Origin of the sequence: Ruegeria arenilitoris (assembly GCF_013032855.1) — a bacterium.
Classification (GTDB): domain Bacteria; phylum Pseudomonadota; class Alphaproteobacteria; order Rhodobacterales; family Rhodobacteraceae; genus Ruegeria; species Ruegeria arenilitoris.
Genome location: NZ_WQDA01000002.1, coordinates 726,645 through 810,844 on the forward strand (window position 1 = coordinate 726,645; position 84,200 = coordinate 810,844).

Here is an 84,200-nt window from a genome sequence, read left to right on the forward strand (position 1 = left end):
CTTGCCATCACCTGGGTGGACACCGCCGCCGACCGGTTTCCAGCTGACATCCCAGCAGGTGTAACCGTGGTTCCGGCAGCGAACCCGGCCGACCTCGTGCGCCACGCACCGGTCCAAGCCGAGCACTTGGTGCTGACTTATTCACACAATCTGGATCTGGAACTGTGCAACCGGCTATTGACGCACGGTTTTCACTTTGCCGGGCTGATCGGCTCGGCTACGAAATGGGCGCGATTCCGTTCGCGCCTGGCTGCGCTGGGTCACTCACCGGCTCAGATCGCCCGGATCACCTGCCCGATCGGTGACCCATCGTTGGGCAAGCACCCGCAGATGATCGCAGTTGGTGTGGCAGCGCAAATTCTGCGCCCCGCCCGACAGAACGACTTGAAGAAGGACCAGAGCGCGTGACCACTCCACTACTGAGCTTGCAGGGGCTGACCAAGGCCTATCCCGGCGTCGTGGCCAACGACCACGTGTCCTTTGACATCGGTGAGGGCGAAGTTCACGCCCTCCTGGGCGAAAACGGCGCGGGAAAATCCACGCTGGTGAAGATGATCTACGGGCTGGTCAAGCCGGACAGCGGCACGATGCTGTTGCGCGGCCAACCCTATGCGCCGGCCGAGCCGCGTGCGGCCCGTGCCGACGGCATCGCCATGGTGTTCCAGCATTTTTCGCTGTTCGACGCGCTCAACGTGGCCGAAAACATCGCCCTGGGCATGGAAAGCCCGCCGCCGATGGGTGATCTGGCATCGCGTATTCGCGAGGTCTCGGAGACCTATGGCCTGCCGCTGGATCCGTATCGTCGGGTTGGTGACCTGTCCGCCGGTGAACGCCAGCGAGTTGAGATCATCCGCTGCCTGCTGCAGGACCCAAAGCTGCTGATCATGGACGAACCTACCTCGGTTCTGACCCCGCAAGAGGTAGATATCCTGTTCGAAACACTGAAAAAACTGCGGTCGGAAGGAACTTCGATCCTGTACATCTCGCACAAACTGGAGGAAATCCGCACGCTGTGCGACCACGCCACCATTCTGCGGCTGGGCAAGAACGTGGGTGAATGCACACCCAGCGAAACATCCGCCCGCGACATGGCAGAAATGATGGTGGGATCAGCCCTTCAGACTCCTGAACGGTCCGGGCGCGAGTTCGGACCCGTCGCGCTGGATGTTTCCGGGCTTTCGGTTCCGTCCCCTTCCGAATTCGGGACCGCGCTGAAGAACTTGCACCTGACCGTCCGCAAGGGCGAAGTCCTTGGCATCGGCGGCGTGGCCGGCAACGGTCAGGACGAACTGCTGGGCGTTTTGTCCGGTGAAATCCTGACGGACGCGGATGCGATCCGCTTCAACGGCCAGCCGATCGGCAAACTGGGCCCGACGGCCCGGCGCAGACTGGGTGTGCTGACGGCCCCAGAAGAGCGGTTGGGACATGCCGCGGCGCCGGACATGAGCCTGACGGAAAACGCTCTGCTGACCGGCTCGGTGCGCGAGTCTCTGGAGAAGAATGGTTTTTTGAAATGGGCCGACACCCGCGTGTTTGCGGAGAAGATCATTCAGGCATTCGACGTGCGGACCCCGGGGCCGGAAAACGCCGCGCGGTCGCTGTCGGGCGGCAACCTGCAGAAATTCGTCATCGGCCGGGAAGTCCTGCAAAACCCCGAAGTGCTGGTCGTGAACCAGCCGACCTGGGGCGTCGACGCCGCCGCAGCCGCTGCGATCCGTCAGGCCATTCTGGACCTTGCGGCCAAGGGAACGGCGGTGGTCTGCATCAGCCAGGATCTGGATGAACTGATGGAGATTTCCGACAGTTTCGCCGCCTTGAACGAAGGGCGCCTCAGCGCTCCGCGACCCACAACTGGCCTGACCGTCGAAGAGATCGGTCTGATGATGGGCGGCGCGCATGGGATGGAGGTGGCCCATGTGTAGCCTACGGTGCCGCCTCTGGCGCAATAATCCAAAAAAGACGAAGACTTTGGGGGGATGAGCAAATGATAGTGTTGGAGAAACGGCCACAGCCGTCCAAGGCGTGGTCTTATGCCACCCCTCTGGTCGCAGTGCTGGCGACCATGGTTTTCGGCGGGTTGCTGTTTGCAATTCTGGGCAAAAACCCGGTGGAAGCGATCGGAACCATCTTCTGGGAACCCCTGTTCGGAGAATTCTCATTCTACTACCGACCGCAACTGCTGGTGAAGGGCGCACCGTTGGTTCTGATCGCCATCGGTCTGTCGCTGGGCTTCCGCGCCGGTATCTGGAATATCGGCGCCGAGGGCCAGTACATCATGGGCGCCATCTTCGGCGCCGCGGCCGGCCTAGCCTTCTACCCTCTGGATGCGTGGTACGTCTTTCCCATCATGGTGATCGCCGGCGCGTTCGGCGGCTGGATCTGGGCGATGATCCCGGCCCTGCTCAAGGTTCGGTTTGGCACCAACGAGATTCTCGTTTCCTTGATGTTGGTTTACGTGGCCGAGCAGTTTCTGGCCTCGATGTCGCTGGGTCTGCTGAAAAACCCCGAAGGGTTCGGGTTTCCCGGCTCGCGCAACCTGCAGTCCTATGAAAGCGCCCACAATGCTGAACTGTTTGCCGGAACAGGCATGCACTGGGGCGTCGTCGCGGCCTTTATCGCGGTGATCTTTGCCTATGTCCTGCTGAACCGGCACATGCTGGGGTTTCACATCCGCCTTACAGGCGAAGCTCCGCGCGCGGCACGATTTGCCGGCGTGAATCCCCCGCGGCTGATCCTGTTTTGCCTGGGGCTGTCGGGCGCGCTGGCCGGTCTTGCCGGTATGTTCGAGGTCTCGGGCCCGTCCGGCGTGGTCAGCATCGACTTCAACGTGGGCTACGGCTTTACCGCGATCATCGTGGCGTTTCTGGGCCGTCTGCACCCGGTGGGCATCCTGCTGGCCGGCGGCCTGATGGCGCTGACCTATATCGGTGGCGAAATCGCACAATCCCAGCTGGGGCTGCCCGCTGCGGCCATCCAGGTGTTCCAGGGAATGCTTCTGTTCTTCCTGCTGGCCTTCGATCTTTTGACCAACTACCGCATCCGTGCGGCCCGTAGCGAGGTGGCGTGACCATGGACTTTGGAGAAATCAATCCCGTTCTTTTGCTGGCCTCGTTGATGGTTGCTGCAACCCCGCTTCTGCTCGCGGCGATCGGAGAGCTTGTCGTCGAAAAGGCCGGCGTTCTGAACCTCGGCGTCGAAGGCATGATGATCGTGGGCGCAATCAGCGGATTTGCGATCTCGGTCGAGACAGGCTCGCCATGGCTGGGTTTCGTCGCGGCGGCCGTCGGCGGTGCGCTGCTGTCGCTGCTGTTCGTTCTGCTGACCCAGTTCGCGCTGGCGAACCAGGTGGCCAGCGGTCTTGCGCTGACGCTGTTTGGCTTGGGCTTCAGTGCACTTCTGGGCCAAAGCTATGTGGGCATCAAACCGCCCAGCATGGGGGACATCCATATCCCGCTGCTCAGCGATATTCCGGTCATTGGCCCGATCCTGTTCCAACATGATCCGATCCTCTATGTCGGGATCGCGTTGACGGCAGCGGTATGGGCCACTCTGAAATACACCCGCGTCGGGCTGATCCTGCGTGCGGTGGGTGAGAACCATGATGCGGCGCATGCCCTCGGCTACAAGGTCATCAAGATCCGCATTATGGCGATCCTGTTCGGCGGGGCCTGTGCAGGGCTTGGCGGTGCATATATCAGCCTGATCCGGGTCCCTCAGTGGACCGAAGGCATGACCGCCGGAGTCGGCTGGATCGCACTGGCTCTCGTGGTGTTTGCCAGCTGGAAACCGTGGCGTGCCTTGCTGGGTGCCTATTTGTTTGGCGGAATCACGGTCTTGCAGCTTAATCTGCAGGCAGCGGGCGTTGCCATACCTGTCGAGTATCTGGCAATGTCGCCCTACATCATCACGATCCTTGTGCTTGTGATCCTTTCGGCCGACAAGAGCAGCGCACCTGCCTCACTGGGCCGGACCTTCCACGCCTCGCACTAGGGGCCAACTGTACCAACTTGGGGAGTAACTAAATGAAATTCACTTCACTTCTGGCAAGCGCCGCCATGGCACTTGGCCTTGCCACGGGCGCCGTGGCCGAGGACAAGACAAAGGTCGGTTTCGTCTATGTCGGCCCGGTGGGCGACGGCGGCTGGACCTATGAACACGACAAGGGCCGCCAGGCCGTCGAGAAGCACTTTGGCGACAAGGTCGAAACCGTGTACGTGGAATCGGTGCCCGAAGGCCCGGATGCCGAGCGCGTCATGACCCAGATGGCGCTGGAAGGTGCGGACCTGATCTTCACCACCTCGTTCGGCTACATGGATCCGACCATCAACGTGGCCAAGAAATTCCCGGACGTGAAATTCGAACACGCCACGGGCTACAAGACCGCCGACAACGTGTCGGTCTACTCGGCGCGTTTCTATGAGGGTCGCGCTGTCCAAGGTAATATCGCCGGCAAGATGACCAAGTCGAACATCATCGGTTACATCGGTTCGTACCCGATCCCCGAAGTGATCCGCGGCATCAACTCGGCCTTCATCCACGCCAAGAAGGTGAACCCGGATGTCGAGTTCAAGATCGTCTGGGCCTACACCTGGTTCGATCCGGCGAAAGAGGCCGATGCGGCGAAGGTTCTGATCGAACAGGGCGCAGACGTGATCCTGCAGCACACGGACTCGACCGCACCGCAGGCGGCCGCACAAGAAGCCGGAAACGTGATCACTTTCGGCCAGGCCTCGGACATGAGCGAATATGCTCCGATGCCGCGCGTCAGCTCGATCATCGACAACTGGGCGCCCTATTACATCGCGCGCACCCAGGCCGTGATGGACGGCACCTGGGAGTCGGTGAACACCTGGGACGGCATCAAGGAAGGCATGGTTGAAATCGGCGAGATTTCCGACGCCGTTCCGGCCGACGTCAAGGAAGAGGCGCTGGCCCTGAAAGCCGCGATTGCAGACGGCAGCTATCACCCGTTCACCGGGCCGCTGAACAAGCAAGACGGCAGCGCCTGGCTGGCCGAGGGCGAAGTGGCCGATGACGGCACTCTGGCCGGCATGAACTTCTATGTCGAAGGGCTGGAAGGCGACATCCCGCAATAAGCGGGACATGTACTGTCAGTAAACCCAAAGCCCGCCGGAAACGGCGGGCTTTTTCAGTTCCCGGAACGGTTGCCGAACCTGCGCGCTGCCAACACGATCCGGGATGTGGCGGTCAGGAAACACAAGCTGCCGAATATCCACGCCAAAGCGGCAAACGCATCTGGCACCAGACACAAAAGAACAAGGAAACCGATCGTTTCGGCCCCCTCCAGCAAACCACCGGAAAAATACAGGGCCTTCTGTCCTCTGGCGTCGGTCTTCAAACCGTGCCGGTCGGCCAGCAGCGAAAAGCCCAGAAAACTGGTGCCGTTGAAATAGAAGGACAGCAGAAGGAAAGCACCGGCCACGCCATTGGAGGCCGGGTCAGCCAGAATGAATGCGAACGGGATCGCGCCGTAGAACAGAAAGTCGCAGGTGATATCCAGATAACCACCGAAATCGGTGCCACCCCGGGCACGCGCAACAGCACCGTCCAGGCCATCCGCGAGGCGCGACAGCAGTAACGGCACCAGCGCCCAGTACGTCGCGCCAGCCACGATCAGGCCCGCTGCGACCAAACCAAGAGCCAGCCCAATCAGCGTCACCTGGTTTGCCGTAAAGCCCAACCGCGCGAGAAAACGGCCCTGAGCGTTCAGGGCCGGGTCGATGATCGGGCGGATTTGCGCATCAAACATGTGCGGCAGTTAACCGGGGACAGGCACCATTTCCAGACACAATAGCGCGAGAACACTCACGTTCCCGCCATCAGTGACCGCTTAGAACCAGCGTGTTCACCGGCATCAGGATCAGACGCAATCGCAAGCCTGCCGCATGAACCACACCGATCGTGTCCACGACATGCAGGAATGCCCTTTCCCAGAACCCCAGATCTTCGTGTTCAAGCCTGTCGTGATTGTCGGTGTAGACATTGGCAAGACAGTTGCTGCCCGGGGGAACCTTGTCTGCCAGCCCTTCATAAAGCGGCTCGAGGTACACGAGGATTGATCCGGGGGTTGTGTTCTGTTGAACGTCGCGCAATTCGTCAGTGGGCCGGATCTGCCCCGAAGGGATCACATCCTGCACCTGGACCACAACGACCGGAATCACCGTGAATGGCCGCGTCATACAGCCTAGCTCTCCGATCATTCCCGGTTTGATCACCTGCGCAGACATTTGGTTGAAAGCCGCCTGAAACCGGTCGCGCCCGGAATCGGTCGGAACCAGAATTCCTGCCGGGCGCATCAGCGGGCTGACAAAATCGCCGACCCGCAGCCCGAACTGCTCGACCCGGCCCGTCACACCGGCGCTGATTGTCGTCTTGTCCAATTCGGCCAGAGCGGCATCCAGCTGCGCTTCGGCGCTGGCCAACTGGGCAGGGATCAGTTCTTCGATCTTCTGAACAACGGCCGCCTTTTGGGATTGTGCGGCCAGAACCTTTGCCTCGCGCTCGGCGACAAGGTTCTCCAGTCGCTCGATCTCGGTCAGGCGGACTGCGCTGGATCCCTGATCGCGCAGGGTGGTGTTGCGCTCCAAATCCTCGAGCGCCTGCGCCAGCGCCGCCTGCGCGCCTGCAATGCCGGCTTCGGCCTCGGCCAGATCCGTTTGCGCGACCTTCAGCGAGGCCTGTATCTGAGCAATCTGGGCATGTGCGGCTTCGACCTGCGCGCGCTGGGTGAAATCCTCGATACGAAAGATCGGCTGGCCCGCGGTGACCATCTGGTTGTTGGTGACATAGACCTCGGAAACGCGCCCACCCAGTTGCGGAAGAATCGTCACGGTCCGGAAATAGGACGCCGCCGTTTTGCTTGCCGGATGGAAGTAGAACAGCGTGGTAATCACCGTCAGCGCAAGGATCGCGCAGACGGTCAGCCCCCAGCGCAGTTCGTACCACATGGTGAACAGCGTGATTTCGTGGCCTATCCGTTTTCCCTGAACGAAGCGTCGGAACAGAAAGTCGGGCAGAACGGTAACCAGTGCGCACAGAAATGTTTCGATCATGCGTCAGTGCTCCTGCGGAGCGGCGGGCTCAGGGTCGGGCTCGGCGGGCGGAGGAGACGCCCCGGGTGCCAGCGACCGAATTGCATCTGCAATCGCGCGCAGGGGCGCAGCAAAGTCAGGAAACTGAAAACCTGCAACCAGGATGGCGGCAACCCAGAATAACCCGTTGTGCGTAAACAGGGCCAACAACGCCAGGATGCCAACCAACTGAAACTGCGGGTGGTTGTTCTCATGGGCCATCTTCTCGGGGATCGAATGCAACGTAAAATACGCGACACCGATCAGCAGGATCAGACCAACCGTGAAGATCACCATGAAATTGAAGAGAAAATCGCTGCCATCCGCCTGGGTCACATATGACGGAATGTGCCCTGTGGCCATTGGGTGTAGGTCTGCGCTGGTCACCCTGCCCTCCTGCGTTTTTGGTTGTGAATGTTTGGAAGGGTTGATGCTCAAATTCAACCCTGATTAAAACTTGGGGCGACAATTGATCAAAGTCCCCCGTTCGCCGGGCTCATTTCAGGCACTCTCATGACACTCAGGCTTTCCAATCCCGACGGCACTGACATTGGCCGTTTCACTTTTGGCACGATGCAGTTCGGGGGCCGCGCCGATGCCGAACAAAGCCGGGCCATGTTCGACGCCTGTCGCGCGGCCGGCATCACGCATTTCGATACAGCTTATGTCTATACCGACGGTGCGTCGGAAACGTTGCTGGGCCAGATGATCGCGTCTCAGCGCGAGCAACTGACGATCGCCACCAAAGCGGGCTACACAGGCGGCGCCGGCGCGGCCAACATCCGTGCGCAGTTCGACATGTCCCGCAAACGTCTGGGTCAGGACATGGTCGACCTGCTGTACCTGCACCGGTTCGATCCGGACACCGATCTTGCCGAAACGATGGAGTGCTTTGCCCAGCTCAAAGACGCGGGCAAGATCCGCTATGTCGGCTTGTCCAACTTTGCAGCCTGGCAAGTGATGAAAGCCGTACGCGTCGCCGCGGATTTCGACCTGAACATCGACGCACTGCAACCGATGTACAATTTGGTCAAGCGACAGGCCGAGGTCGAGATCCTGCCGATGTGTGCGGATCAAGGTATCTCGGTTTTTGCCTACTCGCCGCTGGGTGGCGGATTGCTGACCGGAAAGTACTCCCATGGCGGTGCAGCCGGTCGGCTGTCCGAAGATGACCGATATGCCAGCCGCTATGGAGCTGAATGGATGGCCGAAACAGCTGCCGAGCTGGCCCGTTTGGGACATCAGGCCGGCGTGGATCCGGCGACGCTTGCCGTCGCTTGGGTTGCCGCCAGCCCGTTTGCCCCGTCGCCGATCATATCGGCCAGATCTGCCGAACAGCTGGCACCGTCGCTGGCTGCGCTGACATTCGACCTTCCGGCCCAGCTCTATGCCCGCATCACGGGGCTCAGCCAGACACCGCCACCGGCGACGGACCGGCTGGAGGAGGTCCAGTGATTGATTTTCTGATCATCGGCGGCGGCATTGCCGGTCTCAGCGCCGGCGCGCGTCTGTCCGAGCATGGATCGGTGACCGTACTCGAGGCCGAGGACGCGCTGGGCTATCACGCCTCGGGGCGATCGGCGGCATTGTTCGAAGAAGGTTATGGCCCGCCTTCGGTCGTGGCTCTGAACAAGGCCAGCGCCGAGTTCTTTTTTTCGAACGACTATCTGACCCCGCGCGGGCTGATGCTGCTGGCCAAAAGTGATCAGGCCGACCAGTTCCGCAAAGACCTGAGCGAGCTGGGAATGGCCGAAATTTCGGTCGCCGATGCGTTGGTGCGTGTTCCGGTCCTGAACCCGGAATCCGTTGCATACGCAGCGCTGAGTGAGGGCGCTTACGACATCGACACCGACCGCATGCTGCAGGATTTCGCCCGCACCATTCGCGCCAATGCGGGATCGGTACTGACCCGCCAAAAAGTGACGCGGATCCGCAAGGACGGCAATTGGCTGGTGGAAGCGGCCGAGGTCTTTCAGGCGCGCACCATCGTCAATGCCGCTGGTGCGTGGGCGGACGAGGTCGCAAGGATGGCCGGGATCGCACCGATCGGAATCACGCCGCGCCGCCGTTCCATGGCCCGGCTGCCAGCACCCGGGGGCCATGATGTGAAAAATTGGCCGATGATGCTGGGCGCGGGTGAGACCTGGTACGCCAAACCGGATGCCGGCAAGCTGTTGGTGTCACCGTCCGAGGCCGACCCGGTGGAACCGCATGACGCCTATGCCTACAATATGGTGCTGGCCGAGGGCCTGGCCCGGTACGAAGAAATGGTGACCAGCCCGGTCACCCGTGTCGAGACCAATTGGGCCGGGCTGCGCAGCTTTGCCCCGGATGGCACGCTTGTTCTGGGTCCCGACCCGTCGGATGAAAGTTTTGTCTGGTCTGCCGGTCAGGGAGGGTACGGGTTTCAAACCGCACCGGCCGCGTCGCGTTTGGTTGCTGATCTTGCGCTGGGCCGCGCGCCCGAGTTGGATGCCGCGATGGTCTCCGCGCTATCCGTGACCCGGTTACGCTGATGGGCGGGCGGAAACTGCCTCCGACGGCAAGCGTCGCCTCTCAGGGTGACGGCGCCAAGATGATCGCTCCTGCGGCCAGCCGAAATACGGAAGCCTTGTGCGCGTTGCTGGCCGAGATGCCCATCGCCACTGGAAACGCATTGGAACTGGCCAGCGGTACGGGCCAACACGTCGCCGCATTTGCCCGTATTTTTCCCGACCTCACTTGGCAGCCGAGCGAGATCGATCCCGCCCGCCGGGCCAGCATCGACGCCTATGCGGAGGGCCTGCCAAACATCCTTCCCGCCGTCGAGCTGGACGCAACCCTGCCCGGGTGGCACCAAAACTTTGGCAACCAGACCCTTATCATTCTGATCAACCTGCTGCATCTGATCAGCTGGAAAGAAGCCCGGAATGTTCTGTCCGAGGCCGCATTGGCCCTTGGCCCCGGGGGGCGGTTCGTTCTCTACGGACCGTTCATGCGCCAGGGCAAGCTGATCAGCGACGGCGACCGACGCTTTCATGCCGACCTGACCCGGCGAGACCCCGAGATAGGCTACAAGGACGACAGCCAGATCAGCAACTATCTGGAAAGCACAGGGCTGCGGGTTTTCGGAGTGGTTCCAATGCCTGCGAACAATCTGGCTTTTGTCGCAGAAAAGCCCTCGATCTGATCAAGATCAAAGCCGTTCCGACGCCGCTGATACATATGCAAGATGTAATATGTAAAAGAGGCACAAGACATGACCTGGTCAGACAAGCTTGCTGAAACGCGCAGCGGATTGCGCAACCTGAACGGAGCCATACCAGATACCGCCCGCGCTTTCGGCGCGCTCGGGAAATCGGTCAAGGAAGGCGGAGCACTGGACTTCAAGACCAAGGAGTTCATCGCCTTGGGCATGTCCATCGCAGTACGGTGCGAACCCTGCATTTCGTTGCACACCGAAACACTGGTCAAGGCCGGCGCTTCGCGTGAGGAATTCTCGGACGTTCTGGCCATGGCGATCCAGATGGGTGGCGGTCCGTCGATGATGTACGCAGCCAAGGCGCTGGAGTGCTTCGACGAACTCAGCGCATAGCCAAATAAAGGCCCCGGAGTTGTCCGGGGCCTCTGTCCGATCAACCGTCCTTGCGGATGGTCTCGTTCTTGGGGTCATAGGGGCTGTCGCACGTCACGACCGCATCCCACAGCTGGTCCAGCATTTTGACCTTCAGTTTGGTACCTTCCACGGCCAGATCGGGCTTTACATAACCCATGCCGATGGATTTCTTGAAAGCCACCGAATACCCGCCCGAGGTCAGACGCCCCACGCGCTCACCTTCGGGCGTATACAGCGCCTCGCGGCCCCACGGGTCGGCATCCTCGGGCCCGTCGATCAGCAGGGTACAGCATTTCACCCGTACGCCGGTTTCGATCAGCTTGTCCTTGCCGTGGAACTCCTTGTCCAGATCGACGAAACGCGGCAGGTCGGCCTCGAGCGGGGTGGCATCGCGGCCCAGTTCGGTGCCGAAGGCGCGATAGGATTTCTCCTGCCGCAGCCAGTTCTGGGCGCGGGCGCCGACCAGCTTCATGCCGTGCTTCTCGCCGGCCGTCTCCAGAAGATCGAACAGGTAGTTCTGCATCTCGATCGGGTGATGCAGTTCCCAGCCCAGCTCGCCGGTATAGGCCACGCGGATCGCGTTGACCGGGCACATGCCCAGTTCGATCTGACGTGCCGACAGCCACGGGAAGCGCTTGTTCGACAGGGCGGTTTCCGGCTCGGTGTCCTTGATGACCTCTTTCAGCACGTCGCGCGATTTCGGCCCGGCGATGGCGAAAACGCCCCACTGGGTGGTCACGTCCTGGATCTCGATGTAGCCGAACTCGTCCATCTTGTCCTCGGCCGCCTTGCGCAGGAAGTCGGCGTCATACTCGGTCCAGGCACCGGCCGAGACGAGGTAGTACTCGTTCTCTTTCAGCCGCACGATGGTGTATTCGGTGCGGGTGGTGCCGTGGTCTGTCAGCGCATAGGTCAGGTTGATGCGGCCGACCTTGGGCAGCTTGTTGCAGGTGAACCAGTCCAGAAACTGCGTGGCACCGGGGCCCTTGACGACATGCTTGGTGAAGGCTGACGCGTCGATCAGGCCAACACCGTTGCGGATCGCATTGGCTTCTTCGACGGCATACTGCCACCATCCACCACGGCGGAAACTGCGGCTTTCCTTGTCGAAGTTGTCGGAGGCATCGACCGGGCCAAAATAGTTGGGGCGTTCCCAACCGTTAACCCACCCAAACTGCGCGCCACGGGCTTTCTGACGATCATAAGCCGGAACGGTGCGCAGCGGACGGCAGGCCTCGCGCTCTTCGTCCGGGTGGTGCAGAATGTAGACGTGCTCGTAGCACTCTTCATTCTTGCGCGCGGCGAATTCGGTGGTCATCCAGTTGGACGAATAGCGTTTGGGGTCCAGCGAGGCCATGTCGATCTCGGCTTCGCCATCGACCATCATCTGCGCCAGATAATAGCCGGTGCCGCCGGCGGCGGTGATGCCAAAGCTGAACCCTTCGGCCAGCCACATATTTCGCAGGCCCGGCGCCGGGCCGACCAGCGGGTTGCCATCAGGCGTATAGCAGATGGGACCGTTGAAATCGTCCTTCAGGCCGGACTCGGCACAGGACGGGACACGCTCGGCCATGGCCATGTACTGATCGGCGATCCGGTCCAAATCCAGAGGGAACAGGTCAGCGCGGAAACTGTCGGGCACACCGTATTCGAAGCGTGCCGGGGCACCGTGCTCGTAGATGCCGAGGATCCAGCCGCCGCGCTCCTCACGTGCGTAGGATTCGTTGTCGGCGTCGCGCACGACCGGGTGTTCCGGATTGCCGGCTTCACGCCATTTCACCAGTTCCGGATCCTTGTCCATGACAATGAAGGTATGCTCGACCGGGATCGCGGGCATCTTGATGCCCAGCAGCTTGGCGGTACGCTGGGCATGGTTTCCCGAAGCGGTCACCACGTGCTCGGCGGTGATGACTACCTGCTCGTCGCTGGGGACAAGGTTGCCACCCTTTTCGACCATCTTGGTGCAGGTGACTTCCCAATGGGTTCCGTTCCAATGGAAGGCATCGGCCTGCATCTTGCGCACGATCTCGACACCGCGCTGGCGGGCGCCCTTGGCCATCGCCTGGGTCACGTCGGCCGGATTGATGTAACCGTCCTCGGTATGGTAAAGCGCGCCCTTCAGATCCGAGGTTTCGATCAGCGGCCAGCGCTCCTTGATCTGCTCGGGCGTCAACCATTCATATTTGACGTCGCAGGTCTCGGCAGTCGAGGCATAGAGCATGAACTCATCCATGCGGTCCTGCGTCTGCGCCATGCGCAGGTTTCCAACCACCGCGAACCCCGCGTTCAGGCCGGTTTCCTCTTCCAGCGTCTTGTAGAAATCCACCGAGTATTTGTGGATATGGGTCGTCGCATAGGACATGTTGAACAGCGGAAGCAAACCCGCAGCGTGCCAGGTCGAGCCCGAGGTCAACTCGTCCCTCTCGATCAGCATGACATCATCCCAGCCCGCCTTGGCCAGGTGATAGGCTATCGAGGTCCCAACGGCGCCGCCGCCAACGACCAGTGCTTTGACTTGGGTTTTCATACGCCCGCTCTCCGGATTGAGTCTGTTTGGCAAGGTTTATGCCGAACGAGACCAATCAGCGCCAAGTCCATCCGACGCAAAACGGTGCAAAACCGACCTGCCGTACACGTTGGGACGCGAATCCGCGAACGGGCACGCACCAACAGCCGATGGTTGCGTGCGCTTTCCCGGCCTGGTCAGACGATCTTGCCGGGGTTCATGATGTTGTCAGGATCCAGCGCGGCCTTGATCGCCGCCATGTACCGGGTCGCATCCCCAAGTTCCCGTACCAGATACGGTTTCTTGCCCTGCCCGATTCCATGCTCACCCGTGCAGGTCCCGTCCATCGAGATCGCCAGATCATTGAGCCATCCGACAAACTGACTGGCCCGCGCCACTTCGTCGGCATTGTCCATGTCGATCAGCACCAGCGTGTGGAAGTTTCCGTCACCGACATGACCGACGACCGGGGCCAGCAGGTCCAACTCGGCTGCCTTGTCCTGAGCCTCGGTGACGCATTCGGCCAAGCGCGAGATCGGGACGCAGACATCCGTCGAGATTCCACGCGCTCCGGGCCGAAGCTGGAGGGACGCCCAATACATGTCGTGCCGCGCCTGCCAGAGCTTGGACCTTTCTTCGGTGCTGGCCGTAGCAACAAAGCCGGTGCCGCCAAAATCCTCGGCGATTTCGCCAAAGGTTTCGGCCTGCTCCGCTGCGCCGGCCTCCGAGCCATGAAACTCGAGCAGAAGCAACGGCGTTTCCGGCAGCTTCAGCCCGGAATACGCGTTGGCCGCCTTGACCGACATCGCGTCCAGCAGTTCGATCCGGGCAACCGGAACGCCAAATTGAATGGTCGTCATCACGGCCTGACAGGCCGCATCAACCGTCGGGAAAGAACACCGGGCGGAGGTAATCGCCTCGGGGATGCCGTGAAGTTTCAAAGTCAGTTCGGTAATGATGCCCAGCGTGCCCTCGGCACCGATAAGCAAGCGGGTTAGGTCGTAGCCGGCCGAGGATTTTTTGGCCCGGTGACCGGTACGGATGATTTTGCCATCGGGCATAACCGCCTCGAGGCTCAGGACATTGTCCTTCATCGTTCCATAGCGAACCGCATTGGTACCCGACGCTCGGGTCGCCGCCATCCCGCCCAATGAGGCATTGGCTCCGGGATCAATCGGAAAGAACAGCCCCTTGTCGCGCAGATGGGTGTTTAAGTCCTCGCGGGTGACCCCGGGCTGCACGACGCAATCCAGATCACCTTCGTTCACGGCCAAAACCCGGTTCATCTGGCCAAGATCGATGCAAACCCCGCCGGCGGGCGCGTTCACGTGACCTTCCAGCGACGTCCCGGTGCCGAAAGGAATGACGGGAACCTTGTGCGCCGCACAGGTCTTGACGATGTCCGAGACCTCCTCGGTCGAATTGGGAAAGACCACCGCATCCGGGCTTTGGTTTTCGATCCAGGTCGTGGTGTGCCCGTGCTGCTCGCGGACCGAGGCGCCGGTCTGCAACCGGTCCCCGAACCGCTGTTTCAGAATGCTGATGGCGGTGTCGATCCCCGCCGCATTGCGGAACAATGCTGTCGCTTCAACCATGGCAACCCTCCCTTGGTGCAGTGGCGCAGGCCCAGACTATGACTAGAAGGCCCACGCCACAGGAGCAATACCCATCGCTGCGACGTGATCACTCGCCCAATGCGATGCCCTCTCGACGTGGATCAGCTCCGCCGTGCAGACCGTCGCGGATTTCGATGGCATGAAGGCCCGAGGTCAGATCCCGCGCGTTCACTTCAAAGCCCAGCTCGCCCAACATGTCCGCAAAAACTTCGGCGCTTGTGCCGACCTCGACATCATAGGTCCCGAAACGGTTCACCAGATGCGGAAGGGCGACCGCCTGCTGGACGTCCATACCCCAATCCGCCCAGGCAATGATGGATTTTGCGACGTAACCGATGATCCGGCTGCCACCCGGAGACCCGATCGCCAGAACCGGAGACCCGTCCTGCATGACAATCGTCGGACTCATCGAGGAACGGGGGCGTTTGCCCGGTTCGATCCGGTTGGCAATCGGAACCCCGTCCCTGTGGGTCCGGAAGGAAAAGTCGGTCAGTTCGTTGTTCAGCAGAAAGCCGTTGGTCATCAGACGCGAACCAAAACCGTTCTCGATTGTCGTGGTCATTGAAAGCACGTTTCCATAGACGTCTACGATCGAAATATGGGACGTCGACGGCAGCTCGATCGACGCATCGTCGGCCCAGTTCAGCGCGTGGTCAAACTCAGGATTTCCCGGCGCAACCTCGGTCAACGCCCCAGCGTCATCCAGCAACGCGGCACGATCGGCCAGATAGGCCGGATCGACCAGGCCCTGCGTCGGCATCGGAATGAAATCACTGTCGGCCATGTAGCGACCGCGATCCGCGAAGGCCAGGCGCGAGGCATCGCCGATCAGCCGCCACGCTTCGGCGCTTTCGGGACCCATCTCCGCCAAATCGTAATTGTCGAGAATGCCAAGGATCTGCCCAACCGTCAGCGCGCCCGAGGACGGCGGACCCATCCCGCAGACCTCATAGCTGCGATAGGTGGCACAGATCGGCTCGCGCTCAATCACCTGATACAACGCCAGATCAACTCCGGACAAAACCCCCGGGTTACCCGGAGCGTTTCGCACAGTCCGCACGATGTCAGCCGCGATCTCTCCTCCATAAAAGCCCGCAGCCCCTTCGGACGCCAGAACCCGCAGGGTTTCGGCATAGTCTGGGTTGGTGAGGCGCTGACCCTGGGCCAGCGGCTCGCCGCCCGGCAGGAAGTAGTTGGCCGTGTCCGGGAAGCGTGCCAGACGTTCAGCGTCGGCCTGAATCAAGCCCGCCAGCCGGGGTGAAACGACAAACCCCTCGTCGGCCAATCGGATACCATCTTCGAACAGACCGGGCCAGGGGCTACGCCCCCAGCGCCGATGGGCTTCCTCCAACAATGCAGGCGTGCCGGGTGTCCCGACCGAAAGCCCGCCAACAACCGCGTCGAAGAATTTGAGCGGCTCGCCGTTTTCGTCTTGAAACAGGGTCGGGCTTGCCTCTCTCGGCGCGGTTTCTCGCCCATCCAAGGTGGTCAGGCGTCCGCTGGCCGCGTCGTACCAGACCAGAAAGGCACCCCCGCCCAGTCCCGAGGACTGCGGTTCGACCAGGCCCAAGACAACCTGAACGGCGACCATTGCATCCGCTGCCGTTCCGCCGGCAGCCAGAACCTTGGCACCCGCCTCGACGGCCAGCGGGTTGGCCGCCGCAACCATCCAGGTTTCAGCTTTGACGGGCACACCGTCGGCCTTGGCCTTCAGCGCGGCGATCACCTCGTCGGTCAAGGCCTGAACCTGGCCGTCGGATGCACCCTCGGGCGCGACCTCATCGGCGGTTTGCTGGGCAAACACTGGGCTCGCCAGGGTCAGCGCGCAGGCCACAACAGTAGGGAACCAATTGGAGCACATAATAAACCTCCTTATCCAAATACTGATTCTGACAGTGCACGGCACCGTACTGCCCCGCAACCATGTGCGGGGACGACCGCCAAAGACGGCAAAGCTCTGCCTTGCAAACAGCAGGAGCCCGTATGCCTTGGCGTGTTCTTACAGCATCGCGGGAACGACCTGATCAGGCGGCCGGTGCCCGTCTTCAAACGTCTTGATATTGATGATGACCTTTTCGCCCATCTCGATGCGACCCTCGAGCGTCGCCGACCCCATATGCGGCAGCAGCACGACATTCGGCAGCTGCCGAAGTCGAGGATTCACGTCGGTGCCGTGCTCGTAGACGTCCAGCCCGGCCCCGGCGATCTCGCCCGCCCGGATCATCCGGGTCAACGCGTTTTCGTCCAACACCTCGCCCCGCGACGTGTTCACGATGACCGCCGTCGGCTTCATCAGCTTTAGACGTCGCGCGTTCATCAGATGAAATGACGACGGCGTTGATGGGCAGTTGATCGAGATCACGTCCATACGCGCCACCATCTGATCGAGGCTTTCCCAATAGGTCGCCTCAAGATCCTGTTCTATTTCGGGACGCAACCGGCGGCGGTTGTGGTAGTGGACCTGCATTCCGAAGGCCCGGGCGCGGCGCGCGACGGCCTGTCCGATCCGCCCCATACCCAGAATGCCCAGACGCCGGCCTCCTATCCGCCCGCCAAGGAATGCCGTCGGCGCCCAGCCGGTCCAGTCCCCCTTTTGCATAACCGACAGACCCTCGGGAATCCGACGGGTTACGGCAAGGATCAGCGCCATCGTCATGTCGGCGGTATCGTCGGTCAGAACACCCGGCGTGTTCGAGACCAGGATGCCGCGCTGACGGGCCGTCGCGACATCGATATGGTCGACACCGGCGCCATAATTCGCAATCAGCCTCAGCCGCTCTCCGGCTTGGCCCAAAACACCCGCGTCGATCGTGTCCGTGATCGTCGGAACCAGCACATCGGCCTGTTTGACCGCCTCGACCAACTCGTCGCGCGTCATCGGTGTGTCGGTGTCCCGCAAACGGACGTCGAACAACTCGCTCAGACGTGTCTCGACCACTTCGGGCAACCGTCGCGTTACAACAACACTCAGACGTTCTCTTGGCACTTCAGCCCTCCTACCGCTTTGCATTCCGATGCGCGTCATGGCATCGTGGCGCAGGATCAGTCGGGGCACAAGAACCCCATGGGCATCGCTCCAACCTTTTTTGAAACACGGCAGACAGGCAAATCAGCGGGCAGGCAGTGAGTGCTTTCTTGAGGGCGAAACGCCCAGTTCTGGCATTTCTAATCACGCTTCTGTTCCTGACAGGCGCAATCGCGCACGCGCAGGAAAAACGCGGGCAGGTGACGAACCTGCCTTTGCCGCGCTACGTGTCGATGAAGGCGGCCGAGGCGAACGTACGCCGCGGTCCTTCGCTGACTCATCGTGTTGACTGGGTGTTCAAGCGACGCGGCATGCCACTTCAGGTGACGGCCGAATACGGCAACTGGCGCAAGGTTCAGGATCGCGACGGGGCCGGCGGATGGGTCCACTACGCTCTGTTGTCAGGTGTCCGCACGGTTCTGATTGAATCGGACATGCTGCCGGTCTACGCCAGCCCCGATCCCAAATCCCCGGTCAACGCTCATTTCGAAACAGGCGTCGTGGCCCGCTTGGGTACCTGCACGGTGGATTGGTGCCGCATTTCGGCCGGTGGCTATCGCGGCTGGACCCTCAAAAGCAATCTTTGGGGCGTGGAGCCCGACGAAATCCGGGAATGAGACCCCTGCTCAAGCCGTCTCGCGGATGAAGGCCAGAACCGTTTCCGCAAGTTCCTGGGGCACGTCCTCCTGAAGGAAGTGACCGGCTTTCGGCAGCACAACATGGTTCTGTCCCGCTGCACCAGGACAAAGTTTCTGAAAAACCCCATCCACCCCGGCCATGATCCTGTCCTCAGCACCAAAAACCGTCAGGACAGGGGTTTGCAGATCGCGGATAACGTTCCAAGCCTGTCGGTTCGGTTCCGACTCGGGGTCGTCGGGGCGGTCAGGCACCAGCATCGGAAACTGTCGCGCCCCCGCCTTGTAACGATCGTCAGGGAACGGCGCGTCATAGGCGGCGACCTCGGCCTCGGACAGCTTTGAAACCGTTCCGCCATAGACGATGCGACCGGCGCGGAAATCCGGCACCTCCTGGCTGAACTGTCGCCAGGCGGCAAACGCCTCGCCCAAGGGCTGGTCCCCGGTTGGTAAGGCCGTGTTGGCGACAACGACCCGGGCGAACCTGTCTGGCATCTCGGCCCACAGGCGCAACCCGATCAATCCGCCCCAGTCCTGACAGACCAGGGTGATGTCCCGCAGATCGAGTTGACGCAGGACCTCACCCATCCAGAAGACATGCCGCGCATAGGTATAGTCGTCGCGGTCGACGGGTTTGTCGGATCTGCCGAAACCCACAAGGTCCGGAGCGATGACCCGGTGACCCGCGGCGGCGACTGGCGGGATCATGTGACGGTACAGATAAGCCCAACTTGGCTCGCCGTGCATCATCAGTACTGGAGCTTCCGCGCGCGGCCCCTCATCCAGATAATGGACCCGCAACGCGCCGCCTTCAGTATCATCCACCTCAAGGTAGTTGGGTGCGAAATCATAGTCGGGCAGATTTTGGAACCGTTCGTCCGGTGTGCGCAACGCCTTCATCGTCTGATCTCCCATGGTTTTTTGACAGGCTAGCATTCCTGGACGGCGACGATAGGGTGAACGTCACGACGCGACAAACCGGAGCTGCCATGAAAGCCGTCACCTACCAGACATTTGGACCCGCCGCCGATGTTCTGTCCATTCAAGAACTACCGGATACACCCCCGGGCCCGGGCGAAGTGACCGTTGCGCTGGCTTATTCCGGAGTGAACCCTTCGGACGTGAAGGCACGTGCGGGGGCACGGCCCGGGATCACCAAGCCGCCTTTCCCGGTAATCGTGCCGCACAGCGACGGTTCAGGTGTCATCTCTGCTGTCGGACCAGGGGTTCCGGACTCGCGGGTAGGTCAAAGGGTCTGGATCTGGAACGGCCAGTGGGGCCGTGCTTTCGGGACGGCCGCAACCCAAATCACCCTGCCCTCGGAACAGGCGGTTCACCTGCCCGACACGGTCGCGCTGGAAACCGGTGCCGTTCTTGGCATTCCCGGCCTGACCGCCAGCCACACCGTGTTTTCCGGAGGCCCGGTATCGGGTAAAACCCTGCTGGTTCACGGCGGTGCAGGGACGGTCGGATTTCTTGCCGTCCAATTGGCCAAATGGGGCGGAGCAAAGGTGCTGGCCACAGCCAGTCCACGCAACTTCGAACGTGTGACAAAGGCCGGAGCTGATGCGGTGCTGGATTACACGGCGACCGATTTGCCCGCACAGATCCTGGACGCCAATCAAGGGCTTCCGGTCGATCGCATCGTCGATGTGGAGTTTGGCCAAAACGTCGAAACCAACGTTGCAGTTATCGCCGAAAGCGGCAGAATCAATGCGTATGGCTCGGCGCAGAATATGACGCCGACGCTTCCGTTCTACCCGCTCATGTTCAAATCGGTGACGTTGGAAATGGTTTTGGTGTATTTGCTGCCGGCCGATCTGCGCGACGAGGCCATCGCGAACCTCCACCACGCGCTGACCGACGGCGCGCTGAACTGCCCGATCCAAAAGGTCTATTCGATGGAAGACTGCGCCGTTGCACACCGCGCCGTCGAGGCCGGAAACCGAACCGGAGCGGTGCTGTTGGAGACCAAATAGATCGCCCGCAAAAAAATTTTCACGGGTTTCGATTTTTTGCGGGAAAGCACTTGAACACCGTCACCAACAATCGTAGATAGCCGCTCACCGTTGGGGTGTAGCCAAGTGGTAAGGCAGCGGTTTTTGGTACCGTGTATCGTAGGTTCGAATCCTACCACCCCAGCCACTAAATCTTTGAAATTGCAGATATACTGATATGGCTTCTGAGAGCTTTACAGCGTCAGCGGTAGCTTGATCAGTGCATGACATCGAAGACCCAAGCTCGGCAGCAGTTCCCATCCTCAGGAGATGCTTGCCCGGTAGGTCTACGTTTTGGATGCGTAGGTGGTACCAGTGTTCATCGAGTTGCTGAGCAGCTCTTTGCGCTCGGTACTTTGCGACCGCCGCTGATCTTGTCCGTAGCCAGAACGAATTTTTTCGGTGGTATTGTGGTGATCGAGGTCTTTCGGGACCCGTCGTGTGAAGTAAAAGACCCCAGCTTTCACAAATGAGAAGGGAACGGTTTTGTTCTCCAGCATGTACTACGCCCTTGATCAGCTCCAGTTAAAGCTGAAGGGAAACAGTAGCTTACCTGTTGGGAATGGTGCCCGGGGGCGGAATCGAACCACCGACACGAGGATTTTCAATCCACTGCTCTACCCCTGAGCTACCCGGGCACGGGAACGGCGTTTGCCGTTGGGTGCAGGCCTTCTATGACTTGCCAAACGCGGTGTCCAGAGGCTTTTTCAGATTTTTTCAGTGCGGGCGATCCTTGATTTCGACAGCATCCTGAATCTCATCGTCAAGGTCATCCTCGCGCTGCGACGGAACCGCATAGGAGCCGTTCAGCCACTTGGCCAGATCGATATCGGCGCAGCGTTTCGAGCAAAACGGACGAAACTGTTTGACCGTATCTTCTCCGCAGATCGGGCAGCTCATCTCAGGACCTCCGACAATGGGATACGGCCGCGTTTTCGCTGCAATTCGAAATGCCCCAGCGGCGTCCAGCCGGCGAGGATCGTTTCTTCGCTGTCAGCCCTGAAGGCAGCGCGGAGTGCGGATTCGAATCCGCGCCGGTCTTTTTTGGGCATCGGCGCAAGGTCGAGCGTGATCTGCCCGCCCAGCCCGCGCACGCGCAGGGCGCGCGGCAGTTCCTTGGCGCAGGCGAAATTGGCCTTTGTCCCCGCAGCCAGCGAGCCATCCGAACCGGTGTTCACATCCACGGCCACCAACGCCCGAGTGGGTTCGATATACATATGCGCCCCTCCCGCCAAAGGATGGGATGCACCACGTGCAACGTCCAGCGCCTCGAGCACACCATGGTCCGCAAACCCGCCCGCCTGGGTCGAGACCTCGGCCGGCTCCACCCATTCGCGCCAGGCGAGGACATGCGGTCCGTCGCCCTCGGACAGCGTTTCCGGCGCGTTTCCGGTGTCGTTCACGACCTGCTCGGCCAGCGCTCGCATGGCGGCGATGTCTTCGGCGATCTCATCGGCATCCGCGCCCTGGCAACCGGAGCGCAGGATCAGACCGAAGGGGCTGCCGTCCATCTGCTCATGCGCGATCACCAGTAGCCGGTCGCGCTCCTCATCATCGCGGATCGAGCGGGAGATGTTCAGCCCGGGCGCGTCCGGCGTGACGATGGCATAGCGGCTTTTGAACAGGATGCGGTTCGTCACCGGCAGGGCTTTGCCCGGTTCGGCATAGCCCGTGACCTGCACCAACAGCATCTCACCCGGCGCCAGTCCCTTGACCTGCCGAAGGAAAGCCGGACCATCCGGCGTTGTCAGGAACATCCCGCCCTGCCCTTTGATCGCCCGCTCGGCCCGGGCACGGTAGATCGTACCAGGGGCAGGCGCATCGGCGGCGATCAGGAAATCATCCAGTTTGCCATCCACCATCAGGGCTGCGGCTTCGCGGCCTTGAATGTGATCCAGAATGATCGTTCGACCTTTCATAGTGCCTCGCGATACAAGGGGTAACCGATGCCTTGCAACAGTCCTGCGGTTTCGGACAAAGGCAGCCCGACGATACCGGTGAACGAGCCCGAGATCCACGGAATGAAGGCACCCGCGGGCCCTTGGATGGCATAGGCACCGGCTTTGCCCTGCCAATCGCCGGTGGCGAGATAGGCGTTGATTTCCACGTCCGAAAGACGCTTGACCTTGACCTGGCTGACCACATCACGCTGCAGCACCCGATCGCCGCGACGCACCGCGACCGAGGTGATCACACGGTGGCGACGGCCCGACAGGGCGTGCAGAAATTCGGCTGCCTCCCCCGCATCCTCGGGCTTGCCCAATATGCGTCGACCCAGCGCAACCGTCGTGTCGGCGCACAGGACGATATCGTCCGGGGCCGCCTTCACGGCATGCACCTTCTCGCGCGCAATGCGCGCACAATACGGCAGCGGAAGCTCGCCCCTTTGGGGGTCTTCGTCGATGTCGGGGGCCGAAATGGCGTCGGGCTGCACGCCAAGCTGAGCCAGCAGGTCCAGCCGTCTGGGGCTGCCCGATCCTAGAATGAACGCCATTGCGGCAGGCGTTACTTGAAGCGGTAGTTGATCCGACCCTTGGTCAGATCATAGGGGGTCATCTCGACCTGAACCTTGTCGCCGGCCAGAACACGGATGCGGTTTTTGCGCATCTTGCCTGCCGTATGTGCGATGATCTCATGGCCGTTTTCCAGCTCGACCCGAAACGTCGCATTAGGCAGGAGTTCCTTCACGACACCGGGAAATTCGAGCGTATCTTCCTTGGCCATGTTGTCTCCATCTTTGCGTTGCCCTGCAGAATCCGCAGGTGGCGCTTAAATGAGCCTATTTCGGCCTTATTTCAAGGGTGGAATCACTTAAAGGCGCGACATTGTGACCGATTCGACTCGGGGCGTCTGCTCGGTCCAGTGGGATCGGTTCAGGACATGGCCATCCGCCCGAACTTCGGCGATCGCCGACAGATCGACGTCTGCGTAGGTCCAGCCGGGCTGGTTGAGCACGCCTTCCGACAGCACGCCGGTTTGTGGAAAGCCCTTGTCCGGCGGGCCGAAAACGCCTCCGGTCCCAGTGTTTGCGTCCACGGACTGGGACCATTCATTGTTACCCACCAGCGAAGCCATCACCGTAACGCATTGATTCTCCAATGCACGCGCCATCGCGCCGATACGGACCCGCCAATAGCCCGACAGGGCCTCGGTGCAGGACGGCACAAGAATCACGTCGGCCTCTGACAGGGCACGGCCCAGCAGGGGAAACTCGCTGTCATAGCATATCAGAACGCCGATCCGACCCAGCGCCGTCTCGAAGATCTTTAGCGGTCCGCCCGGTGCGATGTCCCAATCTTCGCGCTCGAACCGGGTCATGATCTGCTTGTCCTGATGATCCTGCGCGCCTGAGGGGGCGTAGAATTCGGCGCGGTTCACCGGGCGAACTGGGCCGGCCTGAACCGGGGCGGACGCACCCAGAATGTACACATTGTATGCGGCCGAGAGGCGCCGATGCAGGATTTGTACATCTTCCATCCGCTCGAATACCGCCTGGATCGAGCGTTCGAGATCCCCCGCAACCTCGGCCCCGGCCAGCGTCGAAAGCTCCATCGCGCCGTACTCGGGAAACACCAGCAGTTCAGCCCCCTGCCCAGCGGCCTGCGAAACCCAAGCGTCCAGCTTGTCTTCGTACTGCGCCCAACTGTCCAGCCAGTCGAGATTGTAGGCGGCGGTGGCGATTTTCATGATGCGGGTTCCAATGCTGTTCTTGCGAAAAAGTAAATAGCGGTTGTTGCCCGGTGTACAGGCCAATCGGGCTGTGCCCTGCAACAGAAACTTTTGGCTCGATGCTTAGCCTTTCAAAGCAAGGGTCGGGGCCGGGTGCGCGCCGGACCCGCACCCGATCTGGACATTGCCGATCGTCCATGCGCACTGTGACCCATGTCGCTGATCGATGACCTGGAGCTCATTCTGGAGACTGTCCTGCCAAACGACCCCAGCTTTCGGCGGATCGAAAGGGCGGCGATAGACAGCTGTGTCAGCGACAGTCGGCGATACGCACTTGAGGGCTCGGTCGAAGCATTTCTGCTGTCGGCGATGCGCCTTCTGGCACTTCCCAACAACGGGCACACAAGGCTGATCCCGAATGATGCAATCTCGGTGTTGCCTCTGCGGTTCGTGAGCGTGGGGCGTTCCGTCCAAGTCCTTGGGTCGGCATCAAGGGTGATCGCCCCACAAGGCAAGCTGCTGGCAGTCAATGGCGCAGCTGTAAGCGAAATCGAGGCCGCGGCGGACAAATTTCTGGCGGGAACGCGCCAGAGGAAGCGGGTCATCGGTCCGATTATCCTGGCTTGGCCGCACGCGTTGGAACGGCTGGGATTTTCGTCCGACGACGGTATGACCGAGTATCACGTGCAGGACGAAAACGGGCAGACAACCAATCTGAAAGTAGCAAATGGAAACACCGTTCCTGCGTCGACGCTCTACCCGAGAAACGAGCACGGCAAAGCCGATCCAGCTTGGGAACCCGAGAGCTTTGTGGAGATTGAGGATTGGCAGGCACTTGGGCTTTCAATTCAACTGCCGAGCTTCTTTGACCCGGGCAAAGATGCGCTGCGCAAAGCCATATCCGAGGCAGCGGATCGTGTGCGCGCTTGCTCTGACAAAACGCTTTTGATTGACGTTCGCGGAAACACCGGCGGTGATTTTCTTCTGACGATGCCTTTGATCGACGCATTCGCGCAAAGCGCAAGTGAGCGGGTCGTCGTACTTGTCGACAAATTCACGTTCTCCGCCGCGATCGTGTTTGTCGCCATTCTCAAGCATCGCTTGGGTGACAGGCTCACACTCATCGGGGAAGAAATGGGCGACGGACTGAAGTTCTTTGCCGAAGGTGGCTTGCTTGACTTGCCAGCGAGCGGAGCGGTCGTTCGATACTCCTCCGCCTTTCACGATTGGAAGACGGGAACGTCTGACGAAACGACACCGCCCCAAATCGCGCGGCAAATCGTGACCGCGGGAGAACTGAACCTCGGTCGGGAATGTGTCGCAGGACCCTTGGGCGCTCGAACCCGAGGAGCGTTCTATCGACGGATCCTCGAAGATTTTCGCGGCTAGACGAACGGCTGTCGGCGCGCGAGCCAGCGGGCATAAGCAACGCGTTGCGGCGGGTTCACAAATCCCTGATCCAGAACTGCAACGGTTTGAGGGTTTCCGAGTCCTTGCCCAGATCCTTCCACGAAAACCGGGCGATCACGCCGGGCAAGGGCGCATAGCCCCGCGCGCGCCAGAACAGGTCGAGCGGCCGATAGCCGGCCGGCCGCATCGGGTGGTCGCCCGGACGCTGCACGCCGCAAAAGGCACATTTGGCAAAGCCCAAGTCCCGCGCGTGACCCTCGCGTAGATCAAAGAACGCATGCCCGACGCCCTGCCCCCGATAGTCGGGCAGCAGCACGGATTCGGCGCAGTAGAAGATCTGAGACAGGTCCAGCCCGGTGCCGTCGAAAGCGGCGGCGAAATCCTCGGCATGGTCGATCAGCGGCGCGCCGGTCGCGGCCCCCACAAGCCTTTCGCCGTCAAAGGCGCCGACGACGATCGCCCGGTCGCTGTCGCGATAGGATTGCAGGTATCTGCGCTCGTAGTCCAGATCGCCGTCATAGAGATATGGCCAGTCGCGGAACACCGAAATGCGTAGGCGCGCCACGTCGTCCAGCGCCGCCTCGAGCGCCGGCCCTGTCAGCGCGCGGACCCGCGTGACCTCAGCCACCCGACACCTGTTTCACCCAGTCAGCCAGATTGTAATAAGTGGTCACGCGGGTGATCTTGCCGTCCTTGAGGTCAAAGAACGAGCCGGCGGGCAGGCGATAGGTTTGACCCGAGGCCACGGGCAGGCCGGCATCGGTTTCCAGATAGGTGCCGTTGACGATGTATTCGGCGGCCGCGCGGGTGCCGCCCTCGGCCTCGAAGATCACCATATCGCTCAGGGTCTCGCGGTAACAGCGGTTCATATGAGCGCAGAATTCGGCGAATTTGTCTTTGCCCACCCGGATCTGGCCTTCGTTCACGTGATGGGCCACATCGTCGGACAGGCAGGTCAGCATGCCGGCCACATCCCCGGCGTTGAAGGCAACGAAATAGGCTTGGACGGTCTGGGTCATGCGATCTCCGTAGGTTCCCCCCAGCGATCCTTCAGGTGTTTGATGATCTGATCGCGGGTCTGACGGTAATGGTGTAGCTTTTCCTCGCGCGTTTCGCCCAGTCCGGTAGGGTCCATTATTGGCCAATAATCGACATCGAGGTGAAAAACCCGCGTCAGCTCCAGCGCTTTGCGCTGGCTGGCAGGCGACAGGGCCACGATTAGGTCGAATGATCCTAGGTCATCCCCCCATTCCTGCATCTCGTCGAACGACCGCGACCGGTGGCGTGACAGTTCCACGTCGATCTCCTGGCAGACGGCGATGCTGAACCCGTCGATTTCCAGGTCGTTGTGTACCCCGGCCGACTGCACATATGTGCCCGTGCCGTAGAATTTCTTCATGATGCCTTCAGCCATGGGCGAGCGCACCGCGTTGTGGTCGCAGCAGAACAGGACCGAATGCGGCAGAGGCTTCACCCGTCAGCCTCCGAAATGAAGCACGCAGATCAGCGTGAACAGGCGGCGGGCGGTGTCGGTGTCGATCTCAGCCTTGCCCTCGAGCCGTTCCTGCAGGACCCGGCTGCCTTCGTTGTGGATGCCGCGCCGGGCCATGTCGATGGTTTCGATCTGGCTGGGCGGCAGGGTCTTGACCGCATCGAAATAGCTTTCGCAGATCTGGAAGTAGTCCTTGACCACCTGCCGGAACGGACCCAGTGACAGATGGAACTCGGCGGCTTTCTGGCTGTCTTCGGTGGTGACGTCGAACACCAGCCGCTTGTCGCGGATCGACAGTTGCACGTGATAGGGGCCGTCGGGCACCAGCCGGTCGTCACGTTTGGGCAGGGCAAACGAATTTTCCTCGAGCAGGTCATAGATCGCAACCTTGCGCTCCTGCTCGATCTCGGGCGTCGGCGGTGGCAGGTTTCGATCGTCCAGTTCGATATGCGAAATGCGGGTCATGGTCATCGACTTCCGTTCAGGTCAGGCCAGACCTAGCGCACCTATGCCCGCGGGACAACGCGGGAAACGGGCCGGACGCAAGGTCAGATGGCCGTCAACCGTTCAGCCGCTTGAGCCGAGCACCCACGGATAGCCCGTGCGCCTCCAGGCTTTCCGACCGCGCCAGCTGCTCGGCCGCCGGGCCGATGGCGCGCAGAGCCTCGGGGGTCATGTGGCTGAGCGTGGTGCGTTTGAGGAAATCCATCACGCTGAGCCCCGACGAAAACCGGGCCGAGCGTGCGGTGGGCAGAACATGGTTCGGCCCGCCGACATAGTCGCCGATGGCCTCGGGCGTGTACTGGCCCAGAAAGATCGCGCCGGCATGGATCGTCTTTTGGCTGAGCGCCACCGGATCGGCCACGCACAGTTCAAGGTGTTCGGGTGCGATGCGGTTCGACAGCGCGGCGGCTTCGTGCAGGTCGCGCACAGTGATCACCGCACCAAAGTCGCGCCAGCTCGCCCCGGCGATCGCGCGTCGTTCGAGCGTCTCCAGCCGTTTTTCCACCGCCTCGGCCACCGCGCAGCCGAAAGCGGCGTTGTCAGTGATCAGGATCGACTGGGCGCTTTCGTCATGCTCGGCCTGGCTGAGCAGGTCCAGCGCGATCCAGTCGGGGTCGTTGTCCTTGTCCGCGATCACCAGAATTTCGGAGGGGCCGGCGATCATGTCGATGCCCACCTTGCCGAACACCCGCCGTTTGGCCGCCGCCACGAAGGCGTTGCCGGGCCCGGTGATCTTGTCCACCGGCGCGATGGTTTCCGTGCCATAGGCCAGCGCCGCAATCGCCTGCGCGCCGCCGATACGATAGATCTCGTCGACGCCCGACAGGCGCGCGGCCAGCAGCACCAGCGGGTTGACTTGCCCGTCCGGCGTGGGCACCACGATGGCCAGCCGCTCGACCCCGGCCACCTTGGCGGGAATGGCATTCATCAGCACCGAGGACGGATAGGAAGCCAGCCCGCCGGGAACGTAAAGCCCCGCGGCAGAGACCGCCGACCAGCGCCAGCCCAGCGTGGCGCCCGCCTCGTCGGTCCATTCCTGATCCTGCAGCATCTGGCGCTCGTGATAGGCGCGGATGCGCGCGGCGGCCAGTTCCAGCGCCGCGCGGTCATCGTCGCTGACGGTCGCGATGGCCTGCGTCACCTCGGCGGCGCTGAAGGCCAGCGTGTCCGGCGTCAGCTGCAACCGGTCGAATTTCGCCGTCAACTCGATCACCGCAGCATCGCCGCGCGACCGCACGTCGGCGATGATCTGCGCCACGACCGCGTCGACATCGGGGCTGTCTTCGCGTTTGGCGGACAGAAGGGCTTGGAAACCGGTTTCGAAATCGGCGGATGTCGTGTCGAGGAAAACGGGCATTTGCGTACTCCGGGGCGTTTGAACGGGTCTTATCGCCCGCCGGGGCGGGCCTCAACCCTCAGCCCGAGGGGTGCAGCGATTTGCGCAGGGGAAATTGGGGAATGCCGTTCCAGTCCGCGGGCTGCCCCGCCGTGACCCAACCGTAACGGCGATAGAAGTCCAGCGCGGTCTTGGTTGACATCAAATGAACAGTGGTGACCCCGGACAGGGCCAGTTCGGCCTCGAGCCGGGACAGCAACGCGGCACCGACCCCCTGCCCTGCGTGGCCCGGATCGACATAAAGCAGCGAAATCTCGGCCGGTGCGCGCAGCCCACCGACGGCGGCCACATTTCCGTTCCGCTCGGCCAGCCAGATCTGGGTGCTGGAGATGATCCAGTTGCGAACGGACTGCGGGTCCTTGTTGGCTGTCCATGCCGCGATCTTGTCTGGTTGATTTCCGTGGTCGGCCTCACACAGCCAGGTGACGGAGCGTACCAGAACCTGACTCAACCCGAACACGTCGAACACGGTGGCCCGGCGCAGCGACACGCCGGCCTGCCCCGGAGACAGCGCCTGCGAAATGCCACGCTTGTTCTGCATGTCAGTCCGGGTGCCGAGGCGCCTTGCCCGAAGGCGCACGATAGGGGCGCGTCACATCCTTGAGCGTTGCCTCAACCGCTTCCACCGTCAAACGGATCGCGCCATCCCCGGCCAGCACAAGCAGCACCTCGCCTGTGCCATCTTCCGAAGGGTGGAACTCGATATCAAGAACCGAGAGGATCAGGTCCTTGTCGGATCGATCAACCCCCTGGCTGGACACCGACAGGACCGAGTCGAATACCAGCAGCGACTGCACCCGCTCGAATTCCCGACCACGGCGCTCGGCTGCTTCCTTGTCCTCCCACCGGAACCGGTTGAGCAGCAAGGCAAAGCGGCGGCGAGCTGGTTGCCAGGTCATTTCGCTGACCGGAAAAACCGCGTCCTGCGTCAGCGTTGCGATCACCTTGAGGTCCTCGGCATCCAATGCGCCAAGGTTCAGCGGCGCCTCGCGCCCGTCTTCGAATGTTGCGTCTGCCATCAGCCCTTGATCCGTTCTATTTTCGCGCCCACGCCTTCCAGCTTGCGGACCACATGCTCATATCCGCGGTCCAGATGATAGACCCGGCTGACGGTTGTTTCGCCCTCGGCCGCCAACCCGGCCAGGATCAGCGAGACCGAGGCCCGCAGATCGGTGGCCATGACTGGCGCACCCTTAAGACGCTCGACCCCGGTCACCGTCGCGGTGCCGCCATGCACCTCGATCTGCGCGCCCATGCGCACCAGTTCAGGGGCGTGCATGAAGCGGTTCTCGAAAATCCGCTCCTCCAGCACCGAGGTTCCCTCGGCCGTGCACATCAGCGCCATCATTTGCGCCTGCAGATCGGTAGGAAAGCCCGGGAACGGCTCGGTCACCACGTCCACGGCGCGCACCCGGCCATTCTTGCGAGAGACCTTCAGACCTTTTTTCGTCTCGGCGACATCCACCCCGGCGGCCGTCAGCTTCTCGACGAAGGATTCGACCAGTGACAGGCGGCCGCCCAGCAGTTCGACCTCACCGCCGCAAACGGCGGGGGCCAGCATGTAGGTACCCAGCTCGATCCGATCGGTGACCACCTGGTGCGTGGCCCCGTGCAGGCGGTCGACACCCTGGATCTCAATGGTCGAGGTGCCCTCGCCGTCAATCTGCGCGCCCATGCTGCGCAGGCATTGAACCAGATCCACGATCTCGGGCTCGCGTGCGGCGTTTTTCAGAACCGTGGTGCCCTTGGCCAGCGTCGCGGCCATGACGATGTTCTCGGTGGCACCCACTGAGGCAAAGCGCATTTCATGCACCGCGCCCTTCATTCCACCTGGCGCCTTGGCGTGCAGGTAGCCGTCCTTCAACTCGATTTCGGCACCCAGTGCTTCCAGCCCCTCGACATGCAGGTCCATCGGCCGCGCCCCGATGGCACAGCCGCCCGGCAGCGACACCACGGCCTGCCCGAAACGCGCCAATAGCGGCCCCAGAACAAGGTTCGAGGCCCGCATTTTGCGCACGATCTCGTAATCGGCCGTGTGACTGGTCAGATCATGGCTGGACATCGCCAGAACCTGCCCGTCCTGCAGGGCCGACACCTCGGCCCCCAGCGACTGCAGCAGCGCGGTCATGGTCTTGATGTCACTCAGACGCGGCGCGTTGGTCAGCGTCAGCGGATCTTCGCTGAGCAACGTGGCCGGCATCAGCGTCAGACAGGCATTCTTGGCCCCCGCGATCGGAATTTGGCCGTGAAGCGGCCCGTTGCCCGTTACCAGAATCGAATCCATCTGCTCTTAGTCCTTGTGCTGTCCCGGCCGGTCATCCTGTGCGCTGCGCGCCTTGGCCTGCGCCTTGCGCCGCGCCAGGTTTGCCTTGAGGGCAGCCTTGAGCCGATCTTCGCGCGCGGATCCGGATTGTCCGTGTTTTTTGGGTGATTTTTTCTCTGCCATGATCTTTCTCTACAGGAGGCGAAAAAAACCGTCCAGAGACCCTTGCGCCCCGTTTCGTTTGAGTCTAATCACCCGCCCACAGCGCTGCTGTAGCTCAGAGGTAGAGCACTCCCTTGGTAAGGGAGAGGTCGAGAGTTCAATTCTCTCCAGCAGCACCATCTTCCAGTTTTTACCAGGATTCCGCTGCACGACGCCTCGATATCTTTGCAGGCGCAACTTCCCCTACGTCAACCACGCATGGCCGGAAATCACACACATCTGACACCTTCCCGCAATACTAATGCCAATATTGCAATACATAGCGGATCAATCCTGCCGATCCGTTTGATGGTGTTTTTTTAACGAGGGGGTACTTCGGTAGGACCAGGGGTGAGGCCGAAGCGCCGAATTCAAGACCGGGGCTTCCGGTCCTCCCCCGCCGATTTCACGGGGCTACCCGCCCCGCAACCTCTGCATCAGATAGACTTCGGCACCTTCGGGAATGGGTTCGGACAGACCCGCTGCAATGATCCGGCCATTGACGGCAACGGACACGCCCGCGTCGATCGGCGCCTGCAATTGCGGATGGAGGCGCACCAGTTCGCGCAGCAGCTCGCCGGTTGTCGCAGCCTGAACCCGCACCACTTCCTGCCCCCCGGTCAGCGACCGGAGACCGGACCAGAGATGGACCTCAACCATTGCCCTTGAGCGCGGCCAGAATGCGCGGCGGCGACATCGGCAGTTGTCGCATCCGCACGCCCGCCGCGTTCGAGACCGCATTCGCGATGGCCGCCAGCGGCGGCACGATGCCGGTTTCACCCACGCCACGTACGCCGAACGGGTGGCCCGGATTGGGCACTTCGACGATCACGGTGTCGATCATCGGCAGGTCGCTGGCCACCGGGATACGGTAGTCGAGGAACACCGGATTCTGCAGCCGGCCATCCTCGCCATAGATGTATTCCTCGTTCAGCGCCCAGCCGATGCCTTGCGCCGCGCCGCCCTGGTACTGGCCCTCGACATAGGCGGGGTGGATCGCCTTGCCCGCGTCCTGGATGACCGTGTAGCGGGTGATCGAGGTCTTGCCGGTTTCGGGATCGACCTCGGCATCGACGATATGGGTGCCGAAGGACACGCCTGCGCCTTCGGGGGTCGCCTCGAAATGGCCCGAGATCGGCCCACCTGTGCGCCCCATGTCGGCGGTGATCTCGGCCAGCGGCAGCGGGTCGAAATCGCCCGCGTTGGGGCCGGACGGCACCGCGCAGCCGTTTTCCCATTTCACCGCGTCCACGGGGATGCCCCATTTGGCCGCCGCGCGTTCGCATAGTTTCTCAACCGCGTGCTGCGCCGCCTTGATCGTGGCCAGACCGCTGGCATAGGTCACGCGCGAGCCGTGGCTGACGTCGTTGTAACCCAGCGTGGCGGTGTCGGCGATGGTCACGCGGATGTTCTCGTACGGAATACCCAGCACCTCGGCCGCCATCAGCGCCATCGACGCGCGCGAGCCGCCGATATCGGGCGTGCCGACCATCAGCTGCGCCGAGCCGTCCTCGGACAGGGCCAGCGACACCGAGGTCTCGCCCCCGTGGTTGAACCAGAACCCGCAGGCAACGCCCCGCCCCTGTCCCGGCTTCAGCGGCGCGGAATAATGCGGGTGGCCCTTGGCGGCCTCGAGCGTCTCGACCAGGCCGATCCGGTCATAGGTGGGGCCATAGCTGGCCTTGGTGCCCTCGCGCGCGGCGTTCTTCAGGCGAACCTCGATCGGGTCGAGGCCCAGTTTCTTGCACAGCTCGTCGATGACCGACTCCACCGCAAACGCCCCCATCGGCGCGCCGGGCGCGCGATAGGCGGCCTGTTTCGGGCGGTTGGACATGACGTCATACCCCACCTGCCGCACATTGGTCAGGTTGTAGGGCGCAAAGGCGCACATTGCGGTCATGTCGCCCGGCGCACCCGGAAAGGCACCGCCCTGCAGGCGGAACACGCCCTGAGCGGCGGTGATGGTGCCGTCTTTTTTCATTCCGATCTTGACGTCCATCGAGGCCGATGCCGTAGGCCCCGTGGCCCGCAGAACCTCGGACCGGGACATCACGATCTTGACCGGACGGTTGGCCTTGCGCGACAGCGCCAGCGCCACCGGTTCGATGAACACGGTGGTCTTGCCGCCGAACCCGCCGCCGATTTCCGATGCGGTCACGCGCAGCTGCGCGGTTTCGATCCCCAGCAGCGCCGCGCAGGTCTTCTGCACGATCCAGTGGCCCTGGGTGCAGCACCATAGCTCGCCCTTGCCGTCAGCGCCCAGCGAGGCAAGGCAGGCGTGCGGTTCGATATAGCCCTGGTGGGTGGCCTCGGTGACGAAGTGATCCTCGATCACCAGATCGGCCTCGGCAAAACCCGCCTCGACATCGCCATGCCCGCTTTCGTGATAGCGCACGACGTTGGGGTGCATCCCCTCGGGCACCGAATAGTCGGCCGCGCCCTCGCGGATCACCGGAGCGTCGGGCGCCATCGCCTTGTCCACGTCGGTGACATGAGGCAGCACCTCGTATTCGACCTCGATCAGCTTGAGCGCATCCCGCGCCGCCAGCGCCGAGCTGGCCGCAACCGCCGCCACCGCGTGCCCGTCATAAAGCGCCTTTTCCCCGGCCATGACGTTTTCCAGAACGTTCCAGAACTCGCCCTCGAGCCCGGGCTTGAACGGGACATCGGCAAAATCGGCGCGGGTGACCACGGCTTTCACGTCCCGATGCGCCTCGGCCTTCGAGGTGTCGATCCGAACGATCCGCGCATGGGCGTGGGGCGAGCGCAGGATGGCGCCGAACAGCATGCCCGGCGCGGTCACGTCAGCCCCGAACCGGGCGCGGCCGGTGACCTTGTCCAACCCGTCGGGACGGTTCGGGCGGGTGCCCACGAAGGTGAAACGCGACTTGCGATCGTCGAGTGCCATTACGAAGCCTCCCGCAGCTCGGCGGCCGTCTCCAGAACGGCGCGGATGATCTTGTCATAACCCGTGCAGCGGCACAGGTTGCCGGCCAGCCAATAGCGGGCCTCTTCCTCGGTCGGGTCGGGGTTCTTTTCCAGCAGCGCCTTGGCGGCGACCAGAACGCCCGGTGTGCAGACCCCGCATTGCAGCGCGGCATGGTCGATGAACTTGCGCTGCAAGGGGTGCAGGGTTTCGTCCCGGGCCATGCCTTCGATGGTTTCGATCTGCTTGCCCTCGGCCTCAACCCCCAGCACCAGGCAGGAACAGACGAGCCGCCCGTCCAGCGTGACCGAGCAGGCGCCGCAATCGCCGGTGCCGCAGCCTTCCTTGGCGCCGGTCAGGTTCAGCTTGTCGCGCAGACAGTCCAGTAGGGTTTCGCGCGCGTCGCACAGGTATTCGACCGTGTCGCCGTTGACGGTGGTGGTGACGTGATGCTTGGTCATGCGGTCTCTCCCTTGGCGCGGGCATAGGCGATTTTCGCAGCGCGTTTTGCCAGAACGCCGGCCACTTCGGTTCGAAATTCGATCGTGCCGCGCTTATCGTCGATGGGTTTGCAGGCCGCCGAGGCGGCGGCGGCCAGCGCCGCCAGCGCGGCATGGTCCAGCGTGGTGCCGATCAGCGCCCGGGTGCAGTCTTCGACCAGCAGGACGGTGGGCGCCACGGCCCCCAGCGCAACGCGGGCCTCGGTGATCGTGTCACCATCGACGCGCAGGTTCACGCCCACGCCGACCACGGCGATGTCCATCTCGGTGCGCGGAATGAAGCGCAGATAGGCGTCGCCGCCACTCGCGCCCCGCGCCGGGATGTGCAGAGCCGAGATCAGTTCGCCCTGCGCCAGCGAGGTCTTGCCGGGGCCGGTCGGGATGTCCTCGACCGCCACGACCCGATCGCCCGCGGGGCCGGTCACCGTCGCCGTAACCCCTGCGGCCACCATGGCCGGAACCGAGTCGGCTGCGGGCGAGCCGTTGCACAAGTTGCCCGTCAGCGTGGCACGGCCCTGAACCTGGGTCGAACCGATCAGGTCCATCGCCTCGACCACACCGGGCCACTCGCGGCCCAGTTGGGGATGTTCGCTCATCTCGGCGCCGGTGACGGCCACGCCCAGCGTCCAGCTGCCGTCGGCGTGGCGGGCGATGTCGCGCACCCCGTCGATGGCCTTGATGTCGATCAGGGTGTCGGGGGTCACGATCTCGGACCGCAGTTGCACCAGAACGTCGGTGCCGCCGGCCAGAAACCGCGTGATGCCCGTAGCATGGGCAGCCAGATCCGAAGCTTCGGCAAAGCTGGCGGGGCGGTGATATTGCATGATTGTACCTCGCGCCTGTTGGTCAGGGTTCACTGGGTTTGGGGCGACGTTAGAGCAGCCGCGCGGCGGCGTCCATGGCCCGCGCGACCTATTTTTTCGCCTGAAAATGTCGCTTTCCGACCGGGGTCAGAGGTCGATCTCGACCACCCCGCCCGGCTCGGCCGCGCGGCTCTGGCACAGAATCAGTGCCGATTCCCGCTGATTGCGCGACAGGACGAAATCGCGATGCTCGACCTCGCCCGCAATCAGCCCGCATTTGCAGACGCCGCAGATGCCGTCGGCGCATTTCACGTCGACATGGATGCCGGCCTCGTTCAGCACCTGCGCCGCGTCTTTGTCGACGGGCACCTCGAGGTCACGCCCTGACCGTGCCAGCCGCAAGGTGAACGGGTGGTTTTCAAAATCGGGCTGCTCGGGCACCGAGAAATACTCCAGATGCCGGGCCTCCTCGGGCCAGCCCTGACATTCGGCAGCCTGCATCACCGCCTCCATGTAGCGGTCCGGGCCGCAGGTATAGACATGCCAGCCGTCGCGATAGCCCGCCAGGATCGTGTCTAGGTCGGCGCGGGTGCCCTCGTCCGAGACATGCAGATGCACGCGATCCGCCCAGGGCGCGGCGGCCAGATCGGCCAGATACCCGGCCTTTTCCCGTGAGGGGACGGAATAATGCAGATCGAAATCGCGGCCCAGCGCGTTCAGGCGATGCGCGAAGGCGATCATCGGGGTGATGCCGATGCCGCCGCCCATCAGCAGAGTGCGGGAGGCGGTCTCGTCCAGTTGGAAATGATTGATCGGCTTTGACACGAACACCTTGCGGCCCGGCGTGAAGATCCGGTGCAGCAGGGCCGATCCGCCGCGGCCCTGATCCTCGCGCAGGACCCCGATCTGATAGGTCATGCGGTCGGCCGGGTCCCCGGACATCGAGTATTGCCGCAGAAATTCCGGCGCCACCAACACGTCCAGATGCGCGCCGGCCGTCCAATCCGGCAAGGGCGCACCGTCCGGGGCCGAGAATTCGTATTTGCTGACATCCGGCGTCATCTTCTCGACCTTGGTCACCTCGACCCGCATGACCGGGGCGTCGCCGGAGATCGTGTAGCGATGAACCACCGACAGGTCTCCGGCGGCCAGACGCGCCTTGTACTCCTCGGCGGTGACCATCGCCTGATAGGCGGCAATCCCGGCTTCGCGGTCCATCGCAAAGGGATAGGGCCAGGGATGCGGCGCAATGGGGGCGGGATAGACGGCCAGCGTCTGATCCTCGTATTTCAGGTCAAGATCCTTTTGCAGATCGCGCCGGTTCAGCGGGTGCGCTGTGGGCCGATAGGCGCCGTCGGGCTGCAGTTCCAGATCCCACCACCATTTCTTGGTGTCGTTCAGCCCGCCATTGCCCAGCGCATCGTCCAGTTTCGCCAGCGCGGGCGCAGCGGCGGGAATGGTCATCGCAGCCCAGCGGAAGGGGCGTTCGGCGAACAGCCCTTCCAGGTTCCAGGGGCAGGTCTTCATGCAGCGCCCGCACATCGCCCCGCCGGGCGTGGTGATCCGGTAGGTGGCGCATTTCTGGCTGTCGGATTTCCAGATCTCGTAGCCGTTGAACATCAGCTTGGGCCCGGCGGTGATCGCCCCCGAGGGGCATTCGCGAGCACATTTGTTGCAGCTTTCGCAGAACCGCTGCAGGCCAAAGTCGATGGGCTTGTCGTGGGTCATGGGCATGTCGGTGGTCACCACACCCGATTTCAGGCGCGGGCCCAGGAACGGGTTCAGAATGACCTCGCCGATGCGGCTGACCTCGCCCAGCCCCGACAGCAACAGCAGCGGCGGCTGCAGCACTTCGCCATCCATCACCGTATGCGCCTTGGCCTTGTAGCCCAGATTGCGGATCTGACGGGCCAATACCCCACCCAGCAGCGAGAACCGCAGATAGGCGCGCATCGACTGGGCGACGCTGATCCAGTCATCGCCGGAAGCGCCCTCCATCGTTTCATAGCCCTGGTCGATGATCATGCTGACGGCCTGATCGTGGGGCGGCAAGATTTCCTCGCCGGTAGCGTCGTGGGAATACCACGCCCATTCGGGGCAGCGGCAGAGGCCCACGGCATCGACGCTCAGGAAATAGCTGGCCGCCTTAATGTTCGCCGCGTTGCGCTCGGCATCGGTGGGGCTGGCGACCTCGGCGCTGTCGCCGTCCTGCAGCAGGACGAAGGCCCCCAGCGCGCGCCGTTGGGCAAAGCTGGGCGCGGATTTTCGGACGTAGTGCCCGCCCTTTGCCGCGTCCTGCAGCGGTTTGCCCATGTCGCCGAACTGCGCCCGCGCAAACATGTCGGCGCGTTTGGGCACGCGGGCCACGTTCGCTTCGTCGATATAGGTGGTCGGGCTGTCCACGCGTTTGAGCGTCTCGAACGGGTGCGCGCCATCGACATAGCGGCGGCGGGCGAAAGGGTCGCGGTTCAGCGCGCTTTTGGCAAAACCCGCGCCCAGCCACCACGCGGGGCCTTGGGTGCGGAACCACGGCTGCCGGTCGCGCGGGGCCAGCGGTCGATCATGGGCGATTTCCATCTCGGTGGTCACGGCGGCCAGCCCGAACCGGCGCCCCAGCCAAGGGGCCACGGCGGTGCCATCCTCGGCCCAGACCAGCCCGGCTGCGGCGGCAAGGCGCGGCAGGTCCACGTCCGAGGACATCACCGAATGCGCCCGCGCGTCATACCCCAAAAGCCGGATGTAGTTGGCGATCACCACCGCGTTTTCGGTGGCCAGCAGGCAGGCGCGGTGATCCTGCGCATCCAGGATCCACTCGGCGCCGGGCTCGGCCGGATCGGGGTCGCGGTGATGTTCGTACAGGAACACGATGGCATGGAGATGGGCGGTGATCGGCCCCGGCTGGGCCGCGACGCTGTCGCGCAGGTCGGCCATGATCACGTCGATCCCCGAGGCCAGGGTCTTTGTCTGCCGGGTCTGCAGCGCATGGGCCAGCCGGTCGATATCGGGGTTGCGCCGGGGCTGGTCCAGCAGCGCCTGCGGCGGCAGAGGCCCGCAACCCATCATCGATGCATCGTTGAAATAGCCAAATGCCTTCAGGTGGTTGGCGCGCTCGACCGGATCGCCGGGCATCTCAGCCCGGGCCGGATTGACGAAGCCATCGCGGATGGTGTCCAGCATCGCCTGAAACTCGCCCATCGCGTTGACGATGCTGTCGGGCTGCTCGGGGCGGTCGAAACTCAGCACCGGCATGGGCGCTAGCGCCGACAGATCGGGCAGCGCATCCTGTCGCCGCAGCCGTTCCAGCGGAAAAGGCCCCATGTGAACGGGTCGGTTCTTGTCCGAGAAAAAGCGGATCCCCATCGCGTGCCTCCTGTTGCCAAGCTTCCCCTAGCGCGGCATGAACAGCAATACCATTCATGGCGGATCATAAACGGTATGAAGAAAATTGATTTCACGGATCTGGACGGCAAGGTCCTGCGCACCTTTCTGACGATCCTCGAGGAAAACTCAGTGTCCAAGGCCGCCGACCGCCTGGGCGTCACGCAATCAGCCATCAGCCACACGTTGGCCAAGCTGCGGCAGGTGCTGGGCGATCCGCTGTTCGTGCGGTCGGGCCAGGGGCTGCGCGCGACCGAGCGGGCGCTGGCGCTGAAAGACCCGATGCAGAGGGTGCTGGACGGTATGCGTGCCCTGACCGACGAGCGGCCCTTTGACCCGCTGTCCGAAGAGATCACCGTCCAGATCGCCACCAACGACATGCCGCGCGAGCTGATCTTTCCGCAGTTACTGCGCAGGGCGCGGGCCGATGGGGTGCGGCTGCGGCTGGGGTTCATGCCCTCTGGCGTGCCCGACCCGGAACTGCTGCGCAGCGACAGGTGCCAGCTGATGCTGACACCACTGCCGCCGGACGGCCCCGACATCTTTCAAAAGCTGCTGGTGAGCAGCCCCCTGATGGTGTTCTACGACGCCGAACGCCGCGACCCGCCCGCCGATTGGGCCGCCTATTGCGCCGCCGACCATGTCGAGGTGCGGTTTCCCGATGGGCGCAACGCGCGGGCGGTGATGCGCGGCGTGGACCAGAGCCAGATCCGTCCGCCCACCGTGACCCTGCCGCATTTCAACGCGATCCCGGCCTTCGTGAAGGGCAGCGACCTGATCTCGACCGACACGGCCCTGATGAAACAAGGGCCTTTGGCGGCGCTGGACTGTGCGCCCCTGCCCTTCCATTGTCAGCCTGTGTCGATCTACATGGTCTGGCACCAGCGGTTCGCCAACGATCCCGCCCATCGCTGGCTGCGGGGCCAAATCGCGGCGATTGGCGCCACGCTTCAGGACTGAGCCCGCAGCCAGTCGCGCATCAGCGCCACCAGATCCGGCTGCCGCGGCTTGCGCGGGGTGACGATATGGAACCCCAGATCGTCCAGCAGCACCTGCGCCAGCGGTTGAACCAACCGCCCCGCCATAAGCTCGGCCGCGACCAGTGGCGCATTGGCCAGCGCAAAGCCCTGCCCGGCCACGGCGGCGTCGATGGCCAGGCTGGTCTGGCTGAAATTCATCATCCTCGGGCGCCCCTGCACGCCGGCACGTTCCAGAAACAGGGGCCACAGACCGTGTGAATCGCTCAGCAATACATGCGCGAGCAGGTCTTGCGCCGATGTCACCTGCGCGGCCAGGTCGGGGCTGCCGACCACGACGAATTCGGTGGGGAACAGCGGCTCGGCCACAAGGCCGTCGCCAAACGGCGCGCGGCCCTGCCGCACCGCGATATCCACCCCGTCCGTCTGGAAATCGGCCAGCCGCTCGCGCGCATCGACCTGCACCGAAACATCCGGGTGGCGCGCGGTGAAATCACCCAGCCGCGGCACCAGCCATTTCGAGGCAAAGCTGGGCGTGACCGACAAGGTGATCTGGCGCTGGCCGGACAGGTCTTCGACCGCCTCTTCGATCAGTCGGAAAGCCCGGCGCAGGGGCGCGTGGAACCGCCGTCCGGCCTCGGTCAGCCGCAGGCCGCGCGGCAGGCGGTCGAACAACGGGGTGCCCAGCCGCGCCTCGAGGCCCCGGACCTGCTGAGCAACCGCCCCTTGGGTGACACCCAGTTCCTGCGCCGCCAGCCTGAAGTTCAGGTGACGGGCCGACGCCTCGAAGGCGCGAAGGGCGTTCAGCGGAGGAAGGGCGGCCATGACGCTCACACAGTAGATTTTCTGCAGCCTTAGGGCAGAAGAACTGATTGGTCAAACGGCCGGCCACGCTTCATCTTGGCGGCAGATTGAAATGGAGAACGAAGATGACAGAAAAAGTAGCTCTGATCACCGCCGGCGGCAGCGGCATGGGCGCGGATGCGGCGCGACGGCTGGCGGCGGACGGGTTCAGGGTGGGCATCCTGTCCTCGTCCGGCAAGGGCGAGGCACTGGCAGCCGAGCTGGGCGGCGTGGGCGTGACCGGCTCGAACCAGTCGAATGACGACCTGCAGAGGCTGGTGGATGCGGCGATGGCCCATTGGGGGCGGATCGACGTGCTGGTGAACTCAGCCGGGCACGGACCACGCGCACCGGTGCTGGAACTGACCGACAAGGACTGGCATCAGGGGATGGATGTCTATTTACTGAACGCCGTGCGCCCCACGCGGCTGGTGACGCCGATCATGCAGGCGCAGGAGGGCGGGGCGATCATCAACATCTCGACCTTCGCGGCGTTTGAGCCGGACCCGGTATTTCCAACCTCGGGCGTGTTCCGGGCGGGGCTGGCGGCGTTCACCAAGCTGTTCGCCGACAGATATGCCGCCGAGAACATCCGCATGAACAACGTCTTGCCCGGCTTCATCGACAGTCTGCCGGAAAAGGAGGAGTTCAAGGCCAAGATCCCCATGGGCCGCTACGGGCGCAGCTATGACGAGATCGCCTCGGTCATCGCGTTCCTGGCCTCCGAGGGCGGCGGCTATATCACCGGGCAGAACATCCGGGTGGATGGCGGGATCACCCGCTCGGTCTGATCGGTCAAACCCTTGCCTTGATCAGATGCGTCAGCGCCGCGCCGGTTTCAAAAAATGCGCGGCGCAGGCCTGTCCAGCTTTCGATGTGCTCAGGCAACGGCGGCAGCGGCAGGCGGGCGGGGTCGCCCGCCAGCAGACTGTCGGCCATCATGCGGCCGAACACCGTGCCCGGCCCGATCCCGCGCCCGGAATAGCCATGCGCCGACAGCGCGTTCGGCCCGATCTGCACCAGTTTCGGGATATGGTCCGAGGTCATGGCGATGCGCCCGTGCCAGCCGTCCTTCAGCGGTTGGCCGGCCAGCGCGGGAAAGATCTGCGCCAGTTTCCGCGTGATCCAGCCGCGATGAGCGAAACTGCCCGCGTGGCCCAGATCACCCATCGCCCCAATCACCAGCCGCCCGGCCTGATCCATGCGGAACGAGGTCATGATCAGCCCGGTATCCCAGCACCCCTCGCCCCCCGGCAGCAGGGTGGCGCGGATCTCCTCGGGCAGCGGATCGGTGGCGTATTGAAAGTAATAGACCGGCACATAGTCCTGCCGGGTGTCAGGCAGCCCCGCGTGATAGGCGTTGGTGGCCTGGATCAGCGCCTTGGCGCGCACCGTGCCTTGCGGCGTGTTCAGGTGCCAGACCTCGCCATCGTGGTGCAGGGCCTGCACCGGGCTGTTGGCGTGGATCGCGGCCCCGGCCTGCCGCGCAGCGCGGGCGAGGCCCTGAACATAGGCCAGCGGCTGAATCGTTCCGGCGCGCGGGTCGAAGATGGCGCCGTGAAACGCCTCGCTGCCGGTGCGGCGGGCGGTTTCCTGCGCCGACAGCAGTTCGACCGGCGCGCCATCGGCGGACAGCTGTTGATGGCGGGTTTGGAGGTCGCGCAGGCCCTTGGGCGAATGGGCCAGGTGCAGGGTTCCGGCCTGCACCGGCTCGCAATCGATGGCGTGGTCACGGATCAGGCGGAACACTTCGGCCGGGGCCTGCGCCAGCAGGGTGATCAGCCGGTCGCCGGCCGCACGGCCCAGATGGGCGCGGATCTCGGCCGGGGGCAGCCACAGCCCGGCATTGGCCAGCCCGACATTGCGGCCCGACCCGCCATGGCCGATCTCAAGCGACTCGAGCAGACAGACCGACGCCCCCGCCTGCGCCGCGTGCAGCGCCGCCGAGCAGCCCGTATAGCCGCCGCCGATCACGGCAAGGTCCACCGTGACAGGCCCGGTCAGGGGCGGGGCATCCACCCGCTCGCGGCTGGTCTTGGTCCACAGGCTGATTTCCGGGTCGGTGGTCATGGGCGGGATGTCCTTGAATGCGCGCGCAGATTCCCCGAGCGCTTAGCCGATGGCAAGAGGTCTTTGATCCTCGCGCCCCAAAGCGATCAGGAACGGGTCCTGCGCCTGCAGGGCCTGAAAGCTCTCTTTGTCGGACATGCCGCGCCAGTTGGCCAGCACCAGCGATTGCGCCACCGCGCCGCCTAATGTCGCGCCAGGGCCGGTGACGATGAACAGATCGGGTGCGAATTCACGGGCGGCGGTCTGCACCGCGCGGGTGAAATCGTAGGGCTCGGTCACCTGATGGCCCAGCGTGTAATCCCACAGCGCGCCCGTGTCGGTTGCCCCCGGCCACCAGATCTTGCCGCGCCCGTCGATCATCGGCAGGTCGGGCTGGGTGAACAGCGTGGCGGGCAGTTGGCGGCGACCCTCCTGCGCCACGGGGGCCTGCAGGCGCGTGTGAAAGGCCGCGTGATTGGCCAGCCGCATCGGGAACCGTTGCTGCACCACGGGCTGCGCGGCCTCGAACGCCTTGAGCCCGGCCTCATTGCCGGCCAGAACCAGCATCCCGCCCAGGTCGATCGACAGGGCGAGGTCATGTTCCGGCAGAGAGTCGATGCGCGCCACCTCGGCCAAGAGCTCGGCCTTTCGGGCCGGGTCGTCGCGCCAGTCGTCACCGGTGAAGGGATAGACCAGCTGCCCGCCGATCAGGTGGGTCTGCATCAGCGCGCCCATGGTGTTGACCACCCGGAACCCGTTTTCCGGCGACAGCGCGCCAGCAGCGGCCAGCGCGATATACCAGCCCATCGAGTTGCCGGTGACGGCCACCACCTCGATATCCTCGGCCAGCGCCTGCGCATCGGCCAGCGATGAGGCGTAGATCAGCGGCGAGGCCACGTCGCCGCGGGAATACTTGCTGACCGAGAATCGCGACGCGCCGTCCAGAGCGGTCACCGCCTCCTGGCCCGTCTCGGCGCGGATCGCGTCGAATTCGCGGAACAGTTCCATGCGGTTCGAATGGTGACGGTGCAGATAGCCCAGCTCGGGCTTGTTGTAGGTGCCCCGGCCGGGGCAGATCACGACGACGGTGCGGGTCATTTCTTGGCTCCGGTCAGGGTCAGGGCGGCGGCCACGATGCCATCCTTCGAAGGCAGCGGCGCGGCATAGGCGGGGCCGGTGGCGATGAAGCAATCCTCGGCCACCACGCGGGCCGTGGGCAGGTCGGTCTGTTCGGCAAAGAGCGTCATCAGCGCCTCGGACTGGCTGCCGGTGCGGCGGCATTCATCGACGATCAGGACGTGTTTGCAGCCTTTGGTCGCCTCAAGCAGTGCTTGTTCGGGCAGCGGCGCCAGCCAGCGCATGTCGATGATGCGGGTGTTTAGCCCCGCACCCTGCAGTTCGGGCAGGGCCTGTTTCGACAGGTAATGGCCGTTGCCGTAGGTCACGATCGCCAGATCGGTGCCGTCGCCATGCACGCCCACCTCGCCCAGCGCGATGCGTTCGTCGGACGCGGGATAGCGGGTCATCCACGCGCCGTCCTGCGCCTGATGCAGGTCGCGCATCGGGTAGAGTGCGATGGGTTCCAGGAACACCACCACCCGCTGCTCCTCGCGCGCAAGGCGCACGCATTCGCGCAGCATCCGCGCCGCGTCCGCCCCGGTCGAGGGGCAGGCGATGATGACGCCCGGAATGTCGCGCAGCACGGCCAGCGAGTTGTCGTTGTGGAAATGCCCGCCAAAGCCTTTCTGGTAGCCCAGCCCGGCGATCCGCACGACCATCGGGTTGGTGAACTGCCCGTTCGAGAAGAAGGGCAGCGTGGCGGCCTCGCCCCGGATCTGGTCCTCGGCATTGTGCAGATAGGCGAGGAACTGGATCTCGGGGATCGGGACAAAGCCGTTGTGGGCCATGCCGATGGCAAGGCCAAGGATGGACTGTTCGTCCAGCAGCGTGTCGATCACCCGGTCGGGGCCGAAACGCGCCTGCAGCTTCTGCGTCACGCCATAGACGCCGCCCTTGCGGCCCACGTCCTCGCCCATGCAGACGATCTCGCCATGTTCCAGCATCAGGTCGGTCAGCGCCCAGTTGATCAGGCGCGCCATCGGCTGCGGGTCGTCCATCGCGCGCAGGTCGCTGCCGAAGGCGGCGGCGCGGGCCTCGGCGCTGGGGCCGTTGGTAGGTTTGCAGGGGCGCTTGGGCGGGATGAGGCTGGCCGCGACCTCGGCGGCGGTGGCCAGATGTGGGCGGGTGGCAGCCTGCGCCGCGATGCGGTCGGTGCGGGCGCAGGTCTGTTCATAGATATTCAGCGCCTGTTCGGGCGACAGCGCCCCGGCCTGATCCAGCAGGCGCACCGAATGCAGCAGCGGGTCGTTGGCCTCGTCGGCCTCGACCTCGGCGCGGCTGAGATAGGTGGTGGGCACATCCGCCCCGGCATGGCCGTAGAGGCGCACGGTTTTCAGGTGCAGGAAGGCCGGTTTGCGCCGGGTGCGGACGTATTCGGCCGCCTGCTGCGCCACCGCGAAGGTTTCATAGATGTCCAGCCCGTTGGCCTGAAAATACCTGATGCCCGGTCGATGCTCCATCGAGGCCTGAATCCAGCCCTTGGGCGTCTTGACCGAGATGCCGATGCCGTTGTCCTCGCACACGAACAGCAACGGCAGAGGGATCGATTGCACGCTAGTCCAGCCGGCAGTGTTGATCGCCCCCTGCGCAGTGGAGTGGTTGGCCGAAGCGTCGCCAAATGAGCACATCGCGATGCCGTCCTCGGGCAGCTGTCGGTGTTCGGGGCCATGCCGCCGCGCCGCACCCAGGCTATAGGCCGCCCCCACCGCCTTGGGCAGGTGGCTGGCGATGGTCGAGGTCTGCGGCGGGATCATCAGCGCCTTGGAGCCCAGCACCTTGTGCCGCCCGCCCGAGGTCGGGTCCTCCTTGGAACAGGCGAAACTCAGCAGCATGTCCCAGGCGATCTGCTGGCCGGGCACCTGCTCGGCCCGGGCGATCTGAAAGGCGGCGTCGCGATAGTGCAGAAAGGCGATGTCGGTCGGGCGCAGGGCATGGGCCACGGCGGCCATGCCTTCGTGCCCCGACGAGCCGATGGTGTAGAACCCCTGCCCCGCCTTCTGCATCGCCCGGCTGGTGCGGTCCAGCGCCCGGCTGAGGACCTGAGAGCGGAACAGCGAGACCGCCTCGGGCGCAGTCAGGCCCGGGCGCGGCGGCGCGCCCGCGGGCAGGTCGCGGTTGGCAACGCGGGTCAGGAAGTTTTCGTGAACGATCTGGGCGCGATCCATCTGGGTTCCCCGGTCAGGTCAGAGTTTGGCCGTGGCGTCGGCAATCCGGCGCAGGCCTTGGGTCAGGCTATCGGTGTCATAGGCAAAGGAAAGCCGAAAATGCCCCGGCATGCCGAAGGCCCGCCCCGGCACCACCGCGATGCCCGCCTGATCCAGCAGATGACGGCAGAACTCGGGGTCCGACGGCATCGCGGCAGGCGTCTGCGGAAAGACGTAGAAGGCGCCGCAGGGCACTGGGCAGTCCAAACCGGCGGCCTTCAGGCCATCCACGACCAGATCGCGGCGCGCACGCATCGCCTCGCGGCGTTCGGCCAACAGATCCTGCGGGCCGGTCAGCGCGGCCTGCGCTGCCGCCTGCGCGATGGAACAGGCACCCGAGGTGATCTGCCCCTGTACCGCCGCCATCGCCTTGATCAGCGGCGCGGGGCCGATGCCCCAGCCGATGCGCCAGCCGGTCATCGAATAGGCCTTGGACACGCCATTCACCGTCAGCGTGCGGTCTGCCAGCGCCAGAACCGCCTGGGTAAAGGGCGTGAAGGGCACGTATGCGAGGTGCTGATAGATCTCATCCGAGATCACCCAAACCTGAGGGTGCCGCTCCAACACCGCGCCCAGCGCCTGCAATTCGGCCTCAGAGTAAACCGCTCCGGTCGGGTTCGACGGCGTGTTCAGCAGCAGCCAGCGGGTGCGCGGGGTGATCGCGGCCTCCAGCTGTTCTGGGGTCAGCTTGAAGCCCTGTTCGCGCGGACAATCCAGCACGACCGGCACACCGCCCGCCAGTTTCACCATGTCGGCATAGCTGGTCCAGAAAGGCGCGGTGGTGATGACCTCATCGCCCGAGTCGAGCGTCGCGAGGAACGCGCCGGCCAGCACCTGCTTGGCCCCGGTCGAGACGATGACCTGCGCCGGCTCGACCCCGGCCTGTTCCGCGATGGCGGCACGCAGGGCCGGCGTTCCGGCGGTGGCGGGGTATCGGGTCTGCCCGTCCAGCGCCGCCTTGTGGGCGGCCTCGACCACGTGCGGCGGCGTGGGAAAGTCGGGCTCACCGGTGCTGAGCGCGATCACGTCCACACCCTGCGCACGCAACTGCGCGGCCCGTTCCGAGATTTGGACGATCTCGGACAATTCGATCCCGTCGAGTCTCCCTGCCCGCCGAAATCCGCTCGAACTGTTCTGAATGGTCATGATCGCCCCGCTGCACTTTTCTACCGCCGCGCCTTTTTGCTATTGGATTGGGGGATCCACCAGTGATATTCCCTCCAGAAGCCATGAGGAAAAGTCATATGCTGGCACCGCGTCGATTTCTGCCGTCCATTTCTTCCCTGTTGGCGCTCGAAGCCGTCGACCGCCTGGGCAGCGCCTCAGCAGCTGCCGATGAACTCTCGCTCACCCAAAGCGCAGTCAGTCGCCAGTTGAAGGCCGTCGAAGAACAACTGGGCGTCGCGCTGATCCAGCGCGACCAAATGCGCCTGCAGCTCACACCCGCTGGCAAGGAATACGTGGAAACCGCCCGAACAGCGCTGCAGCAACTGGCGCAGGCCTCACTGAAGCTGAAGGCCAACCCTTCCGGCGGTTCTTTGCAACTGTCGATCCTGCCCGCCTTCGGTATGCACTGGCTGGCGCCACGGCTTCAGGATTTCGCGCAACGCCACCCCGAAGTGACGATGAACCTCAGCACACGGCTCAAGCCATTCGACTTCGGCACCGAACCCTTCGACGCAGCCATCCACTTCGGCCAGCGCGACTGGGCCGGGGTGAACTATCTGCCGATCATGTGCGAAGAGGTTCTGCCGGTCTGCGCGCCAGCCCTGCTGCCAGCCGAAGCCCCGAACGCTGAATGGCTGGTCGACGCACCACTGCTGCATCTGGATACCCGGCCCGATGCGTGGGAACGCTGGTTCGCCGCGCAAAGCACCCCTGTCGAGGGCGTCCGAGGCATGCTGTTCGACCAGTTCTCGACCATGATCCAGGCTACGATCCATGGGTTGGGCGTAGCACTGCTGCCCAGCTACCTGATTTCAGCCGAGCTCGAGGCCGGCCGGTTGGTTCCGGCCTGTGCAGCTCCGCCGGTCAGCCTGGGCGACTACTATCTTGTCTGGCCGCAAAATCGCACGGAACCGGCCCCGCTTGTCTCGTTCCGCGCATGGCTGCAGGGGCAGCTGCCTTAGCCGATCCGCCTCCGCCGCGGCCGAGCATCGCTCGGGCGCGGCCGGGCCCAACCGGAGGAGGCGGCCCGCAAGGGCCGTTGACGACGGGCGGGAGCGCCCGGTCAGACGTCGATCGAGCGGGCGATGAGTTCCTTCATCACCTCGTTGGTGCCGCCATAGATCATCTGCACCCGCGCATCCGCGTAAAGCCGCGCGATCGGGTATTCCATCATGAATCCATAGCCACCGAACAGCTGCAGGCATTCATGCATGATCTCGTTTTGCACCTCGGACCCCCAGTATTTCACCATCGAGGCGGTGGCCGCATCCAGCTGCCCGGCCTCCAGCTTGGCGATGCAGTCATTGACGAAGCTGCGCAGCACCTCGGCCTTGGTCTTGCATTCCGCCAGCTTGAAGCGGGTGTTCTGGAAATCCATCACCCGTTGGCCGAACGCCTTGCGCTCTTGGGTGTATTTCACCGTTTCAGCGATGGCGAAGTCGATCGCGCCCAGCGCCATGATGCCAATTGTCAGACGTTCCCACGGAAGTTGCTTCATCAACTGATAGAAGCCCTGCCCTTCCTCGGAGCCCAGAAGGTTGGTCATCGGCACCTTGACGTCCTCGAAGAACAGCTCGGCCGTGTCATTGGCCTTCATGCCCAACTTCTTGAGGTTGCGCCCCCGGCGGAAGCCCTCGGCCCCCTCGGTCTCGACCGCGATCAGCGACACGCCCTTGGAACCCAGCGACTTGTCGGTCTTGGCGGCCACGATGATCAGGTCGGCGGTCTGGCCATTGGTGATGAAGATCTTGGACCCGTTCATCCGGTAGGAATTGCCATCCTTCTCGGCGGTGGTGCGGATCGCCTGAACGTCCGAGCCTGTGCCCGGTTCGGTCATGGCCAGCGCGCCGACCATCTCGCCGGAGGCCAACTTGGGCAGCCATTTGCTCTTTTGATCCTCGCTGCCATAAGCGGTGATGTAGTGGGTCACGATCGACTGGATGCCATAGCCCCAGCCCGCATCCCCCCGCGAGGTCTGCTCATAGATCGTGACCGCGTCAAAACCCATGCCGCCACCGACACCGCCGAATTCCTCGGGGATGGCCCCGGCCATCAGCCCGGTTTCCCCGGCCTTCCGCCAGAAATCACGATCGACCACGCCCTGCTCGGCCCAGGCTTCGATGTTGGGCACCAGTTCATCATCCATGAACCGTCCGGCCATTTCGGCAAACATGCGGTGTTCGTCAGTGACCCAAGGGGCGGTCGAAGTAAAAAGGGACATGATTGGTTCTCCGGAATTCTGTTGGCGAAAAGGGTAGCTTTCGCCGCCGATTCCGCCAATCCGGGTGACGCCGCGTCGGTTTGCGCTGCTACGCAACGTCCTTTGGCGTCAATGCCCTACGCGGTGCCGGGCGCCGGGCGGCGGCGGCGATTCCGGGGCGCCGGCGAAACACTGGGCGATGGCCATCCACTCCTGCGCGACCGACCCCTGCACCGACAGGCCGGTGTCCGCCACGTTTCGGGTCTGGGTCACCACGCGGGCGAAGTCGACGGCCAGCCCTTCGATCAGGTCGGCACCGGGCGCGCCGAATTCCCACAGCGCTCCCGACGGCGCGGTCAGGCGCAGATGGGGTGCCACCGGAGGAACCGGGCGGCCATGCACCGTGAAGGTCCAGCCAAAGGTGTTCACGCCCAGCACGACGATGTTGCGGATCCGGTCGGTCTCGGGCCGGGTCAGGCCAAGAATGTCGAATACCTCCTGCCCATGCGCCCAAGCCTCCATCTGCCGGGCGGTCATCGAGGACCGCACTGACATGTCCGGCCCCACCCATTTGACCCGCGACTTGGGGTCCAGCCCCGACCAGTCGCGGCCCATTCGGCTGCATAGATCAGACCATGCGGCGTGCAGATCATGTCCACGCTCAGTGATTGCAGCGTTTTCCATGGCGCGAAAGCCCTCGGCCTGAATGCGCGGCATCACCTGCTGCACCCTTGCATCGAACGCATTCGGGTCGCGCTGTGACAGGTCGGCCATCTGGTTCCAGAAATGCAGGTGCACCAGCACATCGTCGATCGTCCAGTCTTTGAACTGGGTCACGATCTGCCAGTCCGCGGCATCCAGCCCCGTCAGTGCGTCATCAAGAACCTGACATTCTTCCAGAAAATCCGAAGCCTGCTGCATACGCCCCCCTTTTACCTGCTTCGGGAACTAAAGCGGGTTTTCAATGGTCAAGCCAGCGCGTTTTTCAGCAAGACGGCAGCCGCCTCTTTCGCATCGCGCGCCGGATCGCAGTTGTGCAGCAGCACGGCGGTGACGATCGCACCCTCTTTCAACAGCAGCAGCTGGCAGGCCAGCTTTTCCGGGTCCTGCGCGCCGGCCTTGCGACACAGGTCGGTGAAATATTCCAGCAGCAGGCGCTTGTGCTCTCCGGCCTGCACATGGATCGGGTGGTCGGGGTCTTGGTACTCGGCCCCCGCCTTGATGAACATGCAGCCGCGAAAGTTATCCTCGCGGAACCATTCGCCCAGCGCATCGAACGCGGCCAGCAGTTGATCGGCGGGGGTGTCGGCCAGTTCCTCGATCCGGCGCACGAACCAGTTGCGGAAATTCTCGTCCCGCAGGCGCAGCACCGCCAGGATCAGCTCTTCCTTGGTGCGGAAATGCTTGTACATCGAGGTCTTGGACACGCCGGTTTCGACCACCAGCCGGTCCATTCCGGTGGCGTGAAACCCGTCGCGGTAAAACACCTGCAGTGCTTTTCGGACCAGCTCATCCCGTTTGTTCGGACGCATGATTCGGCTCCTCCATGTACAGATCAGTACATAATACCTTTGCCGCGCAGGTGCAATTCACACCGGTGAAGCCACTGTTTTTAGGTATTATTTTCCATGACGGAGGCCAGAACGAAAAACTTTTTTTGACCCAAGGGTTGAAATAGTTGACCGATCTGTACACTTTCTCAGCACAGTTTATTGATCTGTACACCCAAAGGATTTGACCGATGCGACGCCGCGCCAGCCCATTTCCCGCAAGCTATGTTCCCTTCCTTCTGACCGTGGCCCTACTGGCCGCCACCCTCGCCTGAAGGCCCTGACCATGCCGCGCCCTCCCCTGCCCCCGTTCACGACGCAGACCGCCATCGAAAAGGTTCGCAAGGCCGAAGACGCCTGGAACAGCCGCAACCCCGACATCGTGACCCCGGCCTATACCGAGGACAGCCAGTGGCGGAACCGGTCCGAGTTCCTGACCGGCCACGCCCAGATCCACGCCTTTCTGACCCGCAAATGGCGCACGGAACTGGACTATCGCCTGATCAAGGAGCTGTGGGCCTGTGACGGGAACCGCATCGCGGTGCGCTATGCCTATGAGTGGCATGACGACAGCGACCAGTGGTTCCGCTCCTACGGTAACGAGAACTGGGAGTTCGCCGCCGATGGTCGGATGGCCCAGCGACATACGTCCTTGAACGATCTGCCGATCACCGACGCCCAGCGCCTGTTTCACTGGCCCCTGGGGCCACGGCCCGCCGACCATCCCGGCCTGTCCGATCTGAACCTGTGAAAGGAGGCACCCCATGCCCCGCGCCTTTTCCGAACTGACCTTCACTCCCGCCGTCCGCGCCCATCAAGAGCGGATGGGGTCCGCCGCCTCCTACGCCAAGTTCATCGACGGCGGCCCGCAGCAGGGTCACCTGATCGGCCCCACCGAGCAGGCCTTCATCGAGGCGCGCGACGGGTTCTATCAATCCACCGTGTCCGAGACCGGATGGCCCTATGTCCAGTATCGCGGCGGCCCGGCGGGGTTTCTGAAGGTGCTGGACGACCGGACCATCGGCTATGCCGATTTCACGGGCAACAAACAGTATATCTCGCGCGGGAATCTGGACGACAATGACCGGATCGCGCTGATCCTTATGGACTATGCCAACCAGCGCAGGCTCAAGATCCTGGGCCGCGTGGACTTTCGCGAAGGGGCCGAGGCCGCGCGCGACCTTTTCCCTGACGCGGCCGAGGCCGAACGCGCGGCGATCATCCATGTCGCGGCGCTGGACTGGAACTGCCCGCGCCACATCACCCCTCGCTTCACCGAGGCCGAGCTGCGCCCGCATCTGAACGCGCTTGGCCGCCAATTGGCCCAGCTGCAGGCCGAGAACGACCAACTGAAGCAGGCCCTGGCCCGAAAGGCCTGAGCCACCCCCAAGACCCCGAACCCGTCAGCAACAGGAGTATCAATGCCATGCTACGCGCGATTACCAACACCCTCGCCACCCTGACCGCCGGATCGGTCTTTGCCGTTTCGGTCGTGACCGTCGGCTTCTACCTCTCGCCCGAGGCCGTGCGCGCCGCCGAGCCCGACCCGTTTCAGACCCAGTTCCGGGCACAGACCATCGAAGCGATGCAGAGCGCTTATCCCGTGCTCACCCCCTACACAGAATCCAAGGCGCAACCAAAGCCCGAGTCTTCACCCAAGCTGCCGACAAACTGACAATTGAGGACCGAGATCTTGAATCCCCGCGCGTCTCGGGCACCGCCCGCGCTATCGACTGAGCCGAGCGCGGCCCGAGTGCACCATTGCCTCGATCCCCGCGGCGCAGAATTCGACCAATTGGTCGATCCCGGACAGATCACCCCCCTGTGACAGTGCCTGCACCCGCCAGGCGCTGTTGAGATGCGCCAGCATCGCTGAGACCGAATAGACCTGGCCAGTGGCCAAAAGCGCCGGGTCGGCCTGCGGATACAGTGCGGCGATCTCACGGATGAAGAGCTGAGCGGTGGGGTCGAAACACTCGGCCGCAATATGGCGCCAGCGCGGATCGACCGACACATGCGCCACCAGCCGCCCGTAGGCCATCCAGCCCGGGCCGCCGGATTCGGCAAGACTGACATAGGGGCGGATGAAACAGTCCAGAATGCCCCGCAAGGTCAGCGGGCCCTGCGTGCGCCGTTCCTCCAGCGCCTGCATCCGGATCCGGGCAAGCGCGTCGGCTCGGCGTGCGACGGTCTGGAAGAACAGCTCTTCCTTGCCGCCGCCATGGTGGTGGACCAAACCCACCTGCACCCCGGCGCGCGTGGCGATGTCGCGGATCGAGGCGCCCTCGAATCCCCGTTCGGCAAACAGCGCCTCGGCCGCGTCCAAAATCCGCGCCTTAGTTTCCAGCGACCGGGCCGACGGCGCCCTTTGCCTTTGTTTTTCAATGTATTTCGCGCTCATGTTTTTCATCTTGCCTTATTTTGGACGATCGTTCAAGTTAAGCGCCACGAGCAGGGGAGGGTTCATGACACAAGCGCGCAAGGCATATGCCTTGATCGGCGCAGGTCCGATGGGGCTGGCGGCGGCCAAGGTGCTGAAGGAACAGGGCATCCCGTTCCAGGGGTTCGAGCTGCATTCCGATGTGGGCGGGTTGTGGGATATCGATGCGCCACGGTCGACCATGTACGAATCCGCGCATCTGATCTCATCCAAGTCGATGACCGAATTTGCCGATTTCCCGATGGGCGACGACGTGGCCGAATACCCCTCGCACCGGCAGATGCGCGACTATTTTCGGGCCTTTGCCGATCATTTCGGACTGCGCGATCACTACAGGTTCAATGCCGAGGTGATCGACGCGTCGCCGCTGGGTGCGCCGGGCGATGGTTGGCGGCTGACCTGGCGGGACGACCAAGGCACGCATAGCGGTGAGTTTGCCGGGGTGCTGATCGCGAACGGTACCCTGTCGGAGCCCAACATGCCCGATTTTCCCGGCAAGTTCGACGGCGAGTTGATCCACGCCTCGCAGTACCGCTATCCCAGCCAGTTCGACGGCAAGCGGGTGCTGGTCGTGGGCGCGGGCAATTCCGGGTGCGACATTGCGGTGGACGCCATCCATCACGCCGCGCAGTGCGACCTTTCGATGCGGCGCGGATACTATTTCGTGCCGAAATACGTCTTTGGCAAACCCGCCGACACGCTGGGCGGGATGATCCGCCTGCCGATGTGGCTAAAGCGCCGGATCGACGGGATGATCCTGCGCTGGTTCGTGGGCGACCCGCAGAAATACGGCTTTCCCAAGCCCGACTACAAACTGTACGAAAGCCACCCGGTGGTGAATTCACTGGTGCTCTATCACGCGGGCCACGGCGATCTGCGCATTCGCCCCGATATCGACCGGATCGAGGGCCGCACCGTTCACTTCAAGGACGGCAGCGCCAGCGACTATGACATGATTCTGGCCGCGACCGGGTACAAGCTGCATTACCCGTTCATCGACCCGAACCTGCTGAACTGGCAGGGCGACGCGCCGCATCTGTACCTGAACGCCATGCATCCCGAACGCGACGATCTGTTCGTTCTGGGCATGATCGAGGCCACCGGGCTGGGCTGGCAAGGACGCCACGAGCAGGCCGAAATGGTGGCGCGCTATATCAAAGGTCTTCAGTCCGGCTGCCCCGTGGCCGCGGCGCTGAAGGCGGAGAAACAAAAAGACTATCGGCGCGCCACCGGAGGCATGCAGTACCTGAACCTGCCCCGCATGGCCTATTACGTCGACAAGGCGACCTATCGCAAGGCGGTGACGGACTGGATCGCGCGGTTCCGGAAAGCCCGCGCATGACCGGAATCGACGAGATCACGCTGAATTTCAGCCCCGGCTCGCTGACCCTGCTGAACGCGATTCTGGCGATCGTGATGTTCTCGATCGCCATCGACCTGTCACCACGCGACTTCGACCGGCTGCGGCGCGCGCCCAAGCCGGTGTTAGTGGGACTGGCCTCGCAATTCCTGGTGTTGCCGGCGCTGACCTTCCTGCTGGTCTGGCTGACCGAGCCGCGCCCGTCGATCGCCTTGGGGCTGATCCTGGTGGCGGCCTGTCCGGGGGGCAATATCTCGAATTTCATCACCCATCGGGCGGGCGGAAACGCGGCGCTTTCGGTATCTATGACCGCCTTCGCCACCATCGGGGCCATCGTGATGACCCCGTTCAACATCGCGCTGTGGGGCGGGCTGTACCCGCCGACCCGCGCCATTCTGCAGCAGACCCAGATCGACCCGGTGCAAATCGCCATCATCGTCGGACTGATGCTGATCCTGCCGCTGGTTCTGGGGGTGACCCTGAACCAGAAGCGCCCCGCCCTGACGGCGCGGCTGCGCGGGCCGCTGCAGATCCTGTCCATGGCCATTTTCGTGGCTTTCATCGTGCTCGCCCTGGCGGCCAACTGGAGTTTCTTCCTAGGTTACGCCGGGGCGGTCGCCGGGCTTGTGATCGCTCACAACGCACTGGCACTGGGGGGCGGTTGGGTTGTGGCCACTATGACCCGGCTGTCCCCCTTTGACCGGCGTGCAGTCACGATCGAGACCGGCATCCAGAATTCGGGCCTAGGGCTGGTGCTGATCTTCGCCTTTTTCAACGGCTTGGGCGGGATGGCCGTGGTGGCCGCCTTCTGGGGGATCTGGCATGCCATCTCGGGGCTGGCGCTGGCGCAGCTGATGGCCCGGACCAAGGCTGCCCGATGACCCGCATCCTGATCACCGGCGCCGCAGGGCTGGTGGGCCGCGCCCTGCTGGACGAGCTGAGCGACCATCAGGTGTTTGCCACCGACCTGCGCCGCCCCGCGACGCTGCCGGACGAGGTTCCGTTTCTGCGCATGGATGTCACCACGGGCGACCCCGCCCGGGTGATCGCCAAGGTGAAGCCCGAGTTGATCGTGCATCTGGCCTCGATCGTCACGCCGCCGCCGGGGATGTCGCGGGCCGAGGCCCATGCGGTGGATGTGGGCGGCACGCGCAAGGTGGTCGATGCCGCGCTGGCCCATGGCGTACGGCGGCTGGTCATCACCTCGTCGGGAGCGGCCTATGGCTATCACGCGGACAACCCGGTGCCGCTGCGCGAAACCGATCCGGTGCGCGGCAACCCCGAGTTTCCCTATTCCGACCACAAGCGGCAGGTCGAGGAATTGCTGGCCGAGGCCCGAACCGCCGCGCCGCAGCTGGAGCAGGTGGTGCTGCGGGTGGGCACGGTGCTGGGCGACGGCACCGACAACCAGATCACCGCCCTGTTCCGCAAACCCCGCCTGCTGGCGGTGGCGGGCAGCGACAGCCCCTTCGTGTTCATCTGGACCCGCGATCTGGCCCGCATCCTGAAACGCGCAGCCACCGATGGGCCGCCCGGGGTGTACAACGTGGCCGGGGACGGCGCGCTGGGCGTCGACGATCTGGCTCGCGCGCTGGACAAACCCGTGCTGCGCCTGCCGGCGTGGGCGCTCAAGGCGGCGCTGGCCGTGGCCCGCCCTCTGGGCCTGTCGCGCTATGGACCTGAACAGGTGCGGTTCCTGCAATACCGACCGGTTCTGGACAATACGGCGCTGAAGACCGTGTTCGGCTATGTCCCGCAGAAGACCAGCGCCGAGGTGTTCGACCTTTGGAAAAGGAGTGTGGGCCTATGAAAACCGCAGTGATCTCGGGCGGGGCCGGCGGGCTGGGTCAGGCGCTCTCGGCCGCGCTGCAAGAGCGTGGATGGCGCGTGGTCCTGCTGGATCTGAAGGTGGATGGGGTGCAGGACACCGCTACGCAGATGGCGATTGCCTGCGATCTGACCGATCCGGCGCAACTGGCGCGTGCCGTGAACGATACGCTTGCGCATTGCGGCAGCATCGATCTGGTCGTCTACAACGCCGGGATCACCCAGATCTGCGGGTTCGATCAGTCCGACGACACCAGCCACCGCAAGGTGTTCGAGATCAACTATTTCTCGGCCGTCTCGATGGCCCGCGCCTTTCTGCCCGCGCTGCGCCGGTCGCGCGGGGCGCATCTGGCGATCTCGTCGGTGGCGGGATTTGCGCCCCTGTATCACCGCACGGCCTATGCGGCCTCGAAACACGCGCTGGAAGGTTTCTTCAAATCACTGCGGTCCGAAGAACGGCCCCATGGCGTGCGGGTGCATATCGCGGCGCCCTCATTCGTGGCGACCAACCCGGGCCGGGCCGAGCGGCAGCCCGATGGCACCGCACGCCCCGGATCGGCCAGCGACGGCATGGACGAGATGACCCCCGAGGCGGCCGCCCGCGTGATCCTGCAAGGGCTGGATCGCGGGCGGCCCGTCATCCCGGTGGGCCGGGTGGCGCGGCTGGCCTGGTGGCTGAACCGGCTGGCCCCACGCCTGTACCAACGCCTGATGGAGCGCAATATCAGCGGCGCGTGACGCGCGGCCATTATTTGCGGCCTGTCTCCCGGTGCGGGGTTGCCCTTTGGGCGCGGCTTTGCTTTGTCTCTGGCAAGCATTCCGGCCAGTGGGCGTTTTCTGCCTTGGACCGGTCACAGGGAGGATCTCGAAAATGGCGAAAGTTGCATTCCTTGGCCTGGGCGTCATGGGCTATCCAATGGCCGGTCATCTGCAGGCGGCTGGGCATGAGGTGACCGTCTACAACCGCACCGCGGCCAAGGCGGAGAAATGGGTATCGCAGCATGGTGGCCAGATGGCGACCACGCCGCGCGGTGCCGCCGAGGGGGCCGAATTCGTGATGGCCTGCGTCGGCAACGACGACGATCTGCGAATGGTCTGCACAGGCGAGGACGGCGCGTTCCAAGGCATGGCAGAAGGGTCAGTTTTCGTTGACCACACCACCGTTTCGGCCAAAGTCACGCGCGAGCTGTACGCGGCGGCCAAGGCGCGCGGGATCTCTTTTGTCGATGCGCCGATCTCGGGCGGCCAAGCCGGGGCCGAGAACGGGGTTCTGTCGATCATGTGCGGCGGCGATCAGGCCGCCTATGACCGGGCCGAGCCGGTGATGCAGGTCTATGCCAAGATCTGCCGCCGCATCGGGGACAGCGGCGCGGGCCAGATGACCAAGATGTGCAACCAGATCGCCATCGCAGGGCTGGTCCAAGGCCTGAGCGAAGCGCTGCATTTCGCCGAGAAGGCAGGGCTGGACGGGCGCGCGGTGGTCGAGGTGATCAGCCAGGGGGCCGCCGGCAGCTGGCAGATGTCGAACCGGTATGAGACCATGCTGGACGACCATTTCGACCACGGCTTTGCGGTGGACTGGATGCGCAAGGACCTTGGCATCTGCCTGGACACGGCGGACGAGACCGGGGCATCGCTGCCGGTGACCGCGCTGGTCGATCAGTTCTACAAGGATGTGCAGAAGATGGGCGGCGGCCGCTGGGACACCTCGTCGTTGATCAAGCGCCTGCGGGCCATGGGGTAAACGGGGGGCTGTCTGCCCCCCATCGCGCCAAGGCGCGATTCCCCCCGAGGATATTTTCGGCCAGATGAAGAGGGCCCCGGCGCGCGCGGGGCGGAAGTTCGAATGAATGATGTCAGTGAGTTTTGGGCGGCCGCGCTGCGGCGGGTCTGGGGGCTGGACGCCCGGCTCTCGCGGTTGGATGGCGAGTATGACCTGAATTTCCTGGTGCAAGCCACCAATGGGCAGGATTATGTTCTGAAGGTCATGCGGGCCGGGTGTGACCCGCAATTGGTGGAACTGCAGATCAAAGCGTTGGAGGATATCGCGGCCGAGGCCCCGGGGCTACCGTTTCCCAAGGTCATCCCCGGTCTGGACGGCGGTTTGCTGCTGCAGATCGACGACGACGCGGGACGGCCTCGTCTGGCGTGGGTGTTGGAAAGGCTGCCGGGCCGGTGCTATGCCAAGACGGTGCCGAAATCCGAGGACCTGATCCTGAAACTGGGCCGGGTATTGGGGGCGACCGATCGGGCGCTGGAGCGGTTTTCGCATCCCGGCCTGGAGCGGCCGGAGTTCAAATGGGACCTGACCCAGGCCGGCTGGATCGCTGACAAGCTGGATGCGGTTGCCGACCCCGATCGCGCGGCCCTTCTGCGCGAGATTTGTGCACAGTTCGATGCCGTCGCGGACATGCTGGCCGAGCTGCCTCGGCAGGCCATCCACAATGACGTGAATGACTACAACATCCTGGTCGAAGGAGAGCTGTCGGAGCGCCGGCAGGTTTCGGGCCTCATCGATTTGGGCGACATGTGCGCCGCGCCGCGGGTGTGCGAACTGGCGATCGCTGGGGCGTATGTGGTGCTGGATTACCCCCGCCCTGAACGGGCACTGGCCGCGCTGGTGCGGGGCTATCACGCCGCAAACCGGCTGCGCCCGCAGGAAGTGGACCTGATCTGGCCTCTACTGCGGATGCGGCTGGCAGTGTCGGTCGTCAACTCCACGCTGATGGCCGCAGAAAACCCGGACGACCCGTATGTGACGATCAGCCAGGCACCGGCCTGGCGCTTTCTGGAGGACGCATCGGTCAATGGCAAGATGATGCCCGCGCGGCTGCGGGCGGCCTGCGGGCTGCACGTCACCGACGGGGCCGAGCGCATACACGCATACTTGGCCGAGCATCGTGGTCAGTTTGCGCAGCTGTTGGGGCAGGATCTGGCGGACGTTCCGATGGGTTCGCTGTCGGTCGAAAATTCGACCTGGCCGCAGAACCCGTTTCACATGCCGCTGGACGAGGCCGCGCGGGTTGGCGCGGAGTTCGGTGCGGGCCCGTGGCTGGGCTATTACAACGAACCGCGCTTGATCTATGCCGAGCCTGCGTTCCGCAAGGGTCCGTGGAAGGCGTCGGACCGGCGCACGGTGCATTTGGCGGTGGATGTGTTCGCGCCGGCGGGGACGCCTTTGATGGCGCCGCTGAGCGGGCGGGTCGAGGCGGTCGAGAACCGGGCGAACCATCTGGACTATGGCGGCGTGGTAATCCTGCATCACGAAACCCCCGAAGGTGACGCGTTCTATACGCTGTACGGGCATCTGGACCCTGAGGTCTGTGACCGGCTGAAACCGGGCGATCCGGTGGCGCAGGGGGCGACATTCGCCCGGCTGGGCGATGCTGGCCAGAACGGCGGCTGGGCACCGCATGTGCATTTCCAGCTGGCCCTGACCACGGCCGGCATGCAGGCCGACTGGCCCGGCGTCGCCGACCCGGACGAGCTGGACCTGTGGCATGCGGTCTGCCCGAACCCGGCGGCCCTGCTGAACCTGCCGGACGAGAAGGTCTTTTATCGCCCGACCGACAAGGCCGAGATCCTGAGCAAACGGCGGGCGCATTTCGGCGGCAACCTGAGCCTGACCTATGACGACCCGGTGATGCTGGTGCGTGGGTGGAAACATCACCTATTCGACGAATGGGGGCGGCCCTATCTGGATGCCTACAACAACGTGCCGCATGTGGGGCACGCGCATCCGCGCATTCAGGCCGTGGCGGCGGATCAGCTGAAGCGGATGAATTCGAACACCCGATATCTGCATCCGGCGCAGATCGAGTTTGCCGACAAGCTGCTGTCGAAACTGCCCGATCACCTGCAGGTGTGCTTCTTCGTCAACTCGGGCACCGAGGCCAACGAACTGGCCCTGCGCCTGGCGCGGACGCATAGCGGGGCCAAGGGCATGGTGACGCCCGATCACGGCTATCACGGCAACACCAACGCGGCGGTGGCCATTTCCGCCTATAAATTCAACAAGCCCGGCGGCGTGGGCCAGGCCGATTGGGTCGAACTGGTCGAGGTGGCCGACGATTATCGCGGCCGGTTCAAACGTGACGACCCCGACCGCGCGCAGAAATATGCCGACCTCGTGGACGACGCGATTGCAGCCCTGCAGCGCAAGGGGCATGGGGTGGCCGGATTCATCGCCGAGACCTTCCCCTCGGTCGGGGGTCAGATCATCCCGCCAAAAGGCTATCTGCCAGCGGTTTACCAAAAGATCCGCGCCGCCGGCGGCGTCTGCATCGCCGACGAGGTGCAGACGGGCCTGGGCCGGCTGGGCGAGTACTATTTCGGCTTCGAACATCAGGGCGCGTCCCCTGATATCGTGGTTCTGGGCAAACCCATCGGCAACGGCCACCCCCTGGGCGTGCTGGTCACCACGCGCGATATCGCCGACAGTTTCGACAACGGGATCGAGTTCTTCTCGACCTTCGGCGGCTCGACCCTGTCCTGCCGGATCGGCAAAGAGGTGCTGGACATCGTCGATTACGAGGGCCTGCAGGAGAATGCCCGCGTGATGGGCGCACGGCTGATGGATGGTCTGCGCGCGATCGAAGCCGAGTTCGCCTGTGTGGGCGACGTGCGGGGCATGGGCCTGTTTCTGGGGGTCGAACTGATCAACCCCGACGGCTCGGAAGGCACCGAGATCTGCCGATACGTCAAGAACCGGATGCGCGACCACCGCATCCTGATCGGCAGCGAGGGGCCGAAGGACAACATCCTGAAGATCCGCCCGCCTTTGACCATCGAGGCCGAAGATGTGGACATGATCCTGTGGGCCCTGCGGTCTGTGTTGGCCGAGGTGGGCGACTATGCCCCTGCCCCGGTGTGCGACCACAGCCATCACCATGACGGGTGCGGCTGCTGCTGAGAAACGCCCCGGCCGAATTCGGCCAGGGCACTGAACCGCGCTGTCAGTGCAGCACGGCCGAGGGGGTCTGATGGCCGGTGGTCGGCAGTGGAACGGCGGAGGTCATGCGCCGCAGGGCCAGCCCGAACTCTTCGGACAGTGACGCCAGCGCGGGCGCGAAATCGGGGCGTACGATCAAGGCGGCCAGCATCATCGCATCCTCGCGCGCCCCTTCCGAGGCCGCGGCGATCATCTGCGCGAAACAGCTTTCGTCCGCGCCCAGACAGGCGCAGCCCAGCCCGTGCCGGATCAAGGGGCGGCGGGCGTGATGGGCGCACAGGCTGCACAGACGATCCAGCGCCAGCATGGCCAGCTGCCCATGATCGACGCCCAGCGCGATGTCGAAGTCATGTGCGGCGTCGGCTCGGCCGGCGGCCCCGTCACTCCACATCCGCAGGTACATGACGGCACCGGCCTCGATCGGGGTCAGATCGGCCAGCCGTCCGACCGGGGCGCCGCCCCGGGTCGATGCGCCGCTCATTTTGTCAGGATCAATTTACCCGCGCGGGTGATGCGCAGGGTATACAGCTGGTCGCCCAGTTCGATATGGGCCAGGTTGCCGCCCTGCGTCAGGTCCTCGGCCTTGTGGGCCGGCAGCATCGAAACGGCATAGGCTTGGGTCGGATTCGGGTTCTGCGCGTTCATCGGGTCATCTCCGGTTGTGTTCAGGCAAAGCGCCTTTTCCGTTCAACTTTCATGGATCTGGCTGGCCCGGAACCGGGTTGGCTGCGTGTCTTCATGCTTAATCTGATAAAAATACTAAGGTATGTCAAGTGCCGGTTTCCTGCTATTCGCACACCGAACCATTGCGCCCTTGCGGCAGGCCCGTTAGGCCGGGTCTCGGCACTTAGAGACGGGAGCGGAGATGACGGCGGCAATCGTGTTTGATCTGGATGGCACGCTGGTGGACAGCCTGGCCGACATTGCGGCAGCAGCGAACCGGATGCTGGCCGATCAGGGCTATGCGCCCCTGCCCGAAGAAACGATCCGGGGATTCGTCGGCAATGGTCTGCCAAAACTGGTTGAGCGCGTGATCCTCCACTGCGGACTGAGCATTGAGCGCCATTCCGAACTGACACAGGTCACGCTGAACCATTACAGCCAGGCATCAAGTGCGATCACCAGGCCTTATCCAGGTGTCAAAGACGCTCTGCGACGACTGCGGGCTGCAAATATCGCGCTAGGGGTCTGCACCAACAAACCGGAAGCGCCCGCGCAGCATATCCTTGAGGTTCTGGATCTGGCGCAGTTCTTCGACGTGGTGATCGGCGGAGATACAGTGAAATCCCGCAAACCCGACCCCGCCCACCTGACCGCCACGTTCGAGGCACTGGGCACAAACGACGCGCGGGTCTTTGTGGGCGACAGCGAAGTGGACGCAGAAACCGCCCAACGTGCCCAAGTCCCATTTATTCTGTATTCGGAAGGGTATCGAAAGTCGCCGGTCTCGGAACTTCCCCATTTGGCCAGCTTCGACGACTTTGCGCGCCTCCCTGACCTGGCAATGCGCATCACGGGCTTATCTGGTACCGGGCTCTAAGGCTTTGGCTGTCAAGGGATTCAACTTTTTTGGGGGTTTTTGAGGGGCCGGCTGAGGGGGTAGGTAGCCAGCCCCTCTTCGGGGAAAGTGGTAGGCCAAGTTTGACCTTGGTTGATCAGACAATAGCCCAGCCCACCTATGCCCGAAATTGGGGTTTTCCCGTAGAGAGCCATTTTTTCGAAAAATTCGCCGAAAATCCTTCGCTGACGTCCAGCGCCTGATCACTCAGGCCCCGAACCATCGGCCGGGGGCGGCGCGGCTGGGCTCGCTTTGTCCAATAGCGTCTCGTACATGTGCGGATAGACGAAACGAGCAGCCGCACGGGCGATCACCAGTTCCTCGTTGGTGGGGATGACCATGACCTGAACCCGGGACAGCGGTGTCGAGATGATCCGGGCGTGGTCCGTATTGGCATCATGGTCCAGTTCAATCCCCAACCACCCCATGTTGACGCAAATCCTTTCGCGCACTAGCGCAGAATTCTCGCCGATCCCACCCGTGAACACCACCGCATCCAGCCCGCCCAGCACAGCCGCAAGGGCACCGAGTTCACGCCGCGCACGGAAATTGAAATAGCTGATGGCCCGGCGCGCGCTGCCGCTGTCGGACTTTTCCAGCGTGCGCATGTCGCTGGACAGACCGGACAGACCCAGCAGACCGGATTTGCGATACAGAAGTTCGGTGATCTCATCCACGCTCATGCCCTTCTGGTCCATGAGGTAGAGGACGACACCGGGATCCAATTGGCCGCATCGGGTTCCCATAGGCAGACCGTCTATGGCCGAGAACCCCATGCTGGACCCGACCGAGCGGCCGTGGATCATACCGCACATCGACGCGCCGTTGCCCAGATGCGCCACGATGACCCGACCGCCATGCAGCAGCGGCGCGGTCTTGGCCAGATGGCCCGAGATGTATTCGTAGCTGAGGCCGTGAAACCCATAGCGGCGAACGCCCTTGTCATAATACTCGGTCGGCAAGGCAAACGTATCGTTGACCCAGGGGTGACTGCGGTGAAAGGCGGTGTCGAAACAGGCAACCTGCACCGCATCGGGGAACCGCTCGACCGAGGCACGAACGCCGCTGAGGTTATAAGGTTGATGCAATGGTGCGAAGGGCGAGAGTTTGTCCAGCGCCGCAAGACTTTCCGGCGTCAGCAAGATCGGGTGATCATGGTCAGGACCACCATGAACGATGCGGTGGCCGACGGCTGCAATATTGGCCGCGGGAAATTGCTGGACGATCAGGTCCAGAACATGGTTCAGGGCCTCGTGATGATCGGCAATCCCGTCTGCCACATCACCGCCCAACGTGCGGCCATCCGACGTTTTGGCGCGGATGGTCGCGCCCGCGGCGCCAATGCGGTCGACGATTCCGGTGCAGATTGCCACCGGGTCATCGGATGGCAACGAAAACAGCCCGAACTTCAGAGATGACGAGCCTGCGTTCAGCGTGATGACATGGCTCATGACCGCCCCCCGGCAATGCGGGCGGCGTGCAGGGCAGCCACGGCGCAGGATGCCAAACGCGCCTTGTCGTCATCCGCGCGGCTGTTCAGGATGATCGGCACCTTCGCCCCCAGAACCACCCCTGCCGCTTCGGCGTTGGCGATATATGTCAGCTGTTTGGCCAGCATGTTGCCCGCATCCAGGTTCGGAACCACAAGTATGTCGGCCTGTCCGGCCACTGGCGAGACGATCCCCTTGATCCGTGCTGCGGCCATGCTGACCGCATTGTCCATGGCCAGCGGACCGTCGACCAAGCCTCCTTTGATCTGGCCACGTTCAGCCATTTTGGACAGCAACGCCGCGTCGATCGAGGACCGAATGGCCGGGTTCACCGTCTCGACCGCCGACAGTACGCCGACCTTGGGCGTTTCCATCCCGATCGAGATCGCCAGATCAATCGCGTTCTGGGTAATGTCGATCTTGGTTTGCAGATCGGGCTCGATATTGATCGCGGCGTCGGTCACCAGCAGCGGGTGCGGTTGCCCGGGCACGTCCATGACGAAAACATGGGTAAAGCGCCGGCCCGCGCGCAATCCCTGATCCTTCCGCAATGCGGCCCTCAGCAGATCATCGGTGTGCAGATGCCCCTTCATCAGCGCCCCGGCCCGGCCTTCGACCACAAGGTCGACGGCGATGCGGGCGGCTTCGCTGTGCTCTTCCGCGGCGACAATCTCGAAACCATCCAGCTTTTCGCCCAGTTCCTGCGCCGCCTGCCCGATCAGGTCCGGGCGACCGACAAGTATCGGCTCAATGATCGTTTCCCGCGCAGCCAGGATCGCGCCGCCCAGCGAGTTCGGGTCCTCCGGCGCGACGACGGCGGTCGGGATGGGATCCAGCGGCCGGGATTTCTCCAGCAACGCGTCGAAGTGACGGTGCCGCTGAACGATCAGGCCGGGAACCTCGATTTCGCGGAACGACAGGGCGCGGTCCGGCGCTATTACCACGGCTTTGCCGCTGACGATGACCGCATCATCCCTGCATCGGGTGACGGTGGTATCCAGGACCACCTCGCGGTTTGCACGCTTTTCCGTGACGACCACACGCGCCAAAAGCTCGTCCCCGGCCATGGCACGGCCCACGAAGTCGAACTGTTGCGATTTGTAGAGCGTCCCGGCCCCGGGAAGGATGTTTCCCAGAACCGCCGAGATCAGCGCGCCCACGAACAGCGATGGCGCTACCGCTTCGGGCCGGTCGTCTCCGTCCCCGTCTTCATGGGCCAGGTGCAGCGGGTTGTGATTGCCCGAATTCGCGGCGAAGGCATAAAAGTCATCCTCGGTGCACAGACGCTTCAGTTCGGCCGTGTCCCCGATGTTGAGCTGATCGTAAGGTTTGTTGTGATACTGCATCTAGTTCAACCTGCGAATGCTGCGCGCCGAACGCGGCCATGGCTGGGCCGAGCGACCGGAGCTGTGTTGCCCGGAACCTGATGGATTACACGCGAAATGTCCAACTCATACCCCAGCACGTCACGTCATTTTGGCGCGCAGGAAGACCTTGCACGAGCGATGCAACAAGACGTTGACAGCCACCCGGTTTTTTTGACGCGCCCGCCATCTGGCTTGGGAAAAGGCGATGGAACGCGGCACAACCAAGCGCCAGAGTTGAACGGGATACCGCTGATTGGTAAATCTGAGCGACCTTGGATGCCGGTACACATACCATGATCGCCCCTCAGCGATTGAACCCCCACCAGCGGCGTCCCGACGAGCACTAGCGAGGCCGAACCGTTCCCTTGACGACCGAGTTGCAGAATACGTTGATCCTGTCCGCGGTCGTGGTGGTCTTGGCCATTCTGGTTTGGCCACGTGTCGCCAATTCCCGGATGTGGAGAGCCTCGATCACCCCGCTGGCGTCGATCATCGGCAGCGGGTTCCTTGTTCTTGGTCCAATCCTGGACGTCAGTTTTGGCGATCTGGCCCCGCTTGCCATGCTGGGCCTCTGCGCCGCGGCCTGGGGGTTTGGAAGCGCAATTCGATACAACATCCGCGACATTGCGCACAGATCCGACCGGGGTGCCGGTATCGAGCGGGCCGAAAGGGTCGCGTCGGCAAGCCTGTCTTTTGCCTACTTCATTTCGGTCGCCTACTACCTGAACCTGTTCGGCTCGTTTGGCGTGAGCTTGACCCAGGTGGATGACGCGTTTCATGCCCGCCTTGTGACCTCGGGCGTGCTTGTGCTGATCCTTTTCGTTGGCTGCACCCGGGGGTTTTCCGCGCTGGAACGGTTGGAGCAGATTTCAGTCGGCCTGAAACTGGCAATCATCGCCGGGCTGCTTGTCGGACTTGCCACGTATTTCGCCGAGCAATACAGCCACGATGCGCTTGTCTTTGACCCGCCGGCCGAGCGCGGCTCGCACGCGTTCATGTTGTTGGCGGGCCTGATCGTAACAGTGCAGGGATTTGAAACCTCGCGTTACCTCGGCCACGCCTATGATGCGGAAACCCGCATTCGCTCCATGCGGTGGGCCCAGTTGATCGCAAGCGCGGTTTACCTGATCTATATCGGCCTGTTGACCTATTCGGTCGAACCGGGCGGCTTGGTTCTGGACGAAACGGCGATCATTGACCTGATGCAGGTCGTCGCTCCGATACTGCCCGTTCTTCTGGTTATTGCGGCCCTGTCGGCCCAGTTCAGCGCCGCTGTCGCGGATACCAGCGGGTCCGGTGGACTGCTGTCCGAGATTTCAGGCGGGCGCGCCTCTGAACGGACCGCCTATACCGTTCTGGTCGGTGTCGGGTTGATACTGACCTGGACATCGAATGTCTTTGAAATCATCAGCTATGCGTCGCGCGCCTTTGCAGCCTATTACGCGCTGCAGGCCGGCATCGCGGCCCGGTCGGCGTCTCAGCAGAACCTGCCCTTCCGCGCGTTGGTGTTTGCACTGTTCTGCATTCTTGGCGCAGCAATCGCGGTATTCGGATTGCCCGTCGAATGACGCTCTGACCTTACCCAGCCAATAACTGGCCGACAGACTCTGTGTCAGCCGCGTCCCGCGATCAGATCGCTGGCCTTCTCACCGATCATGATGGCGGGCGCATTGGTGTTTCCGCTGACGATTTCCGGCATGATCGAGCAATCTGCAACGCGCAACCCCTCGATCCCTTTTACCTTCAAATCAGGTCCGACAACGGCCGCGTCGGTCGTACCCATCGCGCAGGTTCCGGTCGGATGATAGATCGACACTGAATTCGAACGCGCCCAGTCCAACGTCCCCTCATAGTCATCACAGGACAGATCCGCCGTCGGTCGGAACTCCTCGGAGATCTTTGAGGCCAACGGATTGTGGCGCGCAATATTGCGAGCGATGTTGACGCCAGCGACGATCGTTCGGCAATCGGTCTCTGTCGACAGATAATTCGGGATGATTTTGACATACCTGGCGGGGTCCGGTCCATCCAACCGCAACTCTCCACGGCTTTCCGGCCTGAGTTGGCAGACCGACATCGTGAAGGCCGAAAACGGGTGCACGCCTTCACCCGGGCTGTCCGCCGACCAGGGCTGGACGTGGAATTGGATGTCCGGGGTTTGAACATCGGGACGGGTCTTCATGAAACCGGTTGCCAGACTGGCCGCCATGGTCATGGGACCGGCCCGGAACAACGCGTATTTCAGCGCGATGCGGGCCTGGTTGAACAGGCTCCGCACTTCATCGTTCAGAGTCGGCTCGTTGCACTTGAATACCAGGCGCGCCTGCAGGTGGTCTTGCAGCCCCTTGCCGACGTTCGGCAAGGCGTGAACGGGCTCGATTCCGTTTGCCTTCAGATGATCCGGGTCACCAATGCCCGACAGCATCAGGATCTGCGGAGAGTTGATTGCCCCCCCGGACAGGATGACCTCGCGCCGGGCCTTCACCGTTTTGGTTTCACCCGACCGATCGCGGTAGACGACGCCTGTTGCGCGCTTGCCGTCCATGGCAACCCGCGTCACCAGCGCGCGGGTGATGATCGTCAGGTTCTGCCGGTTGCGGATGGGCTTGAGATAGGCGACGGCCGCACTGCAACGACGACCGTTGCGCGTGGTAAGCTGAAAATACCCGACGCCCTCTTGGTTGGCGCCGTTGTAGTCTGGATTGAACGGATAGCCTGCGGCCTGCGCCGCGGCGACCCAGGCATCGCAGATCGGGCGCTGTATGCGCATATTGGAGACGGACAGCGGGCCACCTACGCCGTGATACTCGTCCTCTCCGCGCTCTTGATCTTCGCTGCGCTTGAATAGCGGCAAAACATCGTCCCAGCCCCACCCGACGTTTCCCATCTGGCGCCAGCGGTCGTAATCCTCTTTCTGCCCGCGAACATAGAGAAGCCCGTTCAACGAGGACGACCCGCCCAATACTTTTCCGCGCGGCCAATCAATGGAACGCCCATTCAATCCCGGGTCAGGCTCGGTGCGATAACACCAATCGACCGAGGGGTTGTGCATGGTCTTGAAGTACCCGACCGGGATGTGAATCCACGGGTTGGTGTCTGGTCCGCCCGCCTCGATCAATGCAACTTTGGTTTGGGGGTCAGCACTAAGCCGATTGGCGATGACACATCCCGCAGAACCGGCACCGACAATCACATAGTCCACTTCCATGATCGGCTCCTCCCGAAGTTGCTAAAAAAACCCTATGCAAGATGCATGAATTAAGCTAGCATTTTTTGATACAAAACGTCTCAATAATTGCGAAACGGGAGGATAGCAATGGAGATCGGACGAAAGTTAAGTGGCATTTCACGGCGGGACTTTTTCCGCGTTGCCGGACGCTATGGCATGAGTTCCACTCTGCTGGCAGCGGGGGGTTTCGGTGGGGCCATGAGCCTTGCCAATCTCGCGCAGGCGGCTGAATCCACGTATGAAAAACGATTCTCGAAAGAGCCCAAGCATACGCTGAAATTCGGCGCGGCAGGTTTCAACACGCGCAACCTTCTCATCGAACGGGCCGGCGCCATCGAGTTCGCCCGCGACCTCGAAGAGCGCACGGACGGTGAGATTCGCATTGAGTTCATCGGCGACAACCAGATCTGCGGTCAGCTGAGCTGTGTCGAGAAAACCCAGCAGGGAATCGTGGACATTTACGCGGCCTCGACCCAGAACTCGGCCGGTGGCGCACCCTATCTGAACGTGTTGGACTATGCCTACATGTTCCCAAGCCGCGCGGCGCAGTATCATTTCTTCTACAGCCCCGCCAGCCAGCGGATCCTGCGCGAGCCGCTCGAAAAGCGCCACGGGTTGAAGTTCCTGTTCACCCACTGCGAATTGCGCGGGCTGCAGATGGGGTCGACCTTTGCGGACAAGCCCACCGTCACCAAACTGGAAGAGCTGTTTGGCACCAAGAACCGCGTGACCGGCACTCAGCTGGGTCGGATCGCGATGCAGCTGCTGAACCTGAACCCGGTTCCGGTGGCTTGGGAAGAAACGCTGGATGCGCTGAAGACCGGTCTGATCGATGGGGCCGAAACCTGGGCATCGGCGGTGGCCTACGCGAACATGGCACCGGTCGTTTCCCAGTCGGTCAACCTCAAGTTCTTCTGCGGTACCGAACACACGTCGATGTCGGCCAAGGTCTTCGACGGCCTGGGCGGCGAGCTGCAGGATGCGGTCATGGAATCGTCCTACTTCACGCAGGCCCTGATCCAGGGTGCAAACGAAGCCGCGCTGCTGAACACGGTCGGCTTCTCGGATCCGCAGCTGCCCAACACGATCTTCGCCGAGAACGGTGTGCGTGCGGCCTTCCTGCCGGACGACCAGATCAAGCTGGCCGAGGAAATGTGTGCCCCGAACTTCAACCCGGAACCCTGGGCGGAATGGCGCGAGCGCCTGAACAAATGGGCCGGCGGCATCGACACCTATCAGGAGATCTACGACATCGCGCGCGAGATCCCGGCAGACACCCTGCCGGAAAATGTCGAGCCGCGCCGTTGGTGGATGGGCCAAGCCTGATAAACTGATTTGAATCGGCCCCGCGTGGGCCGGTTCATCCGAAGACCGACTGGGAGGACGGGGTTCATGTCATTTTGGGCAGACATTGGCGCGATATTCAGCGCCTTTCTCAGCCAGGATTCCTTTGAAATTCAATCAGCGTTGGAGTCCGACGCAGCGTGGGTTGTCGGCGCCGTCGTTGCTGCGCTGGGCGGGCTTCTGGTCATGCTGATCTATCGCAAGGTTCCCTTCATCGAGCGCCATCTGGAACGATCCGTTATGGTGTATTCCTATCTCGCCATTGCGCTGATCATCTTCTGGGGCGTGATCGACAGGTTCGTCTTCAATGACCAGGAACCCTGGTCCACAACGATTCCACCCTTGCTGTTCATGGTGATGGCGTGGTTCGGGGCCTCCTACAACGTGCGCCTCAGAACGCATTTGAGCTTCAGCGAATTTCGGACCGCGATGCCACGCGGCGGGCAGTTGGCCTGCCTGATCTTGGACGCGGTGCTGTGGTTCATCTTCGCGGTCATCGTCATCGTGACCACGTCGCGGCTGGTGGCCTTGTCAGCGTCCAACTTCCAGATCGTTCTGGGCACGGACAACGTCATGCAGTGGTGGTTCCTGCTGGCGGCACCGTTGTCATTCTTTCTTATGGTCGGCCGAGTGTTCCAGAACCTGGCGGACGATCTGCGCAACTTCAAAACAGGCGAGCCGCTGATCAAGCAGGCCGTGATCGGGGCAGACTAATGGCAGACGGAACTTGGGTTACTTTAATTTCGCTCGGCGTGACATTCCTGTTCATGTTGGGCGTGCCGGTCCTTCTGGTCATCGGTTACTGGGTGATCGGCTGCTCGTTTGTTCTGGGCCTGACGCTCGACAACATGGGCGCCGAGCTTTTGAACGTGTTCAACAAGGGCTTCGCGCTGCTGGCCATGCCCCTCTTCATCCTGACCGGAGACCTGATCAACAAGTCGGGTATCGCCCGAAGGCTCAGCGACTTCGCCTATGCCTGTCTCGGTTGGATACGCGGCGGTCTGGCGATGGCTTCGCTTGGGGCCTGCGGGTTGTTCGCGGCGATCTCGGGGTCGAACTCGGCCACGACAGCCACGATCGGATCGATGCTGCACCCCGAGATGGTCAAGGGCGGGTATGACGAACGCTTCAGCGCCGCAACCGCCGCGGCAGGCGGCACGGTCGGCATCATCATCCCGCCGTCGATCATCTTCATCGTCTACGGTTTCCTGATGAACCTGCCGATTTCCGAACTGTTCGTGGCCGGCATCCTGCCCGGCGCGCTGATGGTGATCGGGATGCAGTTTGCCTGCTGGATCATCTGTCGCATGAACGGCTGGGGTCACCTGATCCCGCTGCAGCTGAACCGCGTTCTGAAAACCGCCTTCGGCGCATGGCTTGGCTTTTTTGCCATCGGTCTTGTGCTGTGGGGCATCTACACCGGCAAGTTCTCTCCGACCGAGGCCGCCGGGGTCACTGTTGGCTTCTGCGTCATCGCCGGGCTGGTGAGTTATCCGATCAACCGGATCATGGGCGCCCGCGACGATGTTTCCCCAACGGACAAGAGCTTTGCCGAAATGCTGGTGGTCGAGGGTTTCACGATCCCCGAGATCCCGTCAATCGTCATCCGTTCGGCACAGATCACCGGGATCCTGGCGCCTCTGATTGCCATCTCGGTGGTGATGCAGCAGATCCTTTCCCTGCTGGGGGCTCAGGAAACGATCGGCAATTTCGTGACCTCGATGGGGGGCTACCATGCTGTTCTGTTCACCTCGATGGTGATCGTGTTTTTCTCGGGCATGGTTCTGGAGAGCCTGCCGGTGACCATCATTCTGGCTCCGATTCTGGCGCCGATCGCAGCTTCGGTCGGGATTGATCCGATCCACTTCTCGGTGATCTTCCTTGTCGGAGCATCCATCGGCTTCATCACGCCGCCATACGGGCTGAACCTGTATGTCGCCTCGGGAGTTACGGGCGTGCCGTATTTCCGGCTTCTGCGGTATACGGTGCCTTATCTGGTGGCGTTGCTCTCGGTCTGGATTCTGGTGTCACTGGTGCCTGATCTGGCCTTGATACTACTGCCGAAAAACTAGACTGTAGCCGGATGACCGCGACGGACACACAAGACAAGGACACCCAGATTCCAACGAACCTGCGCCTGTTGCTGATCTTGGAAGAGGTCGCGCGGCGCGGGGTCGCGGTCAAACCGGCAGACCTGATCGAAGCGTTGGGTCTGGCAAAGCCGACGGTCCACCGGCTGCTGCAGACGGCCGAGGCCGAAGGGTTCCTTCAACGTGATCTGGACGGCCGGTCCTATGGGCCCGGCCCCCGGTTGCGGCAGATGTCCGTGAACACCGTTTCGTCCGAACACCTGCGCACGGCCCGCCTGGCTATCCTGCGCGGAGTGGCCGACGAAATTGGTGAGACCTGCAACCTTGCCATCCCCGACCGCGAGGGGATGATCTATCTCGATCGGGTCGAGACCAAATGGCCGCTGAGAATCCAGCTGCCGATCGGGACACAGGTGCCGTTCCACTGCACCGCCAGCGGAAAGATGTACCTCTCGACCCTGCGCCGAAACACCATGGATGGGTTTCTCTCGGCCCGCGGGCTGACCGCGAACACCGAGAAAACCATTACCGACCCCACGTCCATGCGTGCCGAGATCGCCAAAATCGCCCAGAACGGTTACTCGACCGACGACGAGGAGTTCATGCCCGGCATGGCCGCCGTCGCGGTTCCGGTCTTTGACGAGAATGACCGGCTTGCGGCCACTCTGTCCGTGCACGCCCCCACGCAGCGGCACGATCTGACAAGCCTGAAGCAATTCCTGCCACTGCTGCAGTCCGGGGCACTCAAACTGTCGGGTCTGCTTGCTTCATAGGGTGGCGAACACGGGACCGAGCCGAGCGGAGGCGAGTAGTGATCTCGCCCAACCGACATGAGCAGACACAGAATTGACGCGTAAACTCCGACAAAAAATCAGTTGCCTGCCCGGGCTTCCGCCTCGGTACGTTGGCGTTGAATCGCGCGTTCGCGTTCGGGCCAACTGTCCTTGATGAACGCGAGGATGTCCCAGATATCCTGATCGGACAGGCTGTCGGCAAATCCCGGCATTCCGCTTTGGACCCCCGAGACTCCCATTCGCTTGAGCATCTCCTCGCCGCCCAACTTGGTATAGTCGAACAATAGGCCATCGCCATGATGCCAGGTGTGCCCGGTTCGATCATGCGGCGGGGCTGGCAGGACGCCGTCCGCATCAGGCGTTTGCCAATCGGCTTGACCCTCCAGCTTGGCCCCGTGACACGACGCACAGTTTTCGGCATAAAGCGCCGCCCCACGTAGCGGATCGGCGGATGCACCGTCAGGCACCCCTTTCGACATCCACCATTGAGCGCTGGCTACACCGATGATCACAACGGCCACCGGTGTACCCCATTTCATCATTGGCGAGATCGCTCGGCGCGGCGGCTCCACCTTTTTACCCTTCGTCATGGGCATCGAGCAGATAGGTGGCCATGGCGCGGTGGTCTTCTTCGGTCAGGAAGCGGGTGCCGTAGGTCACGACCTCGCCCATTGCGCCGCCGAATACGTCACCGTCGGGCATGATACCTGTGCGCAGGGCATAGGCCAGGCTGTCGACCGTCCAGCCCCGCCTCTGCAGGGTTGCAGAGTCGATGGCCGGCGCCTTGTCGCCGCCCGGCAATGCATCACTGCCCCTGAAGCGCTCGGAATCCGATTTGCGGGCACCCAGCAGATTGCGCCCGGTGTGGCAGGCGGCGCAGTGGGTGGCGCCTTCGACCAGCAGCCGGCCGCGGTTCCACACATCACCTTTGCCGGGGACCGGATCGGTGCGCGGAGGATCAAGGAAGGCCGCGCGCCACAGTTTCAGCCCCCAGCGCTGGTTGAAGGGAAAGGCCATCTCTTGCGCGCGGGACGGCGTGGCCGCCGGGGGCACGGTCTGGAACGCCGCCCACAGGTCGGCGATGTCCTGATCGGTGAATTCGGCGTAGAACGGGTACGGGAAGGCCGGGTAATAGGGCTGCCCGTCCGGCGCCACGCCTTGGCGTACGGCCTTGGCGAATTCCTCGATCGTCCAGCCACCGATTCCGTGGTCCGGGTCGGTGGTCAGGTTGGGGGAATACAGCGTGCCAAAGGGTGTCTTTAGCTTGACGCCGCCGGCCAGGGGCGCGCCGCCCTCGGCGAAGTTGGTGTGGCAGGCGATACAGCCGCCCGCCCGCGCCAGGTAGGCCCCGCGGTCAACGTCGCCCGTCAGGTCGGGCAGTTGCGGCGTCAGACCGATCGGCCACGCGATTACGGCGGCCAGCCCCGCCGCAGCCAGTACGGCAGAGGCAAGGACCAGACGATAGAGGCGTTTCATCGAAGCACCTTATTCCGACCGAAACCGCGTGTGACAGGCCGAGCAGGTCTGGCCCAGCATCATGAACACGCCATCGGCGGGCATCTCGGACAGCTCCTCGCGCCCGGGGGGGCCGCCCGTCATGGCCCCGCCCCCCATCATCGAAGCGCCGCCCATCATGCCCGATCCGCCCATCATGCCGGACCCTTGCCCGGCACCGGCCATCATCAGCCCGTTGTCGGCCGCCAAGGCCAGCCCCTCGGCATAGGTCTGCAGCTGTTCGGCCAGTTCGGCGAAGGCGTCCCAGTCCTGCCAGATCGCGGGTTTGGCCTCGGAGGGCATGCCATCGCTGCCTTCGGGGAACAGCCGGGTCATGCTGTCGCCGGCATGGCGGCCGATCGTCTCGGCTGCGTCTCGGACGGTGCCGGCGTCATAGGTCGTCTTGCCCTGCATCATCGGCGTCAGGGTCTTCATGGCGTCCTTCATGGCGGACATGCCGTCCATGCGTTCCTTCACGATCCCGGTGGCGCCACCATGCGCCAGGGCGGTCACGGCCACCATCCACGCCAGCACGGCGCCCGTCGTCAGCTTGAAAAAGGTCATCGTCTTGTCCTGTATGTCTGCTTCAACTCGCCCCCAGAAGAGGCCTTACCTGACTCAGGACACGGCGCGCGGCGGGGGCGGGTCGAACAGGGCCACCGGCAACATCCGATACCGGCCCGACGGGATGGCACGGCGGCTGATCCTTGAGACCAGCGCGGAAACGACGGGTGCGGCTACGGTCATGGCCACGCCGTTGCAGAAGGCCCCGCCGTGGCAATGGCCCGGGTGGCCCTTTTCGACATGGTCGGGGTCGGATGCTTCCAGATCGACGACGGCATGTGTGCCCCCATCGCCCCCATGCGCAAAGGCGGGTTCCGAGAACACCAGAATACCGGCCAGAACCAGGCCCAAAGCCAGAAACCACCGTCCGATCATCCTGTCCGCCCAGCTGTGCAAGGTTCAGTTTATCCCGTTCTCGCGCTGCAGTTCCCTGACATAGGCAACGATGCCCTGCACGTCTGCACGGGTCAAGCCAGCCACCGGCGGCATGTCGCCAAAGCGCCAGTGGTGGGCCTGAACACCATATTGAACCGCCCGCTGAAAAGCCTCGTCCCCGTGGTGGCTGGGCTCATAGATCTTGTGCACCAAGGGCGGAGCCAGGCCTTCCAAACCCGTGGCATTCGCCCCATGGCAGACAGCGCATTTGACGTCAAAGGCAACCTTGCCCATCTGGGCCGGCGCACTGAACGTCGCCGGCACGCTGACTTGCGCGATCGGGTCCCCCCGCGACAGCGACGAGGTGTCAGGCACCTCCATCGAGTGCCCTGCAGGTTGTTGGCTGAGGTTGTAGGCGAACACGGCAGCGCCTGCGATCAGAACGCCGCCCACCAATGGCGTCAGTTTGTTCATCGGCTCGTTTCACTCGGTTGTTTTTTGGCTTGGCGCGGGCGGCACCAAAACGGTCTGACACTGATCAAACCTGCTTGACCTGCCGGTCTTGCCGCCTTGCGCACAGTTTCGGGTGACCGTTTGCCCCATTCCCGCGCTGGAAGGTCAAGAGAAGTTTGCGGCAAATTTCCCCCAAAGCCGACGAAGGACTGCAGCACCGAAACGTCAACGCCGAGCTGGGCCGCGCACGAAGCCATCAGTTGGAACTTGAAGACTTCTTAGCGGCGCAGGCTGCGACGGGTCTGTCAGTACTTCGCCAGAGATCCGAGTATCTTCTTCCGTATATCGGGGTCACCCGGAAAGATCCTTTGCACCAGAAATTCGGATGGAAAATCCGGCCACGTGGCGTCCAACTCATCAACAAGTCTTTGCGCTTCGTCAAAATTGCCCAGCTGATCATGAGCGACGGCCTGGAACAAAAGTGATGGCCCGCTTACGGGCGCTCCTGCAGCAGGCGCACCCTGAAAGGCATCGACAACGTTTTCGTAGTTCCCGAGCACAAGCTGCGATACGCCCCAGATATTTCTCGCCCCAAATCGGCCGGACCCTGATCTGACCCGCGACGGATTGCTGACCTCCGCCGCTAGTTCAGGCTCGTTCGCAATCAGGGCGGCAATTCCGACAAGGTCAAGTACATGCCCATCTTCAGGCGCAAGTTCGGCAGACAGGCGCGCGTAATTCAAAGCCTCATCCGCATCGCCCGACACCGCCAATCGCCACGCATTCGAGGCATTGGCCCATGCACCCGACGGCGACAACTCAAGCGCCGTTCCTGACATTTGGGATGCTTGGCGCAACAGATCATCTCGTGTGTCCTCGTCTTGAGACAGCAGAGCCAGTGTGGCCAAGACCTGAGCCATTCCCGCATAGCCATCGGGCAAGGCCGGGTCGAGCCCGGTGGAATGCTGGAACATTCCCAGGGCGATCTGCTGGCGTTTGACATCGAAGACCGGAAAGAACATCCCCCGCGCCTGATCCGCCAGGTTGGCCGCCTGCAATCTGGCAAGCGATTGCTGACCAAGCGCAGCCCGTTCGGCCTGCCGGGTGGTGTTGGAGGGTTGCCCGACCTCGTCGTTGCCGGGTCCCAGCCACATGCCCAGCATGACGATCATGGCCACAACGCCCAGCCCGACCAACAGAAGTCCACGCAGGTGCCTGGCCCCGCCGGGCGGGCCGTGGCTTGCCAGGTGTGACTTCGGATCATCCGGGGAAGCTTGGTGCGAAAACCGCGGCTTGTATCCGCCGGGATCGACGAAGATCCGAACGCCCTGGCCGTCCCAATGGTCTTCGTAAAACTCACGCAGCAAACGCCGTAGTCGCCTCGCCTCTACCCGAACCAGATTTCGACCGCCGCTGCCATCAATGCTGCGGCCGTACACTTCGACGGCAATGGCCTTGCCGCGGATCTGGGAACCGCGACCGGCGAGGGTTTCCTCGACGACATAGGTCAGAAACTGCTGAAGCCGGGGCGAAGTTTGGAACTCGGCGCTGGCAACAACGTCACGCAGCGCCTGCCGAACCAGGTCAGGTGATGGCAGCCCAACATCTTGATCTATCGATAAATCATTGGCTTGGTTCACTGCAAACTCACCCCCAACTCACGGTGACTCACTTGGCCGCCCCGGTCAACCGCACGCATCTTGATGCGAGAATAGATAGTGGGAATCGGGCTTTATCCAGTGACGGACGACCTCAAAGACGAGCTACCCGAGCTTTCGACTGCGCTTTCCAGCCAGTTCGAGCCGGACGCGTTTCTGAGCGAGGCCATCGAGGACTTCGGCAAAGTCTGCGCAAAGCTCAAGGATACGTCGATCACCGCGTCCGAGCGCGAGGAATGGGCCCACATCAAATCTGAACTTGTGAACGAGCTTCGTCGTCTGGCGAAGCGCAATCTTCGAAACGCATCCGACTTAGGGTATCGCAATGACCGACAAAGACCAAAGCAACGATCACGTAAACGAGCAAAACCAGCCAGCGGATGAAATCGAAAACCCTTCGCGCCGGCATGTCATGCAGGGGCTGGCGGCAGGTGCGGTGGCAACGGGGGCTGTCAGCTACGGCTCCGGCGCAGCACAGGCGCATGAGGGGGACGGCCCTCTGGGTGAAAGCCTGAAGAACCCCTATGGCGGCCGGCCTGCCGGCGGCATCACTCTGCCGGAGTACTTCCGGCCGACGAAATACATGACCGGGTCGAACGCAAACTATTTCCCGCTTTCCGAGGAATTGGGGCCCGACGAGATGCGCATCTCCTTCTGCGGGTCAACGCCGTTTCCTCCGCGTGAGGATCAGGCAGGCACCTGTGTGATGGTCGAGCTGGGCAATGGAAAACGGTTCTTCTTCGATTTCGGGTCGGGCTGTGTGCGCAACATCATCGGGATGCAGGTGCCTGCGCAATTGATCAACGATATCTTCATCACGCATCTGCATGTCGATCACTACGCCGACATCCCCTATATCTACCCGTTCAGAGCCTGGTCGGGTGGCTACACGCCGCTGCGGATCCACGGCCCGTCCGGCCGGACACCCGAGCTTGGAACGGCGGGCATGGTGGACGGCATGAAGCAAATGCTGAAATGGCATTTAGAGGCCTTCGACGTATTCCCGATTGGAGACGGTTACGAAATCGAGGTCAACGAGTTCGATTTCCGTCAGGAAGGCGGCATCGTCTATGACGAAGATGGCGTCACCGTGCGCTCTTGGCCACGCAGCCATGCCAAGGACGGCGCCGTCGGGTATCGCCTGGATTGGAACGGCCTAAGCTTCGTTTGGACCGGGGACGGCCGACCGGATGAATTGAGCCTTGAATACGGCAAAGGCGTTGATGTGTTCGTCACCGAAATGTCCGGTCAGGATATCGGCCAGTTGATGACCTACAAATACGGCCTGCCGCAGGAGCTGTTCAACTACACGATCGATACCCATCACACCTCGCATTATGCGGTTGGCAAGATGATGGCTGAGGCACGCCCCCGGCTTGCGATGGTGACCCATTACACGCAGGACGAGGACATTGATGCCGAGATGCTGGCGGGTATCCGGGCCCATTATGATGGGCTGTTCGCCTGGGGTCTGGACGTGGCCGTGGTCAACGTCACAAAAGATGCGATCTGGTATCGGAAGGCGACACTGCCCGGCAAGTCAGGCTCGGTCGCACCGTTCCGTGAATTGGGCAAGATGGAAGCCGAAGGCAAGATCACCTTGCCCGATGAAATCAAGCCACCTGCCCCGCGGTCATCGCGCGCCGAACAGCAGGACCAAAAGTACCGCGACATGGAGATCGACCCCAAGGAATACTACCCCTCCGACGTGTTCCGCGCGCCCAATCCCGAATGGCCCAGCGACTTTGTGATCAAGACCGACGACGTCATTCCAAACCGCAAGAAGAAGACGGAGTGACAGTATGATCGAGTTTGGTTCGACTGCGGCAATTCCGGTCACAATTCTTACCGGCTTTCTCGGGGCGGGGAAAACAACCCTACTGAACCGCATCCTGACCGGCAATCATGGTCTGCGGGTTGCGGTTCTGGTCAACGATTTCGGCTCGATCAATGTGGATGCTGATCTTGTGGTTGGCCTGGAAGACGATGTGATGAGCCTGGCGAATGGTTGTGTGTGCTGCTCGATCCGGGATGACCTGATCGAAACGGTCGAGGCCGTTCTCGCCCGACCGGAGAAACCGGAATACATCGTCCTCGAGGCCAGTGGCGTATCGGACCCGTCCTCGATCGCGATGACGTTCACGGACCAGAAGTTCCGGGACATGATCCGCCTCGACAGCCTGATGTGCCTTGTCGACGCCGAGCAGCTGTTCGCTGCACCAGAGCAGATGGAGTTGAAACTCAGGCAAATCGCGTTCTCCGACATGGTCATCTTGAACAAGGTGGACCTGGTCAGCAGAGAAACAGTTCAGAAAGTGCACGACTGGCTCGGCTCGCGTTTCCGCAGGTATCGCCTGGTCGAAGCGGTCAATGCGGATGTCCCGCTGGACATATTGCTGTCGGTCGGCCGGTTTGCTGCCGAACAGCTTGAGACAGAAGTGCCGGAGCATCATGAGCATGGGCCTGACTGCGGGTGCCAACACGCTGATCATTCAGACGGCTTTTCAACAACGATGATGAAGGCCGAGCAACCCATCAGCCTGTCATCGCTGAGAGGCGCAATTCGAAAGCTTCCGGGCGACGTCTATCGCCTCAAAGGATTCGTTTTCAGCGAGGAGGACCCGGACCATCGCATTCTTGTGCAGGTCGTCGGAAAGCGCATGGACATTTCACGGGATGGCGCGTGGGGTGATCGAAAACCCGAGACGCGGCTTGTGGCGATCGGCGCGCCAGGTGCGCTTTCGGAACACGTTCTCACCGACGCCCTGTTCGAAACAGCCTAGTGATCACGCCGGTGGTTTGCCCTCAAACGGGGCGACCGGCCCTCGTGCCACCGCCCTTGAATTTGATTTAGAGGCCGAAATAATTAGACTTGTCGCAATCGCAACCATCCTGCAGCGGGGAACCCTTTATGTTCAAAAGACTTTATTGTTTGGCGCCGGCCATCTCGATCCTGTTGTCTTCCCCGCTTTTTGCGCAGGACACGCCGATCATCCACGACGCGCAGTACTATATTCTGGAAGCGCAGAATGGCGAGCAGTGGATTGAAGACAACGCTGCCGTCGATGCGTTACTGGCCGAATTTCGGGAAGGCAATGCTGGAAATCCTCCCAACATCGTGTCCATTCTGATCGACGATTTGGGTTTCGGCGACATGGGCATTCCCGAACTGAATGCGGTCCGCGGAATTGAAACCCCCAACATCAATGCGTTCTCGGACGAAGCCATGCGCATGGTTCGAATGTATACCGAGCCCTCCTGCACGCCGACGCGCGTGGCCCAGATGACCGGGCGCCTGCCGGTGCGCATGGGTATGGGCGATACCACGGTCGACATTGCCGGCTTTGGCCTTCCCGGAGATGAGGTCACGCTGGCAGAGGTTCTGAAAGAGGCCGGCTATGCCACCAGCCATGTCGGCAAGTGGCATATGGGTGATATCGCGGAAAGCTGGGCGATGAACCAGGGTTTCGACTATGCGCAGCATGCCATCCATCAACAGGGTCAGCTGACGATCTTCAACGATGACGCCATCCGCGAGCAGGTCTCGGTCGGCATCCAGGACTTCGAAGAGGACTATATCGTAGACGATTGGTTCCGCCCCGATCCCGCCGCCATGGCCACCGTCATCGAAGGTGAGGCTGGCGGTCCAATCCGTGAAATCCGCATGCAGCCGGGCGAGCGGTGGGACGCAGAAAAATACGATGAGATGAACGAACAGTTCCAGCTCAAGGCGCTGTCTGAACTGCAGCGGCTGGCAGGCGGCGACACCCCCTTCTTTCTGCAGTACTGGCCGATGATCCCGCTGGACAACACGCGTGCAGGACGCGACGGCCCCGAAAGCGTGAATGGCGGCCTTTACGCCGACAAGTTGCAACTGCTGGACGAATATCTGGGCGTGCTCTTTGAGGAGATGGAGACGCTTGGCGTAGCCGAAAACACCATTGTAGTGCTGATGGGCGACAACGGACACTTCACGAAATATTCCCCACAGTCAGGTTTCACGCCGATGATTTTCCGCGGCGGCAAGGGAGATACGACAGAAGGCGGCGTACGTGTGGATGCCTTCATCCGCTGGCCCGGAATGATCGAGGCGGACTCGATCGTGAACAACATCATCCATGTGTCGGATCTGTATACGACCCTGTCCCGCCTGGCGGGCGCCGACGCGTTCATCCCACGGGACAGGCTTGTGGATGGGGTGGACCAATCCGCGTCAATCCTGTTCGGTGATGAGTCGAAAACGCGGCGCGATCACGTGATCATTTATTCGGTGGCGTCCCCGAAGGCGATCGTGAAGGACCAGTTGAAACTGAACCTTCCGGGTGCCGGAGAAAGTGCAATTCTGGCGAATTTTTTCGATATCTATCGGGATACGCATGAAAAGTACCCGGTTTCGACCGAAGTCGGCGCATGGGGCGGCCAGGAATTCCAGCGCATTCTGGGCCGGCATCTTGCCCGCAAGAAACTGTACCCTGATACCGAACCTGCGCGCGGCGTGCCGTATGAAGGCATCGAAAACCTGCGCCCGGAAACCGTTGCCGCGGTCGAAGCCTTTCTGACCAAACAGGCTGCGGTCGAACGCTAACTGCAGTCCGACCTCACGTCGGCCCGCCACGTTCAAGAGGCACCTCCATGCTTGCCAACCTGATCTTCTATATCGGACTCGCTGTCTCGCTCGGGATTGGCTTTGTCTATTTCCGTGACCTAGGCGACGTCTCCCAGATGTTGCTGAAGGTAAAGCGAGAAAACATGATCCGCTTCATTCGCAACGAATATCGGTTGATCGGGCTTGGCCTTGCGGCTTTTGCGGTTGCGACCATAGCCCACTTTGCGTTTGGTGCCGGCATCGGCGCGATTTGGTGGTTGGGCGCGGCTCTGGCATTGGTTCTGTATGGCTTTCCCTATGTGTGGGTCCATTTGGGGTTGAGAAACCAGCTCAACACAGCCCGGTATTACAGCATTGCCGAAGCGGAACGGTTCGTCGGACCGACCGCGCCCGTGATCGTGATGACAAACGGCGATCACGCCCGGGCACATCCTGACGCCCAGATCATGCGGCCTCACCTGGCCGGCGACGCCAGGGGGCTTGGGGGCGAAGACGTCGTCATGACCTATTGTGCAATGGCCAATCTTGGTCAGGGTTACAGGCCATCCATCGAAGGAAAGCGGCTGAACCTTCAAGTTCTAGCGCAACATGGCAACAACCTGATCCTGCGGGACAACGACACCGGGGAACCGATCCAACACATCTACGGGTTCCGAGAGGCGGATCGGGACACCGCGACGGACGGTCCCGCGTGCCCATTGCGTCCGGAAGCTCAAATGAAGCCGTGGCCAACGTTCCGCATGACATTCCGTGGCTTCAAGAAAGCCTACCCCGACGGTGAGGTCTTTCTAAACAAGCCGTCAAGCAACCCGTTCCTGAGACTGCTGGACATGGCGCTGGAGATCATTTTCGGATGGGGGATCGCCAGGCAGCATCAAGAGGCTGCCCCCGTCATGGACAACATGGAGCGCGCGCCAGACACACGCCTGCCCAACAAGACACCTGTTTGGGGCGTGACTGTCGGGTCGGATGCCGTCTGTTGGACCGACGACTTCGTGGTTGACCAGAACTGGCTGGTGAACACACAAGTCGGTGGGCGTGATCTTGTGGTGCAAATAGACCCACATTTCGAAAGCCTCGGGGTCTGGTACAACGACAGCGGAAAACCAGTAAAGCGATGTGACTTTTGGGGAAATAGCGATCAGGGGCAACTCAGGCGGGTTGAAACCTTGCGCGCCGGGCTGTTCTGGCACGTCTGGGCAGAGTTCTTTCCCAACACAGATGTCAATCGCATTGGCGGCAGCGCGACGTAAGTTAGGCGGATTGGCTCATCGGGCGTGAAAGTGCCGCGCCACAGTGGAACGCTTTCGGAGAAACACTCCCAAAGCCCTTCTGCTCGGCGCCCCAAGACACTACCCTATCGGTAAAGGGCTACCCTTGACCCAAAGCTAGGGATTTTGTGGATAGTTTTGATTTTGTGGATTTGGTTGCGGGAGCAGGATTTGAACCTGCGACCTTCAGGTTATGAGCCTGACGAGCTACCG

Annotated in this window: 83 protein-coding genes and 3 tRNA genes (1 of these 86 only partly in view); 37 read left to right on the forward strand and 49 right to left on the reverse strand. The window is 62.8% G+C overall.

Annotation, left to right across the window (positions count from 1 at the left end; genetic code table 11):
- From xdhC to GOW72_RS09815, 5 genes are all read left to right on the forward strand, one after another.
- Positions 1-408 carry the 3' end of a xanthine dehydrogenase accessory protein XdhC gene (gene xdhC / locus GOW72_RS09795; RefSeq protein WP_170366695.1) on the forward strand. 528 nt of this gene lie to the left of the window's left edge, so the window shows 408 of its 936 coding nt (coding positions 529-936); its start codon lies beyond the left edge, outside the window; its stop codon occupies positions 406-408.
- Positions 405-1,922 (forward strand): ATP-binding cassette domain-containing protein, encoded by a 1,518-nt coding sequence (locus tag GOW72_RS09800; RefSeq protein WP_170366696.1) that lies wholly within the window; start codon positions 405-407, stop codon positions 1,920-1,922. The genes xdhC and GOW72_RS09800 overlap by 4 nt, the downstream gene beginning before the upstream one ends.
- Positions 1,923-1,984: 62 nt before the next feature.
- Positions 1,985-3,067, forward strand: a complete 1,083-nt coding sequence (locus GOW72_RS09805) for an ABC transporter permease (RefSeq protein WP_170337792.1) — start codon at positions 1,985-1,987, stop codon at positions 3,065-3,067.
- 2 nt (positions 3,068-3,069) lie between these two features.
- A complete protein-coding gene (locus GOW72_RS09810) occupies positions 3,070-3,990 on the forward strand; it encodes an ABC transporter permease (RefSeq protein WP_170366697.1) in 921 nt (306 codons plus the stop codon).
- Between the two features lie 32 nt (positions 3,991-4,022).
- Positions 4,023-5,096, forward strand: coding sequence for a BMP family ABC transporter substrate-binding protein (locus GOW72_RS09815; protein WP_170366698.1), 1,074 nt, complete (start codon positions 4,023-4,025; stop codon positions 5,094-5,096).
- 53 nt (positions 5,097-5,149) lie between these two features.
- On the opposite strand, the gene GOW72_RS09820 is transcribed toward GOW72_RS09815, so the two are convergent.
- The 3 genes from GOW72_RS09820 to GOW72_RS09830 all read right to left on the reverse strand — a co-directional run bounded on the left by GOW72_RS09820 (position 5,150) and on the right by GOW72_RS09830 (position 7,454).
- Positions 5,150-5,770 carry a CDP-alcohol phosphatidyltransferase family protein gene (locus tag GOW72_RS09820; RefSeq protein ID WP_170366699.1) on the reverse strand — a complete coding sequence of 207 codons (621 nt, stop codon included), beginning with the start codon at positions 5,768-5,770 and terminating at the stop codon, positions 5,150-5,152.
- A 70-nt stretch (positions 5,771-5,840) separates the two neighbouring features.
- A complete protein-coding gene (locus GOW72_RS09825) occupies positions 5,841-7,073 on the reverse strand; it encodes an HlyD family secretion protein (RefSeq protein ID WP_170366700.1) in 1,233 nt (410 codons plus the stop codon).
- Positions 7,074-7,076: 3 nt separating this feature from the next.
- Positions 7,077-7,454, reverse strand: a complete 378-nt coding sequence (locus GOW72_RS09830) for a hypothetical protein (RefSeq protein ID WP_170366785.1) — start codon at positions 7,452-7,454, stop codon at positions 7,077-7,079.
- Positions 7,455-7,604: 150 nt separating this feature from the next.
- On the opposite strand from GOW72_RS09830, the gene GOW72_RS09835 reads away from it, so the two are divergent.
- The 4 genes from GOW72_RS09835 (at position 7,605) to GOW72_RS09850 (ending at position 10,665) form a co-directional block, all read left to right on the forward strand.
- Positions 7,605-8,546 (forward strand): aldo/keto reductase, encoded by a 942-nt coding sequence (locus GOW72_RS09835; protein WP_170366701.1) that lies wholly within the window; start codon positions 7,605-7,607, stop codon positions 8,544-8,546.
- A complete protein-coding gene (locus GOW72_RS09840; RefSeq protein WP_170366702.1) occupies positions 8,543-9,607 on the forward strand; it encodes an FAD-dependent oxidoreductase in 1,065 nt (354 codons plus the stop codon). The genes GOW72_RS09835 and GOW72_RS09840 overlap by 4 nt, the downstream gene beginning before the upstream one ends.
- Entirely contained in the window at positions 9,607-10,260 is a 654-nt protein-coding gene (locus GOW72_RS09845; RefSeq protein ID WP_170366703.1) for a DUF938 domain-containing protein, read from the forward strand. Before GOW72_RS09840 ends, GOW72_RS09845 begins: the two co-directional genes overlap by 1 nt.
- A gap of 69 nt (positions 10,261-10,329) precedes the next feature.
- Positions 10,330-10,665 carry a carboxymuconolactone decarboxylase family protein gene (locus GOW72_RS09850; RefSeq protein ID WP_170337780.1) on the forward strand — a complete coding sequence of 112 codons (336 nt, stop codon included), beginning with the start codon at positions 10,330-10,332 and terminating at the stop codon, positions 10,663-10,665.
- A 40-nt stretch (positions 10,666-10,705) separates the two neighbouring features.
- Here GOW72_RS09850 and GOW72_RS09855 read toward each other — a convergent pair whose 3' ends face one another.
- From GOW72_RS09855 to GOW72_RS09870, 4 genes are all read right to left on the reverse strand, one after another.
- Positions 10,706-13,213 carry a GcvT family protein gene (locus GOW72_RS09855; RefSeq protein WP_170366704.1) on the reverse strand — a complete coding sequence of 836 codons (2,508 nt, stop codon included), beginning with the start codon at positions 13,211-13,213 and terminating at the stop codon, positions 10,706-10,708.
- Positions 13,214-13,389: 176 nt separating this feature from the next.
- Positions 13,390-14,787 carry an FAD-binding oxidoreductase gene (locus GOW72_RS09860; RefSeq protein WP_170366705.1) on the reverse strand — a complete coding sequence of 466 codons (1,398 nt, stop codon included), beginning with the start codon at positions 14,785-14,787 and terminating at the stop codon, positions 13,390-13,392.
- Positions 14,788-14,875: 88 nt separating this feature from the next.
- Positions 14,876-16,669, reverse strand: a complete 1,794-nt coding sequence (gene ggt / locus GOW72_RS09865) for a gamma-glutamyltransferase (RefSeq protein WP_170366706.1) — start codon at positions 16,667-16,669, stop codon at positions 14,876-14,878.
- 138 nt (positions 16,670-16,807) lie between these two features.
- Positions 16,808-17,794 (reverse strand): 2-hydroxyacid dehydrogenase, encoded by a 987-nt coding sequence (locus tag GOW72_RS09870; protein ID WP_170337463.1) that lies wholly within the window; start codon positions 17,792-17,794, stop codon positions 16,808-16,810.
- A 182-nt stretch (positions 17,795-17,976) separates the two neighbouring features.
- On the opposite strand from GOW72_RS09870, the gene GOW72_RS09875 reads away from it, so the two are divergent.
- Positions 17,977-18,450: an SH3 domain-containing protein gene (locus GOW72_RS09875; protein ID WP_260066315.1), complete on the forward strand. Its 474-nt coding sequence runs from the start codon at positions 17,977-17,979 to the stop codon at positions 18,448-18,450.
- 9 nt (positions 18,451-18,459) lie between these two features.
- On the opposite strand, the gene GOW72_RS09880 is transcribed toward GOW72_RS09875, so the two are convergent.
- Complete coding sequence (locus tag GOW72_RS09880; protein ID WP_217358124.1) at positions 18,460-19,383, reverse strand: haloalkane dehalogenase; 924 nt, start codon at positions 19,381-19,383, stop codon at positions 18,460-18,462.
- 74 nt (positions 19,384-19,457) lie between these two features.
- On the opposite strand from GOW72_RS09880, the gene GOW72_RS09885 reads away from it, so the two are divergent.
- Together GOW72_RS09885 and GOW72_RS09890 are read left to right on the forward strand one after the other, a co-directional pair.
- Positions 19,458-20,447, forward strand: coding sequence for an NADPH:quinone reductase (locus GOW72_RS09885; protein WP_170366707.1), 990 nt, complete (start codon positions 19,458-19,460; stop codon positions 20,445-20,447).
- 91 nt (positions 20,448-20,538) lie between these two features.
- A tRNA-Gln gene (locus GOW72_RS09890) sits at positions 20,539-20,613 on the forward strand.
- Between the two features lie 139 nt (positions 20,614-20,752).
- On the opposite strand, the gene GOW72_RS09895 is transcribed toward GOW72_RS09890, so the two are convergent.
- From GOW72_RS09895 to GOW72_RS09925, 7 genes are all read right to left on the reverse strand, one after another.
- Positions 20,753-20,965: a hypothetical protein gene (locus tag GOW72_RS09895; RefSeq protein ID WP_170366708.1), complete on the reverse strand. Its 213-nt coding sequence runs from the start codon at positions 20,963-20,965 to the stop codon at positions 20,753-20,755.
- Positions 20,966-21,028: 63 nt separating this feature from the next.
- Positions 21,029-21,103, reverse strand: a tRNA-Phe gene (locus GOW72_RS09900).
- Between the two features lie 79 nt (positions 21,104-21,182).
- A complete protein-coding gene (locus GOW72_RS09905) occupies positions 21,183-21,365 on the reverse strand; it encodes a DNA gyrase inhibitor YacG (RefSeq protein ID WP_170337460.1) in 183 nt (60 codons plus the stop codon).
- Positions 21,362-22,384: a ribonuclease E/G gene (locus tag GOW72_RS09910; protein WP_170366709.1), complete on the reverse strand. Its 1,023-nt coding sequence runs from the start codon at positions 22,382-22,384 to the stop codon at positions 21,362-21,364. The genes GOW72_RS09905 and GOW72_RS09910 overlap by 4 nt, the downstream gene beginning before the upstream one ends.
- Entirely contained in the window at positions 22,381-22,959 is a 579-nt protein-coding gene (locus tag GOW72_RS09915) for a Maf family protein (protein ID WP_170366710.1), read from the reverse strand. The genes GOW72_RS09910 and GOW72_RS09915 overlap by 4 nt, the downstream gene beginning before the upstream one ends.
- A gap of 11 nt (positions 22,960-22,970) precedes the next feature.
- The gene (infA, locus tag GOW72_RS09920) at positions 22,971-23,189 is read right to left on the reverse strand and encodes a translation initiation factor IF-1 (RefSeq protein ID WP_005978431.1); all 219 of its coding nucleotides are present in this window, start codon (positions 23,187-23,189) and stop codon (positions 22,971-22,973) included.
- Between the two features lie 87 nt (positions 23,190-23,276).
- Positions 23,277-24,152, reverse strand: coding sequence for a carbon-nitrogen hydrolase family protein (locus GOW72_RS09925; protein WP_170366711.1), 876 nt, complete (start codon positions 24,150-24,152; stop codon positions 23,277-23,279).
- Positions 24,153-24,347: 195 nt separating this feature from the next.
- Here GOW72_RS09925 and GOW72_RS09930 point away from each other — a divergent pair, with 195 nt between their 5' ends.
- Entirely contained in the window at positions 24,348-25,523 is a 1,176-nt protein-coding gene (locus GOW72_RS09930) for a S41 family peptidase (RefSeq protein WP_170366712.1), read from the forward strand.
- A 55-nt stretch (positions 25,524-25,578) separates the two neighbouring features.
- Here the strand turns inward: GOW72_RS09930 and GOW72_RS09935 are convergent, their stop codons facing one another.
- The 9 genes from GOW72_RS09935 to GOW72_RS09975 all read right to left on the reverse strand — a co-directional run bounded on the left by GOW72_RS09935 (position 25,579) and on the right by GOW72_RS09975 (position 31,382).
- Positions 25,579-26,172, reverse strand: a complete 594-nt coding sequence (locus GOW72_RS09935; protein WP_170366713.1) for a GNAT family N-acetyltransferase — start codon at positions 26,170-26,172, stop codon at positions 25,579-25,581.
- Positions 26,165-26,563, reverse strand: coding sequence for a ketosteroid isomerase-related protein (locus GOW72_RS09940; RefSeq protein ID WP_170366714.1), 399 nt, complete (start codon positions 26,561-26,563; stop codon positions 26,165-26,167). The genes GOW72_RS09935 and GOW72_RS09940 overlap by 8 nt, the downstream gene beginning before the upstream one ends.
- A complete protein-coding gene (locus tag GOW72_RS09945; protein WP_170358064.1) occupies positions 26,560-27,018 on the reverse strand; it encodes an arsenate-mycothiol transferase ArsC in 459 nt (152 codons plus the stop codon). Before GOW72_RS09945 ends, GOW72_RS09940 begins: the two co-directional genes overlap by 4 nt.
- Before the next feature lie 3 nt (positions 27,019-27,021).
- Positions 27,022-27,501, reverse strand: a complete 480-nt coding sequence (locus tag GOW72_RS09950; RefSeq protein WP_093962859.1) for a UPF0262 family protein — start codon at positions 27,499-27,501, stop codon at positions 27,022-27,024.
- Between the two features lie 94 nt (positions 27,502-27,595).
- On the reverse strand, positions 27,596-28,897 hold the full coding sequence (hisD, locus tag GOW72_RS09955) for a histidinol dehydrogenase (RefSeq protein WP_170366715.1): 1,302 nt from the start codon (positions 28,895-28,897) through the stop codon (positions 27,596-27,598).
- Between the two features lie 58 nt (positions 28,898-28,955).
- Complete coding sequence (locus tag GOW72_RS09960; RefSeq protein WP_217358125.1) at positions 28,956-29,477, reverse strand: GNAT family N-acetyltransferase; 522 nt, start codon at positions 29,475-29,477, stop codon at positions 28,956-28,958.
- A 1-nt stretch (position 29,478) separates the two neighbouring features.
- Positions 29,479-29,955 (reverse strand): DUF2948 family protein, encoded by a 477-nt coding sequence (locus tag GOW72_RS09965; protein WP_170366716.1) that lies wholly within the window; start codon positions 29,953-29,955, stop codon positions 29,479-29,481.
- A complete protein-coding gene (gene murA, locus GOW72_RS09970; RefSeq protein WP_170366717.1) occupies positions 29,955-31,220 on the reverse strand; it encodes a UDP-N-acetylglucosamine 1-carboxyvinyltransferase in 1,266 nt (421 codons plus the stop codon). Before murA ends, GOW72_RS09965 begins: the two co-directional genes overlap by 1 nt.
- 6 nt (positions 31,221-31,226) lie before the next feature.
- Positions 31,227-31,382: a hypothetical protein gene (locus GOW72_RS09975; protein ID WP_170337448.1), complete on the reverse strand. Its 156-nt coding sequence runs from the start codon at positions 31,380-31,382 to the stop codon at positions 31,227-31,229.
- An 83-nt stretch (positions 31,383-31,465) separates the two neighbouring features.
- Here GOW72_RS09975 and GOW72_RS09980 point away from each other — a divergent pair.
- Positions 31,466-31,540: transfer RNA gene (locus GOW72_RS09980), tRNA-Thr, on the forward strand.
- A 274-nt stretch (positions 31,541-31,814) separates the two neighbouring features.
- Here GOW72_RS09980 and GOW72_RS09985 read toward each other — a convergent pair.
- The 5 genes from GOW72_RS09985 to GOW72_RS10005 all read right to left on the reverse strand — a co-directional run bounded on the left by GOW72_RS09985 (position 31,815) and on the right by GOW72_RS10005 (position 38,989).
- On the reverse strand, positions 31,815-32,060 hold the full coding sequence (locus GOW72_RS09985) for a MoaD/ThiS family protein (protein WP_170366718.1): 246 nt from the start codon (positions 32,058-32,060) through the stop codon (positions 31,815-31,817).
- Positions 32,053-34,308, reverse strand: a complete 2,256-nt coding sequence (locus tag GOW72_RS09990) for a xanthine dehydrogenase family protein molybdopterin-binding subunit (protein ID WP_170366719.1) — start codon at positions 34,306-34,308, stop codon at positions 32,053-32,055. The genes GOW72_RS09985 and GOW72_RS09990 overlap by 8 nt, the downstream gene beginning before the upstream one ends.
- Positions 34,308-34,787, reverse strand: a complete 480-nt coding sequence (locus GOW72_RS09995) for a (2Fe-2S)-binding protein (RefSeq protein WP_170366720.1) — start codon at positions 34,785-34,787, stop codon at positions 34,308-34,310. The genes GOW72_RS09990 and GOW72_RS09995 overlap by 1 nt, the downstream gene beginning before the upstream one ends.
- Complete coding sequence (locus GOW72_RS10000; RefSeq protein ID WP_170366721.1) at positions 34,784-35,650, reverse strand: FAD binding domain-containing protein; 867 nt, start codon at positions 35,648-35,650, stop codon at positions 34,784-34,786. The genes GOW72_RS09995 and GOW72_RS10000 overlap by 4 nt, the downstream gene beginning before the upstream one ends.
- 126 nt (positions 35,651-35,776) lie before the next feature.
- Positions 35,777-38,989: a reductive dehalogenase gene (locus GOW72_RS10005; protein ID WP_170366722.1), complete on the reverse strand. Its 3,213-nt coding sequence runs from the start codon at positions 38,987-38,989 to the stop codon at positions 35,777-35,779.
- 75 nt (positions 38,990-39,064) lie between these two features.
- Here GOW72_RS10005 and GOW72_RS10010 point away from each other — a divergent pair, with 75 nt between their 5' ends.
- Entirely contained in the window at positions 39,065-39,967 is a 903-nt protein-coding gene (locus tag GOW72_RS10010) for a LysR family transcriptional regulator (RefSeq protein WP_170366723.1), read from the forward strand.
- Here the strand turns inward: GOW72_RS10010 and GOW72_RS10015 are convergent.
- Positions 39,958-40,809, reverse strand: a complete 852-nt coding sequence (locus GOW72_RS10015) for a LysR substrate-binding domain-containing protein (protein WP_170366724.1) — start codon at positions 40,807-40,809, stop codon at positions 39,958-39,960. The genes GOW72_RS10010 and GOW72_RS10015 overlap by 10 nt on opposite strands.
- 104 nt (positions 40,810-40,913) lie before the next feature.
- Here GOW72_RS10015 and GOW72_RS10020 point away from each other — a divergent pair, with 104 nt between their 5' ends.
- A complete protein-coding gene (locus tag GOW72_RS10020) occupies positions 40,914-41,618 on the forward strand; it encodes an SDR family oxidoreductase (RefSeq protein ID WP_170366725.1) in 705 nt (234 codons plus the stop codon).
- A gap of 4 nt (positions 41,619-41,622) precedes the next feature.
- On the opposite strand, the gene GOW72_RS10025 is transcribed toward GOW72_RS10020, so the two are convergent.
- From GOW72_RS10025 to GOW72_RS10040, 4 genes are read right to left on the reverse strand one after another with little or no spacing between them, the layout of a single operon-like run.
- The gene (locus GOW72_RS10025; RefSeq protein WP_170366726.1) at positions 41,623-42,897 is read right to left on the reverse strand and encodes an NAD(P)/FAD-dependent oxidoreductase; all 1,275 of its coding nucleotides are present in this window, start codon (positions 42,895-42,897) and stop codon (positions 41,623-41,625) included.
- A 42-nt stretch (positions 42,898-42,939) separates the two neighbouring features.
- A complete protein-coding gene (locus tag GOW72_RS10030; protein ID WP_170366727.1) occupies positions 42,940-43,974 on the reverse strand; it encodes an ACP S-malonyltransferase in 1,035 nt (344 codons plus the stop codon).
- Positions 43,971-46,160, reverse strand: a complete 2,190-nt coding sequence (locus tag GOW72_RS10035; protein ID WP_170366728.1) for a dehydrogenase E1 component subunit alpha/beta — start codon at positions 46,158-46,160, stop codon at positions 43,971-43,973. Before GOW72_RS10035 ends, GOW72_RS10030 begins: the two co-directional genes overlap by 4 nt.
- An 18-nt stretch (positions 46,161-46,178) precedes the next feature.
- On the reverse strand, positions 46,179-47,345 hold the full coding sequence (locus GOW72_RS10040) for a pyridoxal phosphate-dependent aminotransferase (RefSeq protein WP_170366729.1): 1,167 nt from the start codon (positions 47,343-47,345) through the stop codon (positions 46,179-46,181).
- A gap of 98 nt (positions 47,346-47,443) precedes the next feature.
- On the opposite strand from GOW72_RS10040, the gene GOW72_RS10045 reads away from it, so the two are divergent.
- Entirely contained in the window at positions 47,444-48,328 is an 885-nt protein-coding gene (locus tag GOW72_RS10045; protein ID WP_170366730.1) for a LysR substrate-binding domain-containing protein, read from the forward strand.
- Positions 48,329-48,429: 101 nt separating this feature from the next.
- On the opposite strand, the gene GOW72_RS10050 is transcribed toward GOW72_RS10045, so the two are convergent.
- From GOW72_RS10050 to GOW72_RS10060, 3 genes are all read right to left on the reverse strand, one after another.
- On the reverse strand, positions 48,430-49,587 hold the full coding sequence (locus GOW72_RS10050) for an acyl-CoA dehydrogenase family protein (RefSeq protein WP_170337679.1): 1,158 nt from the start codon (positions 49,585-49,587) through the stop codon (positions 48,430-48,432).
- 108 nt (positions 49,588-49,695) lie between these two features.
- On the reverse strand, positions 49,696-50,487 hold the full coding sequence (locus tag GOW72_RS10055; RefSeq protein WP_170366731.1) for a TIGR03084 family metal-binding protein: 792 nt from the start codon (positions 50,485-50,487) through the stop codon (positions 49,696-49,698).
- A 47-nt stretch (positions 50,488-50,534) separates the two neighbouring features.
- Entirely contained in the window at positions 50,535-51,098 is a 564-nt protein-coding gene (locus GOW72_RS10060) for a TetR/AcrR family transcriptional regulator (RefSeq protein ID WP_170366732.1), read from the reverse strand.
- Positions 51,099-51,402: 304 nt separating this feature from the next.
- Here GOW72_RS10060 and GOW72_RS10065 point away from each other — a divergent pair, with 304 nt between their 5' ends.
- Genes GOW72_RS10065 through GOW72_RS10075 form a run of 3 tightly spaced genes read left to right on the forward strand, consistent with a single transcriptional unit; the run spans position 51,403 to position 52,791 of the window.
- Positions 51,403-51,867, forward strand: coding sequence for a nuclear transport factor 2 family protein (locus tag GOW72_RS10065; RefSeq protein ID WP_170366733.1), 465 nt, complete (start codon positions 51,403-51,405; stop codon positions 51,865-51,867).
- 13 nt (positions 51,868-51,880) lie between these two features.
- The gene (locus GOW72_RS10070) at positions 51,881-52,495 is read left to right on the forward strand and encodes a pyridoxamine 5'-phosphate oxidase family protein (protein WP_170366734.1); all 615 of its coding nucleotides are present in this window, start codon (positions 51,881-51,883) and stop codon (positions 52,493-52,495) included.
- 47 nt (positions 52,496-52,542) lie between these two features.
- Positions 52,543-52,791 carry a hypothetical protein gene (locus GOW72_RS10075; RefSeq protein WP_174819685.1) on the forward strand — a complete coding sequence of 83 codons (249 nt, stop codon included), beginning with the start codon at positions 52,543-52,545 and terminating at the stop codon, positions 52,789-52,791.
- 51 nt (positions 52,792-52,842) lie between these two features.
- Here GOW72_RS10075 and GOW72_RS10080 read toward each other — a convergent pair whose 3' ends face one another.
- Complete coding sequence (locus GOW72_RS10080) at positions 52,843-53,517, reverse strand: TetR/AcrR family transcriptional regulator (RefSeq protein WP_170366735.1); 675 nt, start codon at positions 53,515-53,517, stop codon at positions 52,843-52,845.
- 64 nt (positions 53,518-53,581) lie between these two features.
- On the opposite strand from GOW72_RS10080, the gene GOW72_RS10085 reads away from it, so the two are divergent.
- From GOW72_RS10085 to GOW72_RS10110, 6 genes are all read left to right on the forward strand, one after another.
- Complete coding sequence (locus tag GOW72_RS10085; RefSeq protein WP_170366736.1) at positions 53,582-54,898, forward strand: flavin-containing monooxygenase; 1,317 nt, start codon at positions 53,582-53,584, stop codon at positions 54,896-54,898.
- On the forward strand, positions 54,895-55,797 hold the full coding sequence (locus GOW72_RS10090) for a bile acid:sodium symporter family protein (RefSeq protein WP_170366737.1): 903 nt from the start codon (positions 54,895-54,897) through the stop codon (positions 55,795-55,797). The genes GOW72_RS10085 and GOW72_RS10090 overlap by 4 nt, the downstream gene beginning before the upstream one ends.
- Entirely contained in the window at positions 55,794-56,726 is a 933-nt protein-coding gene (locus GOW72_RS10095; protein ID WP_170366738.1) for an SDR family oxidoreductase, read from the forward strand. The genes GOW72_RS10090 and GOW72_RS10095 overlap by 4 nt, the downstream gene beginning before the upstream one ends.
- A complete protein-coding gene (locus GOW72_RS10100) occupies positions 56,723-57,481 on the forward strand; it encodes an SDR family NAD(P)-dependent oxidoreductase (protein WP_170366739.1) in 759 nt (252 codons plus the stop codon). Before GOW72_RS10095 ends, GOW72_RS10100 begins: the two co-directional genes overlap by 4 nt.
- Before the next feature lie 133 nt (positions 57,482-57,614).
- Positions 57,615-58,487 carry an NAD(P)-dependent oxidoreductase gene (locus GOW72_RS10105; RefSeq protein WP_170366740.1) on the forward strand — a complete coding sequence of 291 codons (873 nt, stop codon included), beginning with the start codon at positions 57,615-57,617 and terminating at the stop codon, positions 58,485-58,487.
- Between the two features lie 102 nt (positions 58,488-58,589).
- Positions 58,590-61,655 (forward strand): aminotransferase class III-fold pyridoxal phosphate-dependent enzyme, encoded by a 3,066-nt coding sequence (locus GOW72_RS10110; protein WP_170366741.1) that lies wholly within the window; start codon positions 58,590-58,592, stop codon positions 61,653-61,655.
- 43 nt (positions 61,656-61,698) lie between these two features.
- Here GOW72_RS10110 and GOW72_RS10115 read toward each other — a convergent pair whose 3' ends face one another.
- Positions 61,699-62,175 (reverse strand): hypothetical protein, encoded by a 477-nt coding sequence (locus tag GOW72_RS10115; RefSeq protein ID WP_170366742.1) that lies wholly within the window; start codon positions 62,173-62,175, stop codon positions 61,699-61,701.
- Complete coding sequence (hemP, locus tag GOW72_RS10120; protein WP_005978533.1) at positions 62,172-62,339, reverse strand: hemin uptake protein HemP; 168 nt, start codon at positions 62,337-62,339, stop codon at positions 62,172-62,174. The genes GOW72_RS10115 and hemP overlap by 4 nt, the downstream gene beginning before the upstream one ends.
- 220 nt (positions 62,340-62,559) lie before the next feature.
- Between hemP and gph the strand changes: the two genes are divergently transcribed.
- Entirely contained in the window at positions 62,560-63,234 is a 675-nt protein-coding gene (gene gph, locus GOW72_RS10125) for a phosphoglycolate phosphatase (protein WP_170366743.1), read from the forward strand.
- A 221-nt stretch (positions 63,235-63,455) separates the two neighbouring features.
- On the opposite strand, the gene GOW72_RS10130 is transcribed toward gph, so the two are convergent.
- Both GOW72_RS10130 and GOW72_RS10135 read right to left on the reverse strand, forming a co-directional pair.
- Positions 63,456-64,703, reverse strand: a complete 1,248-nt coding sequence (locus GOW72_RS10130) for an acetate/propionate family kinase (protein WP_170366744.1) — start codon at positions 64,701-64,703, stop codon at positions 63,456-63,458.
- On the reverse strand, positions 64,700-66,088 hold the full coding sequence (locus GOW72_RS10135) for a bifunctional enoyl-CoA hydratase/phosphate acetyltransferase (RefSeq protein WP_170366745.1): 1,389 nt from the start codon (positions 66,086-66,088) through the stop codon (positions 64,700-64,702). Before GOW72_RS10135 ends, GOW72_RS10130 begins: the two co-directional genes overlap by 4 nt.
- A 398-nt stretch (positions 66,089-66,486) precedes the next feature.
- Between GOW72_RS10135 and GOW72_RS10140 the strand changes: the two genes are divergently transcribed.
- A complete protein-coding gene (locus GOW72_RS10140; protein ID WP_170366746.1) occupies positions 66,487-67,677 on the forward strand; it encodes an APC family permease in 1,191 nt (396 codons plus the stop codon).
- 44 nt (positions 67,678-67,721) lie between these two features.
- Here the strand turns inward: GOW72_RS10140 and GOW72_RS10145 are convergent, their stop codons facing one another.
- A complete protein-coding gene (locus tag GOW72_RS10145; RefSeq protein ID WP_170366747.1) occupies positions 67,722-69,317 on the reverse strand; it encodes a GMC family oxidoreductase in 1,596 nt (531 codons plus the stop codon).
- Between the two features lie 108 nt (positions 69,318-69,425).
- Between GOW72_RS10145 and GOW72_RS10150 the strand changes: the two genes are divergently transcribed.
- The 4 genes from GOW72_RS10150 (at position 69,426) to GOW72_RS10165 (ending at position 73,545) form a co-directional block, all read left to right on the forward strand.
- Positions 69,426-70,664: a TRAP transporter substrate-binding protein gene (locus GOW72_RS10150; protein WP_170366748.1), complete on the forward strand. Its 1,239-nt coding sequence runs from the start codon at positions 69,426-69,428 to the stop codon at positions 70,662-70,664.
- Between the two features lie 66 nt (positions 70,665-70,730).
- Positions 70,731-71,396: a TRAP transporter small permease gene (locus GOW72_RS10155; RefSeq protein ID WP_093962895.1), complete on the forward strand. Its 666-nt coding sequence runs from the start codon at positions 70,731-70,733 to the stop codon at positions 71,394-71,396.
- Positions 71,396-72,754, forward strand: a complete 1,359-nt coding sequence (locus tag GOW72_RS10160; RefSeq protein WP_093962896.1) for a TRAP transporter large permease — start codon at positions 71,396-71,398, stop codon at positions 72,752-72,754. Before GOW72_RS10155 ends, GOW72_RS10160 begins: the two co-directional genes overlap by 1 nt.
- Before the next feature lie 11 nt (positions 72,755-72,765).
- Positions 72,766-73,545, forward strand: a complete 780-nt coding sequence (locus GOW72_RS10165) for an IclR family transcriptional regulator (RefSeq protein ID WP_170366749.1) — start codon at positions 72,766-72,768, stop codon at positions 73,543-73,545.
- A 98-nt stretch (positions 73,546-73,643) separates the two neighbouring features.
- Here the strand turns inward: GOW72_RS10165 and GOW72_RS10170 are convergent, their stop codons facing one another.
- From GOW72_RS10170 to GOW72_RS10195, 6 genes are all read right to left on the reverse strand, one after another.
- Positions 73,644-74,156 (reverse strand): c-type cytochrome, encoded by a 513-nt coding sequence (locus tag GOW72_RS10170; RefSeq protein ID WP_425328544.1) that lies wholly within the window; start codon positions 74,154-74,156, stop codon positions 73,644-73,646.
- Positions 74,143-75,042, reverse strand: a complete 900-nt coding sequence (locus GOW72_RS10175; RefSeq protein ID WP_170357978.1) for a cytochrome c — start codon at positions 75,040-75,042, stop codon at positions 74,143-74,145. Before GOW72_RS10175 ends, GOW72_RS10170 begins: the two co-directional genes overlap by 14 nt.
- A 9-nt stretch (positions 75,043-75,051) precedes the next feature.
- Positions 75,052-75,624, reverse strand: a complete 573-nt coding sequence (locus GOW72_RS10180; protein WP_170366750.1) for a c-type cytochrome — start codon at positions 75,622-75,624, stop codon at positions 75,052-75,054.
- A 54-nt stretch (positions 75,625-75,678) separates the two neighbouring features.
- Entirely contained in the window at positions 75,679-75,999 is a 321-nt protein-coding gene (locus GOW72_RS10185; protein WP_170366751.1) for a hypothetical protein, read from the reverse strand.
- A 24-nt stretch (positions 76,000-76,023) separates the two neighbouring features.
- Complete coding sequence (locus GOW72_RS10190; RefSeq protein ID WP_170366752.1) at positions 76,024-76,473, reverse strand: c-type cytochrome; 450 nt, start codon at positions 76,471-76,473, stop codon at positions 76,024-76,026.
- Positions 76,474-76,757: 284 nt separating this feature from the next.
- Complete coding sequence (locus tag GOW72_RS10195; RefSeq protein ID WP_170366753.1) at positions 76,758-78,092, reverse strand: tetratricopeptide repeat protein; 1,335 nt, start codon at positions 78,090-78,092, stop codon at positions 76,758-76,760.
- Between the two features lie 99 nt (positions 78,093-78,191).
- Between GOW72_RS10195 and GOW72_RS10200 the strand changes: the two genes are divergently transcribed.
- The 5 genes from GOW72_RS10200 (at position 78,192) to GOW72_RS10220 (ending at position 83,969) form a co-directional block, all read left to right on the forward strand.
- Positions 78,192-78,494 carry a hypothetical protein gene (locus GOW72_RS10200; protein WP_170366754.1) on the forward strand — a complete coding sequence of 101 codons (303 nt, stop codon included), beginning with the start codon at positions 78,192-78,194 and terminating at the stop codon, positions 78,492-78,494.
- Positions 78,436-79,908: a guanitoxin biosynthesis MBL fold metallo-hydrolase GntH gene (gene gntH / locus GOW72_RS10205; RefSeq protein WP_217353659.1), complete on the forward strand. Its 1,473-nt coding sequence runs from the start codon at positions 78,436-78,438 to the stop codon at positions 79,906-79,908. Before GOW72_RS10200 ends, gntH begins: the two co-directional genes overlap by 59 nt.
- Before the next feature lie 4 nt (positions 79,909-79,912).
- Positions 79,913-80,893: a CobW family GTP-binding protein gene (locus GOW72_RS10210; RefSeq protein ID WP_170366755.1), complete on the forward strand. Its 981-nt coding sequence runs from the start codon at positions 79,913-79,915 to the stop codon at positions 80,891-80,893.
- A 128-nt stretch (positions 80,894-81,021) separates the two neighbouring features.
- On the forward strand, positions 81,022-82,695 hold the full coding sequence (locus tag GOW72_RS10215) for a sulfatase-like hydrolase/transferase (protein WP_170366756.1): 1,674 nt from the start codon (positions 81,022-81,024) through the stop codon (positions 82,693-82,695).
- 47 nt (positions 82,696-82,742) lie between these two features.
- Entirely contained in the window at positions 82,743-83,969 is a 1,227-nt protein-coding gene (locus GOW72_RS10220; protein ID WP_170366757.1) for a DUF3179 domain-containing (seleno)protein, read from the forward strand.
- The last annotated feature ends 231 nt before the right edge of the window (positions 83,970-84,200 follow it).

What these genes read in the sequence shown, in the direction of transcription:
- GOW72_RS09805 (WP_170337792.1), top strand. Translation starts at nt 1,985, where the DNA reads ATGATAGTGTTGGAGAAACGGCCACAGCCGTCCAAGGCGTGGTCTTAT.
- GOW72_RS09810 (WP_170366697.1), top strand. Translation starts at nt 3,070, where the DNA reads ATGGACTTTGGAGAAATCAATCCCGTTCTTTTGCTGGCCTCGTTGATG.
- GOW72_RS09815 (WP_170366698.1), top strand. Translation starts at nt 4,023, where the DNA reads ATGAAATTCACTTCACTTCTGGCAAGCGCCGCCATGGCACTTGGCCTT.
- GOW72_RS09820 (WP_170366699.1), bottom strand. Translation starts at nt 5,770, where the DNA reads ATGTTTGATGCGCAAATCCGCCCGATCATCGACCCGGCCCTGAACGCT.
- GOW72_RS09825 (WP_170366700.1), bottom strand. Translation starts at nt 7,073, where the DNA reads ATGATCGAAACATTTCTGTGCGCACTGGTTACCGTTCTGCCCGACTTT.
- GOW72_RS09830 (WP_170366785.1), bottom strand. Translation starts at nt 7,454, where the DNA reads ATGGCCACAGGGCACATTCCGTCATATGTGACCCAGGCGGATGGCAGC.
- GOW72_RS09835 (WP_170366701.1), top strand. Translation starts at nt 7,605, where the DNA reads ATGACACTCAGGCTTTCCAATCCCGACGGCACTGACATTGGCCGTTTC.
- GOW72_RS09845 (WP_170366703.1), top strand. Translation starts at nt 9,607, where the DNA reads ATGGGCGGGCGGAAACTGCCTCCGACGGCAAGCGTCGCCTCTCAGGGT.
- GOW72_RS09850 (WP_170337780.1), top strand. Translation starts at nt 10,330, where the DNA reads ATGACCTGGTCAGACAAGCTTGCTGAAACGCGCAGCGGATTGCGCAAC.
- GOW72_RS09855 (WP_170366704.1), bottom strand. Translation starts at nt 13,213, where the DNA reads ATGAAAACCCAAGTCAAAGCACTGGTCGTTGGCGGCGGCGCCGTTGGG.
- GOW72_RS09860 (WP_170366705.1), bottom strand. Translation starts at nt 14,787, where the DNA reads ATGGTTGAAGCGACAGCATTGTTCCGCAATGCGGCGGGGATCGACACC.
- ggt (WP_170366706.1), bottom strand. Translation starts at nt 16,669, where the DNA reads ATGTGCTCCAATTGGTTCCCTACTGTTGTGGCCTGCGCGCTGACCCTG.
- GOW72_RS09880 (WP_217358124.1), bottom strand. Translation starts at nt 19,383, where the DNA reads ATGGGAGATCAGACGATGAAGGCGTTGCGCACACCGGACGAACGGTTC.
- GOW72_RS09885 (WP_170366707.1), top strand. Translation starts at nt 19,458, where the DNA reads ATGAAAGCCGTCACCTACCAGACATTTGGACCCGCCGCCGATGTTCTG.
- GOW72_RS09895 (WP_170366708.1), bottom strand. Translation starts at nt 20,965, where the DNA reads ATGCTGGAGAACAAAACCGTTCCCTTCTCATTTGTGAAAGCTGGGGTC.
- GOW72_RS09905 (WP_170337460.1), bottom strand. Translation starts at nt 21,365, where the DNA reads ATGAGCTGCCCGATCTGCGGAGAAGATACGGTCAAACAGTTTCGTCCG.
- GOW72_RS09910 (WP_170366709.1), bottom strand. Translation starts at nt 22,384, where the DNA reads ATGAAAGGTCGAACGATCATTCTGGATCACATTCAAGGCCGCGAAGCC.
- GOW72_RS09915 (WP_170366710.1), bottom strand. Translation starts at nt 22,959, where the DNA reads ATGGCGTTCATTCTAGGATCGGGCAGCCCCAGACGGCTGGACCTGCTG.
- infA (WP_005978431.1), bottom strand. Translation starts at nt 23,189, where the DNA reads ATGGCCAAGGAAGATACGCTCGAATTTCCCGGTGTCGTGAAGGAACTC.
- GOW72_RS09925 (WP_170366711.1), bottom strand. Translation starts at nt 24,152, where the DNA reads ATGAAAATCGCCACCGCCGCCTACAATCTCGACTGGCTGGACAGTTGG.
- GOW72_RS09930 (WP_170366712.1), top strand. Translation starts at nt 24,348, where the DNA reads ATGTCGCTGATCGATGACCTGGAGCTCATTCTGGAGACTGTCCTGCCA.
- GOW72_RS09940 (WP_170366714.1), bottom strand. Translation starts at nt 26,563, where the DNA reads ATGACCCAGACCGTCCAAGCCTATTTCGTTGCCTTCAACGCCGGGGAT.
- GOW72_RS09950 (WP_093962859.1), bottom strand. Translation starts at nt 27,501, where the DNA reads ATGACCCGCATTTCGCATATCGAACTGGACGATCGAAACCTGCCACCG.
- hisD (WP_170366715.1), bottom strand. Translation starts at nt 28,897, where the DNA reads ATGCCCGTTTTCCTCGACACGACATCCGCCGATTTCGAAACCGGTTTC.
- GOW72_RS09960 (WP_217358125.1), bottom strand. Translation starts at nt 29,477, where the DNA reads ATGCAGAACAAGCGTGGCATTTCGCAGGCGCTGTCTCCGGGGCAGGCC.
- GOW72_RS09965 (WP_170366716.1), bottom strand. Translation starts at nt 29,955, where the DNA reads ATGGCAGACGCAACATTCGAAGACGGGCGCGAGGCGCCGCTGAACCTT.
- murA (WP_170366717.1), bottom strand. Translation starts at nt 31,220, where the DNA reads ATGGATTCGATTCTGGTAACGGGCAACGGGCCGCTTCACGGCCAAATT.
- GOW72_RS09975 (WP_170337448.1), bottom strand. Translation starts at nt 31,382, where the DNA reads ATGGCAGAGAAAAAATCACCCAAAAAACACGGACAATCCGGATCCGCG.
- GOW72_RS09985 (WP_170366718.1), bottom strand. Translation starts at nt 32,060, where the DNA reads ATGGTTGAGGTCCATCTCTGGTCCGGTCTCCGGTCGCTGACCGGGGGG.
- GOW72_RS09990 (WP_170366719.1), bottom strand. Translation starts at nt 34,308, where the DNA reads ATGGCACTCGACGATCGCAAGTCGCGTTTCACCTTCGTGGGCACCCGC.
- GOW72_RS09995 (WP_170366720.1), bottom strand. Translation starts at nt 34,787, where the DNA reads ATGACCAAGCATCACGTCACCACCACCGTCAACGGCGACACGGTCGAA.
- GOW72_RS10000 (WP_170366721.1), bottom strand. Translation starts at nt 35,650, where the DNA reads ATGCAATATCACCGCCCCGCCAGCTTTGCCGAAGCTTCGGATCTGGCT.
- GOW72_RS10005 (WP_170366722.1), bottom strand. Translation starts at nt 38,989, where the DNA reads ATGGGGATCCGCTTTTTCTCGGACAAGAACCGACCCGTTCACATGGGG.
- GOW72_RS10010 (WP_170366723.1), top strand. Translation starts at nt 39,065, where the DNA reads ATGAAGAAAATTGATTTCACGGATCTGGACGGCAAGGTCCTGCGCACC.
- GOW72_RS10015 (WP_170366724.1), bottom strand. Translation starts at nt 40,809, where the DNA reads ATGGCCGCCCTTCCTCCGCTGAACGCCCTTCGCGCCTTCGAGGCGTCG.
- GOW72_RS10020 (WP_170366725.1), top strand. Translation starts at nt 40,914, where the DNA reads ATGACAGAAAAAGTAGCTCTGATCACCGCCGGCGGCAGCGGCATGGGC.
- GOW72_RS10025 (WP_170366726.1), bottom strand. Translation starts at nt 42,897, where the DNA reads ATGACCACCGACCCGGAAATCAGCCTGTGGACCAAGACCAGCCGCGAG.
- GOW72_RS10030 (WP_170366727.1), bottom strand. Translation starts at nt 43,974, where the DNA reads ATGACCCGCACCGTCGTCGTGATCTGCCCCGGCCGGGGCACCTACAAC.
- GOW72_RS10035 (WP_170366728.1), bottom strand. Translation starts at nt 46,160, where the DNA reads ATGGATCGCGCCCAGATCGTTCACGAAAACTTCCTGACCCGCGTTGCC.
- GOW72_RS10040 (WP_170366729.1), bottom strand. Translation starts at nt 47,345, where the DNA reads ATGACCATTCAGAACAGTTCGAGCGGATTTCGGCGGGCAGGGAGACTC.
- GOW72_RS10045 (WP_170366730.1), top strand. Translation starts at nt 47,444, where the DNA reads ATGCTGGCACCGCGTCGATTTCTGCCGTCCATTTCTTCCCTGTTGGCG.
- GOW72_RS10050 (WP_170337679.1), bottom strand. Translation starts at nt 49,587, where the DNA reads ATGTCCCTTTTTACTTCGACCGCCCCTTGGGTCACTGACGAACACCGC.
- GOW72_RS10055 (WP_170366731.1), bottom strand. Translation starts at nt 50,487, where the DNA reads ATGCAGCAGGCTTCGGATTTTCTGGAAGAATGTCAGGTTCTTGATGAC.
- GOW72_RS10060 (WP_170366732.1), bottom strand. Translation starts at nt 51,098, where the DNA reads ATGCGTCCGAACAAACGGGATGAGCTGGTCCGAAAAGCACTGCAGGTG.
- GOW72_RS10065 (WP_170366733.1), top strand. Translation starts at nt 51,403, where the DNA reads ATGCCGCGCCCTCCCCTGCCCCCGTTCACGACGCAGACCGCCATCGAA.
- GOW72_RS10070 (WP_170366734.1), top strand. Translation starts at nt 51,881, where the DNA reads ATGCCCCGCGCCTTTTCCGAACTGACCTTCACTCCCGCCGTCCGCGCC.
- GOW72_RS10075 (WP_174819685.1), top strand. Translation starts at nt 52,543, where the DNA reads ATGCTACGCGCGATTACCAACACCCTCGCCACCCTGACCGCCGGATCG.
- GOW72_RS10080 (WP_170366735.1), bottom strand. Translation starts at nt 53,517, where the DNA reads ATGAGCGCGAAATACATTGAAAAACAAAGGCAAAGGGCGCCGTCGGCC.
- GOW72_RS10085 (WP_170366736.1), top strand. Translation starts at nt 53,582, where the DNA reads ATGACACAAGCGCGCAAGGCATATGCCTTGATCGGCGCAGGTCCGATG.
- GOW72_RS10090 (WP_170366737.1), top strand. Translation starts at nt 54,895, where the DNA reads ATGACCGGAATCGACGAGATCACGCTGAATTTCAGCCCCGGCTCGCTG.
- GOW72_RS10095 (WP_170366738.1), top strand. Translation starts at nt 55,794, where the DNA reads ATGACCCGCATCCTGATCACCGGCGCCGCAGGGCTGGTGGGCCGCGCC.
- GOW72_RS10100 (WP_170366739.1), top strand. Translation starts at nt 56,723, where the DNA reads ATGAAAACCGCAGTGATCTCGGGCGGGGCCGGCGGGCTGGGTCAGGCG.
- GOW72_RS10105 (WP_170366740.1), top strand. Translation starts at nt 57,615, where the DNA reads ATGGCGAAAGTTGCATTCCTTGGCCTGGGCGTCATGGGCTATCCAATG.
- GOW72_RS10110 (WP_170366741.1), top strand. Translation starts at nt 58,590, where the DNA reads ATGAATGATGTCAGTGAGTTTTGGGCGGCCGCGCTGCGGCGGGTCTGG.
- GOW72_RS10115 (WP_170366742.1), bottom strand. Translation starts at nt 62,175, where the DNA reads ATGAGCGGCGCATCGACCCGGGGCGGCGCCCCGGTCGGACGGCTGGCC.
- hemP (WP_005978533.1), bottom strand. Translation starts at nt 62,339, where the DNA reads ATGAACGCGCAGAACCCGAATCCGACCCAAGCCTATGCCGTTTCGATG.
- gph (WP_170366743.1), top strand. Translation starts at nt 62,560, where the DNA reads ATGACGGCGGCAATCGTGTTTGATCTGGATGGCACGCTGGTGGACAGC.
- GOW72_RS10130 (WP_170366744.1), bottom strand. Translation starts at nt 64,703, where the DNA reads ATGAGCCATGTCATCACGCTGAACGCAGGCTCGTCATCTCTGAAGTTC.
- GOW72_RS10135 (WP_170366745.1), bottom strand. Translation starts at nt 66,088, where the DNA reads ATGCAGTATCACAACAAACCTTACGATCAGCTCAACATCGGGGACACG.
- GOW72_RS10145 (WP_170366747.1), bottom strand. Translation starts at nt 69,317, where the DNA reads ATGGAAGTGGACTATGTGATTGTCGGTGCCGGTTCTGCGGGATGTGTC.
- GOW72_RS10150 (WP_170366748.1), top strand. Translation starts at nt 69,426, where the DNA reads ATGGAGATCGGACGAAAGTTAAGTGGCATTTCACGGCGGGACTTTTTC.
- GOW72_RS10155 (WP_093962895.1), top strand. Translation starts at nt 70,731, where the DNA reads ATGTCATTTTGGGCAGACATTGGCGCGATATTCAGCGCCTTTCTCAGC.
- GOW72_RS10160 (WP_093962896.1), top strand. Translation starts at nt 71,396, where the DNA reads ATGGCAGACGGAACTTGGGTTACTTTAATTTCGCTCGGCGTGACATTC.
- GOW72_RS10165 (WP_170366749.1), top strand. Translation starts at nt 72,766, where the DNA reads ATGACCGCGACGGACACACAAGACAAGGACACCCAGATTCCAACGAAC.
- GOW72_RS10170 (WP_425328544.1), bottom strand. Translation starts at nt 74,156, where the DNA reads ATGACGAAGGGTAAAAAGGTGGAGCCGCCGCGCCGAGCGATCTCGCCA.
- GOW72_RS10175 (WP_170357978.1), bottom strand. Translation starts at nt 75,042, where the DNA reads ATGAAACGCCTCTATCGTCTGGTCCTTGCCTCTGCCGTACTGGCTGCG.
- GOW72_RS10180 (WP_170366750.1), bottom strand. Translation starts at nt 75,624, where the DNA reads ATGACCTTTTTCAAGCTGACGACGGGCGCCGTGCTGGCGTGGATGGTG.
- GOW72_RS10185 (WP_170366751.1), bottom strand. Translation starts at nt 75,999, where the DNA reads ATGATCGGACGGTGGTTTCTGGCTTTGGGCCTGGTTCTGGCCGGTATT.
- GOW72_RS10190 (WP_170366752.1), bottom strand. Translation starts at nt 76,473, where the DNA reads ATGAACAAACTGACGCCATTGGTGGGCGGCGTTCTGATCGCAGGCGCT.
- gntH (WP_217353659.1), top strand. Translation starts at nt 78,436, where the DNA reads ATGACCGACAAAGACCAAAGCAACGATCACGTAAACGAGCAAAACCAG.
- GOW72_RS10210 (WP_170366755.1), top strand. Translation starts at nt 79,913, where the DNA reads ATGATCGAGTTTGGTTCGACTGCGGCAATTCCGGTCACAATTCTTACC.
- GOW72_RS10215 (WP_170366756.1), top strand. Translation starts at nt 81,022, where the DNA reads ATGTTCAAAAGACTTTATTGTTTGGCGCCGGCCATCTCGATCCTGTTG.
- GOW72_RS10220 (WP_170366757.1), top strand. Translation starts at nt 82,743, where the DNA reads ATGCTTGCCAACCTGATCTTCTATATCGGACTCGCTGTCTCGCTCGGG.